We start from the raw sequence: 115,343 nt of genomic DNA on the forward strand, positions 1-115,343 counted from the left end.
TGTCGTCGTGCGGGTGGGGGGAGGCGGGAGCGATGGACTCGATGCTCGCGTCCGTTAGCACCTCCGTCACCCGCGGGTCTGTGGTGTCGCGCCGGGTGGCCGTCGGTTCCGGGCTCCTGGCCGTAGCCTGCGTCCTCGGGCTGATCGAGGCTGCGATGCCGGGCCTGCCGCTCGCTCCATGGTTGAAGCTGGGGCTCGCCAACATCGCCGTGGTGGTGGCGTTGGCGGTGGCCGATGGGGCCACGGCGGCAGTCGTCAGTCTTGGCCGTGTGGTCATCGTCGGTCTTGCCACGGGCACTCTCGGCACGCCTGTCGGATTGATCGCCGCCGCTGGCGCGATCGCATCCCTTGGCGTGATGTGGGCGCTCTCCAGTCGTGGCGATGCATTCTCGCTCGTGGGCTGGTCCGCCGCAGGGTCCGCCGCCCACGTGCTCGCACAGTTGGTCATAGCCGGGCCGCTGGTCGGATCCTGGTCGTTGATGGCGCTTGCGCCGGCATCGGTCCTCATCGCGCTTCCCCTCGGTGCGCTCACGGGCTATCTCGCTCGCACGATCGTCTCCCGCCTCACTGAACGGTGATGTGACGGGGGAGGAGGCGCGGTGGCGCCACGATTGGTGGGTATGGGGCCACAGGCACGTGAACTGGTGCTGTGCGGCCGTCCGGACGCAGTATCCGACGCGGACCTGCTGGCACTGGTCCTCGGGTGCCGTGAGGGGTCGGCCGCGCGGACGCTCCTTGAGCACCACCCGATGCCCGACGGCCTGTGGCGGGCGAGCGCCGAAGACCTGTGCTCCCAGCACGGCATAGGTCCCGCGGCCGCTGCCCGGCTGCTTGGTTCCCTGGAGCTCGGACGTCGGGCATCGCTGCGGAGCCCGCACGTGCGCCCGGTCGTCTCACGGCCGGATGACGTTGTACGGCTGTGTGCGCCGCAGTTTCGCGGATCGGATCGCGAGCACTTCTGGGCGCTCGCGCTCAACACGAAGAACCAGCTGCTGCGCACGATAGAAGTGTCGGTCGGCAGCCTGAACGCGTCGATCGTCCATCCCCGCGAGCTGTTCAAGGAGGCCGTCAAGGTATCGGCCGCGTCGGTGGTGGTGGTCCATAACCACCCGAGCGGTGACCCCACCCCGTCCGGCGCGGACATCCAACTCACGCGTCGGCTGGTGAAGGCGGGGGATGTCCTCGGCATCGAGGTGCTGGATCACGTCGTCATCGGAGACGGGGGCGACCACACGAGCCTACGCGACCTCGGACTCATGTGAGCGGCGCCGTGGCGTGGCCCGATAGCACCGCTCCGGCGGGAGCGCGGGTGCGCGACACCCGCATCTACCTGCGGTGTTATCGAACCGCAACCGCTTGTCGTGATGCCCGCGGGGGATATCTCTGCTACACTCTCTCGGGATATGCGGTTGCGCCGCATATCTAGTCGTGCGCGCACGATGTGAACGCGGCTCCGGGGGTCGCTCCCGCATCCCTCGGCCGCTGTGAGAGGAGCAGCGACTTGTCGCTTCTGGATATGTTCTTCGACTCGTGGGGCGGAGATATGGCGGTCGATCTCGGGACCGCCAACACACTCGTGTCCGTCCGCGGCCGGGGGATCGTCCTCATAGAGCCGTCGGTGGTCGCCGTTGAGCGCGACACCAAACGCGTGCTCGCCGTTGGTGTTGACGCCAAGCGGATGCTTGGCCGTACGCCGGGAAGCATCGTGGCGATCCGGCCCCTCAAGGACGGCGTCATTGCCGACTTCGAGGTCACCGAGGCGATGCTCCGGTACTTCATCAGCAAGACGCGTGTGAAGCGCTTCCCGTGGCAACCCAAGCCGCGCGTCGTCGTGTGCGTCCCATCAGGGGTCACCGAGGTCGAGAAGCGGGCCGTGTTCGAAGCCACGATGACCGCCGGAGCCCGCAGCGCGTACCTGATCGAGGAGCCGATGGCGGCGGCGATCGGCGCCGGTCTCCCGATCCAGGAACCCACGGGGAACATGGTCGTGGATATCGGCGGCGGCACGACGGAGGTGGCGGTCATCTCGCTCGGCGGGATCGTCGTTGCCGAGTCGATCCGCATCGGCGGCGACGAGTTCGACGAGTCGATCATCTCCCACATCAAACGGGAGTACAACGTCCTCATAGGCGAACGCACGGCCGAGGAGATCAAGTTCGAGATCGGATCCGCGTTCCCGCTTACCGAGGAGCTCGACGTAGAGGTGCGGGGCCGGGATCTCACCACCGGGCTGCCGCGCACCTTCCAGGTGTCCTCGGAAGAGGTGCGCACGGCCATCGAGGAGCCCACGCTCGCCATCATCCAGGCGATCAAGTGGACGCTCGAGAAGACGCCGCCGGAGCTCGCCAGCGACATCATGGAGTACGGCATCGTGCTCACCGGTGGCGGCGCACTGCTCAGGTCGCTGGATGAGCGCCTTCGCGCCGAGACCGGCATGCCGGTGCATGTGTCGGAGAATGCGCTCATCAACGTGGTGTTGGGCTCGGCGCAGGCGCTCGAGGAGATCGACGTCCTGAAGAAAGTCCTGACAGTCTCCCACTAGCGGCGGAGGACGCTCATGCGCATCGGGCAGTCCGAGCCGAGACGGCGCAAACCGATACTCCTCATCGTCCTGGTGGCGATCTCACTGGTGATGCTCACGATGTACTTCCGTGAGAGCGACGCCGGTCTGCTCCACACTGCCCGTCGGGTCACGCTCGAGGTCACCTCTCCGATCGCGCGTCTGGGGACGATCATCACCTCGCCGGTGCGCGCGGTGGGCGACTACTTCGAGGACGTCGGCGCATCGCGGGAGCGCGTTCTGGCGCTCGAGCAGCAGAACGAGGAGCTGCGGGCCCGGCTCGCCGAGCTGGAGGAGGCGCGTCAGGAGAACGAACGCCTCCGCGCCCTCGTGGACTTCGCCGAGGAGCGCAAGTTCGCCAAGCTCGGCGCCGAGGTCATCCGCCGTCCGGTGAGCATCTGGGAGGGTGTCATCGTCATCGACCGCGGGTCGGACGATGACGTCGAGCCCGGTATGCCGGTCATCGCCGCGCAGGGGCTCGTTGGCCAGGTGGCCGATGTGTCCTCGAACTCGGCCACGGTACGTCTGATCAGCGACCAGCAGAGCGGTGTGTCCGTGATCGTGCAGTCCACGCGCACACCGGGCGTCGTCCGTGGGTCGCTCGACGGGTCCCTGTCGCTTGACTTCGTGGACCGGGCGTACCTGCCTGTCGAGGGTGACGTGGTGATCACGAGCGGGCTCGGCGGGGTGTACCCCGGCGGCATCGTCGTGGGCGACGTGATCTCGGTCGATGATCGTCACGGAGAGCTGTATCCGCGCATCAACGTGGCCTCTCGCGTGCCGATCGGTTCCATCGAGGAGGTCTTCGTGCTCGTGGGTGCAGTGGTGGAAGCCGATCCGGGGGAGATCGAATGACGCGCTGGTGGACGACCGCGGGTGCGCTTCTCGGCGCACTGGTCTTGCAGGTGATGATCGCACCGCACATCGCCGTGTTCGGCATATCCCCGAACCTGCTGCTCCTCGTGGTGATCACCCTCGCGTTCGTGGAGGGGCCGTCCGAGGGAGCCACGGCGGGTTTCGTTGCGGGCCTGCTGCTCGATCTTCTGTCGACAGGCCCTATCGGCGCATGGGCGCTCGTGATGTCTGTCACCGGTTACCTCAGCGGGTCGCTGAAGGAGAACCTGTTCGCGGAAGGATGGCTCGCCCCGGTGACGGTGGGGATCGTGGCGGCTCTGACGGCCGACCTGGCGTACCTCGTGGTGGTATCCGTGCTCGGCGTGGGGCCCGCGTTCGGGAGCGCGATCGTGCGACTGGTGCTCCCACGCGCGGTGTACAATGCGGTCCTGGTCATGCTCGTGTATCCGTGGTTGGCGCGCTTCTTGCGCACGGACCGTTCGATGAAGTCCTTCCGCCGCCTCGCCTGAGGCGGTCTTCCAACCGGCGTCTCTGGAGTGTCGCGTACCTATGCCTACTGTCCGTGAGGAGCACAGGTCCCGGTTCGGTGTCCTCGGCATCGTCATCATCGTCGTGCTCTCAGCCCTGCTCGTACGCCTCTGGACCATGCAGGTCCTGAACGGCGAGTCTTTCGCGGCGCAGGCCGAGAACAACCGCGTGCGTGAGATCTCGCTCGAGGCCCCCAGGGGGCGGATACTCGACAGGAACGGGGAGCCGCTGGTCACCAACCGCTCCGCGCTCGCGGTGAGCGTGGATCCGTCCCACGACGATGTGCGTGCGCTTCTTGTGCGCACATGGACCGAGGACACCGCCGATGACCCCACGTCCAGCGAGATCACGGAGATGTTCGGTGAGATCGCTGACCTGCTGGGCACGACACCGGCTGAGATCTACACGCAGGTGACCGACGTGCAACAGGAGGCGCTGCGCCCCCGGGTCATCGCGATCGACGCGTCGATGGAGGCGGTGGCGCAGATCCTCGAGCGCCAGACCGACTTCCCGTGGGCGCTTGTGGAAGAGACGGCCGTGCGTGAGTATCCGAATGGCACGCTCGCCGCGCATCTGCTGGGCTACACGGGGGTCATCTCTCAGACCCAGTACGAACAGTCCGACGAATACGCCGGATATGAGCCGGGCGACACTGTGGGAAAGAGCGGCGTGGAGCGGCAGTACGAAGGCGTGCTCCAGGGAGACAAGGGCTGGCGCCGTATCGAGGTGAACGCCTCGGGCAAGTCGCAGGGCGTGGTGAGCGAGCAGGCGCCGCGGCCCGGCAACGACATCAGGCTCACGATCGACGTCGAGGTGCAGCGCGTCGCCGAGGAGCAGTTGGAGCTCGCGCTCGCCGAATCGCACCGGCAGGGCTACACCAGCGCGAAAGCGGCGGCGGCGGTGGTCCTCGACGTGCAGACCGGCGAGGTGCTGGCATCCACCAGCCGGCCGACGTACGATCCGGCGGCGTTCCTCGGCGGGATCAGCACTGCCGAGTGGGAGGCGCTCACCGCCAAGGGGAGCGAGTACCCGCTGAACGACCGAGTGGTGATGGGCGCCTATCCGCCCGCGTCCACCTTCAAGGTGGTCACCGCGATCTCCGGGCTGGAGGCGGGCATCACCTCGGAGAACAGCACCTACAACTGCACCGGCCGCTGGACCGAGATGGGCAAGCAGTGGCCCAAGCGTTGCTGGAAACGGACCGGCCACGGCACGCTGAGTCTGCGGGCCGGCATCAAGCACTCGTGTGACGTCGTCTTCTACGAGATCGGTTACGAGCTGTACAAGCGCGAGCTTGAGGAGCTTCAGGCGACCTCCCGGCTGTTCGGCCTGGGCGAGAAGTCGGGGATAGACCTGCCGGGCGAGGTCTCCGGGCGCGTGCCGGACGCCGCCTGGAAGAAGCGGTACAACGAGAACTACCCCGAATACCAAATGTGGCTTCCCGGCGACACCGTGAACATGTCCATCGGACAGGGCGACATGCTCACCACGCCGCTCCAGATGGCGCTCGTGTACGCGGGCATCGCTAACGATGGCGTGGTCATGAAGCCGCACGTGCTGAAGGACGTTCTCGGTAGCGAGGGCGAGGTCGTAAGAACGATCGCGCCGGAAACGCTGCATGACACCGGCGTCTCCAGCGAGGTGCTCGGGGTCGTCGAGCGCGGCCTCGTGGACGTGACGGAGACAGGCACGGCCAAGGGAGCGTTCGCCGGTTTCGGCCCCACCGTTGCCGGCAAGACCGGCACCGCTGAGGTGAAGGGCAAGGACGACTACGCGTGGTTCTGCGCGTACGCCCCGGCCGAGGAGCCGCGGTATGCGGTGGCGGTGGTCGTGGAGCAGGGAGGTCACGGCGGCTCGGTGGCCGGTCCGGCGGCGCGGAACATCCTCGCGCAGCTGCTCGGCGAGCCGATCGAGACGGTCCGCGCCACGGATGTGTCGAGGTGATGCAGTGAACAAGACGCTCGGACAGCGCATCCTCGACAAGGTGAACGTGCCGCTCGTGCTGTGGGTCCTGGCACTTCTCGTGTACGGCAGCATCGTTGTGGCATCCGCCACGTCGGAGATGGCGGGCGGCGCAGGGCTGTTGCGACGCCACATCCTCGGTGCGGTCGTGGGCCTCGTTCCGCTCGCGCTCGCGTGGGCGTTCGATTACACCCGGCTCCGTGGGTGGCATGGCGTGCTGGTCACCATGGGCGCACTGCTCCTCATAAGCCCCCGCCTTCCGGGCATCGGCTATGAGGCCGGCGGCGCCACGTCGTGGATCCAACTCTTCGGTGTCCGTCTGTTCCAGCCGTCCGAGCCCGCGAAGCTGATCTTCATCGTCGTGGCGGCAGCGGTGATCGCGTCGTTCAAGGGGAGGATCGACTCGCCGCGTGAGGTAGGCGTGGTGGGCGCATACGTCGCGGGCGCCGTGGGACTCATCCTGCTTCAGCCCGACCTGGGTACCGGCCTTGTCTTCGTGGCCATCGCGTTCGTCATGCTCATCGTGGGCGGGATGAAGGGTCGCTACTTTGCGATCGCCGCGGGCCTGCTCGTGGTGGCCACGTTCGTCGTCCTGCAGTTCGGCCTGCTGGCCGACTACCAGGAGGACAGGCTCCTGGTCTTCGTCGATCCCTCGCGTGATCCGGCCGGGGCCGGATACAACCTCGCGCAGTCGAAGATCGCTATCGGCTCGGGAGGGCTGGCGGGCAAGGGTCTCGGCTCCGGCACGCAGTCCAACCTGCACTTCATCCCAGCGCGTCACACAGACTTCATCTTCTCGGTGCTGGGGGAGGAACTGGGCTTCATCGGTGCCGTGACATTGCTCGGTTTGTATCTTGCCCTGCTGCTCACGGCTCTTGCGATCGCCACATCGTCGCGCGATCTGTTCGGCGCCCTCATCGCCGCGGGGGTGCTGGGGATGTGGCTGTTCCAGATTCTGGAGAACGTGGGCATGACGGTGGGTATGATGCCTATTACAGGCATCCCTTTGCCGTTCATGAGTTTCGGGAGCTCGGCGATGGTGACGAATCTCGGCGCTGTCGGGCTGCTGCTCTCGGTATGGTCGCGCCGTTACGGGGCCTGACCGCGAAGAAAGGAGTGCTCGCCATGGGTCTGATCAAGGGCGGGATGGGACTACCGGTGGACGTCCGCGACGTGACCAGGTCGGGTTCGCGCTACACCGAGGAGCGCGAGCTCCCGGTGCGGGTGGCCGTGTACGTGGAAGTGGACGCGCCGGATCCGCTGATCGATGAACTCCGGGAGGCGCTGCGGCCACGGACGGCGCGCGCATCCCTGCAGATCGAAGTTGCCGAGCTCGGACAGACGCCGTCTCTGGCGCCGCTCACCGACGTGGCGATAGCGATCGCCGGTACGGGGAACGTGGGTCTGCAGCAGGCGGTGGCCTCGATCCGGCAGGCGCGCGTACCGCTCGTGGTCACCGGTATCGGCGACGGCGTGCGGAGCCGTGAGCTCGCCGACGCGCTCGGCCAGCCTACCGACGATGTGATCGTCTCGTACGACCCTGTCGAGGTGATCGAGCGTGTGGGGTCGTGGCTGTCGGACACGCTGGGCACCAAACGGCTCGCACTGGCGCACAACTTCGCTTTCATGCGGCGGGCCGTTGCCGAGGACGCCGTCAAGACCACCGCGTGGCAGAACGCGCTGGTGGGGACGGTGACGCCTATCGCCGGGGCGGACATGCCGATCATGACCGCCAATCAGGTGAAGATGCTGCTGCAGATCGCGGCGGCGTACGGCGAGCCGCTCGGCATGGAGCGGGTGAAGGAGCTGCTGGCCGTGGTGGGCGGCGGCTACCTCATGCGTACGATCGCGCGCCAGGCGCTGACCGTCGTGCCGGTCCTTGGGTGGGCGATCAAGGGCGGCGTGGCGTATACCGGTACGCTGGCCATGGGCAAGACCGCCGTGCAGTACTTCGAGGACGGAAGCGACCTCGGGCAGCTCATAGCGCACTACAAGGGAGTGGTGGCGGAGGCGGCGACCAAGGTGCCGAAGCGCCGCAGGACCGCGTCCCTTCCCGTGGAAGAAGTCGGACAGATGGCGTTGCCGGTCGACGAGGGGACAGGTCCGGCCGGTGAATGACGTGTGGGAGCGCGTCGAGCCGCTGCTCCGGCAGGTGGAGCGGCCGGCGCGCTACGTGGACCGTGAGTGGGGCGTGGTCCGGCGGCCTGACGCCGGTTACCACGTGGCGCTCATGTATCCCGACACATACGAGGTGGGGATGGCCAATCAGGCGCTGCAGGTCCTCGCCGCACGGCTGTCCACTCTCGATGATGTCGCGTGCGAGCGGGTGTTCATCCCCTGGGTGGACATGTCGGCCGCCATGCGCGCGCACGAGGTCCCGCTGTTCACTCTGGAATCGTGTACGCCTGTGGCCGAGATGGACATACTCGGCATCACGCTCCCCAACGAACTCACTTACACGAACGTGCTCGAGGCGCTCGATCTCGCGGGGATCCCCCTGCGGGCCCACGATCGCGGTGAGACCCACCCGCTGGTGGTCGGCGGGGGTCCGTGCTCGCACAATCCGGAGCCCATGGCGGCGTTCTTCGACGCGATCCTCGTAGGAGACGGCGAGGAGGCGCTGCTCGAGATCGTCGCGTCGCATCGCGCCTCGATGGCCGCCGGACTGTCGCGGGAGGAATCGGTGCGCGCTCTCGCCGGTATCGACGGCGTGTATGTGCCGTCGCTCTACCTCGTAGGAGACGATGGGGTCGTCCGGCCCGTGGACGACGCGCCTGCCCGGGTCACACGTCGCGTTCTCGCAGACTTGGACACGTACGTGTCACCCACATGTCCGGTGGTCCCCTATGCCGACGTCGTGCACGATCGGGCGACCGTGGAGGTGCTGCGGGGGTGTTCGAGAGGGTGCCGGTTCTGTCAGGCGGGCATGGTGTATCGGCCGGTGCGCGAGAGGCCTGCCGACTCGATCGTGCGTGACGCCATCGCGAGTCTGCGGTGCACAGGTTACGAGGAGCTCTCGCTCACGTCGCTCTCCACGGCCGACCATTCCCAGCTCGAAGAGGTTCTGCGACGGCTCGCGAACAGGCTGGAGGGCACCGGGACGGCGATCTCCGTGCCCTCGTTGCGCCTGGACTCGTTCACCGTCCCCCTGGCGCGTCTGCTGGGTGACGGACGTAAGGCCGGGCTCACATTCGCCCCCGAGGCCGGCTCGCAGAGGCTGCGGGATGCGATCAACAAGAACATCACCGAGGAGGAGATCCTCACCGCCGTGGACCAGGCGTTCACGGCGGGGTGGCGACGGGTGAAGCTGTACTTCATGATCGGGCTTCCCACGGAGACCGACGAGGACGTGACTGCGATCGCCGCGCTCGTGGAGCGCGTGTTCGCCGCGGCGCGGGCAGCGACCCCTCCCGGCGAGCGCGGCGGGTTGCGCGTGGCCGTGTCGGTGTCGACCTTCGTGCCCAAGGCGCACACGCCGTTCCAGTGGGACGGGCAGCTGCCGATCGAGGAGGTCCGGCGCCGCCAGGTGATGCTGCGGCAGGCGATGCCGCGCAAGGGTGTCGAGCTGTCGTTCCACGACGCGGGGTCGTCGCTGCTCGAAGCCGTGCTGGCGAAGGGCGGCCGCGAGGCCGCCGCGGGCGTGGAGGCGGCGTGGCACGCGGGGGCGGTCTTCGACGCGTGGAGCGAGCACTTCTCGCTCGCGCGGTGGACCGAGGCGCTCGCCTCGGCAGGGATCGACGCCGCTGCCTATGCGGCGGAGGCACGGGATCGCCACGGCGCGCTTCCGTGGGACCACATCGACAGCGGTCTCTCACCCGCATTCCTGCGCGCCGAGCGGGAACGCGCCGATCGCGCGGAAACGACCGCCGACTGCACGTTCGGCGACTGCACCGGGTGCGGGGTCTGCCCCGGGCTGGGTGTCGATGTCGTGGTCGCGGGAGGTGAGCGCCGTGGCTGAGGGATTCCGTCTGCGGGTGTGCTTCCGCAAGGCCGGACGCCTGCGCTACCTGTCGCACCTCGAGACCGGACGGGCATGGGAGCGTGCTGCGCGGAGGGCAGGCTTGCCGTATGCTGTGACCCAGGGATACAACCCTCGCATGAAGGTCGCGTTCGGCCCGGCGCTTCCCGTGGGCACGGCCGGTATGCGCGAGTACCTCGACATCACGTTGACGCGTTTCGTCCCGGTGGCGCAGGTGCAGGAGGGGTTGGGGGCGTCGATAGCGGAGGAGCTCGCGCCCGTGGAGTGTGGATACGTCTCGCCGGCTGAGCCCTCGCTCGCGTCGAGACTGACCATAGCCGAGTATGAAGTCGAGTTGGAGAGGGGGGTCCCGCCGCAGGAATTGGAGCGCTCGCTGGACGCGTTGATGAGGACCGGCGGTTTCGAGACCGAGCACAAGGGCAAGCAGAAGTTTTTCGACCTCGCCGTGGCGCTCCCGAAGGAGCCCGAGGTGATGTCGGACGCAGGTCGTGCCGCCGTTCGCATGTGGGTGAGGATGGGTCCACACGGATCCCTCCGGCCCGAGACGTTCATGAGCGCAGCCATCGGCCCCGGCCGGCCGGTCGCGGTGACACGTACGGAGCTGTTCATCGAGGACGAGCAGGGCTGGATCCGCCCACTGTAGCGGGCACGCGACGTGCCTGACATCACACGCGAGATGCTGATCTCGCACGACATGCACGAGACCCGGGTCGCGGTGGTAGAGGACCGGCGCCTCGTGGAGCTCTACATCGAGCGTCCCAAACGGAGCGTGGTGGGCAACGTCTACCTCGGCAAGGTCAGGGACGTCCTTCCCGGCATGCAGGCGGCGTTCGTCGATATCGGCCTGGAGAAGAACGCGTTCCTGTACGTGGACGAGGTGGTCTCCCCCGAAGGGGTCACGGGCGCCCCGCGGCGGGACATACAGCAGCTCCTCAAGCCGGGGCAGCAACTGATGGTGCAGGTGCTCAAGGACCCCATGGGCACCAAAGGCGCCCGGGTGACCACGGAGATCACGCTTCCCGGCCGGTTCCTCGTGCTGATGCCGTTCTCGCCGTTCGTGGGTGTGTCACGCAAGCTGCCCGATGGAGAGCGAGAGCGCCTGGGCGAGATCATCGAGGCTATCGTGCCCGATGGCGTAGGGGTCATCGTGCGCACAGCGGCCACCGGCGCCAGCGAGAAGGACCTGCGGGGCGACATGGAGTTCCTCATGCGGCTGTGGCGGCGGGTCCAGGCGCAGTCGCGCGAAGGCCTCGCCCCGGAGGTCGTCTACACGGAGATCGACCTTGCCTTGCGGCTGGTACGCGACGCCTTCGGCGAGTCGTTCAGGCGTCTCGTGGTGGATGACAAGCGGGTGTACGAGAAGGTCATCTCGTTCCTGCGCAAGTCGGCGCCCAAGCTCGCGAAGCGCGTGCAGATGCATAAGGACAAGCAGTCGCTTTTCCAGTCGTACGACCTGCAGACCGACATGGAATCCGCACTGCTGCGCGACGTTCCGCTTCCCTCGGGCGGGCGGATCACGATCGATATTGCCGAGGCGCTCACGGCGATCGACGTGAACACGGGGAGCTATGTGGGGCGCAAGAACCTTGAGGACACCGTCCTGCGCACGAACCTGGAGGCCGCGACCGAGGTGGTCCGGCAGCTACGGTTGCGTGACATCGGCGGGATCATCGTGATCGACTTCATCGACATGGAGGATCCGCGCAACCGCCAGGAGGTGGTGGCGCGGCTCGCCTCGGCCCTCGAGCGGGATCGCACCAAGACGCGCGTCTCGGATATGTCGCGCCTCGGCCTGGTGGAGATGACGCGCAAGAACGTCACCGACGGCCTCTTCGGCGTCCTCACCGAGCCCTGTCCCACATGCCGGGGGGAGGGAAGGGTGCTCTCGGACACGACCAAGCGGATCATGGTGGAGCGCAGCCTCAGGGAGCTGCTCATGACCGGCCGCTCGTCGGCGTACCTGATCGGCCTCAACCCGCAGACGTACGCGCTCGTCAGCGCTCCGGGCAACAACACGCTCACGCTTCTGCGGTCCGAGACGGGCAAGCAGGTGAGCGTCATCGCCGACCCCGACGTGGGGCCCGTCGAGGTGCGCGTGCTCATCGAGGGCAAGGCGGGGATGCTCGGTACCGACGGGCTCTGACGAAGTGGATGGACACGCCCGGAACCGTTGACGCTCTCGGCCGGACTCTGTTAGCATTGCGCTTCGCGTGTATCCCCTTTCGACTGGAGCGACATCCATGTATGCAGTGGTGAATACCGGCGGTAAGCAGGCCAAGGTCGAGGTCGGCACCATCGTCGCCGTAGAGAAGCTCAACGACGAGGTCGGCGCTACGGTGTCGCTCCCGGTCATGTTCATCGCCGATGGCGATCGGGTGCTGGCCACGCCGGCGGAGATCGCCGGCGCGACGGTGACCGCGGAGGTCCTCGAGCATTTCAAAGGCGAGAAGCAGATCGTCTTCAAGTTCAAGAAGCGCAAGGGCTACAAGCGCAAGACCGGCCACCGTCAGAGCCTGACCGCGGTGCGGATCCTCGACATCACGGCAGGTGACGGTTCGAAGCCTGCGAAGAAGGTCGCGGAGAAGCCCGCCAAGGCGGAGGAGAAGCCGGCGAAGGCCGCGGACGAGAAGCCCGCGAAGAAGGCCGAGAAGGCCCCCGTGGCAGAACCGGCCGCCGCGGCGCCAGCCGCCGAAGAGACGCCTGAGACGTGCGCTGCCCTGAAGGCTGATGGCACCCGGTGCCAGAACAAGCCGAAGGAAGGCTCGAAGTACTGCGGTGTGCATGCGAAGAAGAACGAAGGCTGATAGACTATCCGGGCACTGCCCGACGGATGCGAGGGTGAACTGAGATGGCTCACAAGAAAGGTTTGGGCTCGACCAAGAACGGTCGTGACTCCCGGGCGCAGCGCCTTGGCGTGAAGCGCTTTGCCGGTCAGGTCGTGACCGCCGGGTCGATCCTGGTCCGCCAGCGCGGTACCCGGCTCAAGCCCGGCCAGAACGTCGGCCTCGGTCGCGACGATACGCTTTTCGCCAAGATCGACGGCGTGGTGGACTTCACGCACGGTAAGGACCGCAGGGTCCACGTGCATCCGCTGGAGTCGTAGGCGCCACATCACAGACGGAGTACCCGAAGGCCTCCCGCCTCATGCGGGGGGCTTTTCGCATGAGGCGAGCCGGGAGGCTAGAATACAAGGTCTACCGGGGGTTGGAGCCACCGTGTTCATAGACGAAGTGAAGATCCATGTGAAGGCCGGTGACGGTGGCGCGGGGTGCGCCTCGTTCCGGCGTGAGGCGCATGTGCCAAAGGGAGGTCCCGACGGCGGTGACGGCGGCCACGGCGGTAACGTGGTGCTGGAGGCCGATAACTCGCTCTCGACACTGATCGACTACCACTACAAGCGGCACTTCAAGGCGCAGCGGGGGACGCACGGAAAGGGTTCCCAGCGGGACGGGGCCAACGGCGACGAGCTGGTGTTGCCGGTGCCGCGGGGCACGATCGTGCGCGATGCCGAGACAGGCGAGGTGCTTGGCGACCTCACGCACGACGGACAGCGTCTGGTGGTCGTGCGCGGCGGCGGGGGAGGCCGGGGCAACCGGCATTTCACCACGTCGACCCGTCGTGCGCCGACATTCGCGGAGCTTGGCGAGCCGGGCGAGGAGCGGTGGATCGAGCTCGAGTTGAAGCTGCTGGCTGATGCGGCGCTCGTGGGACTCCCGAGCGTGGGAAAGTCGTCGCTGATAGCGCGGATGAGCGCCGCGCGCCCCAAGATCGCGGACTACCCCTTCACCACGCTCGTCCCCAACCTGGGCGTCGTCTCCAGTGGCGAGCAGTCGTTCGTTGTGGCGGACGTCCCGGGACTCATCGAAGGCGCCAGCGAAGGCGCCGGCCTCGGCCACGCGTTCTTGCGGCATATCGAGCGGACCGCGCTGATCATGCATGTAGTGGATCTCTCAGGAGGCTACGAGGGGCGGGATCCGCTGGAGGATCTTGCGATCATCGACGGTGAGCTTGCGGCGCACGCGGAGGACCTGTCCGGACGTCCGCAGGTGGTGGTGGGCAACAAGATGGATGCCGAGAGGGCCGCCGAGAACTCCGCGCGTGTCTCGGCATGGTGTGAAGAGGCCGGCCGGCCGTACTTCGCAGTCTCGGCGCTCACCGGCGAGGGTATCGGCCCGCTCATACGCGCGGTGGCCGCGATGGTGCACGAGTTGCGCCAGGAGATGCCGAGCGGGGAGCCTGCCTACGAGGCCGAGTACATCCACGTGCCGCGACGGGATCGCGAGATCACGGTGTCACGTGCGATCGACGGTGGATGGGATGTCACGGGCTCGGGTGTTGAGCGCGTCGTGATCATCACCGATATGCAGAACGAGGAAGCCGTTGCGCACCTGCAGCGGCGCCTGGCGAAGATGGGCGTGGAGCAGCGGCTCAGGGAGGCGGGCGCGCGCGATGGCGACACCGTGCACATAGGCCCGGTATCATTCGAGTTCGAGTCGTACGCTGATGACGGGGGCGAGGACGGGCGTGTCTAAGCACACGGTGGTGGTGAAGCTCGGCAGCTCCACGCTGACCGGCTCCGATGGGCGGTTGGATCGCGACTACCTGGGGCGGCTCGCCGCTCAGGTGCGGCGACTGCGCGACAACGGATACCGGGTAGTGGTCGTCACGAGCGGGGCGATCGCCGCCGGGTTCGAGTCGCTGCGGTTCGATGAGCGGCCCACCGACGTGCCCACGCTTCAGGCCACCGCCGCCGTAGGACAGGTTCTCTTGCTCGACGCGTACCGGGAGATCTTCGCCACGCAGGCGCTTACGATCGGCCAGGTGCTGGTGACCCGGCACGATGTGGGACACCGTCAGCAGTACGTGCACGCATGCCAGACGCTGGAGCGCTTGCTCGATCTCGGGGTCGTGCCGGTGGTGAACGAGAACGACACCACAGCGGTGGAGGAGATCCGCTTCGGGGACAACGATTACCTGGCCGCCCTGGTGGGGATGATGGTGCACGCCGACCTGGTGGTGCTGCTCACCGACATCGAGGGTCTGTATTCGGCCGATCCGCGCGTGGACGTCGCGGCGCGACTCGTGGAACGCGTGGAAGAGGTCACCGATGAACACCTCGCGCGTGCCGGCGGTCCCGGCAGCGGCGTTGGGAGCGGCGGCATGGTGACCAAGCTCGAGGCCGCCCGAGCGCTCATGAAGGCGGGGATCCCGATGGTGATCTGCGACGGGCGCCGGGAGGATGTTGTGGCCGATGCGGTCGCCGGCAAGCCGGTGGGGACCCTGTTCGCAGGCGAGAAGGCGGCCGTGAAAGGACGCAAGCTCTGGCTTGCCTATGCGGGGCACCCGCGAGGTTCCGTCACGATTGACGATGGAGCGAAGCGCGCCCTATGCTTGCGGGGTGGAAGCCTGCTCCCGGCCGGTGTCGTCGACGTGACCGGGAGCTTCGTCGTCGGTGATGCCATCTCTGTCACGGATCCGGACGGCCATGACATCGCGCGCGGACTGGCGGGGATGTCCTCAGCGGACCTCAAGCGCGTGCGGGGGCTCAAGACCGCCGAGATCTCGCGCATCCTTCCCAACTGGGACGGTGCGGAGGTCGTCCATCGCGATCACCTGGTGATACTGTAGGCGCGACCGATGTGAAGGAGTCGATGGAGATGTCGGAGGTCCACGACCTGGCCGCACGGGCACGGCAGGCCGCTATCGCGCTGGCGAGCACGTCGACGGATCAGCGGAACCGCGCGCTGCTGGTGATGGCGCACGCGCTGGTGGCCAAGCAGGATGAGATCATCGCCGCCAACGAGGAAGACCTCGCGGCGGCCCGCGCCAAGGGCACCGCACCGGCGCTGCTCGACCGGCTCGAGCTCAACCCGATGCGCATCAAAGCGATCTCCGAGGCGCTGAAGAGCCTGTCGGTGCTTCCGGATCCCATCGGAGAGGTCGTGAGCGGCTCCAAGCTGTACAACGGCATCTCTCTCACGCAGGTGCGCGTGCCTCTCGGCGTAGTGGCGATCATCTACGAGGCCCGTCCCAACGTCACGGCGGATGCGGCCGGACTCTGTGTGAAGACGGGCAACGCGGTCATCCTTCGCGGAGGCAGTCTTGCGGTGAACTCGAATCTCGCGATCACCCGGGTGCTCTCCAACGCCGCGGTGGGCGCGGGGCTTCCCGAGGGCTGTATCCAGTCGGTCGCCTCCACCGATCGCGAGGTGGCCAACGAACTGATGGGTCTTCACGGGATGATCGACGTTCTTATCCCGCGCGGCGGGGCCGGGTTGATCAAGAGCGTGGTCGAGAACGCCAAGGTCCCGGTGATCGAGACCGGCGTGGGCAACTGCCACGTGTACATCCACGAGGCCGCCGACCCGCACATGGCGCAGCGCATCGTCGTCAACGCCAAGTGCCAGCGTCCGGGGGTATGCAATGCGGCCGAGAGCCTGCTCGTGGATGAGGCGGTCTACGAGCGTGTGCTCCCGCCGATCCTGCGTGCGCTTGAAGACGCCGGCGTGACCGTGCATGGTGACGAGAAGACGCGTGCGCTCGGCTCGATCATGCGTATCCAGGCCGCCACGGAGGACGACTGGGCCACCGAGTACCTTGACCTGCGCATCGCGTGCAAGGTGGTGACGGGCCTGAACGAGGCGATCGCCCACATCAACCGGTATGGCACCAAGCACAGCGAGGCGATCGTGACCGAGGACTACACTGCGGCGACGCGGTTCTTGAACGAGGTGGATGCCGCGGCGGTGTACGTGAACGCGTCGACGCGGTTCACCGACGGCGGCGAGTTCGGGCTTGGCGCCGAGATCGGCATCTCGACACAGAAGCTCCACGCGCGCGGCCCGATGGGGCTGGCGGCGCTCACCACCACGAAATACCTGGCGATGGGAAGTGGACAGATACGCGAGTGAGGAAGCGACTCCGCCTTGGCATCATGGGCGGCACGTTCGACCCGATCCACTACGGTCACCTCGTTGCCGCTGAAGAGGCCCTTGTCCAGTTCAATCTGGACAAGGTGCTTTTCATGCCCACGGGTACCCCTGCGCGCAAGACGGACCAGCGCGTGACCCCGGCCGAGCACCGCTACCTGATGACCGTCATCGCCACTGCGAGCAACCCCGACTTCGAAGTGAGCAGGCTGGAGATCGACCGCCCCGGAGTGACGTACACGGTCGACACGATGACCGAGTTGCGTACCCGGTACGGGGACAGCGCCGACCTCTTCTTCATCACCGGTGCGGACGCCGTGCTGGAGATCCTCACCTGGAAGGACTCGGCGCGTCTGGCGGACCTGTGTACGCTCATCGCGGCTACACGTCCCGGCTACGACCTGTCGCCGTTCATGGAGCGGCCGGTGCCGTCGGGTCTGCGGGTTGAGACGATGGAGGTGCCGGCGCTGGCCATATCGTCCACGGACATCCGTGCGAGGATGGCGTCGCGCAGGCCTGTCCGCTATCTCCTCCCGGAGGCTGTGGCGGCGTACGTGAGCAAGAACCGTCTCTACCGGGGGGACGGCTGAGGTGGCGACGTCGTACGAGGCCGCACAGGCCGCCATCATCGAGCGCCTGTCCCCTGAAGCGGCGCGGCACTGCGAGCGTGTGGCGTCGGTCGCCGCCCGCCTGGCGCAGCGCCACGGCCTCGACGCCGAGGAGGCGCGGGTGGCCGGACTCCTGCACGACTGGGACCGGGAGACCCCGGGAGCGGAACTGCTCCGGCGGGCGGAGCGGCTCGGGCTGCCCGTGACGGATACGGACCGCGCGGTCCCGTATCTGTTGCACGGCCCTGTGGCCGCGGCCGAGATCCGCGAGGTGTTCCCGGAGTTGAGCGACACGGCGGTGGAGGCGATCGGAGCGCACACGTTCGGGGCTCCGCACATGGGGGCGCTTGCGATGGTCGTCTACATTGCCGACGTGATCGAACCCGGCCGCACCCATGACGGCGTTGGGCTGCTGCGCGAGCGCGCGGAGAGCGCGGGGCTGGCGGAGGCGTTCGCCGATGCGTATGCGGCCTCGGTCAGGCACATCGTGAAGCGTCGCAAGCCCATCCATCCCACCACGGTGGACGTATGGAACACCTATGTGGCCGGTGACGGCCGATGAGCAGGCGGTCGCGCACCAACAGCGACGCCGTCACGCAACGACCGGCCAACGGGTCGGACTACCCGCGACGCCGCAGCCAGAGCGCGGCGGAGCCGCAACCCCAGGGATGGCGCGCTACCAAGCGGTCGTCGAAGCTCGGACACAAGGTCCGTCGTCAGCAGAAGGCCGAGCGGCTGAAGTCGAGCGTCCGTGACGGCGCACGCGCCACGCGGAACACGGTGATCGCGACCCTGCAGGTGATCGGCATGGCTGTCGGCGGGGTGCTGGCCGTGCTGGTGGTGCTCTTCGTCCTTGCCCTTGGCGTCAACGCCGGTGCGCGCTGGCTCGCCGAGCGCGAGGCCCGTGAGGAGGCCTCGCCCGAGGCGCAGGCAGAGAAGGCCGAGGAGAACCTCGTCGTCATCGGCAAGAACGGTGACGGGAGCGCGGAGTTCCTCGCGGTCCGGCTCGATGAGGAAGGCGAGCAGATCCTCGGCATCGGCATCCCGAGCGGCGCGTTCATGGAGGTGCCCGGTCAGGGTTTCGAGCGGGTCGGCGACAGCCTGTCCGGAGGGCCGGGCGTCTCGCTGGCCGCGATATCCAACTACCTGAGCATCCCGTTCGAGCATTACGTGGTCGTGGATGTTGCGATCTACCAGGACGCGATGACGAACCAGAGCCTTCGCACGGTGATGGAGAACCTCCAGGAGACAGACCTCTCGGAGGAGGATCGGGCGCGGATCGCCGGGTTCATCGAGGGCGTGAAGGGTGAGCGCACGGCTTTGGTGCCCCTGCCGGTGCGGCCGATCGACCTGGGCGGGGAGACGTTCTTCGAGCCACAGCGCGATCAGATCTCGGACCTGCTGCTGCAGTGGTGGGGTGTCCGCCTGGGCGCCGAGGACACCAGCGTACGGGTGATCCTCTATAACGGCTCCGGTACGCCGGGTATCGCGGGCGAGGCCGCTCAGCAGGTGATCGCCGCGGGTCTGCGCGTGGTGGACACCAAGAATGCCGACCGCTTCGACTACGATACGACGCTGATAGTCGTGCAAAGCGGCGAGACCGCGCATGGAGAGCTGGTGCAGGTCGCGCTCGGCGTGGGCGAGATCGTCGAGAAGCGGTCGGAGCAAGAGGTGGCCGACGTGATCGTGATAATCGGCAGGGACTATCAGCCCGCTGCCGCGTCCGAACAGTGAGCCCGGGAAGGAGCGAACCACTGGAACCCCGTGAGATAGCGTTGCTGGCGGCCTCGGCGGCCATGTCCAAGAAGGCGATCGACCCGGTCGTGCTCGACGTGGCCGAGACGCTCGTCATCACGTCGTACTTCGTGATCGCGAGCGGCGGCAGCGACCGACAGGTGGCGGCGATCGCCGACGAGGTGGAGAAGGTCCTGCGAGAGCAGGCCGGCGTGAAGCCGATCGGACGCGAGGGGGAGCGGGAACGGGAATGGGTCCTGCTCGACTTCGCCGACGTGGTCGTACATGTGTTCCAGCCGGAGGAGCGTGAGTTCTACCGGCTCGAGAAGTTGTGGTCCGACGCGCCGCGGCTGGAGCTGCCCGCCGAGGAGGGCCCGCTGGACCCGGTGGACGACAGGTGAGACCCGCGTTCAGGGTGTACGGCATCCAGCTCGCCCTCGTAGGGGTGGCGGCGATCTGGGGCGGCACGTTCGTCATGGTCAAGGACGCCGTGGAACGCTACCCCATGTACGCGTTCCTGGCGCTGCGGTTCGCGATCGCTGTCGTGGCCTTCGCGGTGGTGTTTCCCGCTTCGGTGCGCAGGCTCCGTGCCGGTACGATCGGCGTCGGTCTTCTGGCGGGGCTCCTGCTGACGGCCGGCTACGTCTTCCAGACCTGGGGCCTTCAGGACACCTCGGCGTCGAAAGCGGCGTTCATCACGGGCATGTTCGTGGTGATCACGCCCGCGCTCCAGGCGCTCGTGCTCAGACGGATGCCGCGCACCACCACGATCGTCGGCGTGGCGCTTGCCGTTGGCGGGCTGTGGCTGCTTTCAGGCGGCGGGGGCGGGGAGTGGAACATCGGCGACACACGGGTGCTGTTGTGCGCCTTCGCTTATGCGGCGCACATGATCGTGCTCGGCGGCGTGGGCAGGAAGCACGAGGTGCAGCCGCTCACGCTTGTGCAGCTTGCCACCGTAGGCATCGTGACCGGTGCGATCTCGCTGCTCACCGAGCCGCGTGGCATGCCGGGAGACGGTGGCGTCTGGGCCGCGCTCGTGCTCACCGGTGTGTTCGCCTCGGCGGTGGCCTACGCGATCCAGACGTACGCTCAGCGGTTCTTGTCCCCCGCCAAGACCGCGCTCATCCTCATCATGGAGCCCGCGTTCGGCGGGGTCTTCGGGTGGCTCGCGGGCGAGCGGCTCGGAATAGGCGGCCTGGCCGGCAGCGCGCTCATCCTGGCAGGGATGGTCGTGGCCGAGGTAGTGGGCGCCCGGACCGCCGGTGACGCCGAGGTGGCGCTGGAACCGTCGATCGAGGGTCCGCCGCTGATCGTGGAGGACGACGGCCCCTGAGAATGGGCGGGGGAGCAACGTGCGCGTACCCGTTGACGCGTGATACCAGGGGGGGTATCGTTGGGATACCCCATGAGGTATCGGCACGCGTGGTACCCGTGGGCTGAGAACCACTGATGCCGGCACGGGAAGGACCACGTATGGCTGCGGTAAGCGAACGGGTCGAGAGACAACTCGGGGAGATCTTCGGTGATCGGATGCGTACCGATCGCGTTGAGCGCAAGCTCTACTCCTCGGACATCGGGGCGATGCCCCGGCTGATCAAGCCGCTCGTACCCACCGGGATCGCTGGCGCGATCGTGCGCCCGGTGAGCGAGGACGAGGTCGTGGCGCTCATGCGGGTGGCGCGCGCCGAGCGCGTGCCGGTGGTGCCGCGCGGGATGTCGACATCCGGTTACGGTGGCGTGCTTCCGGTGGAAGGCGCGATCGTGGCGGATATGTCGGCCATGGGCGGTCTTATCTCGGTGGACGCGGAGCGGATGACCGTGCGCGTCTTCGGCGGGACGCTTTGGGAGCCGCTGCAGAAGCAGCTCAACCGCAAGGGGCTCGACCTGCTGCTGTACCCGTCGTCGTTGCCGTCCTCCACGGTGGCCGGCTGGTTCGCCCAGGGCGGCGCCGGATTCGGAAGCTACGAGCACGGCTTCTTCAAGGAGAGCGTTCACTCGGCGCGTGTCGTGCATCTCGACGGCGCCGTGAAGGAGTACACCGGCGAAGAGCTCGAGCAGATCGTCGCCGATGCCGAGGGCATCACCGGCATCATCACCGAGATGGAGATCGGCATCCGCGCCCTCGAGGACGAAGTGCACCGCGTCCTCGCGCTCCCCACGAACGAAGCGCTGCAGAAGGCGCTCTCCGCGATCTCGGCCGAGAAGCTGCCGATCTGGTCGCTCACGTTCCTCAATCCCGAGTCGATCAAGCTCAAGAAGACCCTCCCGCATCGCCATGGTCACCCGTACGAGATGGCGCACGAGCACTATGAGCCCGTGCTGCCCGAGGAGTTCCTCGTGGTGATCGCGTACCCGGCGTCGCGTCACGAGGCGATCGATGCGCCGCTGCGCGCGATCCTCGAGGCCGCAGGCGGTACCGAGCTCGACGCCGAGGCGGCCGAGCACGAATGGGAGCTCCGCTTCGCGCCGATGCGCCTCAAGCGCGTGGGACCGTCGATCGTGCCCACCGAGGTCGTCGTGCCGCTCGACCAGCTCGGCGAGGTGCTCGGCAAGATCGATTCACGCGTGAAGCAGCCGTTCGTGCTGGAGGGCATGCTCGGCAAGGGTGACAAGGTGGTCCTGCTCGGCTTCATCCCGCACGACGAGCGCTCGCTCGCGTTCAACATCGCATTCGCCCTGTCGCTCGTGGTGATCAAGATCGCCAACGAGCACCGCGGCGGCGCGTACTCCACGGGTCTGTACTTCCGGCAGGAGGGTAAGAAGGTCCTCGGCCAGGCCAAGATCGCGGCCCTGGAGGCGTTCAAGCGCGCCAAGGACCCGGGCGACCTGCTCAACCCGAAGAAGGTCCTCGGTACGAGCCTGCTCAACGGCTTCATGAAACTCGCGCTGGCCTTCGAGCCAGTCGTGCGCCCCATCGCCAATCTCGCCACTCCGCCCGACAAGGTCGAGTCGCTCGAGACCAAGAACGGCGTACCCGGCGACGTGGCCTTCTACAGCTACGCGTGCGCCCAGTGCGGCTACTGCGTGCCCACCTGCGAGGAGTACAGCGTGCGCGGCTGGATGAGCCACTCGCCGCGCGGGAAGTACGCATACCTCAAGGAGGTTATCGAGGGCCGGGAGAAGATCGACCAGAAGATGGTGGACACCTTCCTCGTGTGCACCACCTGCGAGGTCTGCAACACCCGCTGCCAGCTGCAGCTGCCGGTGGAGCACTCCTGGATGTCGATGCGCGGCCAGCTCATCCACGAGGAAGGTCGCATGACCTTCCCGCCGTTCGAGATGATGGGCGCGGCGCTGCAGGGGCAGCTCAACATCTGGGCGGGCAAGCGCGAGAAGCGTGCCGACTGGATGCCCGAGCACATCGCCGAGAAGATCGACCCCACATCGGATGTGCTGTACTTCGCGGGCTGCACCGCAAGCTACGTGAACACCGACGTGGCCAAGTCGTCGGTGGAGCTGCTCGACGCCGCGGGCGTGAAGTTCAACTACATGGGTACCGATGAGGCGTGCTGCGGCATCCCGATGAAGGTCTCCGGCAAGTGGGACGTCTTCGAGGAGATCTACGAGCACAACACCGCCGAGGCGCGGAAGCGCGGCGCCAAGACGATCGTGACGTCATGTCCCGCGTGCGGGCTCGTGTGGAAGGAGCTCTACGCCGACATCGCCGCCGAGCGCGGGGAGGCGTACGAGTTCGAGGTGAAGCACTACTCGGAGATGGTGGCCGACGCGATCGCTGAGGGAGCGCTGGAGTTCACGCACGAGGTGGACAAGAAGCTCACGTTCCACGACTCGTGCCACATGGGTCGTGCGCAGGGCAACTACGAGCCGCCGCGCGATATGCTCAAGGCGATCCCGGGCGTGGAGCTCGTCGAGATGGAGCACAACCGGGAAGAGGGTCTGTGCTGCGGCTCGGTGCTCACGCTCATCGGCGAGACGCCGGTGGCCCCCGAACTCGGCAAGATGCGTCTGGACGAGGCGGTCGACGTGCAAGCCGACGCGATGGTGGCGCTCTGCCCGTGCTGCCAGGTGCAGCTGCGCGACTCGGCCGACAAGCGCGACATCCCGATGGAGGTCATCGACCTCGCGCACGTGGCGATGGACGGCCTCGGCATCGCGCATGAGGATCCGAGCCCGTACGCCAAGGAGATGTGGGGCTACTTCGAGAAGTTCATCTGGCTCATGAAGCCCGAGTCGATCACGAGCATCATGGTCGCCATGCTGCCGGACATGATGAAGGCGATGCCGCCCGCGATGCTGCCGATGATGCGCGCGGCGCGTGCGGTGCCGGACGGCCTGGCGATGATGGGCAAGATGATGCCCGCCATGATGCCGAAGATGATGCCGTCGATGATGCCCAAGGTCATGCCGGCGATGCTTGAGGAAGTCTCGCGCCGCGTGGGGCCGCTGCCGGAGGACATGGAAGAGCTCATGCCCGACCTGCTGCCCAAGACGATGGATGCGCTGCTGCCCAACATGCTGCCGCTGATCATGGACGACTTCGTACCCAAGATGCTGTGCTACATCAAGCATGAGTGGGAGCGTGACGTGCCCGCAGGCGAGTCGCCGTGCGCACAGGCGTCACGCGCCACGGTGCAGGAGTCGTAGCGCACACGGCCTGCGAAGATTGACCGGTGCGGCGAGGATGATATACTGTCGCTCGCGCCGGAAGGCGACCCAGATGTGGGGCCATAGCTCAGCTGGGAGAGCGCATGGCTGGCAGCCATGAGGTCAGGGGTTCGATCCCCCTTGGCTCCACCAGATAACTGATACGAAGCCCGTCGGAACCCCGGCGGGCTTCGTTGCGTCATATGGGAATGAACGTCCAGGGAGGTGGTTCAGATGATGCGGTTCATGCGGATCCTGACCGCCGCAGCCGTTGCAGGTGCGCTGCTTTCAGCCGCGGGTTGTTCTGCCGCGGCGGATGTGACGGTCACCGGCGAAGACGACGGCGGAACCGTGACGGTGCGTGATGGTGGCACGTTGACGGTGGAGCTCGACAGCAACCCCACGACCGGCTACACATGGCTCGAGGCGTCGGTCCCGGGAGTGCTGGAGGCGCGAGGAGAGCCCGTGTTCGAGCCGGAGTCGGACGCGCTTGGCGCCCGCGGTGTGCAGACGCTCACCTACGATGTGGTCGGCACGGGTGAGGGTACGCTCGAGCTGGAGTATGCCCGGGCGTTCGAGAGCGTGCAGCCGGAGGACACGTTCTCAGTGACGGTCGTTGTGGAGGAGTGACAGCGCCCTCGGCATGCGCGGGCGGTGGCGTTTCGCTCGGCGGGCACACTCGGCTATCATGCGTGGGTACCCACGCATGGAGGCGAGGACGCTCGTGAGCAACAGACCGTACGATCCGCACGCGATCGAGGAGAAGTGGCAGGCCGCCTGGGATGCCGAGGGGCTCTACTCGGTCACCGAGGACCCGGACAAGCCGAAGAAGTACATCCTCGAGATGTTCCCGTACCCTTCGGGCGACATCCACATGGGGCATGTCCGCAACTACTCCATCGGCGACGTGGTGGCGCGGTACTGGACGATGCGCGGCAGGAACGTGCTGCACCCCATCGGGTGGGATGCGTTCGGCCTGCCGGCCGAGAACGCCGCGATCAAGAGCAGCACGCATCCGGCCGAGTGGACGTACGCCAACATCGACAAGCAGGCGGCGTCGTTCAAGCGGATGGGCTTCAGCTACGACTGGGACCGCACGGTGAAGTCGTGCGACGTGGACTACTACCGCTGGGGCCAGTGGATCTTCCTGAAGTTCTGGGAGCGCGGGCTCGTGGAGCGCAAGAAGTCTCCCGTGAACTGGTGTCCCTCATGCAAGACCGTGCTCGCCAACGAGCAGGTGATCGGCGACGGCGTGTGCTGGCGCTGCAAGAGCGTGGTCGAGAAGCGCGATCTCGAACAGTGGTACTTCAAGATCACCGATTACGCGCAGGAGCTTCTCGACGATCTGGATACGCTCACCGGCTGGCCCGAGCGCGTGAAGACGATGCAGGCCAACTGGATCGGCCGCTCCGAGGGCGCAGAGGTGGAGTTCGAGCTCTGTGACGCCTCTGGTGAGCCGAGTGGCGAGATGATCACCGTCTTCACCACGCGTCCGGACACGCTCTTCGGGTGCACGTTCTTCCTGCTTGCGCCCGAGCACCCGTTGGTAGGCGTGTTGACCGAGGGGACCGAGTACGTCGACGCGGTGCAGGAAGTCGTCCGGGCTACAGCCCGCGAGACGGCAGTGGAGCGCGCAAGCGGCGAGGCGGAGAAGGTCGGCGCGTTCACGGGACGCTACGTCATCAATCCCGTGAACGGCGAGAAGGTGCCCGTATGGGTGAGCAACTACGTGTTGATGGAGTATGGCACCGGCGCCGTGATGGCCGTGCCCTGCGGCGACGAGCGCGACTTCGAGTTCGCGCGAAAGTACGGCCTGCCGATCCCGCCTGTGGTGCTCGCGACCGATGATCCGCTGCTCGATGAGCTCGGCACGGTGGCAGACCGCGTGATGGACGACGTGCCGTGGGACGAAGCGTTCGCCGGGGACGGCGTGATGGTGCAGTCGGGCGCGTTCACCGGCATGGCCGGCGGCAAGGATTCCGAGGGCATGCGTGCCGTGACCGAGTGGCTCGCCTCGGAAGGTAGAGGCCGGTTCTCGGTGAACTTCCGTCTGCGTGACTGGCTCATCAGTCGACAGCGGTACTGGGGGAACCCCATCCCCGCGGTCCACTGCCCTGCGTGCGGTCTCGTGCCGGTGCCCGAGGACCAGTTGCCCGTGGTGCTGCCGATGGACGTGGACATCACCAAAGGCGAGACGCTGGCGGATCACCCCGAGTTCTACGAGACCACCTGTCCCGCGTGCGGTGGCGCCGCCAGGCGTGAGACCGACACGATGGACACGTTCACCTGCTCCAGCTGGTACTACTTCCGCTACAGTGACGCACGGAACGACGAGGCGCTGTTCAGCCGCGAGAACGCCGACTACTGGATGCCGGTGGATCAGTACATCGGCGGCATCGAACACGCGATCCTGCATCTGCTTTACTCGCGATTCTTCACCAAGGTCTTCGCCGACATGGGGCTCACCGCGGCGCGCGAGCCGTTCACCAACCTGCTCACGCAGGGCATGGTGAAGAAGGACGGCGAGACGATGAGCAAGTCCAAAGGCAACGTGGTGGCGCCCGAGGACATGATCGCCCGCTACGGCGCTGACGCGCTGCGCGCATTCATCCTGTTCATGGCGCCGCCCGACAAGGACCTCGACTGGAACCAGGACGGTCTCGAGGGCATGTACCGGTTCCTAAGCCGGCTCTGGCGGTACGTTGACGATGTCGCTGCCGGTGGCGGCAGTGCGGCGGATGCCGCCGATGACGCCGCCAAGGCGTTGCTGCGAGAGCGGCATCGCGTGGCCGGCAAGGTCACCGGTGACATCGAGCGGTTCGGCTTCAATACCGCGCTCTCGGCGATGATGGAGTTGCTGAACGCGGCGACCGACTATCACCGCACGGCGGCAGACGCGGCTCGCGATGCGGCGCTCGAGCGCGAGGTGGCCGAGGTGCTCACGTTGCTGATCGCCCCGTACGCGCCCCACATGGCCGAGGAACTGTGGCGTGAGGTGCTGGGTCACGCGGGCTCGGTGCACCGTGAGGCGTGGGTCACGTTCGACGAGGCGCTCGCTGCCGCCGACGAGGTGGAGATCGTCGTGCAGGTGAACGGCAAGGTGCGTGGCAAGGTCGTCGTGGCCGCGGACGCCGACGAGGCCACGGTGCGGGAGGCCGCTCTCAACGTTCCGCGGGTGGCCGAGCAGATCGAAGGCCTGACCGTGCGCAAGGTCGTGGTCGTTCCCGGCAAGCTCGTGAGCGTGGTCGCCGGTTAGATATGGTTGACCTGACGGTCAGGTGACGTTCAGGCCGTTCGGATAGCATCACAGCATCACCCGGACGCCCCTCAGTCCACTGCGGAAGGGGGGCGTCCGTTGTCGTTCATGGAGTCCGACCGGGTACGGGAGATCCTTGCCCGGGCGGGTCTGGAGCGCCTGCCGCCTCGTGCCGTCGGCGCTGGTGTGGTGGTGCTGGCGCTCATGGCGGCGCTTGCGTTGTGGCGCTTCTGGCCGACAGCCCCTGCGCCGGAGGTGTCCTTCGCGACAGAAGCCGAGGACGTGGCGGAGCCGAGCCTGCCCGGGACGGCTTCGCCGGAGCCCGAGCTCGTGGTGCACGTGACGGGAGCCGTCCTCAGGCCGGGGGTCTACACGATGTCGCCCGGAGACCGGGTGGCGGATGCGGTGGCGGCAGCCGGAGGTGCGCTGGGTTCCGCCGCCTCCGATGCGGTGAACCTCGCGCGCATCATCGCGGACGGCGAACGCATCTACATACCCACCCTCGAGGAGGTCGAGGCCGGGCTCTCCGGGGACGCCGAAGGCGGACCGGAGTGGGGTGCCGGGGCGTCGGCGGGCGCGGTATCGGCGGCCGGTGTGGTCGACATCAACCGCGCGACCGTGGCCGAGCTGGAGACGTTGCCCGGAGTGGGTCCCGCGACCGCGCAGAAGATCGTGGACGATCGTGAGGCCAACGGCCCGTTCGCCGCTCCCGAGGACCTGATGCGCGTGCCGGGCATCGGCGCCAAGAAGCTCGAGGCGATGCGGGACCAGGTGAGCACGGGGTGACGCCGCATGGGGCGCGTCCGTCCGCACGGCCCTCGATCCCTCCGATCGCCTGGTTCGCTACGGCGGTCTGGGTCGGATGCTGCCTGGGCGAGCAGGGTGTCTGGCGGATCCTCTCGGGAGGGTCGTTGGCGAGCATCGCGCTGTGCGCGGCCGCGGCTTGCGCAGCGGGTGGAGTCGCAGCCGTGGTGCGCCCCTCGGTCCGGCAGATCGTCGCGCTCCTGGCCACCGGTCTGTTGGCGGGGTCGATCGTGTCGGGTGCGCAGGGCTATGGATGGCATCGGCAGAGCATGCTCGTGCGTGACTGCGGCGCGCGTGAGTGGGTGGGTCACGTCGAGGCGGATCCCATGCCCGGGGCGTACGGCGCCAGCCTGCGGGTGCGCCTGACCGGCGGACCGCTCGATGGCGCACGCGTGCGCGTGTACTGGCCGCAGGAAGCCGAGGTGCCGGACCTGGGTCGCACCGTGCGCTTCTCGGCAGTGCTCGAGCCGCTGCCGCTGGCCGAGGGGTGGTCACGACGTGTCGCGCGGACCGGGGCCTGCGCCACCGGCAGTGCGTGGCGGGCTGAAGTCGGGGATTGGCGACCGGGCGTGACCGGCCCGCTTTTCGCGTGGCGAGCGCGTGTGCTCGAGGAGATGCACGCGATACCGGGTGTGGGCGGCGACCTGCTCGAAGGGATCGTGTTGGGAGACCGCCGGCGGCTGTACGGGACCGAGGCCGACGAGGAGTTCCGCGTTCTCGGTCTCACGCATCTGGTGGCCGTGTCCGGCTCGCACCTCGCGCTCGCATGCGGGGCGGTAGCGCTCGTCGGTGGTGCGCTGCGCGTCCGTCGCAAGCCGCTCGTGCTGTTGACCGTCGCAGCGGGTGGGGCGTATGCGGCGGTCACCGGGATGGCGTACTCGGCGTTGCGCTCGCTGATGATGCTTGGCGTGGGCGGCATCGCTCAGTTGTCCGGACGTCGCACCGACGGCATGGCGTCGCTTGCTGTGGCGGTGGTGAGCGTCCTGGCGCTGGAGCCGTGGTCGGTCTACGACGTCGGGTTCCAGCTCTCCGTGCTTGCCGTGGGGAGCCTGTTCCTGTTCGGTTCGCTCGCCACGGAGTGGGCCACAGCGGGGACGCCGGCGCCCTTTCGCCCGGTGATGGCCGCACTCGCACTCACGCTGGTGGCGCAGGTGGTGACGGTGCCGGTCATCGCCTCGTGCTTCGGGATGGTCTCGCTGATGGCGCCGATCGCGAATGGCTACGCGGGCCCGCTCATCTCGGTGGCGCTTTGGGCGGGTCTCGCCGCTTCAGTGGCGCTCGAGGCGCTACCCGGACCGGCCATGCTGCTGATGCGGGTCTCCTCGGCGCTGCTGTCGTTCACCGCGTGGATCTCGAGCCACCTTGCCGGTGTGCCGGGCGCGGCCATCGCGCTCGGAGGAGGCCCATTGGTGGTCGCGGGGCCCGTGCTCGGCGCGATGCTGGTGTGGCTGCGGTGGCCGCGCCCGCGGAGCGCGGTCCAGGGGCGTTTGTTCGTCGCGGGTGCGGTCGCGTGTTCGCTTGCTGCGGCCCTTGGCCCGCCGGCGTCGCGGGATATGTCGATCACCGTGCTCGACATCGGACAGGGCGACGCCATCCTCGTACGTGATGGCGGGCGGACCATGCTCGTTGACACCGGCCCTGATGACACCGTGCTCAGGAGCGCGTTGGCGCGCGAAGGCGTGCGTACTGTGGATGTGCTGGTGCTCACGCATGCGCACGACGATCACACCGGAGGGGTCGGCGGCCTGCGTGGCGTGACGGACATCGGCTGGACTGCGGTCCCCGGTATCGTCGCCGAGGGGTTCACCGCGCCGGACAGCGTCGTGTCGCGGGTGGTGGGGCCGGAGACGGTGCGGGGCGTCTCGGCGGGGGATTCGTGGCGGCTCGGCGCAGCCACTGTGGATGTGGTGTGGCCTCCCCGGGAAGCACGGGAGGAGCTCAGCACCAACGACACGAGCGTCGTGCTCCGGGTGCGCCGGGGCGGGTTCGACGCGCTGCTCACAGGCGATGCGGAGCACACCGCGCTGGCCGGTATCGCCGCTGCCGGGGACCTGGGCTGTGTGGAGGTGCTCAAGGTGCCCCACCACGGCAGCGACAACGGGCTCACGCAGGAGGCGCTCGACCTGATTCGTCCGCACGACGCTTTGATCAGCGTGGGAGAGGGCAACGACTTCGGGCACCCATGTGCCTCCGTCATCGAGATGCTCGATGACGCCGGGTGCGTGGTGTGGCGCACGGACCGCCAGGGTGACGTTGTCGTGGAAGTCGGGACGAACGGCTACCGGGTGAGGTCGCAGCGTCGTGGAAGCCGCACCGCCCTTCGTGCGAGAATGGGCATCTCGCGAGGGGAGCATGCCGTACCCGTCGCGTATACGTCGGCACCACACCCGGAGGCGCTCAATGGTCGTGAAGGGTCTCGAGGACCTCAAGCCGGTCTATCTCATATACGGAGAAGAGGACCTGCTGCTCGAGCGCGCCCTCCACCGTCTCCGTGGGCGCATAGCCGAGGTCGCCGACCTCGAGTTCAACTTCGAGGCGTTCCAGGGCGAGAACGCGGATGCGGGTGACGTGGTTGCAGCGGCGAACACGCTGCCCTTCGCATCCGAGCGCCGGCTTGTGGTGGTGCACGGCGTCGACCGGATGAAGGCGGCAGACCAGGCGGTCCTTGCCGGGTATGCTGCAGACCCCTCTCCAACGACGTGCCTTGTGCTCGTGGCGGGGAAGATGCGCAAGGACAGCAAGCTGCTGAAGGCCGTCGCCGCTCAAGGCGGGGCGGCCGAGTACAAGGCGCCCCGACGCAGCGAGTATCCAGCGTGGGTGATAGGGCTGTTCGAGGACAAGGGCCGGCGACTCGACCGCGACGGGGCCGAGGCGTTGGTGCGGTCGGTCGGCCGCGACCTGCGCCGCCTGGAGATCGAGGCGGACAAGATCATCGCCTATGCGGGCGAGCGGTCGGAGATCACGCGCGACGACGTTACGAGCGTGGTGGTGGAGACCGCCCCGGTTTCGATATTCGAGTTCCTTGACGCAGTGGGTGCACGCGAGTGCGGTCCCGCTCTTGACCTGCTGGGCGACCTGCTGGGTAGCGGCGACGACATCATGGGCGTCCACGCTATGACGGTGCGGCATATCCGCACGCTTCTCAGCGTACGGGCCCTGGCCGATCGGAACGCTGACACGCCGACGATACAGCGTGAGGTGGGGATGGCCGAGTGGCAGGTGCAGCGTGCGCTCCGGCAGGCACGTCGCTACGAGCCGGAGGATTTGTCTCGCGCGCTGCGCGCCGCGGCAGAGATGGAAGCCCGGATGAAGTCGGGACGGGGAGAGCCCCGCCTGCTGTTCGAGCGGTGGCTGGTGGATCTGTGTCGCGATGGTGATGGTTAGCGAGCGCTCGGCGCGAAGCCGGGGCGGACATGACGAAGGGCCGGGAATCTCCCGGCCCTTCGTGACACGCGGTGCGGTGAGGCGTCAGGCGTCCATGCCGTTCACCTTGGTCATCACGCCCGACTTGCGGTTGGCCGCCTGGTTGGGGTGGATGACACCCTTGCTTGCGGCCTTGTCGAGCGCGCGGTTGGCGGCGTGAGCCGCCTCGAGGGCCGCGCTCTTGTCGCCGGCGGCCACGGCCGCGTCGACCTTCTTGATCGCGGTCTTCAGCCCCGAACGGACCGCCTTGTTGCGGATGCGCGCCTTCTCGTTGGTGAGGATGCGCTTCTTCTGGCTCTTGATGTTTGCCACGTCGGTTGTTCCTCCAGCCTCATAACGATGGTGCCCGTCGCAGTGGGGTGCGTACGAACCGCGCAAGGATAGCACACGCGCTCGGGCGGTGCTACCGGACAGCCGTCTGGACAACACGGCACGTAGTTTGCATTATCTTCGAGTAAGGTTAACGAATATGAGAGACACTTAGCGTCCGCATGGACGTCGAGGGGGACTCCCGCCAACATGTCACGCCTGCGAGAAGGACGGGTCCTCCCGTTGGCCGTCGTGCTTGTCATGACGATCTTCTGGGCTGCATCGTCTCGCCCTGCGGCGGCCTATCCCGACTGGGATCCCGCGCCCTCTCCACTGGCCGCGGAGGACTGCGACCACTGCCACTCGGCCACGAGCTCGGGCGGTACCGCGGAATGGGACGGCAGTGGACCGCATGGAGGCTACCTCACCAGCACGAACAAGTGTCAGTTGTGTCACGTGGTGCACAAGTCGCCGAGTGATTCGGTGGTGTTGCTGCGTACCACCACGGTGACCGGGATGTGCATCATGTGCCATGACGGCACCGGGAGCTCGATCGGCGTCTACTCTACGATCGAGGCTCATGGGGGCACCGTGGCCGCCGAGCACCGTGTGGAGGTAACCGACATCGTCCCGGGCGGATCGAGCGCCCTGGGCAGCGCGCTTGGGTGCTCCGACTGCCACTCCGTACACGGTTCGAACACGGTCGCTCCTTTCTTGCGGGACAGTGGTCGCGCGTACGCAGCGGATGAGTACGTCATCTCAGACTGCCTGCTTCGCAACGACGTACGTTCCGGGGTGCCGGACTCCGTTCCCGAGTACGGAGCGCTCTGGTGCGCAGCCTGTCACGATGAGCGCCACTCCGGGTCGGGCACGACCGTCAACCATCCTGTGGACGGCGATTCGTCGTGGGGCTACGGGGACGTTCGCTCAACGATCCGTACGGACGACTCCTGGCGCGAGGCGCTCACCGGGGGAGTGGCTACAGGCATGGGTCGCACGAACAGCGGTTACCTGATGGCACCTGTGGAGTCTGCCGGTGACGGGCGGATCGAGGAGGTCGACCGGCGTGATCCCATGTGCCAGCAGTGCCACGAGGACGCCCGAGACGTGGAAACCGTGTTCAGTGCCGATTACACGATGCGGGGGACCGAACCCTGGAACACACCCGTGAACCCGGTCTTCGTCACGTTCCCGCATCAGACGACCAACGACATGCTGTTGGTTGAGCAGTACGACGACCTCTGCACGAACTGCCACCCGGTGACGGGACTGCCTTAGACGACTGAAGGTGTTGGCCGGGCGTGAATGGATGACCGGACCGGAAGACGGTGCTGCGAGACTCGCAAGGGAAGAGATGATGAAGCGTTCAGGCGCTATGCGTATTGCGGTCCGGTCGTTCGTGGCGCTGGCGATCGCGCTGGCGGTGGTCCTGCTTGTGGCGCCGGGCGACAGCACGCCGTCACAGGATGGGCCAGTGAGTGACGATGCGGTCGCTGACGCGCGGATCGGCGGCGGTTCCCTCGACGCGGAGGTGCACTCGCTTCAGGAGTCCCCTATGCCCTCCGATGGCGTGACACGATCCGGCGACGCGATCGCGGTGGAGCCGCCACCCGTCGCAGCGGTGATTCCCGATGTCGATGCAGGGGAGGCCGAGTCCCCGGCGCCCGGCGATCCGGCGGAGGGCTCCGATGATCCGGCCGAGGATCCTGCCGATCCAGCCGACGAGCCCGCTGATCCCGGCGATGATCCCCCCGGTTCCGGTGACGAGCCGGACGATCCTGCTGATACCCCCACTGACCCTGGCGAGGAGCCCGCCGACCCGGGCGCGGACCCCGGCGATGATCCGGACGCACCGGCAGAGCCGCCGTCGACGCCGGCTGCGCCAGGCGTTGTCACCGCCGTAACGTGCGTCTCTGGTGACATGACGGACATCGTGCGGTTCGACCTGCCTGACGATGGTGGTGACGTGAGCGCCATCGTGCTCTCCCGTGCCCTTTCTCCGGAAGGACCGTACGAGGAGGTGCGCTCGGCCGACGGTGGTGTACGGGAGATCCGTCATGCGGTCGAGTCCACGGGCACGGCGTACTACCGCGTCCATGCCGAGGGCCCCGGCGGGCAGGGCGAGAACAGCGCGATCGTGCGTAACGCAGTGGTGGAGGCGACGGCAGAGGTAGGCGTGGACGGGTACACGATCCGGTCCTCCAACGGCGAGATCGTCCTGGCATTCCCCGCAGGCGCGTACGAGGAGACGACGACCGTGAACGTCCGGGAGGTATCCGGGTCCCCGGTCGGCGGTATCCTCGCGTTCGCCGGCATCTACGACATCGAACCGTCCGGCCCGCTTGGGAAGCCTGTGCTCCTGTCGGTGGCGTTCGACCTGGCGGTGACGCATTTCCAGGTCTCTGACGCGTTGCTTCGGGCGGCGGGTCTGTTCACGTTCGATGACGGCGCGTGGGTTTCCGGAGCCGACCACATCATCGCCGAGGGTGGCTACATCACCGGCTCGGTGGATCACTTCTCGGCATGGACTCCCGGCTCCCCGTCGCCTCACGGCACCAACGCCGAGGCCAGCGACTACTGCTCCGGCGTCTGTCACGACCTCAGCACGTATCCCGGTTCGTCTGTCCGGTACGACACCCGGGACCCCCAGGTCTGCTACAACTGTCACGGTAACGCCGATGCCGCCGACCCGCCTCGCAGCGGCGAAGGCGACAACGTGCAGGCGGAGTTCTTCGACGTGGCGGGGCAGAGCGTGCCGGCGATGTCCTCGCGTCACCCGGTGGCCAACGGCGGTTTCTACTGCACGCTGTGCCACGATCCCCACGGCACGTCATCCGATTCCCCCGGGCTGCTCAGGGCGTGGGACCCTGCTACAGGCGGTTACGTGCAAGGCGGCGCCGGAACCGCGCCCGGCAACGCGTACTGCTGGACCTGCCACGGACCGAGCAGCAACCGCCGCGTCAACTACTACGTGAACGGCTACTACAGCAGCACCGGTGGTGACCACAAGACGCTCCTTGAGGGGACGCCTCACGCCTCGCTTTCCACAACGGGCGGCACGATCGCCTGTCTCGCCTGCCACGTCTCGCACGGTTCCGTGTCCAGCTCGCTGGCAAAGGTGGGAGACGTGGCGGGTGCAGCCGCAACGGGCAACGACCAGAGCCTCTGCCTCGCGTGTCACGCAGACGCATCAGGCGGGTATTCGGGTGGCGCGGCGTACGGCATGACCAGACACTCCTCGGTGGCGGTCTCAAGCGTCGCCGCAACGGGATGGCCCACGTCCGACTCGGCGACGGGCTCCTGCCAGAACTGCCACGATCCGCACGGAGGGGCCGGCGGACAGTACCTGAGGGCGTCCGGTGCGGACCTGTGCCACGGCTGTCACGATGTCGCCGGCCTGTCCTACCCGGCCGACTACTCCTATCAGGGTACTGCGGCGTACGGCGCATCGGGTCACGCGGGTCTCACGGGCACGCTCGGGTATCTCGGCTTGAGCACCACCAGCGAGGGTTTCGCGGCATGGCAGTCGAGCGCCATGCCCACACCGTCGGCACCCGGCACACCGATCACCGACGCTGGGGCGATCGATCAGGTTCGCTCGATGGACGGGTCTCGGCTGCGCACGCTGCTGCAGGGGACGACCGGGTCGGACGACTACCAGATGTTCCGCTTCAAGGTGCCCGCGCCGAGCGCCGAGGTGGTGAACGCCACACTGCGCTGGGCCGGCTATGGCGAGGAGACGGCGGGGTATCCCGTCACGCTCTCGGTCTGGTCGGCCACCGCGTTGGCGTGGGAGCAGGCGGCAAGCCAGGTGATGGGCACGCAGCAGCTCGTGACGGTCCCACTTCGGCCCGCCGACCATATGGATGCCGAGGGATACGTGTACTTCCTTGCCGGGGCGCGCCATGTGGTGGACGGCGAACTCATCTCAGGCCCCACGTTCACCAAGGTCAGCGACACGTCCATCAAGGTCGAGTGGACCACAGCCGGTAACACGTCAAGCTGGGTGGACTACGGGACCACCACCGCGTATGGCAGCAGCGCCGGGACCGGGACCCGCACGACATCCCACTCGGTCACGGTGACCGGGCTGACCGCCGGCACCTGGCACTTCCGCGTCCGTTCCACCTCGCCACAAGGCGAGGACTACGTATCCGGGGACTACGCATACGGGTTCCCCATGCCCAAGCTCACGACTCCGTATCCTGCGAGCCACGTATACGATGGGACCACGGTGTCGCGCTCGTTCTACTGGGAAGCGATGAGCGGTGCGGCCGGTCCCTACGAGTACCGGTTCCAGCTGTGGCGCGACGGCTCGCTGTTGATCGACGCGCCGTGGGGCTCTTACACGTCGTACACGTACAGCGACATCCGTGATGTGGCCAGCTACGCCTGGCGTGTCGAGGTGCGGGACGCACAGGGTCTGTCGTACGGATGGTCCGTGTGGCACCGCTTCTACGTGTATGAGGACTCCGGCTCCTGCCCGTTCCTGTTCACCTGGGACGGGGAGCGGTTCGCCTTCGAGGCCGACCTGTTCGGTCCCGGCAAGCTGGCGCTCAAGACCAAGAGCGGCTACATGAAGCCCACCCCTGATGACGTCTACGTCCTCGCGCACGAGCCGCAGCTCGTCGACGGACGCATCGACCTGCGGCTTGTGGAGGAGCGCTTCGAGACCGACTACCTCGACGAGCTCGCCCTCTACGCCATCGACGTGCCGGAAGGCCGCGACGTCTATGCCGAGAAGCGCGAGGCGGGAGGCGCAGCCTTCGGGGGCGTGACAAGCGTGCTGCATACCGTGGCGCGCGAGATGGCGTCCCCGGTCTCGGCGGTCCACACCCAGACGGGTCGTGACGTGCTTGCGCTCGTGGCCGCCGACGACGGCGAGCAGGTCGTCCTCAACGAGGACCGCAACGAGGACTTCACCTACCAGACCATCGAGCTCGACCTGGGAGAGGTGGCGGGCGCCGGGCAGCTCAAGGTCGTGATGGACGCGGTCTCGATGTTCCCGGACACCCCGGCCGGCACCGCGCGTGCCTCGACCTTCGGGCCCCGCACCAGGCTCGAGGTGCAAGACGCCGCCGGCGCGTGGGTGGCGGTGCCGGCCTCCGCAGGCGCGCTTCCCAAGCCGCCGGAGTTCAGCCGCCCCTACGTCTTCGACCTGAGCGACATCTGGGTCTCGGAGAGCAGGAAGGTCCGCTTCACGTTCCTGATGAAGACCTACGTCGACTGGATCGCGATCGACACCACAGAAGACCTGCCGGTCGCGGTGACCGAGGTGCCGCTTGCCTCCGCGGTCCTCACCGAGCGCGGCTACGACCCGAAGTCCTCCGACGGGGAGATCTACGAGTACGTCTACGGTGAGCCGAGCGGGCGCACCGGCTACTTCCCCGGCGCCTATACGAGACTCGGCGAGGTCGCCCCGCTGCTCGCCGCCACAGACGACATGTTCGTCATCTACGGCGGCGGCGACGAGCTGCAGCTGTCCTTCGAGACGCCCGACGCACCCGCAGACGGCACCTCGCGCCGCTACGCCGTCCACACCAACGGCTACTACAAAGACGCCAAGACCGACGTGGACACCACGGTGGAGCCGCTGCCCTTCGCCGCGATGAGCACGTTCCCCTACGGCGCAGACGAGCACTACCCCGACGACCCCGAACATGAGGCCTACCGCGCCGAGTGGAACACGCGCGTGAAGAGCGGGGGAGCCTCTGTGGTCGCGCAGATCGCGGGACCTGCGAGCCTGGTACCCAGGCTGACGGGGGTCCACGGGTGGGTCGGGGCTGCGCTCGCGACCGTGTCGGCCGATGTGGAGCCCGTGGCCGAGATAGCCGGCTCCGCCGATACCGTTGCCGTGGAGGGGTATCCCGTCGACCACCGATCGCTCAACACCGACCTCGTCTCCCTGGATGTGTCGTTCACGGGTGCCGCGGGCGGGGGAGAGTGCGGGGTGTGCCACAACGTCCACGGTGGCTCGGAGAGCGGTATCGCTCTCGATGGTGGTCGCGCCGCGAGCGACGGTCGTACGTGTACCGCCGACGGCACGGGCGGCTGTCACAGCAATGCCGCCAACTCCGCCTCCGGTATCGACATCCACGATCGTTTCACCGCGAACGCTGATCCTCGCGCGCACCATGACGTCTTCGCGTCGGACCAGGTGAAGACGGGCAGCAGGATCGGGTGCGCCGACTGCCACGACCCCCACACCAACAACAGCGAACAGCGCTACTCGGATCCCGACGCGATCTCTCAGCCGGTGAGTTCGGCTCTGGGCTCTCTCATCGGTGAGGATGGCTCGGTGTACATGCTCGTGGGCGCGGCCCATGATGGCGTACCGCCGGTGATCAGCGGCGCGCGGTTGAACGGTGCAGGGGACCAGTATCTCTCGCCGACGATCACGTGGACCACCGACGAGAAGGCCACGTCGTGGGTCGACTGGGGTCTGACGACCGCGTACGAGATGGGCAACGCGAGCGCGGGAAGCCCGTTCGGCAACGACACCCTCGTGACGGCGCACTCCGTGCAGATGACCGGGCTGCAGGATGGTGTCGTGTACCACTATCGCATCAGGACCGCCGACGCACTCGGGAACGTCGCGTACTCGGCCGACATGACCTACGTTCCAGTGGCGCCTCCAGCAGCACCGGTGATGAACGATCTGGTCTCCGTGTCGGGCACCGGCTGGGGTCCGATCACCGCTACTCTGGGGTGTACGCCCACCACATCCAGCGACGGTCACGCAGTCCAGTACCAGTTCAGGGTGGACGGCAGCTCGGTGTACGTGTCGGGATGGCTGGACTCCACGAGCTTCACCACGCCGGCGTGGCTGTACACGGGGACCCACTATGCGCAGGTGCGCGCCCGTGACGCCGTTCATACTGACGCGATCTCCGCATGGTCGGCGGCCGACCACTTCGATGTCCTGTACGCGGACGCCTCCGGCTCCTGCCCGTTCCTGTTCACCTGGGACGGGGAGCGGTTCGCCTTCGAGGCCGACCTGTTCGGTCCCGGCAAGCTGGCGCTCAAGACCAAGAGCGGCTACATGAAGCCCACCCCTGATGACGTCTACGTCCTCGCGCACGAGCCGCAGCTCGTCGACGGACGCATCGACCTGCGGCTTGTGGAGGAGCGCTTCGAGACCGACTACCTCGACGAGCTCGCCCTCTACGCCATCGACGTGCCGGAAGGCCGCGACGTCTATGCCGAGAAGCGCGAGGCGGGAGGCGCAGCCTTCGGGGGCGTGACAAGCGTGCTGCATACCGTGGCGCGCGAGATGGCGTCCCCGGTCTCGGCGGTCCACACCCAGACGGGTCGTGACGTGCTTGCGCTCGTGGCCGCCGACGACGGCGAGCAGGTCGTCCTCAACGAGGACCGCAACGAGGACTTCACCTACCAGACCATCGAGCTCGACCTGGGAGAGGTGGCGGGCGCCGGGCAGCTCAAGGTCGTGATGGACGCGGTCTCGATGTTCCCGGACACCCCGGCCGGCACCGCGCGTGCCTCGACCTTCGGGCCCCGCACCAGGCTCGAGGTGCAAGACGCCGCCGGCGCGTGGGTGGCGGTGCCGGCCTCCGCAGGCGCGCTTCCCAAGCCGCCGGAGTTCAGCCGCCCCTACGTCTTCGACCTGAGCGACATCTGGGTCTCGGAGAGCAGGAAGGTCCGCTTCACGTTCCTGATGAAGACCTACGTCGACTGGATCGCGATCGACACCACAGAAGACCTGCCGGTCGCGGTGACCGAGGTGCCGCTTGCCTCCGCGGTCCTCACCGAGCGCGGCTACGACCCGAAGTCCTCCGACGGGGAGATCTACGAGTACGTCTACGGTGAGCCGAGCGGGCGCACCGGCTACTTCCCCGGCGCCTATACGAGACTCGGCGAGGTCGCCCCGCTGCTCGCCGCCACAGACGACATGTTCGTCATCTACGGCGGCGGCGACGAGCTGCAGCTGTCCTTCGAGACGCCCGACGCACCCGCAGACGGCACCTCGCGCCGCTACGCCGTCCACACCAACGGCTACTACAAAGACGCCAAGACCGACGTGGACACCACGGTGGAGCCGCTGCCCTTCGCCGCGATGAGCACGTTCCCCTACGGCGCAGACGAGCACTACCCCGACGACCCCGAACATGAGGCCTACCGCGCCGAGTGGAACACGCGCGTGAAGAGCGGGATCCAGGGTGGCGACGCTGCGGTTGCGGCGACTGCATCCGCATCTGAAGCGGCGCCCACCGTATGGCGCACGGCGCACGTCGATTCTGCGGCCGCACCGCAGGCGCTCCAGTACTCGGTGGACACCGACGTGATACGGGTGATCGCTTACACCGACGGCGTTCCTGCCGTCCACGCGCCCGCAGCGGGATGGGAGACGTCTTCGCATACTGCGTCAGCGCCAACGCCGGCCTCGCCCGGATCGCCTGTGGATGCCGCGGCGCTCGGCCAGGTCTCGGTGTCGGACGACGCGTACTGGCGTACGGACCTGACGGCGGTCGACGGCGAGTGGAACTGGCAGGTCGTGAGGTTCGATCTGGATGCCGGCGCCGTGTACCAGCTCGATGGCCTCGCGCTCGACTGGGAGGGTCACGGTGAACCGACACCCGGGTACCCGACCGCACTGTATGTCTGGGATCCCGAGAGTGGTGCGTGGGCGGAGCTCTCACGTGCGGACATGCCCGTGGACCGGAGGGTGCAGGTGCAGCGCAGCGCGGTGAGCGATGGGTACTGTCTCGCGTGCCATGATGGAGACGCCCCGGAGGGGGTCGTCATTCCCGGGTCGGTGGGCGATGTGGGCGCAACGTGGGCGACGGACTTCCACGGCGGCCGTGCGGGGAACGGATTCGGAGACGCGGGCCTCAAGTTCCCATACAGCCGTGGGCAGTCGCCACTATCATGCGCGACATGCCACGACACGCACGGGTCGGCCAGTCTCTATCACGTGCCGGAGGTCGTGAACGGGACATCCGTTCCTACGATCACCACGAGCGGGATGGCCCCCCTGTGCAAGGCGTGCCATGAGGGAGCTACGTACGACTGGCACCTCGATACGGCCTGCTGGTGTCACTACGTGCCGCTGTGGGAGCCCGTGTACCACGATGCTGCCTTCGAGTTGCACGACGGGATCGACTGCCTGCAGTGCCATGGGCACGGGAAAGGGTCGACCCATCCGGCGGTGGATTGCGAGGACTGTCATGGCAGCGCGCCACGGGGCGTGCGCGCCTTCTAAGCGGTTCCGGCGCGTGTCGCGCATGGATGGAGGGGACGGGGCGTCGCTCTACCAGCGGCGCTCGCACCCTGTTATCCTTACGCTCCGATGACTGACCCCACCCTCATACGGAACTTCTCCATCATCGCGCACATCGACCATGGCAAATCGACCCTGGCCGACCGCGTGCTTCAGCTCACCCACACGGTGGCCGATCGTGACATGCAGGACCAGCTGCTCGACTCGATGGACATCGAGCGCGAGCGCGGCATCACGATCAAAGCGCAGGCGGTGCGCGTGATGTACGACGCCGACGACGGGCAGACCTACCAACTGAACCTGATCGACACGCCTGGCCATGTCGACTTCACGTACGAGGTGTCGCGCTCGCTCGCTGCGTGCGAGGGCGTGCTGCTCGTGGTGGATGCCGCGCAGGGTGTGGAGGCGCAGACGGTGGCGAACGCGCTCATGGCGATGAACGCCAACCTCGAGATCATCCCGCTCATCAACAAGATCGACCTGCCTGCCGCCGATCCCGAGCGCGTACGGCACGAGATCGAAGAGGGTCTCGCCATACCGGCCGACGAAGCCGTGCTCGCGAGCGGCAAGACCGGCGAGGGCGTGAAAGAGGCGCTGGAGGCTCTGGTGCGGCTGGTGCCGCATCCCGTGGGCGACCCGGAGGCGCCGCTCAAGGCGCTGATCTTCGACTCCTACTTCGACACGTACCGTGGCGTCGTGGCGCTCGTGCGTGTCGTGGACGGCGCCATCCAGACCGGCATGAAGGTCCGGTTGATGGCCACGAGCACCGTGACTGACGTGGAAGAGGTCGGCGTCCGCCGGCCCGCGAACATCCCGGTGGAGACCCTCGGCGTGGGTGAGGTTGGTTACATCATCACCGGCCTCAAGGACCCGTCGCTGGTGAAGGTCGGCGACACGGTGACCCTCGCCAAGCACGGCGCCGAGACGCCGCTACCCGGTTACCGCGACGTGAAGCCCATGGTGTACACGGGGCTCTATCCGATCGATGGCGACCAGTATCCAGACCTGCGTGACGCGCTCGAGCGCCTCACGCTCAACGATCCCGCGCTGGTGTGGGATCCGGAGAGCAGCCACGCGCTCGGCTTCGGTTTCCGCGTGGGCTTCCTCGGCCTGCTTCACATGGAGGTGATCAAGGAGCGGCTCGAGCGTGAGTTCGGCCTCGACCTGCTCGCCACGGCGCCGAGCGTGGAGTACCACGCGTTCCTCATGAACGGGGAGACCCTGGTGGTCCACTCGCCCCAGGACATGCCCGACCCGGGCGCTCTCGAGCGCATCGAGGAGCCGTATCTCAAGGCCACGATCCTGGTCCCGCCGGAGTACGTGGGCGCCGTGATGGAGCTTGCCGATCAACGCCGCGCCTCGTTCAAGGATATGCAGTACCTCTCGGCCACCACGGTGGACCTGCACTACGAGATGCCGCTCTCCGAGTTGATCATGGACTTCTTCGACCAGCTCAAGAGCCGCACGCGCGGATACGCCAGCCTTGACTATGAGTACATCGGCTACCGCGAGAGCCAGCTGGTGAAACTCGACATCCTGCTTGCCGGCAAGCCCGTGGACGCGCTGTCGTTCATCGTGCACAAGGACAAGGCGTACGCGCGCGGACGGGTGCTCACCGAGAAGCTCCGCGAGATCATCCCGCGCCAGATGTTCGAGGTGCCCATCCAGGCCGCCATCGGCTCCAAGGTCATCAGCCGTGAGACGGTACGGGCCAAGCGCAAGGATGTCTTAGCCAAGTGCTATGGTGGCGACATCTCGCGCAAGCGCAAGCTGCTTGAGAAGCAAAAGGAAGGCAAGAAGCGCATGAAGTCGGTGGGTTCGGTGGAGGTCCCGCAAGAGGCCTTCATGGCGATCCTGAAGGTGGACGAGTAACCGGTCGTGGGATCGGCACCCATGACTTGCCGCAATGCGTGACCTGCAATGAAGCAAGGGGGAACATATGGGGGGAACATCCGGCCGTATCGCTATGCCATGGGACGATCCGCGTCCCTCACTACCGAGGCACCTCTACGTCCACGTACCGGTATGCCGGTCCAAGTGCGCGTACTGCGATTTCTACTCCCGCGCCGACCTGGGTACCGGGGACCATCCCCGGCTGGTGCGCCACACGCTGGGACTGCTGCGGGGATGGCTGATACCCGAGGTCCGTCGTGCCCCGCTGCAGACGTTGTACCTGGGCGGCGGTACCCCCACCGTACTGGGCGACGAGCTCGTGACGCTCATCAAAGGCGTGCAGGCGATGGTCCCCTTCACCGATGACATCGAGGTGACTGTGGAGGCCAACCCGGAGTCGTTGACGCCGGAGCTTGCGGAGTCGCTCGCCGACGCTGGCGTCACACGCGTGAGCGTAGGCGTGCAGTCGCTCGACGATGACGCCCTCCGGCGGTTGGACCGCCGGCATGACAGCGCATCCGCCCTGGCTGCGCTCCGCTCGGTCGCCGAGGCCGGCATGCAGCCTTCGGCCGATCTGATGTGCGGCATCCCCGGCGTGAGCGCCGATACATGGGAGCGCTCGCTCGAGGGCGTGGTGGAGGCCGGCGCGGTGCACGTGTCGGTGTATCCGCTCACGGTGGAGCAGGGGACGCCGTTGGCCGCGCGGATCGCCGCCGGTACGGCCGACGCTCCCGATGAGGACGCGGTCGTGGACGGCATGGACGCCGCCGCCCGCTCGCTCGGGACGTTCGGGTTCGAACGGTACGAGGTGGCGAACTACGCGATGCCCGGACACCGGTCGCGGCACAACACCGCCTACTGGACGGGACGCCCGTATATCGGGGTGGGTGGCGGTGCGCACGGGATGCTCGACGTGGCGCATGCGCAGGCGTGCACGCTCGCTCCCGACGATGGCCGTGACGTGGCCCGCGTCCGCTACTCATACGTGAGCGACCCGTTCCCGGGCGACCAGCCCTCGCCGCTCGCATCGCTCGAGTTGCTGACGGTGCTCGACGCCGCCCGCGAGGACGCGATGCTCGGCATGCGGATGACGGATGGTATCGATGAAGGGGTCGCGGAACGCGCCGGGGTGACTGATGTGATGCGGTCGCTTGCCGATGACGGGCTGGTGAGCCACGACGATGGCAGGTGGCGGCCGACCGCGCGTGGCTGGCTTCTCGGCAACGAGGTCTTCGGGCGCATCTGGAACGCCGGGCGCTGATCGGCGATGCAGGGCGCGTGCCCTGCCGGTTTGACCCCCGGAATCACGCGCCCTATCATCGTTTGGCACTCGGGAGGCGTGAGTGCCAGGAGGCCAGATGCTGAACGACCGCCGGCGGAGCGTGCTGTCCGCCCTTGTAGACGAATACGTGGCGAGCGTGCAGCCCGTTGGATCGAAAGTGCTCGTGCAGCGCTACGGGTTGGGCTGCAGCCCGGCCACCGTGCGATCCGAGTTGGCGGCCCTCGAAGAGACGGGGTACGTCTTCCAGCCGCACGTCTCGGCGGGCAGGATCCCCACTGACAGCGGGTACCGGGCGTATGTGGACGATGTAGTCCGGCCGCGGGTGATGGGCCTTCCGGCCCCTGAGGTCGAGCGTATCAGGCGCCACTACGAGACCGTAGAGCGTGAGCTCGGCGAGGTGTTGCACGAGACGTCCACGCTGTTGTCGCGGCTCACGTCGTACGTGGCGGTGGTGGTCGCGCCCACCCTGCGGCGCGCCCGCATCAGGCGCGTGACGCTGGTGCCGCTGTCGCTCCGCAGGGCGCTGGTGGTCGTGGTCACCGACTCGGGTCAGGTGGCCGATCGCGCCATGGAGTTCGAGGCCGATGTCACGCCCGAGGAGCTCAGCGCGGTGGAAGCGTACCTGTCAGGCACGCTCGACGGTGCGGTGGGCGCCGGCGCCGAGTCGGTCCGCGAACGCATCGGGCAGATGTCGGGTCGCGAATCGGCGATCGCGCTTAGGGCGGTCGACGAGGTGCTCGACTGCCTCGCCGAGGCGGATGCCGACCGGGTGCTGACCGGCGGTGTGTCGGCGCTGCTCGCACATCCGGAGTTCAGCGATCCGGCGATGGTGCGGCCGCTGCTGGTGTTGCTGGAGGACGGGCTGTCGATGCTGCAGGTGCTCACCGATGTGATGCGCACGCCCGACGTGGAAGTGCGCATCGGTCACGAGAACCCGTCGGTCGCGCTCGGGCATACGAGCTTCGTGGCCGCCCGCTACGGTGACGATGAGATGGGCGGTGTGGTGGGCGTGATCGGGCCCACGCGTATGGACTACCGGCGCGCGATGTCGGCGGTGAAGACGGTGTCCGACACGCTTTCCGGCGTGCTGGACGCATAAGAGGAGAAGAGAGGCTGCTACGTGGGTTCTGAGGACTACTACACGCTGCTCGGCGTGGACCGGGATGCGAGCGCGGAAGAGATCAAGCGGGCGTTCCGCAAGCGGGCACGTGAGACGCACCCCGATGTGAACGGGGGCGATGGCGCCGAGGAGACGTTCAAGCGCATAAACGAGGCGTACGAGGTGCTGTCCGATCCCGACAAGCGCGCGCGCTACGACCGCTTCGGCACCGCCGATCCGCGGGCCGGCGGCTATGGACAGGACTTCAGCGGGGACTTCTTCGGCATGGACGACCTGTTCAGCGTCTTCTTCGGTGGCGTGCGCGGCGCGGCGAACCGGCCGAACCCCAACGGGCGTGACCTTCGCACCCAGGCGAGCGTCACGTTGGAGGACGCGGGTGCGGGGGTGGAGAAGGACGTGACCGTCACGCGCCTCACCACCTGCGCCACGTGCAGCGGGTCGGGCGCTGCCGAGGGGGGCGAGGTGCGCACCTGCCCCACGTGTCACGGCACCGGTCAGCAGCGCACACAGCGGCGCACGATACTCGGCGTGATGGAGAGCATGTCGCCGTGCGGGACGTGTGGCGCAACGGGGTCTGTGATCGACAAGCCGTGTCCCGCCTGTGGCGGGCAGGGCCGCACCAACGAGACCGAGACGGTGCGGGTGAGCGTGCCGGCAGGCGTGCCCGACGGCTACACGCTGCGCATCCCCGGCAAGGGGGAAGCCGGCGTGCGAGGCGCCCGTGCTGGCGACCTGCTGGTGACGATCAGGGTGCTGCCGCACGAGTTCCTGCACCGCGAGGGCAACGACCTCCACGTGATGGCGGGCGTCAACATCGCGCAGGCGTCGCTCGGAGGGCGCATCGTGGTTCCCGGGCTCGACGGCGACGTGGAGGTGCCGTTCGGCGGCGGCGTGCACACCGGCGACGTGGTACGTGTGAAGGGCAAGGGCATGCCGCGCATGGACGGCGGCCGGGGTGACTTCATGGTGCACCTGGACGTCCTCGCTCCCAAGAAGCTCACTAAACGTCAGCGGGAGTTGCTGGAGGAGCTCGGCGAGAGCATGGGCACCGGCAGCAAGGGCGACGACCGCACGCCGCTCTCCAAGATCCGCGACTGGCTCGGCGCCTGAGCGCCGTGATGTCCCGATGACGCTGCACCGGTTCTTCATCAGCGCTCCCGTGCCTGATGGTGGCGGCGTGGTGCCGCTCTCCGCCGAGGACGTGCACCACCTGAAGGACGTGCTGCGTCTGGGGCAGGGTGACGAGATCATCGTGGTGGCCGCAGGCGAGGCCGTGCGCGTGCGCCTCGCGCACGTGGGCGAGACCGTGGAAGGCGCGCCGGTGGGCGTGGTGCCCGGCGGAGCGTCGTTCGGCGTGACGCTGGTGCAGGGCCTCGCCAAGGGCGAGAAGATGGACGCCGTGGTCCGCCAGGCCACGGAGATCGGCGTCTCACGGATCGTGCCGTTGGCGAGCGAGCGCAGCGTGGTGCGGCTCGACGAACGTCGCGCCGCGGCGCGGCTGGAGCGGTGGCGCAGGATCGCTACCGAGGCGGCGAAGCAGTCGCAGCGCGCAGGGGTGCCGGAGATCGCTCCTGTCAGCAACATCGAAGGACTGCCCGGGGAGCTCGGCGGCGCGCGCATGTTCGTGTGCTGGGAGGATGCCGAAGACGCACCGGGTATCGACGCCGCCATCACAGACGCCGCGCTCGACCCGGCCACCCCGGTAGCGGTGGTGGTGGGCCCCGAGGGCGGCTTCACCGCCGAGGAGGTGCGCGAGATGGTGGGCCGTGGCGCGGTGACCGTGTCGCTCGGCTCCACCGTGTTGCGTACCGAGACCGCAGGCGTGGTGGCCGCTGCTCTCGCGATCCACGCACGCGGCGGTCTGGGTGGGCGCGGTGAGTGAGCGCGATCAGGACGCCGCCCGCACCGTTGCGTTCGTGACGCTGGGCTGCAAGGTCAACCAGGCCGAGTCGGACGCGTTCGCCGCAGCGGTGCCCGTCGGGAGTGTGGCGCGCGATCCCGCCGAGGCCGACGTGATCGTGGTCAACACCTGCACGGTCACGGGGGAGGCCGACCACAAGGCGCGCAAGGCGGTGCGGCATGCACTGAGGCATCCCCGGCGGCCGACGGTGCTCGTCACCGGGTGCCTTGCGGCGCTCGACGCCGCGGGGCTCCAGGCGTTGGGCGACCGCGTGATCGCCGAGCCCGACAAGACTCGCGTGAGCCGGCGTGTTCGGGAGCTCACGGGCGCCGGGCGGGTGGCGACCGACGACGCCTCACCCGTCACGCGAAGGTCCCGGGTGCAGCTGAAGATCCAGGACGGCTGCGACGCCTTCTGCACCTACTGCATCGTGCCGTACGCCCGTGGCGTGCCACGTGCGGTACCGCTCGGCGAGGTCGTGGCGGAGGCCGAGCGGCTCGCCGCGTCGGGTGTGGCCGAGGTGGTGCTGACCGGCATCAACATCGGCCGATATGACGATCGCGGCGCGCGTCTGGCGGACGTGCTCAGGGCTGTTGCGGCCACCGGCATCCCGCGCGTGCGTCTTTCGAGCATCGAGCCGCGCGACGTGGACGAGACGCTCCTCGCCACCGCCGCTGAAACGCCGTCGTTCTGCCGCCATCTGCACATCGCGCTGCAGTCGGGGAGCGACAGCGTGCTGCGCCGCATGGGACGCCCGTATACGTCGGCGGAGTATCTGGGCGTGCTCGACCGCGTACGCGCGGCCCTGCCGGGTGTGGCGATCTCCACCGACGTGATCGCCGGCTTCCCGGGTGAGGACGAGCGCGAGCACGAGGAATCCCTCGCGATGGTGGAGGAAGCGGGGTTCTCACGGTTGCACGTGTTCCGGTACTCGGCGAGGGCGGGAACCCCTGCGGCCGAGATGCCCGGGCAGGTCGCTCCCGTCGAGCGCTCCCGACGGGCGGCGGAACTCCGAGAGGTGGGAGCGCGTCTTATGGGCGAGATGGCGCTCTCCTGGGCAGGCCGCGAGGCGGAGGTGCTCGTGGAGCGCGTGAGGGGCGAGGGCGAAGCGGGACCGCGCGTGGTGGAGGGCACCACCCGTGAGTACCTGCGCGTCTACGCACCGCATCCTGTAGCCTCGGCTGGCGAGCTGGTGACCGTGCGGTTACAGGCGCCGAGCGGGCCTGGCGCGGTGCCCGGCATGATAGAATCGCGCTGGTAACGGCACGTGAGGGCGCGAGAGACCGGAAGGTCTGACGAAGGGGAAGCGCAGGTACCATCAACGTGACCAATCCTACACAGGTGCGCCTGGTCGCTCCGGCAGACCTGAGCATGGTGGAACTGCTCGGCGAAGGCGACCACCTGCTGAAGATCGTGGAAGACCAGTTCGAGTCGGATATCACGGTCCGCGGCAACGAGATAACGATCACGGGGGACGCAACGGAGGCCCAGGCCGTCTCGGCGGTCTTCACCGAGTTGTTCGACCTCATCGCGGCAGGCGAGTCGCTCACGGCCGAGAGCATCGACCGGGCGATCGACATGCTCCGCCGGAGCGAGTGCAGCCCGTCGAGCATCTTCGCCGACGTGATCCTCACGCATCGCGGCAAGACCATCCGGCCCAAGACGGCCGGCCAGAAGCGCTACGTGGACGTCATCCGCGAGAGCACGGTCACCTTCGGGATCGGCCCGGCGGGCACCGGCAAGACATACCTGGCGATGGCGATGGCGGTCGATGCGTTACGCAAGAAGGAGGTCGGCCGCATCATCCTCACGCGTCCGGCGGTCGAGGCGGGCGAGAAGCTCGGCTACCTCCCGGGCACGCTCTACGAGAAGGTGGACCCGTACCTGCGGCCGCTCTACGACGCGCTCTTCGACATGATGGACATCGAGAAGTCCACCGCGCTCACCGAGCGTGGCGTCATCGAGGTGGCGCCGCTCGCGTTCATGCGCGGCCGTACGCTCAACGATTCGTTCGTCATCCTCGACGAAGCGCAGAACACCACGCCGGAGCAGATGAAGATGTTCCTTACCCGGCTCGGTTTCGGGTCGAAGATCGTGGTCACCGGCGATGTGACGCAGACAGACCTGATCGGCGGCCTTTCGGGCCTGCTCCAGGTGCGGAACATCCTCGGCGATGTGAAAGGCGTGGGATTCGTAGAGCTCGAGGCGCGTGACGTGGTGCGGCATCGTCTGGTGCAGCGTATCGTCACGGCGTACCACGACTACGAGGAGTCCCAGTGCCGTCGCGCATCTGATGACGATGCCTAGCGGCCACTTCATCAACCGGCTGCGGCGATTCTGGCCGCGGACCGGGCCGCTCTCCACGAGCGTGGGCAAGCGCGTGGTGCTTGGGATCATCGTGATCATCCTCGCGGGGATCCCGCTCGCGGTGCGTGTAGTCCCGCTCGGCCTTCAAGAGGGCAAGCCCGCTCCTCGCACGTTCCGGGCTCCGCGGTCGGTGCAGTATGTGGACGAGTCGGCCACGCAGGCGCTTCGAGAGGCCGCCGCCGACGCCGTGGGCCCGGTCTACCGCTTCGACCAGGACGCGCAGTCCGAGGCGCGGCGCGGGATCGTCGAGCTGTTCTCGGCGGTGAGCTCGGTGAGGGCGTCGTACAGCGACGACACGACGATGCAGGTGGAGGTGCTCGGGCGCGGATACGCGTCGCAGCTCGACACGGCCACGGTCAAGGCCATCGTGGCGTTGCCCGACGACTCCCTGGAGACCGCGGCGCACAACACCGAGGGCCTCGTGAGCAGCATCCTGTCGGGGCGCATCCAGGAGGGCGACCTCCAGGCCGCGCGCGACCAGCTCGCGCAGAGCGCCGACCTCATACCGTTCACGCTTGCCGAGCGCTACGTGGTCATCTCGGTGGGCAACGAGTTCATACAGCCCACCGTGACCGTGGATGAGGCCGCCACCGAACGGGCGCGCACGGAGGCGATCGAGCGGGTGGCGCCGGTGGTGACGTACGTCCAGGAAGGCGAGAACATCGTCGAGAAGGGCGACGTCGTCACCAGCCGGGACATCGAGCTCGTGCGGACGCTGGGCGGTCTCGAGCAGGGTACCGACGCCGCCTCGGTGATCGCCGGCGTCGTGCTGATGTCGGTCCTGATCGCGTTCTCGGGCTGGTACTGGGCGGCGTTCCACGAGGCGTTGTGGAGCCGCATGCGCGACCTCGTGCTCCTATCCACGCTTCTGCTCGGCATGATGTACGCCACCCGGCTCACGTCGCTGCTGGCGCCGGAGATCTCGCCGTACCTGATGCCGGTGCCGCTGGTGGGCATCCTGGGTACGCTGCTCGTCGGTCCGCGACCCGCCGTTCTCGTCACGCTGATGAGCACCGTTGCGGCGCTCCTGCTTGGTTTCGCCGGTGGGGCGCAGGCCGTTGCCGCGCTCGTGTCCAGCGTGGCCGGCATCGTGCTCACGTCGCGGTTGCGCCGCCGCTCCGACATGTTCACGGTGGGCGCGCTCGTGATGCTGGTGCTCGGCGTGGTCTCGTTCGGCGCGTCGCTCGCATCGGGCAACGAGCTCGCCGACTCGCTGGTCTCCGGCGGTTACGGCGTCATCGGCGGCCTGGTGACCGCGGTCCTGATGGTCGGCTCGCTGCCGTTCTTCGAGTCCATCTTCGGCATCAGCACCGACGTCACGCTGCTCGAGCTCGGCAGTCCCAGCCATCCGCTGCTGCGGCGGTTGATGACCGAGGCGCCGGGCACGTACTCGCACTCGGTCATGACCGCCAACCTGGCCGAGACGGCCGCGGAGGCGATGGGCGCCAATCCGCTGCTCGCTCGAGCGGGAGCGTACTTCCACGACATCGGGAAGGTCCGCCGCCCGGCGTTCTTCGTGGAGAACCAGGCGGGCGGCACGAATCCTCACGACCGCACGTCGCCGTCTCTGTCGGCACGGATCATCACGGCCCATGTGCGTGAGGGCGTGGAGCTGGCCGAGGAGTACAAGCTGCCCCAGGAGGTCGTGGACATCGTTCGCGAGCACCACGGCACCACCGTGGTGTCGTACTTCTACGACAAGGCGAGCAAGAAGGGCGGCCCCGTGGTCGAGGCCGACTACCGGTACGACGGACGCCGGCCCCACACGCCGGAAGCGGCGCTGGTGATGCTGGCCGATTCGGCCGAGGCCGCCGTGCGTACGCTGGAGGACCCCACGCCGGAGCGCATCGAGGAGATGGTCCGCCGGATCGTGCGGAACAAGATCGCCGACCGCCAGCTCGACGAGTCGGCGCTCACGCTCAAGGACATCGAGACCGCGACGATGGTCTACACACGGATGCTCTCAAGCGTCTATCATCCGCGTGTCGAGTATCCCGAGCCAGCCGAGAAGAGGGTGGAAGATGCTGGTCAGCACGGTGAGCCACAGAGAGCCTGAGCCGCTGGACCTTGGCGCGTTCGAGCGGCTCGCCCGGTTCGCGCTCACGATGGAGGGCGTGCCCGAGGGGACCGAGCTCTCGATCGCGCTCGTGGAAGAAGACGAGATGACCCGCCTCAACGTGCAGTATCGCGGGGTCGAGGGTCCCACAGACGTTCTGTCGTTCGGCTGCGACGAACCGTGCCCCACGCCGGGCGACGAGCCGATCACGCTGGGCGACGTGGTGATCGCCCCGGGTGTGGCCGAGCGCCAGGCCGAGAGTCTCGGGCACAGCGTGGAGCACGAGCTCGACGTGCTGCTCGTGCACGGCGTGCTGCATCTGCTCGGCTACGACCACGAGGCGGACGAGGACGCCGCCGTGATGGAGGGGCGCCAGTCGGCGATCCTCGACGCGTATGCCGCAGAGTAGGCGATGATGCGCAGCCGTTCGCTCCTGTGGAGCTTCAACTACGCGATCGAGGGCATCGTGTACGCGCTGCGGACGCAGCGCAACATGCGCATACACGTGGCCGCGGCGCTGCTCGTGCTCGGCGGGTCGCTGTTCTTCAGGATCTCGCGCCTCGAGTTCATCGCGGTGCTGTTCGCCATCGTCTTCGTGTTCGTGGCCGAGCTGGTCAACACCGCCGTGGAGGCGGCCGTGGACGTTGCCACGCAAAGCTTCGACCCGATCGCCAAGGTGGCCAAGGATGTGGCCGCGGGCGCCGTCTTCGTGGCGTCGGTGAACGCAGTGGTGGTGGGGTACGTGGTCTTCTTCGCGCCGATCGGAACGGCCGGCGAGTTCCTCCTTACCCGCGTGCGGCAGACCCCCACGCACGTGACCATCATCGCCCTGCTCCTCACTTCGCTCGGCGTGCTGGTGGGCAAGGCGATCACGCGCAAAGGCACGTACATGCGTGGCGGGTGGCCATCGGGGCACACCGCCACCGCGGCGGCGGCAGCCACGGCTATCGCGTATATCAGCGAGAGCGCCGGGATCGGCGCCCTCGCGGCATTCATCGCGTTCCTCGTGGGGCAGAGCCGCGTTGAGAACGGTGCGCATACCTGGCCGCAGGTGATCGTGGGCGGCGTGCTCGGCTTCCTCATCACCACGGCCGTGTTTCAGGTATCGTGGGTATGAGCCTGAGGAGGTCGGTGATACCCGTATGGTCGGCCCTGTCATTCTCGCGACCGTAGTCGCACTCGCAGCCCTCATCATCGTGTTGGCGGTCCTGTCCGCAGCGGACGCCTCGGTGCGCCTGCTCTCTCGTGCGCGTACCCGGCGCCTGGTGGATGCCGAGGTGCCCGGAGCCGCGGCGCTGGACCATCTGTCGGAGCGCCCGAGCCGCCTGGCGGCCGCGCTCGCGCTATGGCGCGCCCTGGGCTTCGCGCTCGGCACCGGGGCGGTGGCCTACGCGGCGTTCGTGATGCTGGACGACCTCACGCTGCCCGTGACCCTGGCCGTGGCCGCCATCGGCATGGTGACGGTGTTCTCGGTGGGCGAGGCGCTCCCGAGGGCGTTCGCGGTGCAGAGCCCGGAGCGTGTGGGGTTGGCGACGGCGGTCTGGGCGTCGCGCCTCACCGCCGTGTTCGCGCCTGTGGCGCGGGTGTTCGCTGCGGGATGGGTGACCGCCGCTGGTCTCATCGCCGAGGATCCGGTGCGCGACGCGTGGCTCACAGGCGATGAGTACGTGCCGGATGGCACCGACGACGAGGTGGCCGAGCGTGAGGATGCCGAGGAGGCGTTCTTCGAGGCGGTCGTGGACTTCGCGAGCACCATCGTCCGTGAGGTGATGGTGCCGAGAACCGATATGGAGTGCCTGGAAGACACCGCCACCATCGAAGAGGCGATCGCGCTGATCAGGCAGACCGGTCTCTCGCGCGTGCCCGTCTACCACGACACGCTCGACGATATCCTTGGCGTGCTGTACGCCAAGGACCTGCTCGCTTGCACCAACGGCGACACGTGCCCCGACACGATCACCCCGCTTGCGCGTGAGGCGTTCTTCGTGCCGGAGACCAAGCCCGTGGATGAGCTCCTGGTGGAGATGCGCCAACGCAAGACGCACATGGCGCTCGTGGCCGACGAGTACGGCGGCACCGCCGGGCTCGTGACGATCGAGGACCTGCTCGAGGAGATCGTGGGCGAGATCTTCGACGAGTACGATCGCGCCGAGGAGTGGGTCGTGAAGATCGGCGACGGCACCTTGCTGCTGGACGGCCGCGTGTCGGTGAGCGATTTCAACGACCTCATGGGCACCGCGATCGAGATGGAGGCCGACTCCATCGGCGGGCTGTTCGTGGAGACCGCGGGTCACATCCCCGAGGTAGGGGAGTCGATCGAGGTGGAAGGCGTCCGCATGACCGTGCGGGACGTCGAGAACAACCGCGTGCGACGGCTGTTGGTGGAGTCGCGCTCCGAACACGAAGGGGAGGCCGAGGATGCCGAAGCGCATAACCGAGGGTGACCTGGCGTTGCTGGCTTTCGCGCGCGAGGTGCAGGGACGCGCGTACGTGCCGTACTCGAACTTCCGGGTGGGCGCGGCCGTCTATGCCGGCGGCGAGATATTCCAGGGCGTGAACGTGGAGAACGCCGCTTACGGCTCCACGATCTGCGCCGAGCGAGCCGCCGCGATGGCGGCGATCACCGCCGGGTACACCGACATCGAGGCGATCGCCGTGTGCGGCGACTCCGAGTCGCCGTGCGTCCCCTGCGGCGCGTGCCGTCAGTTCCTCGCCGAGTTCGATCCCACCATGCGGGTGATCATGGGCGGCAAGACCGACGCGGTGGACGTGATGCGACTCGACGAGCTGCTGCCGGAGGCGTTCGTGCGCGGCTATCTCGACGAGGACACGGGAGAAGACGAAGAGTGACGGATCCCGGATACGAGCTCGTCCCGAGCGGGTTCGTCGCGCTGGTGGGGCGGCCCAACGCGGGCAAGAGCACGCTCGTCAACGCTCTCGTGGGCACCAAGGTGGCCATCACGTCGGACACTCCGCAGACCACACGCCACCGGCTTCGCGCGGTGATCGACCGCGACGACGCGCAGATCGTGCTGGTGGACACGCCGGGGCTGCACAAGCCGCACGACGCGCTGGGCGAGGAGGTCAACCGGTCGAGCATCCTCGCAGCGGCCGACGTGGACGTGATCGCGCTGTGCATCGACGCAACCGCGCCGGTAGGCTCCGGAGACCGGTGGGTGGCCGAGCGGGTTGCTGGGGGCAAGCGACCGGTGATCCTGGTGCTCACCAAGGCCGACGCCGCGGACGAGGCCGCGATCGAGCGGCAGTCGGAGGCCGCCCGCGCACTCGTGACCCCGGTGGCCGAGGTGGTCCTCTCGGCGAAGACCGGCTTCAATCTCGATGAGTTCCTGGAGGCGGTGGTCCCGTTGCTGCCGCAGGGACCGCGGTTCTTCCCGCGCGACATGACCACCGACCAGCCGCTGGAGGTCATGCTGGCCGAGTCGGTCCGCGAGAAGGTGCTGAGAAAGACCCGCGACGAGGTGCCGCATGCGGTGGGGGTGCTGCTCGACGACCTCGAGTACGACAAGATGCGCGATCTGCATCGCATCTCCGCCACGATCTACGTGGAGCGGGAGTCGCAGAAGGGCATCATCATCGGTAAGGGCGGCGAGATGATCCGCTCGATAGGGACCGAGGCGCGCGGCGACATGGAACGGCTGCTGGGAACGCGCGTGCACCTCGATCTCAGGGTGAAGGTCCGGAAAGACTGGCGCCGGGACGGAGCGCAGATCAAGCGCTTCGGCTACGGAGAGGGGCTGTGACGAGATGGATCGCGCAACGCTGGCGGCGGCGATAGACCAGACGCTCCTCAAGCCCACCGTGGGGTACCAGGGCGGCTCGGCGTGGATCGACGCGTCGGCGGGCGCGGGATTCGCCGCGCTGTGCGTGTCGCCGTTCCTTGTGGCGCTCGCCAGCCAGCGGCTGGCAGGCACCGCAACAGCGGTCTGCTCGGTGGTGGGATTCCCGCTCGGCTACGCCAACACCGAATCCAAGGCCGAGGAGGCCGCGCATCTCGTTGCGCTGGGGTGCGACGAGGTGGACATGGTGCTCAACATCGCCGCGCTGCTCGAAGGCGACGACCGCTTCGTGCGCGATGACATCGCCGCCGTGGTGCGCACTGTGGCGCAGGCGTCGGACGAGGCCATCGTGAAGGTCATCCTGGAGACCGGCTATCTCGAGGCCGAGGCGATCGAGCGCGCGTGCGCGCTCGCTGTGGATGCAGGCGCCCACTTCGTGAAGACCTCCACGGGATTCGGTCCGAGGGGCGCGTCGCTCGACGATGTGCGCATCATGCGCGCCGCCGTGGGGCCCGATGTGGGCGTGAAGGCCGCGGGCGGCATCCGTGACCTCGAGACCGCGCTCGAGATGCTCGAGGCGGGCGCGTCGCGGCTCGGCACGTCCTCAGGACTCGAGATCCTCGACGCGCTCGAGGCGCGCGGCTGAACCGATGGCTTCACGCCGCGTCCGCGCGCTCTCCCTCAAGAAGACCAAGCTCGGCGAGACCGACCTGATCGTCACGTTCCTCGCCGAGGACGGCTGCCAGGTGCGCGCGGTGGCCAAGGGCGCGCGCAAGCCCGGTTCGCGGTTCGGCGGGCGCGTGGAGCCGTTCGTGGTGGTGGACCTCCTCCTGCACGAGGGGCGCACGCTCGATATCGTCACCGACGCCGAGATGGTGGCGTCGCACGCCGGTGTGCGGACCGATTACGACCGCTCCTCGGCCGCTTCGGTGGTGGCAGACTTCCTGGACAAGATCTCGGTGGAGTGCCAGACCGAGGACCGCCTCTTCGGGCTTGCGGTGGCCACCATCGACGCTATCGAGGGCGCGGAACCCGATGCCTTGCTGCCGCTCGTGGTGGCGTTCCTGGTGAAGGGCATCGCGATGCACGGCTACCGTCCGCAGTTCTCGGCGTGCGTGATCTGCGGCGGTGTGGCCGAGGGCGCCGCGGCCTTCTCGCTGGAGAGCGCAGGTCCGGTCTGTCAGCCGTGCCGCGCCCATGCGCCGGACACGGTGCTGGTGTCGGCGGACGCGCAGGCCCTCCTGGCGGGACTGCTGGGTGCGAGGATGGCCGAGGTAGCCGTGCTCGACATCCCGCAGCCCGTGCTGATGGAGGCGTTCGCTCTCGTGCGGCGACTGGTGACGTACCACGTGCCCGCGCGCCTCAAGGCGCTCGACCTGTATGGCGCGTCCCTCGGCGCCGCCCGGTAGGTCGCCGGGCTACGACGACGCATCCGGTTCAGGCGGGGTCGCCGGGCGTGGAGAGGCCCGCCATCTCGAGCAGCAGGCCTTCCCGGATACCGCGCCGGTTCGCGGCGATGGTGCGCGTTCCCAGCAGGTCGAAGAGCTCCATCATCACGAGCGACCCCGCGAGGACGGTCTCGGCGCGGTAGGGCGGTATCCCCGGGATCGAACCCCGCTCCTCGATGGGGAGCGCCGCCACCTCCGCGGCCACAGTCTCGATCTCGCCGAGAGGGACCGTGACGCCATGGACGTCGAGCGGGGAGGCTCCCGTGCGCGCCGCGGCGGCCCCCACGAGGGAGGTGATCGTCCCGCCGCTGCAGACCGCCAGCCGGGCGGGGCGGGGCGACGGCCCGAGCGCGTCCTCCAGCTCCCTCCGAATCGCGCTGCGGGTCTGGGCGATCTCGTGCGATGCGGGGGGATCGGCGAAGGATCCGAACCGCGCGGTGACCGTGACGGCCCCAAGGGGGAGCGAGACGATGGTCTCCGCCGATCCGTCGCTGGCGAGGACGACCTCGAGCGAGCCGCCGCCGATGTCGGCCACGCAGACGCGGCCGGACAGGTCGAAGTTGGCGGCCGCGCTCGCCAGCGCGAGCTCGGCTTCGCGCCGGCCGTCGATCACCTCCACAGCCACCCCTGTCTCGCGTTCGACGCGCTCGATGAACTCCGCGCCGTTGTCGGCCGAACGCACCGCTGCGGTGGCGACGGCGCGCACGGCGGTGGCTCCGTGGGCGGACGCGAGCGCGACCATGTGACCGACGGCGTCGAGCGAGGCGGCGATGCGGTCCTCGGCAAGGCGACCGGTGGCGAGCAATCCTGACGCAAGCCGGGTCCGGATGCGTTCATCGGCTATCACGCGCATGGCGGTGGAGCCTAACACCTCCGCCACGGTCCCACGCACCGCGTTGGAGCCGATGTCGACCACTGCGACGCGTTTCATGCCCCCACCATCCCCCTCGCCTGCAGCCGTATAGGCCGCCAGAGACAGTCTAGCAGCGTGGGATGACACGCCCCGGCGCGCGCCTGGTGTACACTGTCTGCCACGTTCCGGAGCGCCGTTCCGCGGCGCCGACAGACGACGAAGCGGGGAGTGAATGGCACTCGACTTCCAGGAGATGATCCTAGCCCTCCAGCGGTACTGGGCCGAGCAGGGGTGCGTGCTGCTTCAGCCGCACGACATGGAGGTGGGGGCCGGGACGTTCCACCCGGCCACGACGTTGCGCTCGCTCGGACCCGACGCCTGGCGCTGCGGCTACGTGCAGCCGAGCAGGCGTCCCACCGACGGCCGGTACGGCGAGAACCCGAACCGTTTGCAGCACTACTACCAGTACCAGGTGATCCTCAAGCCATCGCCCGACGACGTGCTCGACCTGTATTTCGACTCTTTGCGCGCGATCGGCATCGAGCCGGAGCAGCACGACATGCGTCTTGTGGAGGACGACTGGGAGTCGCCCACCCTCGGCGCGTGGGGCCTTGGCTGGGAAGTGTGGCTCAACGGCATGGAGGTCACGCAGTTCACGTACTTCCAGCAGGTGGGCGGCATCGAGTGCGATCCGGTTCCCGCTGAGATCACCTATGGTGTGGAGCGCCTCGCGATGTACATCCAGGGCGTCGACTCCGTGTACGACCTGGTGTGGGCGCCCGGTTTCACCTACGGCGACGTGTTCCTGCGCAACGAGCGCGAGCAGTCGCGCTACAACTTCGAGCTCGCCGACACCGCCATGCTGCGGGGTCTGTTCGACATGCACGAGGCCGAGAGTGCACGTTTGCTCGCCGCGGGAGCCGTGCTTCCCGCCTACGAGCAGGCGCTCAAGTGCTCGCACTACTTCAACTTGCTCGACGCGCGCGGGGCGATCGCGGTCACCGAGCGCGTGAGCTTCATCGGGCGTATCCGCACGCTCGCCCGAGGCGCCGCCGAGGCGTACGTGGCGTCTCCGGAGGTCGGCCGTCGCGACGTCCCGTACCTCCCGCACGCCGCTTCGCAGGCCGAAGGCGGTGATGCCGAATGAGCCGCACACTGCTCTTCGAGATCGGCGTGGAGGAGGTGCCCTCGGCGCCGCTGTACGACGCGGTCTCGCAACTCAAGGAGCGCGCCGCCAAGGCGCTCGGAGACGCCCGTCTCGGCTATGACACGATCGAAGCGTACGGTTCGCCGAGGCGTCTCGCGCTCGTTGTCACCGGGTTGGCCGGGCGGCAGGACGACCTGTCACTCACGGTGAAGGGTCCCGCCGTCAAGGCGGCGTTCGACGCCGAGGGGAACCCCACGAAGGCCGCGGAGGGCTTCGCGCGCAGCAGGGGCGTTGCCGTTGACGCGCTCGAGCAGGGTGAGATCGACGGCGGGCAGTACGTGTTCGCGCGCGTGGAGGAGCAGGGCCGTGACGCCGCCGAGGTGCTCCCGGGCGTGCTGGAAGCGCTCGCGGGCGACCTCGACTGGGCCAAGTCGATGCGGTGGGGAAGCGGGACGACACGCTTCATCCGCCCCGTACGCTGGCTGGTGGCGTTGCTCGACGACGAGGTGCTGCCGGTACGGTTCGCCGGTCTCGAGGCCGGTCGCACCACCTCCGGTCACCGGTTCCTTTCCGGCCCGATGGAGATCGGGGCGGCTGGCGAGTATCTGGACGCGATGTGCCGGGGTCACGTGCTCGCCGACCCCGCGGAACGCGCCGAGACGGTGCGCAGGCAGATCGACGAGGCCGCCGCGTCGCTCGGCGCCACGGCGGTGGTGCCCGAGAAGACCTTCGCCGAGGTCGTGAACCTCGTGGAGTTCCCCACCGTGGGTATCGGCCGGTTCGACGAGCGGTTCCTCGCCGTTCCCCGCGAGATCGTCGAGGAGGCGATGGAGAGCCACCAGCGGTACTTCCCGGTGGAAGGACCCGACGGCGAGCTGCTCGACCGCTTCATCGTGGTGCACAACGGCGACCCGGCGCGGACCGGCACGATCGTGGCGGGCCACGAGCGCGTGATCAGGGCGCGTCTGGCCGACGCGGCCTTCTTCGTGGACGAGGATCTCGCTCACCCGCTCGAGGAATACGTGCAGCGGCTGGAGACGATCGTCTTCCACGAGAAGCTGGGTTCGCTCGGCGCCAAGGCGGCCCGCGTGGAGGCGCTCACGCGGGCGCTGGCCGAGGCCGTGGACGCACCCGCCGACGAGGCGGCGTATGCGGTGCGCGCGGCGCACCTCGCCAAGGCCGACCTCGTCACCCACGCGGTGGTGGAGTTCACGTCGCTGCAGGGCGTGATGGGCATGCGCTACGCGCTCGCCGCCGGAGAGGCCGAGGGTGTGGCCGAGGCCATCGTGGACCACTACCGTCCCCGGTTCGCCGGCGACGCGCTGCCGCGGTCGCTCGCGGGCATGCTGGTGTCGATCGCCGACAAGCTCGACACGATCGTGGGCATCTTCGCGATCGGCCAGGGTCCCACCGGCTCGGCGGATCCGTACGCGTTGCGCCGCTCGGCCATCGGCGTGCTCACGATGATGGTGGACGGCGGCGTACGCTTCGATCTGGACCGGGGCATCGCGGCCGCGCTCGCGGGCTACGTCGATGTGCTGCCGGACCTCGACCCCAACGAGACCGGGGCGACCGTGAAGTCGTTCTTCGACGGCCGGCTCGCCGTGATGCTCAAGGACCGCGGTTTCGCGTATGACGAGGTGGACGCCGTGATGGCCGTGGCCTCGGCCGATCCGGCCGACACGTTGCGCCGGATCTCGGCCCTGGCCGCGTTCCGCACCACCGAGGCCGGCGCCGACCTGTCGGTCGCGTTCCGGCGCGCCGCGAACCTTGCCGACCCCGCGGCCGGAGACGAACCGGCGCGCGAGCTCATGGGGCCGCAGGAGGACGCGCTCGCCGATGCGCTCGACCTCGCGTATCGCGATGTGGGACGGCTCATGACCGTGGAGCGCGACTACGACGCCGCGCTCGCGGCGCTGGCGGAGCTTCGCGGTCCGGTGGACGACTTCTTCGAGACGGTGCTCGTGATGGACGAGGACGAGCGGCTGCGCACGAACCGGCTCGCGATCCTGAACCGCCTCGGGGGCCTGTTCGCCGACTTCGCCGACTTCGGCAAGCTCACGGGATAGCCGGTGGCGGAGCGCCCGTACACCATCCACGTGGTATCCGACTCGCTCGGCGAGACGGGGGAGACGGTCGCGCTCGCGGCCGTCTCGCAGTTCACGCCCAACGCGTTCCGCATCGAGCGGCTGCCCAAGATCTCCAGCGCCGAGGACCTGCGCCAGATCGTGAAGGAACACTGCGGGCGCGACTGCATCTTCTTCTACACGCTCGTGGACCGGAATCTCCGCGCGGAGATGGAGCGCCTTGTGGCCAACGGCGTGATCGGCGTGGACCTGCTCGGCCCCGCGGTGAAGCTGCTCTCGGAGGTCGTGGGTTCTGCGCCGAGCGGCGAGGTGGGCCGTATCCGCCGCACCGACGAGGGGTACTTCGACCGGATCGAGGCGATGGAGTTCGCGGTCAAGCACGACGACGGACGCAATCCCGAGGAGCTCGCGCAGGCCGACATCGTGATCGTGGGCGTCTCGCGCACCTCCAAGACGCCGATCTCGATGTACCTGGCGTTCAAGGGGTGGCGCGTGGCCAACGTGCCGCTCGCGCCCGGCGTGGATCCGCCGCGGGAGCTGTTCGACCTCGATCCGCGCAAGGTCTTCGGTCTTGTCACGAGCGCGGACACTCTGCTCACGATCCGCCGGGAGCGGATGCGGGAGCTGGGTACGTATGTCCACGGGTACGCGGAACGCGAGGCGGTGGAGGCCGAGCTTGCCGAGGCGCGCAAGCTGATGCGGCGTCTCGGGTGTCTGGTGGTGCACACCGAGAACCGCGCGGTTGAGGAGTCGGCGCAGGAGATCCTGCGGCACGTCGGCGCGGTGATGGAAGTCAAGGACTGAACCGCCCGGCATAGCGTCCGCGCCGGGAGTCGGCCTGACCCGGTTTCCGGGTCCGGGCAGCCATCCTGTACGGTATTATTGTCTGCACGTTCGTCGGGGGATCCAAGGAAAGCGAGGGAGCGAGTTGGCTGACACGAAGCGCATCTACGCATTCGGCGGCGGTCAGACCGAGGGCGGCAAGGACATGAAGTTCGTGCTCGGTGGCAAGGGCGCCAACCTGGCGGAGATGGCCAACATGGGGCTGCCGGTCCCGCCGGGCTTCACGATCACCTGCCAGACGTGCATGGAGTACTACAACGCCGAACCGCCGGCGTTCCCCGAGGGTCTTGCCGAGGAGATCTCCGCCAACGTGGCGGTCCTCGAGGAGAAGATGGGCAAGAAGCTCGGCGACGACAGCGACCCGCTCCTCGTGTCGGTGCGCTCCGGCGCCGCGTTCTCGATGCCCGGCATGATGGACACGGTCCTCAACCTCGGCCTGAACGAGAAGTCGGTGCAGGCGCTCATCGCCAAGAGCGGCAACGAGCGCTTCGCGTGGGACAGCTACCGCCGCTTCATCCAGATGTTCAGCAAGGTGGTGCTCGACGCCGACGGCGACCTTTTTGAGAACGCCATCGTGAAGATGAAGCAGGACCGCGGCGTGGAGAACGACACCGAGCTCACCGCCGACGACATGAAGGAGCTTGTGGCCGACTTCAAGCGCCTCGTGGCCGAGCATGTGCCGGCCGAGGAGTTCCCGCAGCTCGCCGTGGACGGCGCGGTCGTCTTCCCCCAGGACGTCTCGCAGCAGCTGCACCTGGCGATCGAGGCGGTCTTCCGCAGCTGGAACAACCGACGTGCGCGCGACTACCGCCGCATGGAGAAGATCGACGACGACCTCGGCACGGCGGTGAACGTGCAGGCGATGGTCTTCGGCAACATGGGCGAGACCTCCGGCACCGGCGTGGGCTTCACCCGCAACGCCGCGGATGGCACCAGGGAGTACTACGGCGACTTCCTCACCAACGCGCAGGGCGAGGACGTGGTGGCCGGCATCCGCAAGACGCGGCCGATCTCCGAGCTGCCCGACGTGCTTCCCGAGGCCGGCAAAGAGCTCTATCGCGTGTTCGAGGTGCTCGAGCAGGCCTACCGCGACATGTGCGACATCGAGTTCACCATCCAGGAAGGCAAGCTCTGGATGCTGCAGACCCGTATCGGCAAGCGTACCGCCCGCGCGGCGCTCAAGATCGCGGTGGACATGGTGGACGAAGGCCTCATCACGCGCGAAGAGGCCGTGATGCGCATCAACCCCGCGCATCTCGACCAGCTCATGCATCCGCAGTTCGACACCACGGCCACCTACGACGTGCTGGCCAAGGGTCTGAACGCGAGCCCCGGCGCGGCGGTGGGCGAGGTCGTCTTCAGCGCCGATGACGCGGAGGCGGCGGCGGCCGAGGGCCGCAAGGTGATCCTGCTCCGGTGGGAGACCAACCCCGACGACCTGCACGGCATGGTGGCCGCCCAGGGCATCCTCACCAGCCACGGCGGCAAGACGTCGCACGCGGCGGTCATCGCCCGCGGGATGGGCAAGCCGGCGGTCTGTGGCGCCGAGGCGCTCAAGATCGACATGAAGGCCAAGCAGGCCACGGTGAGCGGCAAGGGCGTCGTGCTCAAGGAGGGCGACATCATCTCGATCGACGGCACGAGCGGCATCGTGGTGCTCGGTGAGGTGGCGCTCGTGCAGCCCGACGTCTCGGGCGACATGGACACCATCCTGGCGTGGTCCGACGAGTTCCGCACCACAGGTGTGCGCGCCAACGCCGACACACCTGATGACGCCGCTCTCGGCCGCACATTCGGCGCGGCCGGCATCGGGCTGTGCCGCACCGAGCACATGTTCCTCGGCGAGCGTAAGGACATCATCCAGGACTTCATCCTGGGCGAGTCGGCCGAGGTGCGGCAGCGGGCGCTCGACAAGCTGCTCGAGGTGCAGACCGAGGACTTCCTCGGCATCTTCTCGGCGATGGACGGGCTGCCCGTCACGGTGCGCCTGCTCGACCCGCCGCTCCACGAGTTCCTGGATTCGCCGCGCGACCTCGAGGTGGAGATCGTGCGTGCCGAGTGCGGTGGCGCGTCCGCGGAGCAGCTGGCGCCCAGGCGCAAGCTCCTCGCGCAGATCGACGCCATGTCCGAGGCCAACCCGATGCTCGGGCTGCGCGGGTGCCGGCTGGGCATCACGTATCCCGAGCTCTACGCACTGCAGGTGGAGGCCATCACGCGCGCGGCCTGCGAGCTGAAGAAGCAGGGCAAGGACCCGCGTCCCGAGATCATGGTGCCGCTGGTGAGCGTGAAGGCCGAGCTCGCAACGCTCCGCGAAGAGATCGAGACGGTCATCGTCCGGGTGTCGCAGGAGTGCGAGGTGGACATCATCATCCCGGTGGGGACGATGATCGAGCTGCCGCGCGCCGCGGTGTGCGCCGATGAGATCGCCGAGGTAGCCGACTTCTTCAGCTTCGGCACGAACGACCTCACCCAGACCGCATTCGGCTTCAGCCGTGACGACATCGAAAGCAAGTTCCTGCCCAAGTACCTGGAGCGCAAGGTGCTGCCGCGCAACCCCTTCGAGACGATCGACGACGGCGTGGCCAAGCTCGTGTCGATGGGTTGCGAGCGGGGCCGTTCCACCAATCCCAAGATCAAGCTCGGCGTCTGTGGCGAGCATGGCGGCGACCCCGAGAGCGTGCACACCTTCTACGGCATCGGCCTCGATTACGTGAGCTGCTCGCCGTACCGGGTGCCGCTGGCGCGGCTCGCGGCGGCGCAGGCGGCGCTCGCCGAGACCGCCCAGGGCTCGGACAACCGCTAGGACCTCGCGACGAGGGCGCCGGCCCGCACCGGCGCCCTCTTTCGCACCCGTTGGGGAGGCGATGGTGGACACGCAGGTGATGACGCGAGAGGCGTACGAGGCCGCCGAGGCCGAGCGGCTCTCGCCGCGCGCCGCGCTCTCGTCGGCATCCAGAGGCCGGGAGAGGTCCACCGGGCGCGACCCGTACCGGACCGACTACCAGCGCGACCGCGACCGCATCATCCACTGCAAGGCGTTCCGCCGGCTGTCGCACAAGACGCAGGTGTTCCTCGCGCCCGAGGGCGACCACTACCGCACGCGGCTCACGCACACGCTCGAGGTGTCGCAGATCGCGCGGTCGGTGGCCCGGGCGCTGCGGCTCAACGAGGACCTCACCGAGGCGATCGCCCTCGGCCATGACCTGGGCCACACGCCGTTCGGACACATCGGCGAGTCGGCGCTCAACGACGCGCTGAAGACCGCCAAGCGCAAGTACCCCTCTGCGCCGTATCCGTTCCACCACAACGTGCAGAGCCTGCGGATCGTGGAGTCGCTGGAGTACGAGGGCAAGGGCCTCAACCTCACGTGGGAGGTGCGCGACGGCATCCGCTGTCACACGGGTCGCAAGCGCGCATCCACGCTGGAGGGGCAGGTGGTGGCCATCTGCGACCGCGTGGCGTACGTGAACCACGACATCGACGACGCGATACGCGGCGGCGTGCTCACCGCTGAGGATCTGCCGCGCGGGCCGGTCGACGTGCTCGGCGGCACCATCAACGAGCGCATATCCACGATGGTCACGAGCCTGGTGGAGACCACGGCCGTCTCGGAGACGGTCACGATGGCCGACGACATCTACAAGGCGATGATGGACCTGCGGTCGTTCCTCTTCGACAACGTGTACCTCTCGCCCAACGCGAAGGCCGAGGAGCCCAAGGCCTACAACGTGGTCAAGACGCTCTTCGAGCACTACATGGCCGAGCCGGACGACCTGCCGATCGACGATCGTCCGGAGGATCCGGCCGACCTCGCGCGTGCGGTGACCGACTACGTCTCGGGCATGACCGACCGCTTCGCCATCCGCACGTACGAGAAGCTCATGATCCCCAACCGGTGGCGCGTGTAAGCGGCGTTACCGTCCTGTTGCCGCACCACACTCGTTCGGCTATCATCGCCAGAGCGCCGAGGGGGTCACGAGGGGCTCCCTGGGCTGCTTACGTATTCGCCATGAAGGGAGACGCACGTCCATGGAGCAGTGGATCGCTTGGTTCGCTCCGGTAGCGGCCGTCATCGGTTTCGGGGTGGCGCTCTACCTGGCTAACTGGGTACTCAAACAGGATCCGGGCAACGAGCGGATGCAGGAGATATCGAAGGCCACGCAAGAGGGCGCGCTCGCGTTCCTTGTCCGTGAGTACCGGGTGCTGATCGTCTTCGCGCTCGTGGTTGCGCTGATCATCGTCGTGGTACCGGCGATGCCCTGGCTGACGGCGGTGGCATTCCTTTCTGGCGCGCTGCTCTCCGCAGGCGCGGGCTACTTCGGCATGCACATCGCCACCCGGGCGAACTCACGTACCGCACAGGCCGCAACCGACGGCGTTCACAAGGCGCTCACGGTGGCGTTCCGCTCCGGCCTCACGATGGGCCTGACGGTCGCGTCGTTCGGTCTCGGCGGGCTGAGCCTGTGGATCATCTTCCTCATCATCAACGGCGATAGCCCGCAGCCCGAGGTCGTGAACGGCTTCGCCATGGGCGCCAGCTCCATCGCGCTGTTCGCCCGTGTGGGCGGCGGCATCTACACGAAGGCGGCCGACGTGGGCGCAGACCTCGTCGGCAAGGTCGAGGCGGGCATCCCCGAGGACGACCCGCGCAACCCGGCGGTCATCGCCGACAACGTGGGCGACAACGTGGGCGACGTGGCCGGAATGGGCGCCGACCTCTTCGAGAGCTTCGTGGGCTCCATCCTGGCTCCAGTGGTGCTTGCCGTGTCCCTGTGGGGCATCGCCGGCGCCGGGTTCGATTCGATCGACTTCATGTACGGCGTCACGGCGCCGCTGCTCATCGCAGCCATCGGCATCATCATGTCGATCTTCGGCCTGTTCGCTGTCCGGGCCAAGGAGGGCGGCAACCTCCATGGCGCGCTGAACATGGGCACGTACGTCGCCGCATCTTTGCAGGTCGTGGCGATGGGGCTTCTGTTCTGGCACTGGTCCACCCGCGTGGGCTCCGACCCCGCGCGCCTGTGGTTCTTCGCGGCGGTGCTGGCCGGTCTGATCGCAGGCATCGCGATCGGCAAGATCACCGAGTACTTCTGCTCCGACCACTACAGCCCGGTGAAGAAGATCGCCGAGGCTTCCGAGACCGGTGCGGCCACGAACATCATCGCGGGCCTCGGCACCGGCATGATGTCCACGGCGCTGCCGATCCTCGTGGTGGGCGCTGGCATCATCGTGGCGTTCCTCGCAGGTGATGCGGCCTACGATGGTGGCGGCATCTACGGCATCGGCCTCGCCGCGCTCGGCATGCTCTCGATCACGGCGATCACGGTGGGCGTGGACGCCTACGGTCCTGTGGCCGACAACGCCGGCGGTATCGCCGAGATGGCGCACATGGGCAAGGATATCCGCACGATCACCGACTCGCTCGACAGCGTGGGCAACACCACCGCGGCGATCGCCAAGGGCTTCGCGATCGGCTCGGCGGGTCTCACCGCCCTGGCCCTGTTCGTGGCGTTCCGCACGTCGCTCGTGGCCGGTGGTGTGGCGATCGACATGAGCCTTGAGAACCCGTATGTGATCGTGGGCCTGTTCGTCGGCGGCATGCTGCCGTTCCTGTTCGGCGCGCTCACCATGGGCGCCGTCGGACGCGCGGCGTTCTCGATGATCGGCGAGGTGCGCCGCCAGTTCAAGGAGATCCCCGGCATCATGGAGGGCACCGGCAAGCCCGACTATGCCGCGTGCGTGGACATCTCGACGAAGGCAGCGCTCAAGGAGATGGTCGTACCGGGCGCCATCGCTGTGGCCGCACCGATCGTGGTCGGTGTCATCCGGGTGGACATGCTCGCGGGCCTGCTCGCCGGCGCGCTCGTGACCGGGTTCCTGCTCGCCGTGTTCATGGCCAACGCGGGTGGCGCGTGGGATAACGCCAAGAAGTACATCGAGGGTGGCCAGCACGGTGGCAAGGGCTCCGAGGCTCACAAGGCCGCGGTCGTGGGCGACACCGTGGGCGATCCGTTCAAGGACACCAGCGGTCCGTCCATGAACATCCTCATCAAGCTGATGACCGTCGTATCGCTGGTGTTCGTGCCGCTCTTCATCGCGGTGCACGGCGGCTAGGCGCAAGGAACGCTCAAGTCGTTGCTCCCGGGTGCCGATGACGGTGCCCGGGAGCACGTCGTTACGGCGGCCGCGTATGCGCCGTGATCGAAGGCAATGCGGCATCACCCCGGGCGGGGCGCCCGCTTTCGGGTATCTATCTGTGACCGGACCGCTGGATCGGAGGTGTCATGGGACGTATCGCCGATGAGGATGTCGCGCGCGTCCGTGATGCCACCGACCTCGTGTCACTCGTCTCGGAGACCGTCGTCCTGAAGAAGAAGGGCCGGCTCTTCTGGGGCAACTGCCCCTTCCACGGCGAGAAGACCCCGAGCTTCAAGATCGATCCGTCCACGCAGTTGTGGCACTGCTTCGGGTGCAACCGGGGCGGCGACGCCTTCGGCTACGTGATGGAGGCCGAGCACCTCGAGTTCCCGGATGCCGTACGGCGGCTGGCCGAGCGCGCGCACATCGAGATCGTGGAGACCGGCGGGTCCGGCGTGCCCACGGGGCACAAGGAGCGGCTGATCGCCGCGTGCACCGAGGCCGCCGCGTACTTCCATCGGCAACTCGTGGCGGGCACCGCCTCGGGGGCCGGACAGGCCCGCGACTACCTCGCCCGGCGCGGGTTCGGGTCGGATGTGGCCAAGCGGTGGTCGCTCGGCTACGCGCCGCACGGACGTGACTCCCTGGTGCGTCACATGATCGACGCGGGGTTCACGCGCGACGAGCTCGTGGAAGCCAACCTGGCGCTCGCCGACGGCGCGTCGCTCAAGGACCGGTTCTTCAACCGCATCATGTTCCCCATCAACGACCTCCACGGCCGCACGATCGCGTTCGGCGGGCGGGTGGTGGGGTCGGGGGAGCCCAAGTACCTGAACTCCCAGGAGACGCCGGTGTTCCACAAGTCGGCCAACCTGTACGCGCTCGACCGTTCACGCAACGAGATCGTGTCCTCCGGCACCGCCGTGGTGGTGGAGGGGTACACCGACGTGATCGCGCTCCACGAGGCCGGGATTCGCACGGCCGTGGCCACGCTGGGCACGGCGCTCACCGAGCGCCACGTGAAGCTCCTCGGCAGGTTCGGGACGCGGGTGGTGTACCTGTTCGACGGCGACGAGGCCGGTCAGCGGGCGGCGCTCAGGGCCGCCGAGTTCCTGGATTGGGGCATCACGCCGGAGGCGGGGAGTTCGCGTGTCGACCTGGACGTGGCCATCATCCCTGGCGGCAAGGACCCTGCGGACCTCGTGACCACGGAGGGCGCCGAGGCGATGTCGAAGGTGATCGACGGCGCTCAGCCGCTGCTGCGCTTCACCATCGACAGGCGGCTGGAGGAGCACGATCTGGCGAGCCCCGAGGGGCGCAGCGCGGCGCTCGGGGCCGCAGCGGCCGTGCTGGCGCCGGTTCGCGGGTCGCTGCTCGCCCAGGACTACGTGATGTACATCGCCGGGCGGCTCGGCACCGAGTACGCCACCGTGGAGCGCGCGATACCCGCGAAGCGCCGGCAGCCATCGGCGGAGGCGTCCACACAGGCGGAGGCGGCGGCGCCGGAGCGCCGTCTGAGCGCCGAGGAGAAGACCGAGCGTGAGCTGGTGCGGCTGGCGGCGATCGCCCCGTCGCTCCGTGGCGAGGCACGGCTTTTGCTTGCAGAAGGTGCCGTGGGCGGGGAGAAAGCACGCGCGCTACTCGAGATCGTCACCTCGGCGGATGATGCGGTGGGCGACGATCTTTATACGCGTGTGGCCGAGACCGACCGCGAGGCCGCCGGCGTGCTCGCCGGGTGGTTGGTGGACGCGTCGGAAGACGAACAAGTAGAATACGCGTTTCGGGAAGTGGCCGCCCGCGTCAAGGAGTTCGCGCTCGGGCGTCTAATCTCTAAGAAGAAGGGCGAACTCCAGGCATTGGACCCCGCGGGTGACGCGGAGTCGTACGATCGTTTGTTCGGCGAGATCGCCGAACTGCAGCGCGAGCGGGCCGCGATCCGGGTCCGTCCGCGCGCCGGAACAGAGGTGGAGGCGGAGTAAAGCACGTGACGGCTGCATCCAAGAAGACCGCACAAGAACCCGTACGCGAGCCCGCCGGGGAGGTCGCTCCCGCGCCCGCGGAAGAGAAGCCGGCCGCCAAGAAGGCGCCCGCCAAGAGGGCGTCGGCCGCGCCGGCCAAGAAGGCACCCGCCAAGAAGCCGGCAGCGAAGGCCGAGCCCGCCGAGGAGGCTCCTGCCAAGAAGTCGCCCGCAAAGAAGCCGGCGGCGAAGAAGGCGCCCGCCAAGAAGTCGGCGGCCACGTCGGCCAAGACCGCGCCCGAGCTCGAGCTCTCGGCGGTGAAGACCCTGGCCAAGATGGGCAAGGCCAAGGGCAACCTCACCGACGAGGAGATCCAGGGAGCGCTCTCCGACATCGACCTCTCGGAAGACCAGTTCGAGAACATCTACTCGTTCTTCCAGAAGAGCGGGATCGACATCGCCGAGGAGCACGTGCCCGACGACATCGGCGACGTGCCGGATGATGCCGACGACACCAGCTCCGATGACGACGGTGACGACGAGAACGAGGAGGTGGCCGCAGTCAAGGCTATCGAGAAGCCTGCGCCGAAGGCGGCTGCCAAGCGCAAGCCACGCAAGAAGGCCGACAGCGTTGCGTCCGCGCCGCTCACGAGCGACCCGGTACGCATGTACCTCAAGGAGATCGGGAAGGTGCCGCTGCTCACGGCGCGCCAGGAGGTCGACCTCGCGATGAAGATCGAGGCCGGACTCGAGGCGGTGGCCAAGCTCGAGGAGGCAGCCGAGCAGGGCGTCACGCTGGAGCGGCAGGAGAAGCGTCGTCTCGAGCGCATCGAGCGCATCGGCGTGGAGGCCAAGAAGCAGCTCGTGGAGGCCAACCTGCGGCTCGTGGTGTCGATCGCCAAGCGGTACGTGGGGCGTGGCATGCTGTTCCTGGACCTCATCCAGGAGGGCAACCTCGGCCTGATCCGTGCTGTGGAGAAGTTCGACTACTCCAAGGGGTTCAAGTTCTCCACGTACGCCACGTGGTGGATCCGTCAGGCCATCACCCGCGCGATCGCCGACCAGGCGCGCACGATCCGCATCCCGGTGCACATGGTGGAGACCATCAACAAGCTCATACGCATCCAGCGTCAGCTGCTGCAGGAGCTGGGGCGCGAGCCCACCCCCGAGGAGATCGGGGAGAAGATGGAGATGACCGCCGAGCGCGTGCGCGAGATCCTCAAGATCTCCCAGGAGCCGGTGTCCCTCGAGACGCCGATCGGCGAGGAGGAGGATTCGCAGCTCGGCGACTTCATCGAGGACGGCGAGGCCGTGGTCCCGCCGGACGCCGCGAGCTTCTCGATGCTGCAGGAGCAGTTGGCCAAGGTGCTCGATTCGCTCTCGGAGCGCGAGCGCAAGGTGATCGAACTGCGCTTCGGGCTCGAAGACGGCCACCCGCGCACGCTTGAAGAGGTCGGGCGCGAGTTCGGCGTCACACGCGAGCGCATCCGCCAGATCGAGTCCAAGACGCTCTGCAAGCTGCGGCACCCCTCGCGGAGCGGCCGGCTCAAGGACTACCTCGAGTAGGGGAGCGCAACACATGGAACACCCGAAGAGGTCCGCAGACGCGGGCCTCTTCGTGTTGTGAGGACGCCGGCCTCCGACGTGCAAGCGGACTCGAGGTCGTCACCTTGCAGGGCACGCAAGAAGGCCCCGCATCTGCGGGGCCTTCGTGGTCGCGTTGGCTCCTCGGGTAGGACTCGAACCTACAACCCTCCGGTTAACAGCCGGATGCTCTGCCGATTGAGCTACCGAGGAGTATCGGCGCCTGTGGCGCGATTGCCGATTATAGGGATAGGCGGAAGCGTCCGCAACCTTGAGGCCTCGCTCGCCACGCGGTCACGTTCTTCGTGGAGCACTGCGCCACGCAGATGCGCTCGGCGTGTGCGCGATACTCGGCGCGCGTGCACGATGCTGGTATCATGGGCGCGCTGGTGGCCGATGCGCTCGATGGCCGCCCGGGCCCGTAGCTCAATGGTGGAGCAGGGGACTCATAATCCCTTGGTTGTAGGTTCGAATCCTACCGGGCCCACCATGTCGCATCTCGAGGAGCCCCTGCGCACGCGCGGGCCCTGCGCACGCGCGGGGGCTCCTGCTGTTGGCGTCCCCTCCACCGTCGGTGCCTATCCGCTGTCGCCGCCCCCTCCGCATGAGTCCGCAGGTGTGAGGCCCCCGCCGGGATGTCCCTGCTGGCGATGTCGCACGTTTGCGAACATCCCTGTTCGCAAACGTGCGACATCGCTGATCAGGGACCCGAGGTCAGTGTTCGCAAACGTACGACATCGCGGAGAAGAGGCTCGCCCCCTGGGTTCGCAAACGTGCGCATTCCGGTCATCCGTCACCGCCTCGCGCCCTCTCGCTCCGCTATACTGTGACGCGCGCGTGCGCCGCAGCGGCCGATACGGTCCGCGGCCCGGCGCATGCACGCTGATGCACGCTCACGTTAGGAAACGCGCGGGGTATGGGCAAACGCAGCAGGGCCGAACGGCGACAGCACGTGCGCGACCGGCGCAAGCGCACGTACCTCATCGCCGGGGTCGTCGCGGTATGCGCGGCGGTCCTGGGCGTCGTAGCGCTGCTCGCGTTCGCGGGCGCCGGTGCGTCGAGCGCCGAGGAGCGCTTCGCCGAGGACAACGCCGCCGATGTGGCCGCGTTCGAGGCATTCGCTTCCGCCGAGGCCACCGCCGCCGCAGCCGCAGCCGAGGGTGCGCCCACAACCGCCACCGCCGGCGCCGCGAGCGCCGTTCCTGTTGAGATCCCCACGCTCACCGGCCTGCCCATCGACGAGGCCGCCATCCTGGTGAAGGCCGCCGGCCTCGGCCTCACGCGTGTGGGTACGCCGCCCGGCGAGTCGGCAACCGGCACCGTGCTCGCGCAGCATCCCGAGGCGGGCGTCCGTGTGGATCCCGGCACCGTGGTGGAGCTCGTGTGGGCCGATCCCGATGCCACCGCCGCCAGCGCCGCCCGTCAGGCGGGCGGCCCCGTGGTCTGTCTCGACCCCGGTCACCAGGCCGTCGCCAACAGCGACCCCGAGCCCATCGGCCCGGGCGCGAGCGAGACCAAAGACAAGGTCACCGGTGGCGCCACAGGCGTCCGCACCGGCACGCCCGAGCACGAGATCGTGCTCGCCATCGCGCTCAAGGTGAAGCAGCGCCTCGAAGCCGCGGGCGTGGCCGTGGTGATGACCCGCACCACCGGAAGCGTCGACATCTCGAACGCCGCCCGCGCGCAGCTGGCCAACGAGGCCCGCGCCGATCTCTTCGTACGCCTCCACGCTGACGGCTCCACCAACGCCAGCGTCAACGGCGTCTCCACCCTCTACCCGGCCGGCAACGACTGGGTGGCACCCATCGCCGAGCGAAGCCTCCGGGCCGCCGCGCTCGTGCACCGCGAGACCATTCGCGCCACCAGCGCCAACGACCGCTCCATCATCGGCCGGGCCGATATCGCGGGCTTCAACCACGCCACAGTGCCCTCCGTGCTGGTGGAGACGGGCTTCCTCAGCAACCCCACAGAGGATAGGATGCTGAACGACCCTGCCTACCAAGACACGCTCGCCGACGGCATCGCCCGCGGCGTGCTCATCTACCTGGGGGTGACCGAGTAGTGGCACAGCGCACTTCGGCGTCGGCGCAGCGCGCGCGCGTGATGCGCACGGCCGTGGCAACGGCGGCGGTGATCGCGCTCGGCGCGGCCGCGGCCTGGTACCTGGGCGTGTTCGAGAGCGGCACGGTGGGCGCAGACGACCTTGCCGAGGTTGCGCTCGTGGCCGCTGCCCCCGATGAGAACGGTGACGTGGTCGCGCAGATCGTGGCGCTCGCCGATGTCCGTGAGGGCGCGGTGGAGCCCGTGAGCCCCGCCACCGAGGTGACGCTTCCCGGCACCACGTACGGCACGCTGGCCGACGCGTATCCCTTCGGCGGCGGCGCCGGCGTGGCCGAGGCGCTGGCGCGCATCACGGGCGGTCCCACGCCCGCGTACGTGGCGGTCGACGCCGCGTCGCTCCGCAGCGCGGTGGCCGAGGCGGGCGGCGTGCAGGTCGCGCTCCCGGCCGAGATGGCGGTCTTCGACGGCGAGGACCTCTACACGTTCACGCCCGGCGTCACCACCCTCACGGCCGACGAGCTCGGCGCGGTCTTCAAGGGCGCGCCGTACCTGAGCGCGCCGCAGCGGGCGGAGCTCGACGCCGAGCTCGCGGACATGCTCGCCACGCTGCTTGCCGAGTGGCCGGGCGGGCTGGTGTCGGCATCCGATACGGGCGCGATCGCCACCAACCTGTCGCCCGAGGCTCTCAACGACCTTCACGACGTGCTGCGATAGGGGAGCGGTGCGATCCGGTCCCATTTGCAGGTTGTCAGAAGGTCATACTCATGAAACAATGCGAACCTGCCGATATGTTAGTATCGCTGCATAGTGGGGGCGTGGCGTCTCCCTATGCCTATCACTGAGTAAGGGGCAGTCCGAATGGCAGAGCAGAAGCCAGCCAAAGACGACGTTGCAAAGAGCAAGACTCGCATGATCGGTGCCCTCGTGGCGCTTGTGCTCGTTGCAGCCGCGGCTGGCGCGTTCGCGCTCACGGGCGGCATCGACATGGTGGGGGATCTCATCGCCGGCACGTCGGATACCGAGGAGCCTGCGGAGCAGCCCGCGGAGCAGCCTGCCGAGGAACCCGCGGAAGAGCCTGCCGAGCAGCCCGCCGAGGAGCCCTCGGAGGAGCCCACCGAGACCGCCGGCGAGACTGAGACCGATGGCGACGACGGCGCGGTGCTCCCGTCGAGCAGCGGCGATGCCGCGGCGCCTCCCGCTGCCACAGCGCCCACGCTCGACCAGCAGAACCGCATGTACGCCGAGCAGGTCGCCAGCCAGGAGCAGATCGGCAACCTGGTGGCCGGCAAGATCGCGTCGTTCTCGCTGGGCAGCGTGTCCAAGAGCGGCTCCACCGCCAGCGTCCGCGTGACCGCTGACTACAAGAGCGGCCCCGACGTCTCCGGCACCATGGTGCTCCGCGACTACGGCGGCACGTGGTACTTCTCGTCGATCACGCGCGACGGCGGGAGCGCCGTGACCCCCAGCGTCACCGGCGACAGCGGCGTGCTCTCCGCGATCATGACGGCGCAGCAGAACAACCAGGACATCCCCAAGGCGATCGTCTCCGGCGGCTACACCACCTTGAGCGTCGACGGTGTGTCGGCCGGCTCGGGCACCGCCTCGATCAAGATCTCGCTCTCGGGCGGCACCGCGCCGCGCACGGCGGGCACGATCACCTGCATCAGCAAGGACATCGGCGGCGTGAAGCACTGGTTCATCACGTCGTTCTCACGGAACTGAGGACATCCCTCCACATGAGGGTGCACTGTTTCTCGGCCGCGCATCTCCCCTGAAGGATGCGCGGCCGAGGCCTGTCACGGTAAGATGGAGCACGTTGGCGGCCGAGGCTGAGGGAGCTGCGTGGAAGAGCTTGATCTTCGCGACTATCTGAACGTGATCGTCGCCCGCAAGTGGGTCATCATCCAGGCCGTGGTCGTGGTCACGCTCGTGGCGCTGATCGTGAGCCTGCTCCAGCCCGCCGTCTACGAGGGCGAGGCGAAGGTCCTCATCTCCGAGAAGGGCTCCAGCGCCGACATCTTCGGCAGCCTGGGGCTCGACTTCTCCAGCCAGCCCGAGCGCGGGCTGCAGACGCAGGTGCAGCTGATGCAGGTGCGTCCGCTGCTGGAGAACACCATCCGCGAGCTCGAGCTGGGCGTGTCGCCCGATGCGCTGGGCAAGCGCGTCACGGTCTCGGCGGTGGGGCAGACCAACATCGTCACCATCACCGCGCGCGACGGCGACCCGGAGGTTGCCGCGGCGATCGCCAACACGCTGGCCGACGAGTTCGTGAGCTGGAGCCGCGACTACAAGCGCGAGGCGATCCAGTCGGCCGCCGAAGAGGTGGAGACGCGCCTCGAGGTGGCCAAGGACGAGATCCTGGAGCTGGGTCGCGAGATCCAGGAGCAGGGCAAGAGCGACGACCTCGCAGCCGAGCTCTCCATCGCCACCGGCAACTACACCACGCTCGCCGCCAAGCTCGAGGAGCTCCGCATCAACGCGCAGCTGGAGACCGGCTCCGGGCGCGTGGTGAGCCCGGCCGTGGTGACCACGGAGCCCGTGGAGCCCACACCGGCGCGCAACGGTGCGCTGGGGCTCGTGGTGGGCCTGGTGTTCGGTCTGGGCATGGCGTTCCTCTACGAGTACCTCGACAATACGATCAAGAGCTCCGAGGAGATCGAGAAGCTCACCGGGGTGCCCGTGCTGGGGATGATCCCGGGCGAGAAGTACGAGAAGAACGAGCGCAGGCGCGCGAGCATCCTCACGCATCCCGGCGGCGCCGGGGCCGAGGCGTACCGCGCGCTCCGCAACAACCTCGATTTCATCAACTTCCAGCACGACATCAAGACGCTGCTCGTCACGAGCGCCGCGCCCGCCGAGGGCAAGAGCACGGTTGCCGCGAACCTGGCGGCCGGCCTGGCGCAGGCGGGCAAGCGCGTGGTGCTGATCGCATGCGACTTCCGCAAGCCCACCACGCACCAGTTCTTCGGCGTGCGCAACCAGATCGGGCTCTCCGACGTGCTCACCGGGCAGCGCAGCCTCAAGGCCGCCCTGCAGCGCCCCATCGACGACCTGGACCTCCTGGTGCTCACCAGCGGCAAGATCCCGCCCAACCCGAGCGAACTGCTGGGCTCCGAGAAGATGCGCGACCTGCTGGAGCAGTTCAAGGAGTCTGCCGACTGGGTGATCATCGATACGCCGCCGCTCCTCGCGGTTGCCGACGGCGCCGCCGCGGCGCGTTACGCCGACGGCGTGCTGCTGGTGACCAGGGGCGGCTCATCCACCCGTGAGGCCGTGCGACATGCGGGCGAGATGGTCACGAGCGCCGGCGGACGTACGATCGGCGCTGTGGTGTGGGGCCTCGAGGGGCTCCCCGGCCGCGGCGGCTACGGGTACGGCTACAAGGGCGCCTACGGCGGCTACTACTCCTACGCCGACTACTACAACACCCCCGAGGAGCCCCAGGCGAGCGCGCCTGCGCACCGCTCAACGGGCGGCGCGAGCAGCGTGTACATCCCGCCCAAGAGCCCGGGGCGCAAGATCGCCGAGAGCCTGGGCCGCATCGTGGGCGTGGTGCTCGCCGTGCTTGCGGTGCTCGCCGTGGCGGCGCTGGTGGTGTACTTCCTCGACCAGGCTATGGGGTGGGGAATCGTAGTGGGGTTGCTCGGGTGAGGGTCCTGCCAGGGATGGACCGCTATGCCCGGTAGTCTCACACGCACGACCATCAGCGCAGCCAAGTGGACCTATCTCTCCACCTTCATCACTGCTGGTCTGCAGATCATCGTCACGGCGGTTCTTGCGCGATTGCTGGCCCCTGAGGCGTTCGGCCTCGTCGCCATGGCGACTCTTGTGTTGCGGTTTGGGCAGTACTTCGCGCAGATGGGTGTGGGTCAGGCGATCGTCCAGCGCGCGGAACTTGGTGATGACCACGCGTCAGCGGGATTCTGGTCGTCGGTCATCATCGGTGCGCTCTTCACCACACTCGCATGGGCGCTTGCCCCGCTTGCTTCCCAGGCTTTCGGCAATGCGGAACTGATCCCGGTCCTTCGATGGATGAGTCTTTCATTCCTGATCACGGGAACATCCACCACCTCGTTCGCGTTGCTCAGGCGCGCAATGCGATTCAAGGCGATCGCGGTTGTGGAGGTCTCGGCTTACGTGGCCGGATACGGAGGGGCACTCGTAATGGCAGCCACTGGGGCCGGCGTCTGGGCACTGGTGTTCGCGGGGTTGTGCCAGACAGCCGTAGCGAGTGTGCTCTACAATCTGGTGGCTCGGCCGATCCTGGTTCCAGTGGGCAGATGGCAGCCCTACAGGGAGTTGCTCGGATTTGGCACGACCGTTTCGTTCATATCGTTCCTGGAGTTCGTGAACTCCAATCTCGACACGATGGTTGTTGGTCGCTTCGCAGGCGCAGCGAACCTGGGCTACTACACGCGGGCACTGAGCCTCACTGGGCTCCCGATGCAGTACATGAGTACCAGCCTATCCAAGGTCCTGCTGCCGTCGTTCAGTCGCGCGCAGGATGATTCCGGTCGAGTTGCGAGAGCCTATCTCACGGTGATCACTGTCTTCGCGGGCATCGGCCTACCGGTGGGGCTTGGGATGTCGGGGGCAGCAAGAGAGATCGTGGCCGTGTTGCTGGGTCCGCAGTGGGGGGCTTCGGTGCCCGTCATGCGCGTCGTAGCCATCGCCTCCGTGGCCGCCATGTTGTCGCACTTCGGGGGCATCATGCTTGAAGCCACGGCCCGGCTCAAAGAGAAGCTGACGTTGCGATTGAGCCAGCTGGCCCTCTTTGGCGTTGCGCTACTACTGCTGGGTCGTTTCGGTCTGGTGGGATTCGCCGCAGCCTTCGCGGTTTCGGAGGCAGCCCAGCTCGTTGCCCAGACGGTCGTGATCAGCGGTGCACTGCCGGTGTCCGCGAGATCATTGGTGCGCGCGTATGGGCCCGGGCTCGCCGGGGGAGTGCTTGCCGCTGTGCTGCTATACGGTGAGTCACTTGCCGGGGCCGCGATGAGCTTACCCGCAGGAATCGTGCTCATCATGCAGGTCCTCACGGGCGCGCTTGTGCTGTTCTTCAGTGCGCTCCATGTGGATCACGGGAGATTGTATCTTGAGATCAGAAGCCGGATCTCCGGCGCTCCATGGCTGCGAGTGCGCTCGATCATTACGCGCCTGGACCGTCTCACTGGATGGACTCAGGGTAATGGTGCAGGTCAGTGATGAGAGCATCAGTTATACCGAGCAATCGTCGCCTGGGGCGGCACTGAGAAGCGTGTGGTGTACTTGGGGAGCCGAGTGTTGTGGGCGCCAACAAGGATTTTGGTGTGACTTGGATGCTCAAGGGAGCATGAGTTCGTGTTGTAGGATTTCTTGGGATGGAGTGACTCAGTGAGGGTTCTAGCGTTGTCTAATGAGCGCCGTCCGGGCGCAGATCCAGACATTCCATGGGCTCTTGGTGCGCTGCAAGCACGGGCAGTTGTCTCGGAGTACCACGTCTACTCAACTCCGGTTCGTGTGGCCGAGCTTGGAGCGGAACGAGCTACACATGAGCTTGTGGATGTGATATCCCGCCTCCGTCCCGATGTGGTCGCCTTCTTTCACTCAGGAAGCTGTCTGTTCACAAGTCGCGAAGTGGATCACCTTCGCGAGGCTTGTCCTGATGCACTCTGGATATATCGTGAGGGCGACCCGTTCACCAGGTGGACCGCGCCATATCCGAGACGTGCACTGCCCGTTGCGACCCGCTGTGAAGCCGCCTATATTTTCTCGGGTGGATACCTAGCGCAGACTCTGCGACGGGCCGGCGTACCCTTCGTTACCTATACACCGTCGTGGGTGAACCCCGAACGCTTCCCCTTTGTATGGTCACCGGACGGCCCGCACGTATATGACGTTGTCTTTGTTGGGAACAACACGAAGGCGCATCTTCGGCCCTTCCCAGGAGCACGCGAGCGGGCGAAGCTGGTCAATGCGTTGCAGCGACGGTTCGGGGACACACTCGCAATCTATGGTAAGGGTTGGACTGGGCAGGGAGTCAAAGGGACGTGCTCCCTTGATGAGATTCCGCTGCTGTACAGGCAGTCTCGGGTGGCTGTTGGGATTGACCATTCGGTTGGGCCATATCAGTTCTCAAACAGACTACCGATTGCGCTGTCCTCCGGAATCCCCCTGGCCCACAACTCATTCGAGGGGGCGAGGGAGATCCTTGCTGGTTTGTCTCCGCGACAGTTCTTCACAGACACCCGACAGGCCCTGAGCGTGGTGGAGAGACTTGTTGATGCTCCTTCCTCCGAGCTAGGCACCATTAGTAGTCGACAGCGCAAGCTTGCGGTGCGAGCGTTTGCGTGCGACAAGGTGCTGGGATTCATGCTGGAGACTGCATCAGGCATCCGAGATGGGAATGACCCGGCACTCATGAAGAATCCGTGGCTTGCCGAGCGGGGTTCTCTGGGAATCGGCCCAACCCGATGAGAATCGGCATCGCTGGTCCGATATCGCCCGAGGAGATCGCGAACACGCTTGGTGTCAGTTGCGGCGGACTGCCTAAGGGAATGGGCGGCACCGCTGTAACGTCCCTCGTTGCGGCTCTGGCACGCGCGGGCCATGATGTTGTCGTGTACTCGCTATCCTTCGACGTTGTTGAAGACATCATGCTACAGGTGGGCCCGGTGAGGATGCACTTTGGAGGCTACAGGGCATGGGCCAGAAGCCGTGCGGGTGACTTCTTCAGGTGCGAGCGTGAGGCAATAGCGAGATTCATCCGACGTGATCCGGCGGATGTTGTGAACGCGCATTGGTCCTACGAGTTCGCACTGGGGGCGTTGTCCGAGTGCCCTGGGGCGGTAGTGACAGTCAGGGACTGGTCACCCTTGATTCTCAGGATGCGTCCGAACGTGTACCGGTTCGTGCGGTTGCTCATGGACCGCAGGTGTCTCCGACTTGCCCGTCACGTGAGTTGCGCCTCACCTTACATGCAGGAGCGTCTGGCAGGACATGGGAAAGACGCCTCGTTGACGCCAAACATGGTATCCCCCGCTGCGGCAGTTGGCCCAGTGAGGTCATCCCTTGCTGGCCGGCGCATCATCTGCGTAGCCAACGGGTATGGCGGTAGGAAGAACGTGGCAACGCTGTTGCGGGCGCTAGTCTCATTGCCTGACTGTGAATTGACACTTGTGGGCAATGGCCTAGGCCCAGGTGAGGAGGCGCATCGCGAGGCTGCAGCACTCGGACTGGCGGATCGAGTGCGCTGTCTGGGACAGATGGATCACCGTGCCACTATCGATGCGATGCGTGACGCGGATGTGATGGTGCATCCTGCACTTGAGGAGTCGTTCGGCAACGTGCTGGTTGAGTCGATGGCGCAGGGGATTCCAGTGATTGGTGGCGCCAGCGCTGGCGCTGTTCCATGGGTTCTGGATCACGGGCAGGCAGGCGTGTTGGTGGACGTACGGGATCCGTCCGCGATTAGCACAGCTGTTGTGCGGCTTCTGGATGACCATGATGAGTGGCGGCGGCTTTCGGTTGCTGGGCGCAAGAGAGTTGATGAGTGCTTCTCGGAGTCGGCGGTGGTCGAGAGCTACCTAGCGGTTTACCGGAAGGTGCTGGGCGAGTGAGAGTACTGCATATCCTTGGATCGATCGAGCGATCCGGCGCCGAGACGATGCTGCGTGACGCCATTGAGCGGTTTCGAGTGCTGGGCGTGGAGGTTGAACTGCTCTCAACGGGCAACACACTTGGGCGATTCGCGGATGCTTTCGATTCGCTGGGCGTTCGACTGCATGACATGCCGTTCAGGAAATCACCCGGCTTCTTCTGGCGTCTGCTCCGCCTGATCCGTGCGGGCGACTTCGATGTCGTACACGTACACACTGAACGTGCAGCACTGTGGGTAGAGTTCACCGCTCGCATCGCGGGCGTGAGACGGGTCGTGCGTTCCGTTCACAGCGCCTTCGAGTTCTCGGGCTGGTTGCGGATGCGCAGGAGTCTTGGGCGCTGGGTGGCCAGGAGGATTCTCGGCGTGTGTCACGTCTTCGTGAGCCCCTCCGTGGAAGCCAATGAGGTCAGACGCTTTGGGACGATTGGCGTTCGTGTGCTGAATGCCGTTGACACGAACAGGTTCGTGCCTACCGTGCACGCGGAGACGCGGATTCGCATTCGGGGAGAGTTGGGAATCGGGCCTGAGTCGATTGTGGTTGTGAGCGTGGGCTCATGTACTGACGTGAAGCAGCACGACCATGTGCTGCACGCGGTGAGTCTTCTTCGCGAGAGACTTCCGGGTCTGTGCTACTTGCACGTAGGGGGCGGACCGAACTGCCAGGCCGAGAAGCGTCTTGCGGAGGTTCTCGGCGTGGCTGACCGTTGTCAGTTTCTGGGCGAACGTGACGACGTGGTGCGCATTCTGCAGGCAGCGGATGTCTTCCTCATGACGTCGAGGTATGAGGGGCTCGGCATGGCCGCGATCGAGGCATCGGCATGTGGAATACCGGTCATCGGATACGACGTGCCGGGACTGCGTGACGCAATCATGAGTGGTGTGACCGGAGAACTCGTGGCACCCGAGGTCGGTGCACTGGCGCAGACTATGGAGCGGTTGGCCGCTCATCGAAGTAGGCGGGTGGCTTATGGGCGTGCTGGCCGTGCGATGGTCATGGAGCATTACGATCTCGATCGCTGGGTAACACAGCACGTGGCAGTCTACGACGGTTGTGTTGGCCTATGATTCGCATGGCTCCGATTGGCAGCTCAGAGAAGGGTTCTCGGGTCTCTGATGGGCGCGCCGTAGCGTTACGAACGCTCTGGCCGCTGGCGGCAAGTCTGCTGATCGCCCTCGGGCTGTACAGGTTTGGGCTGGAACTCTTCGTGGCGATCGCAGCGGCTTCAATTGTCTCATGGATTGCATATCGCTTCCGGCGCCTCAGCGTCGTCGTGCTGCTTGTGTCGGTTCTGATTCCATCTCTTGTGCAGATGCTCCACCTTCTGCCCGTGGGGTGGGATGTGGTAGGTGGAGGCGTGCGGCTCTCGGACCTCGTGGTGATTGGTATGTGGGGTGCGACCGCAGCGATACTCATGAACGGTAGAAACGCTTCGAGAGAAGTGCGTCTCCTGATGACGTTCTCCGTGGCTCTGGCGGTTGTGCTGGGGGTAGCCGTGGCGCGCAACTGGGGATCGTACGGCCTGAGTGCTCTCGGTGAGTTCAGGTTCAGGTATCTGATTCTTGGCCTGCCAGTGTACCTTGCCCTTGGGTTCAATCAGTCGATACTCCGCGCTTGGGCTGCAAAGTTGCTTGCCTGGGCTCCAGTCGTAGGTGTCATTCTTGCCCTGCCGCTGGTTGTCGCGGAGAAGGGAGTGGGCTTTGATGAGGCATCCCGCCTGTACCCGTCCTCGATATCCCTAGGGCTCTTGCTGGCTGTTGTCTGGATGGCGTTGCGGGGCATGAAGCAGGATGAGGTGCTGCATGGAGTCGCGTCATATGCGGCGATAGGTCTTGCGGGGTTCATCATACTCAAGGATGCTCACCGATCAGTCTGGCTCGTTGCGGCTGCATGTGTGTTGGTTCTGCTTGTCACTCGCGCGGTCGAGATCAGGCGGCTCTGGCTGTGGGTCATGGGGGTTGTTGTCGTCGGACTGCTCCTCATCATCGGATTCGGTCCGACGGGGGGGATTGTTGCTGACTACGTCGCTACCCGGTCTCGGGCGTTCTTCAATCCCACGGAGGATCCGACGTCGTACTGGAGACTCTCTGTGTGGAGGGCCTACTTGCAGCCGTTTCTGCAGGACCCGTTGTTCGGGCAGGGATTCGGCGGGTACTGGGATGTGTACGTTCCGGAGCTTGGGGCAAGGGTAATCACCTCACCACACAGCGTGTATGTTCAGACCCTCGTCAAGGTGGGACTCGTCGGACTGGCTTCGTTGCTGGCTTGGTTCGGAGTGTGCATTCGGCTGCTGACAAAGGGTGTCGTTCTGAGGGATAGCGGCAACAGACCCCAGTGGGTTCTAGTCGTGATGGGGCTCGTGGCGATCGCGGCAACGCTGGCGTACGGTTCTGTCTATGCGTTGGACTTCTGGCCCCTCGCATGGCTGGGTCTCGGACTTGCGGAGCGGTTGCACGGCAATGCGGTGACCACCAGTGAGTGACTTCGGCGGCCATCCTGCAGTGTGGGTGATAATCCCCGTTCGCAATCGCTGGGACCTGACCAAGACGTGTCTAGGGTCCCTTGTCGGGCAGACGTACTCGGCTTATTCGGTCGTCGTGATCGATGACGGTTCAACCGACGGCACCGCCGAGCATCTCGCTCAGGAGTTCCCAGAGGTGGCCGTGCTGTCAGGAGATGGCGAGCTATGGTGGACGGGGGCGACTGCGCTCGGGGTCGGCTGGGTGCTCGAACAGTGCTCTCAAGACGACTTCGTTCTGACGCTCAACAACGATACGACGGTCGATCCGGACTACATCGAGGTGCTACTAGGCGTTGCTGCGGCACGCCATCGCCGTGCCCTGATCGGCTCGGTGGCGGTGGACAATCGTGATTGCGACACCATCGTGGACGGCGGTCCCCATATCAACTGGGTCACCGCCAAGGGCGGCTCGCACCACTCTGGGGAGTCACTTCAGACTGTGCGTGGTGATGGCATCGCGCATACGGAGCCGGATCTACTACCCGGACGCGGGACGCTCATCCCCGTGCGATGCATTCGGGAGATCGGGAGCTTCGACGCGAAGCGTCTGCCGCACTACGGCGCCGATTACGAGTTCTCCGCGAGGGCCCGACGGGCGGGATATGGCCTTGTGATGTCGTACGAGGCTCCCGTCTACAGCGAGGTCGAGGCGACTGGCGTGACCACGAAGCATGGTCGGCTCTCGTGGCGCGAGTTCGTGAAGATGTTCGCATCGAGGCGTTCGCCCGCATGCCTGCTGTATCGGTGGCGGTTCGCTATCTTGTCGGCACCACGGCACCTGGCGCCCATCTTCCTGGTGATGGACACGGCACGCGTGCTCCTCGGCGGGTTGCGTGACCAGCTCAGACACCAGCGACTGGGCAAGTCTGGTGGTGACTGACGATGAAGGTTGCGATCATCTACAAGTACGTTCCAGAGTATCGCGCTGCATTCTTCAATCTGCTTCGTGAGAGCGCCGCGTCTGCGGGAATCACCGTGGACCTGTTTGCTGGGGAGCCGGAGGCGCGGGATGCGCCTCGAGGCGATGCCGTGGAACTGCCCTGGGCACATCGTGTCAGCAACTGCGAGATTCGACTCGGGTCGGCCGGAGCGCTCTATCAGCCGGTCCTGAGAGCCACTCGGGGGTATGATTTCGTGGTTGTTGAACAGGCGGCACGCCTGCTGTTCAACTATGCGGCGATGGCACTGTCGCGCATGGGTGGCCCTAGGGTCATCGCCTGGGGGCACGGTCGAGATCTCGGAAGTGGTGCACGTGAGGTGACCGAGTGTCTCAAGCGTCACACACTGGACTGGCCGGACTTCTGGTTCGCGTATTCAGAGGGCACCAGGAGGTATCTTGAGGCGGCGGGCGTGCACAGCGGGCGAATCTCGGTCATTCACAATTCAAAGCAGGTCGAATGTGGAGGCTCCGTTGGCGAGAGCGGCGACGCACAGATGGTGTTTGTGGGGAGTCTTGAGTCGCACAAACACCTTCAGTATGTGTTCGATGTAGCTGACTTGGTGAGGAGTCACGTCGTCGATGCACGGATGCTGTTTGTTGGCAGCGGCAGTGAGGCATTACTTGTTGACCGGTTCTGCGCGGCACGCCACTGGGCGACCCACATGCCTGCGACTCATGGTAAGGCATTGGGCGCAATCATGAGATCCTCTGCTGTCATGCTGAACCCTTATGGGGCGGGTCTTACAATCGTTGACGCCATTCAGTGCGGTTTGCCCATGGTCTTGGTTGATGGTGGCGGGCATGGCCCGGAGTACGAATACGTTGTGCCTGGTGTGAACGCGGTCGTCTGCCGATACGGAGTTACGACACATGAGTTCGCGGACGCTGTGACCGAGGTACTGACGAACGATAGTCATCGGGACACGCTGGTCGAAGGCTGCCAAGCGAGTGCGCCATTCTGTTCCCTTGAGCGGATGGTTGACGATTTCATCAGTGGTCTTAGGAGTGCACAGAATGCGTGAGTCTGTCTTCAGGTCCATGCGCCGTCTGGCACGACCGTTCATTCGACTCTGGGCGGTGCGTTCAAACGTGCGTATTGGTCGGCGAGTACACATAGGGCATGGCAGCGTACTGTGGGCACCACACAGTCTTGAAGTGGCTGATGATGTGTACATCGGCAGACGGTGTACGGTGCGCGTTGACGGCGAGATAGGGTGGGCCGTGCTCATCTCGGATGATGTGGCTCTCATCGGACGACGTGACCACGATGTATGGCGTGCTGGCCGCCCCGCTAGGTACGCACCGTGGATCGGTGATGTCGCTAGTGAGACGCACCCAGTTGATTCGGTCATTGTGAGCGAGGATGTATGGATAGGTCATGGTGCGACCGTGCTTGGAGGGGTCTGTATCGGTCGAGGTGCAGTGATTGCGGCTGGCTCGGTGGTCACGCGTGACGTACCCGCGTACTCGGTCTACGCGGGCAATCCAGCGCGGGAGATCGGACGACGGTTTTCCGCCGAGGAGATCGGTGCCCACGAGGCGGCCCTATCCGCGCAGCGCAGGGCTAGGGAGTCGAGCGCTTAATGGCCATCCCCCTGTACGTTTCCGGCACGCAGGTTATGCAGGCAAACCAACAGGTGGTCGTTGAGTTGCTGGAACGTGACGTACGCGATGGGACTGCGTCCGTCTACGTCCTCGTCAACGCACACTCATCCAAGCTCCGCCGGGAGTCTCCCGAGTACGCGAGGCTTCTCGCTGACACCGAACGCTGTGTGAACCTTCCGGACGGCGCCTCGGTGACGTACGCCGCTCGCCTCCTCGGCTATGGTGACATCGGTCGCTGCCCGGGCCCCGACCTCATGGAAGCGGTTTGTGCGAAGGCGGCTGATCAGGGCACCCCGATCTTTCTGCTCGGCGGCGCTGAGGATGTCGCTCCCGCACTCGGGCAGTCTCTGCAATCGCGCCATGACGGTCTCATCGTCGCCGGCACCGCCACACCGCCGTTCGGCGAGTGGTCCCCTGATGAGAGCCGCCGGCTCGTTGATGCCGTCCGCGCGTCGGGTGCCCGCATCCTGTTCATGGGTGTTTCGGCGCCTAAGCAGGAGATCTGGGCGTACGAGCATCTCGATGAGCTCAAGATGCCGATCGTCTGCGTGGGGGCGGCTTTCGACTTTGGCACCGGTAGGAAAGCGCGTGCACCGGAGTGGATGCGCAAGGCGGGTATCGAGTGGGTGCACCGGTTGTTGTCCGAGCCCGGCCGGATGTGGAGGCGCTACCTTGTTGGCAACACGCTCTTCATCTGGGATGTCATCAGATATGGGCGTCGCCCGGCGCCGTTACCTGACAGGCGTACCTGATACCATGGTCGGCATACCGTTGAGGACCGCGAGGAGACCTGAATGAAGCGCGCACTGATAACCGGCATCACTGGTCAGGACGGCTCGTATCTGGCTGAGCTGCTGCTTGAGAAGGGCTACGAGGTCCACGGCATCATTCGTCGGGCATCCACCTTCAATACGGACCGTATCGACCATCTCTACCAGGATCCGCATGAGGAGGGTGTCCGGCTCTTCCTGCACTATGGCGACCTCACGGATGGCACCGGGCTGCGCCGGATCGTGGAGAGCGTCCGTCCGCATGAGGTCTACAACCTGGGCGCGCAATCGCACGTGAAGGTCAGCTTCGATCAGCCGGAGTACACGGCGGACGTGGTGGGCACCGGCACGCTGCGGCTCTTCGACGCGGTGCGCGACTACTGCGATACCACCGGTTGTGCGGTGCGCATCTACCAGGCGGGGTCGTCGGAGATGTTCGGCGCGGCGCCGCCCCCGCAGCGGCTCGACACACCGTTCTACCCGCGCAGTCCCTACGCCGTGGCAAAGGTGGCCGGGTACTGGTACGGGGTGAACTACCGTGAGGCATACGGGATGTTCATCGCCAACGGCATCCTCTTCAACCACGAGTCGGAGCGCAGGGGCGAGACCTTCGTCACCCGCAAGATCACGCGGGCGGTGGGCCGGATCAAGCACGGGCTCCAGGACAAGCTGTTCCTGGGCAACCTCGAGGCCAAGCGCGACTGGGGCTATGCGCCCGATTACGTTGAGGCGATGTGGCTGATGCTCCAGCAGGACGTGCCGGGCGACTACCTCATCGCCACAGGAGAGGCGTACTCGGTGCGGGAGTTCGCCGAAGCGGCCTTCGCAGAGGTGGGGCTCAACTGGCAGGACTACGTGGAGATCGATCCGCGGTACTTCCGGCCAACGGAGGTGGACTACCTGCTTGGTGAGGCCACAGCAACACGCGAGCAGCTCGGTTGGCAGCCAAAGGTCGGGTTCGCAGAGCTGGTGAAACGCATGGTGGCGTACGATCTGGAGCTGGCTGCACAGGAGAAGACGCTGAGCGACGCGGGCCACAAGGTGAACCTTCGGAGCGTGACGCATGGATAAGACGTCCGGGATCTACATTGCCGGCCACCGGGGGCTCGTGGGATCGGCGATCGTGCGGCGGCTCGAGGCTGCCGGGTACACGAACCTCATCACGCGAACGCACTCGGAAGTGGATCTCACGGACCAGGCGGCCGTGGAGGCATTCTTCCAGGCTGAGCGACCGGAGTACGTCTTCCTCGCCGCGGCCAAGGTGGGCGGGATCCTGGCCAACAGCACCTACCCGGCCGACTTCATCCGTGAGAATCTGCAGATCCAGACCAACGTGATCCACTCGGCATACCGCAGTGGCGTCAAGAAGTTGGAGTTCCTCGGCAGCAGCTGCATCTACCCCAAGCTCGCACCGCAGCCCATCAAGGAGGAGTACCTGCTTACCGGGCCGCTTGAGCCCACCAACGAGGCGTATGCGATCGCCAAGATCGCGGGCATCGTGATGACCAACAGTTATCGGCGACAGCACGGCTTCAACGGCATCAGCCTGATGCCCACCAACCTCTACGGGCCTGGTGACAACTACGATCTCCAGAGCTCGCATGTGTTGCCGGCCTTGATCCGCAAGTTCCACGAGGCAAAGGTGCGTGGCGAAGGTGAGGTTGTCGTGTGGGGTACGGGTGCCCCGCTGCGCGAGTTCCTGCACGTGGACGACCTCGCGGATGCAGCCGTCTTCCTCATGGAGAATTACGACGAAGAAGAGATCATCAACGTCGGAGTGGGCGAGGACATCTCGATCGGCGACCTCGCGCGTCTGGTGGCTGAGGTAGTGGGATTCGAGGGGGAGATCGTGTTCGACACGTCGAAGCCCGACGGAACGCCACGCAAACTCCTGGATGTCTCGCGACTGTTCGACATGGGCTGGCGCCCGAAGTTCGACCTGCGGAGCGGTATCGAGGACGCGTACCGATGGTTCGTGGAGAACGTGGGGTGAGCGCAGGGGTGGCGCCTCAGTTCCTGGATCGCACCACGCGGAAGCGCGTGCTGGTGTGGGTGCTGCTCATCGTTGACGCCGTGACGCTGCTCATCGCAACGCTGGGGGCCACGTGGATCCGCTTCTCGACGTTGTATGCGGGCGTGGGCATCGAGAACATCAGCGCCGACGTGTCCTACTGGCAGGTTGCGTTCGTGGTCTGGGCGCTGTGGTTGGGCATGCTGTACCGGGAGGGCCTCTACGACCTGGAGCGGCTCACCTGGGGGGCCGGGGAGTTCTCCCGCGTGCTGCGTGCGCTCGGCATCGGCGTGGTGGGGTTCATCCTGCTCACGTACGTGCTCAAGACTCCAGGTCTGTCGCGTGCCTGGACGCTGCTCGCGTTCGCCATCGCGGTGGTGACCGTGAGCGGAGGACGACTCGCCGTGCGCACATGGCTGCGTCGCCAGCGGCTCGCAGGCCGCATGCATCGCCGTACGCTCGTTGTGGGCGACAACGCTGAAGGCGAGCGCATCGTGCACCGTCTGCTCGACAGTCCCGAGCAGGGGCTTACGCCGGTGGGATGCCTGGCTGCGGCCCGTGCGGACAGTCTTGCGCTCGATTACTGCTCGGAGATCGTCCCCAAGCTTGGGTACGCGCGGGAGATCGCCCGGGTGGTACGGGAACATGAGATCGACACGGTGATCATTGCCGGCTCCGCATTCGAGCACGAGGTGATCTCGCGCATCATCAGCGAGCTCCGCGACATCGACGTTTCAACCCATGTGTCGTCGGGTCTCTTCGAGGTGCTCACCTCGCGTGTGCTCGTGCGCGACATCGCCGGCGTTCCGCTCATGACGGTGGCGCCGGTGTCGTTCTCGGCGGCGAATCTCCGCACCAAGCGCGTGTTCGATCTCACGCTGGCCACCCTCGGCGTGGTCCTCGGCCTGCCTGTGTGGCTGCTGCTGATCGCCGCGATCAAGATCGACTCGCGGGGTCCGGTCTTCTATCGACAGACACGCGTGGGCAAAGACGGCGCGGAGTTCGGCATGTTCAAGTTCCGGTCGATGTACAGAGATGCTGACGAGCGGCTGAAGGAGCTGCGGGCGCAGAACGAGGCCACCGGTCCGCTCTTCAAGATGAAGAACGATCCCAGGGTCACGAAGGTGGGGAAGTGGATGCGGAAGTTCTCGATCGACGAGTTCCCGCAGCTGCTCAACGTGATCCGCGGAGAGATGTCGCTGGTAGGCCCCCGGCCTCCGCTGCCGCACGAGACCGAGCAGTACACAGACCATCACTGGCGCCGCATGGAGGTCCCGCCGGGGATGACGGGGCTGTGGCAGGTCTCCGGCCGCTCGTCGCTCACGTTCGATGAGATGATCCGCCTCGACCTCTACTACATCGAGAACTGGAGCGTGGGCTTCGACCTGTCGCTGCTCATGCGCACGGTCCCGGCAGTGATCTTCGCTCGCGGGGCGTACTGAGGAGGGGCGGCCACCCCTCGACACGTCAGTGCGGTGTGGTACATTCTCTAGAATCCTAGATTACATAGGTAGGCCTGGTTGTCCTGTCGGGAGGGGTGTGTGGCCGTGGGTCGTTCGAAGTCCCGCTGGATCGGCGTAGGGATCGTTGCCGCGCTGGTGGCGGCGATGGTCGTGCCAGGGGCAGCAGGAGCGGCAACTGGCGCGGTGGGGGCGCATCCCGCAACCAGCAAGGTGCTCCGTTCGCTCGCCACCGCGGAGGGTGCGGTCTCCGGCATCAGCATCGCCGAGACGCCCGATGTGGGCGGCACGCCGGCTGAGGCCGATCCGCTGACTCCCGGGGTGATCGCCGGTACGCTCGGCTTCGACTCCGACGCGGTGGACGTGTACGCGGTGGGCCTCACAGCCGGGCAGCTGGTGGGCGTCACTCTGGATGGTTCCGGGCTCGGCTTCAACGCCGACGCGCTCCTGTACGCGCCGGGCACCACCGACATCCTCGCCACTGCTGCGCTGGCCGGTACGATCGGCGACGCGTTCCCCAAGAGCTTCACCTATCGCATCGAGACCACCGGCACCTACTACGTGGCCGCTGTTGCCGCGGCGAACATGGGCGACTACACGCTGTCGCTCGCGGTGGGCGCGTGGAACGCCGACGGGGACAGTGAGATCCCGGGGACGGCGGGCACATCGCCCGAGTCGGATACGCTCGACCGGATAGCGGACCCGGACGACGTCTACAGCATCGCGCTTGCGGAGAACGAGCGACTCACGGCCACGATCACCTCGTGGGACGCCGGCGTGGACCCCGAGCTCTACCTCTTCGGGCCGGAAGCCACGAGCGTTCTGACGGCGCTGCCGCGCGCTGCGAATGTGAGCGGCGATCCGCGCACCCTCACCTTCGACGTTCCGGCTGGCTCCGGCGCTGACGGCACCTACTACCTCGACGTGCGGGCCGCCTCGGGCAGTGGGGCATACGACCTGGAGTGGAGCGTCACCACGATCCCTGCGGGCACGTGGGAGAACGTGGGTGACGCCACGCCGCTGACGATAGACCCCACCAACGTGGTGCTGGATGTGGCCACAGCGGCCAACCGTGTGTTCTCGCTGCCGCTTACGGCTGGCGACCAGCTCGACCTCAGCCTGCTCACCGGCGCCGGTGCGGACTTCGATCTCTACGTCTACGGCCCCGGCGCCACGAACGTCTTCACCGACCAGCCCGTGGCGTTCTCCAACGGCTTCGGCCTTACGGAGTCGCTCGTCTACGACGTCACCACCAGCGGCACCTACTACATCGAGGTGCGCGCGTTCTCCGGCGCGGGCACTGGCATGCTCAGCTGGGAGGTTGGCGACACACCTGTTCTCGACGCCACACAGCGCATCTGGGGACCCAACCGGTACGACACCGCTGTGCGCGTGTCGCGGTCGACCTTCGCGGCCGGCAGCTGCGAGACCGTGGTGCTCGCCACCGGTCAGGCGTTCCCCGACGCGCTCTCCGGCAGCGGCCTTGCGGGCGCGTACGGGTCGCCGCTCCTGCTTACGCCCACCGCGTCGCTGCACGCCGGCACGCTCTCTGAGATCGAGCGGCTAGGCGCGGAGAACGTGGTGATCGTCGGCGGCACCGTTGCGGTGAACGCCGGTGTTGAGACCGCGCTCAAGAGCGAAGGCCTCAGCGTCACCCGCGTGAAGGGCAACGACCGCTACGAGACCGCTGCCGCGGTGGCGCGCGAAGTAGTGCGCCTGAACGGCCCCCACGCCGAGCAGCCGTTCTTCCTGGTGCGCGGCGATGAGTTCGCCGACGCGCTCTCGGCCGCACCCATCGCGTATGCCAACGGCTTCCCGGTGCTCCTCACCGCGGTCGACTCGCTCCCGGCGGCCACCTCGGCCGTGATAGGCCAGGCCGGGCTCGACGAGGCCGTGATCGTGGGCGGCACCGCAGCCGTGTCGTCGCGTGTCGCCTCGGCGGTGGGCGCGCTTCCCGCTGTGCGCACCGTGCACCGTGAGGACGGCCGGAACCGCTACGAGACCGCCGCCGCGCTCGCCGATTACGCGGTGCGCATGTGGTGGGCCGAGAACACGTACGTGGGCGTGGCCACCGGCCTCGACTTCCCGGATGCCCTCGGCGGCGGCGCCGCTGCCGGGGCCAACGGCGGCGTGCTGCTGCTCACCAACCCGGCGGCCCTTTCGGGCGAGACCGGCAACTACCTCAAGGTCTCCAAGGCCGACGTGCTTGCGTCCAAGGTCTACGGCGGCACTGCGGTCGTGAGTGACGCGGTAGTTGGCATGATGGATGCTGCGCTCGAGTAGGATTCTGCTGCTTGGCAGGCAGTCAGGATAGGTAAGGGGGAGACGCCCGTCGCAGATGCGGCGGGCGTCTCCGTGTGCGGGTCGCGGGCCTCCCGGCGCACACCGGAGACCACTTCTCCTGCACGCGAGGCGCCGGACGTGGTAGAAAAGAGCGTCGCGGGCATCCGCAGGTCGCGGGCATCCGCGTACCACACATCCGGCGAAAGGTCGTCCCGGCAATGCGCATCATCGTGATCGTGGGAGCCAGGCCCAACTTCATCAAGGTGGGGCCGCTCATGCCTGCCTTCGCCTCGGCCGGGATCGACGCCCGGCTTGCGCACACCGGCCAGCACTACGACGCCGCGATGTCGGACGTCTTCTTCGACGACCTGGAGATCCCTGAGCCCGCGTGGTTCCTGGGCGTCGGAAGCGGCACGCACGCGGTGCAGACCGGCACCGCGATGATGAAGCTCGAGGAGCTCTTCAGCGCCGAGCGTCCCGACGCTGTGATGGTGGTGGGAGACGTGAACTCCACGCTGGCCGGCGCGCTCGCCGCCGCCAAGCTCGGCATCCCGGTGGTGCACCTGGAAGCCGGCCTCCGGTCGCGCGACATGTCGATGCCCGAGGAGGTCAACCGCCTGGTGACCGACCAGCTCTCCTCGATGCTGCTCACGCCGGTGGCCTCGGCGGGGGAGAACCTCATCGCGGAGGGCGTGGACCCTGCGCGCATCCACTTCGTGGGCAACATCATGGCCGAGAGCGTGCTGCGCAATCTGCCGCGAATCGAAGGTCGCGAGGTGCCTGTGCGTAGCGGGCTGGAGACGGGCGGCTACGTGCTTGCCACGGTGCACCGCCCCGAGAACACCGATCACCCCGAGCGGCTCACCGCGATCGCGTCGGCGCTCTCGTCATCCCCGCTGCCGGTGTTGCTCCCGGCACACCCGCGCACGCGTCCGTTGCTTGCCGAGGCGGGTCTCGACACGAGCGGGTCGGCCGTACGGCTGGTTGACCCGGTGGGCTATCTCGACATGCTCACGCTGCAGCGCGACGCTGCGGCGATCGTCACCGACTCCGGCGGCGTGCAGGAGGAGGCGTGCATGGTGGGCACCCCGTGCGTCACCGTGCGCCGCAACACCGAGCGCGAGATCACCGTGGAGGTGGGCGCGAACCGCCTGGTACCCGCGGATGCGCTGGCGATCAGGGAGGCGCTCGGCAACGCTCTCGTACGCCGCGACGGCTGGGAGCGCCCCGAACGGTGGGACGACGAGGTGGCGTCGCGCGTGGTGAGCGCGCTCGAGAGCGGGGTGCTGCCGCTCTCCGGCTACTAGGGGAGCAACGCGGGCGAGAACCGATACGGGTGTGGAAGCCGGACCACGAAGTGGTGGTTCGGCTTTCGTTTTGAGAATGGTGGACGCCCTGCCGTAGCGTGTTCAAGTGGGTGTTCCGACGGAGCGTGCAGGGCAAAGGGAATTCTATGACGTGAATGACCAAAATATGCTACATTGACAGCATGAGATTCTCAGAACTTGTGGATATCGTTGGCAGCGAGCCGGTGTTCAGCACGGGCCTGTTGTTGGCTGCGGTGGACGATGTACCTGCATTGCAGCGTCAGCTGTCCGGTTGGGTGCGCACCGGTCATCTCGTTCGCGTTCGAAAGGGTCTATATGCACTCGCCCGGCCGCATCGCAAGACCGAGCCGGATCCGTTCGTGGTTTCGAATCGGCTCGTCATGCCCTCGTATGTGAGCCTTGAGTCAGCCCTGCACTTCCACGAGATGATTCCGGACGTAGTGCAGGGGGTCACGGCGGTAACGTCCGGCCGGGTGGCTGAGTACGAGACACCACTCGGCCGGTATATGTTTCACCATGTGTTGAAGGACCGGTTCTGGGGTGCGGAGTTGGTGAGCGTCTCGCACGGTCAGGAGGCGCTCGTGGCATCGCCGGAGAAGGCGCTGATCGACCTGTTGTATCTCACTCCGGGCAGCGATCATCCCGCCTATATCGAGGAACTGCGGCTTCAGAACGGATCGCGGATCGATCGGGACCTGATGGGGGAGATGGTGGCGCGTTTCGGAAGCAGGAAGGTCGAACGTGCCGTGCGGCTGGCTTGTGAGTATCTCGATCGCGAGGCGGATGGCTGGGTGGTCCTGTGAAAGACATCCTTCGTGCTGAATTAGCAGCCGCGCCCGGCATGCCCGGACGACATGTCATGCGCGAGTACTTGCAGGTGCGTCTTCTGGAGGGACTTCAGAGCGTCGGTGTCAGTGCCGATCTCGCGTTCCACGGAGGGACAGCGCTGCGGCTGCTCTACAGAACACCGCGGTTCTCGGAGGACCTGGACTTCGCGGTGCTGCGCGTAGACACGTCCTTCGATCTCGTCTCAGCGCTCACCGGCGTGAAGCATGAGCTCGATCGCGAGGGCTACGACATCTCGATCTCGGTCAAGACGACAACACCAGTGCACAAGGCGATGATCAGGTTCCGTGGTCTACTGCGTGAGATGGATATGTCTCCGCTCGCCGACGAGACGATGCTCATCAAGTTGGAGGTGGACACGAATCCACCCGGGGGTGCTGGCATCACGACGAGTCGCATTCCCAGGAGGTTCGGCCAACCTGTTCGTGTGGCACATCACGATCAGGAAACGCTGTTGGCTGGCAAGCTCTCGGCGGTGTTGACTCGTGGCTGGGTGAAGGGTCGCGATGTGTTCGATCTCGTCTGGTACGCGGGCAATAGGGAGTGGCCCGGGCCGAACCTGGGCTACCTGAACGCTGCGATCACGCAAAGCGGGTGGACGGGACCCTCGGTCACCGGTGAGAACTGGCGCTCGCTCGCATGGGAGCGGCTATCGGCAGATGCTGACTGGGAGACCGTGCGTCGGGATGTCCAGCGTTTCGCACTACAGCCCGGTGTGGTTGAGATGGTGAGCGCGGATTCGGTTCTTGAGGCGCTGGGCGTCTGATGTCGCCCCGCCCCGCCCCACGCCCCCTATGGTGGTGAGGATATTCATCCGCTATTCTATTCGAAACGTTTTGGCAACATGACGCCCGTAAGATGTGAAGGTAGGGCGGATGGCGCGCTTCACACGGCGTGCCGAGGCGACCGGCAAGGCAGACACAATGGAGGGTAGGGTTATGAAACGATTGGCAGCAGTGTTGTCACTCGTGCTGGTGCTCGGCCTGGTACTCCCGGGCTGCGCGGCGGACGAGGGCACAACGGACTCCGGCGATTCCACGTCGGGCGGGGAAGCCACCTCGGGCGACCCCATCATCATCGGTTCGGCCCTGTGCCAGACCGGTATCCAGGCGCCCCTCGATGAGCCGGCGCTCCGCGGCGCTCAGCTCGCGGTGGACGTGCTCAACGAGCAGGGCGGCATCCTTGGCCGGCCGGTCGAGCTCCGCGCCATGGACGGCCAGAGCGACCCGGTGGTCGTAGGCAACGTCGCCAAGCAGCTGATCGCTGAAGGCGCCGTGGCCATCATCGCCCCGAGCGACTTCGACTTCGGCGGCCCGGCCTCCCGTGAGGCCCAGGCCAACGGCATGGTGGGTATCTCGCCGTGCGCCTCGTCGCCGCTCTACAGCTCCACCGCTCTTGGCGACAAGCAGTTCACGATGTCGATGTGGAACACCACCATGGGCGCCGTGATGGCCGAGTACGCGTACAACGAGCTTGGCTACCGCACCGTCTACGTGATCACCGACGACTTCATCGACTACACGAAGAGCCTCTCCGAGTACTTCATCGTGGCGTTCGAGGAGATCGGTGGCGAGGTCTACTTCGAGGACACCTACACGCAGGGCCAGGCCGACGCCTCCGCGCAGGTCGCCCGCATCAAGGACCTCCCCGAGCAGCCCGACTTCGTGTACGTCTCGTCGTACATGCCCGACCTCGCGCTCATCATCCGCACCCTGCGTGAGAGCGGCATCGACGTGCCGGTCGTGGGCGGCGACTCCTACGACGACCCGGCGCTGTTCGAGGCGCTCGGCACCGAGTACGGCTCGGAGATCTACTTCGACACCCACAGCTACATGTCCGAGGAAGGCCACCCCGACTACCCGGCGTTCGAGGCCTCCTACGAGGCGAAGTACGGCGACAAGCCTGACGCCGTGTGGATCCTTCCCGGCTACGACGCCGTGATGGTCCTCGCCGAGGCCATGGAGATCGCCGGCAGCACCGACGGTGCCGAGATGGCCACCGCCATGGAGACCTCCACCTTCGAGCTGCTCACCGGTACGCTCGAGTGGGGCGACGCGTCCACGGGCCACGAGCCCAACAAGGCCGCGGCCGTTGTGGAGCTGAACGAGGGCGTTCCGTCGTTCATCGGCTGGATGACGCCGGAGTTCCTCCCCGCGCCGTAGTGATAACTGGATGACGCATGGGGGAGAGTCCGCACGTTGGGACTCTCCCCCCGTGCGCTTCGCACCTGCACGTGGCACCAGTAAGAGAACCCGGAGAACCGCATGCAATCTAGCGAACCGGGGGCGGGCAGCGTTCTGGAGGTCTCGCACCTCTGCAAATCGTTCGCTGGCCTCAAGGCCCTCGATGATGTGAGTTTCACGGTGAGGACGGGGGAGATCCTCGGCCTCATCGGCCCCAACGGATCTGGCAAGACCACGCTGATCAACGTGGTCACCGGGCTGCTGCCCGCCACCAGCGGCACGGTGGTGATCGACGGCCTGGACATCACCAAGATGAAGGGCCACCGCGTGGCCCGCGCCGGCATCGGCCGCACGTTCCAGACGGTCCGGCTCTTCTCGGAGCTCACCGTGCTGGAGAACGTGGAAGTGGCGGCCGTGAGCATGGGCCAGCCGCGCCGCAAGGCGATCCACGTGGCGCGCGAGCTCCTCGAGCAGCTCGATCTGGTGCGCTTCGGCGAGAGCCTCGCGAGCTCGATCCCCTTCGGCCACCAGCGCAAGCTGGAGATGGCCCGCGCGCTTGCCATGAAACCCAAGTTCGTCTTCCTCGACGAGCCCGCTGCGGGCCTCAACGAGGAGGAGTCCGACGCCTTGCACCACCTCCTCAAGGACCTGCCCGAACGGTTCGGCATCGGCCTGGTGGTGGTGGAGCACGACATGCGGCTGATGATGAACCTCTGTCCGCGGCTGCACGTGCTCAACTACGGCAAGACGATCACCGAGGGAACACCCGCCGAGGTCCGCGCCAACGAGCAGGTCGTGACCGCCTACCTAGGGAGCAGTGCATAGACCATGGCGATGCTCACGGTAGAGAACCTCGAGGCCTCCTACGGCGCGATCCGCGCGCTGCACGGCATCTCGATCAACGTGGCCGAGGGAGAAGCGGTGGCGCTCCTAGGCGTCAATGGTGTGGGTAAGTCCACCACGCTGAAGTCCATCATGGGCGTGCTCCGTCCGGTGAAGGGGACGATCACCTTCAACGGCGAGGAGATCACCAACAAGTCGCCCGAATCGATCGTCCGGCGCGGTATCTCGCTGGTGCCGGAGGGTCGCGACATCTTCGGGGCGCTCACCGTGGAGGAGAACCTCCGCCTCGGCGCCTACGTGGGGTACAAGCGAGACCGGTACCTGGCCGACCTGGACGAGATGTTCGAGCTGTTCCCGATCCTGAAGGAGCGGTTCCACCAGGCTGGCGGACTGCTCTCCGGCGGCGAGCAGCAGATGCTCGCCATCGCGCGGGCGCTCATGGGACACCCCAAGCTCATCATGCTCGACGAGCCCTCACTCGGCCTGTCCCCTGCGCTCACCGACCAGATCTTCGAGCTCATCAACACGCTCAAGGAGCGCGGCTCCACGATCCTGCTCGTCGAGCAGAACGCCGAGCGGGCGCTCGAGATCGTGGACCGGGCGTATCTGCTGGCCAACGGCCTGGTCGAGCACGAGGGCACGGCGGCCGACATCCAGCGTCAGGTGGACGTCGCGGCCGTGTACTTCGGCGGCGGCAGCGACGACTCCGACTCTTGCGAGGTGACACTGTGATCGATCTGGAGTTCCTGATCAGCACGCTGTCACTCGGCAGCCTCTATGCGCTGCTCGCGCTGGGTCTCGTGCTGGTATACGGCATCCTCAAGCTCGTGAACTTCGCCTACGGCGAATACCTGATGGTGGGCGGGTACGCGATCTACCTCTCGGCCACCTATCTCAACGCGCCCTGGTGGCTCACGCTGATCTTCGCCGTGCTCGGCGCGGTCCTGGTGAGCTACCTGACCGAGCTCGTGGCGTTCCGCCCGGTGCGGAGCAAGTCGCCCAACGCGCTCATCATCACGTCGTTCGCGGTGAGCATGTTCCTGCAGAACATCGTGCTCATCCTGATCTCGTCGCGCGCCCGTCCCGTCTCGCTGCCCGCGTTCTTCTCGGCCCGCGTGACGATCCTTGGCGCCACCACCCCGGTGCGCAACCTCGTGATCATCGGTGTCACGGTGGTGCTGCTCACCGCGCTGTCTCTGATCATGAAGAAGACGGTCCTCGGCATGGCGATGCGCGCCGCCGCCGACCAGTTCACCACCACGCGTCTGATGGGCGTTCCCGCCAACGTGGTCATCTCGGCCGCGTTCGTGATGAGCGGTCTGCTGGCCGGTGTGGCGTCCATCTTCTGGGTGAGCCGCTCGGCCTCCGTGGATCCGCTCAGCGGCGCCGCGCCGCTGCTGATCGCGTTCATCGCGGTCGTCATGGGCGGCATGCACAGCACGGTGGGCGCCGTGGTGGGCGGTTACGTGTACGGCCTGATCTTCAACCTGCTGAGCATCACGCTCCCCGCGAGCATGATCAGCTACCGCGACGCGTTCATGTTCGCGCTCGTGGTGTTGTTCCTGCTGTTCAGGCCCGAGGGCATCGTCAAACGCGGCTATACCGAGGAGCGTGTGGGATGAGCGGTATCCAGAACATCACTGCATTCGTGAAGCGTCACTCCACGCTGCCGGTGCTCATGGTGCCCATCATCATCGCGGGCATCCTCATCAGCCTGTTCGGCTCCCGGCTTCTGATCGACGTCTTCACCTTCTTCTGCATCAGCCTGAGCCTCGCGCTCGGCGCGCAGATGATCATCGGCAACGGCGGCGTGCTGGCGTGGACCCACGTGGGATTCGTGGGCATCGGCGCGTATGTGACCGGCATCCTGGTGACCCCGGTCTCCGTGAAGGAGATGGGCGTCCCCAACATGTACCCGTTCCTGGTGGACCTGCAGATGCCGGTGCTGCCGTCGATCGTGGTCGCGGGTCTCGTGGCCGCAGCCATCGCGGCGGTGATCGCGTACCCGCTGATGCGCCTGAACGACTTCGCAAGCGTCATCACGCTCTTCGCCACCCTCGTGGTGATCCACGTGGTCATGACCCAGTGGGACAACGTCACCAACGGCCCGCGCACGTTCTTCGGGCTGCCGCAGTGGACGACCCTCACGATCGCGCTCATCGCGGCGATGCTCGCCATCGCGGTGGCGTACTACTTCCGCGAGTCTGGCCTCGGCCTGAAGCTCAGGGCCACGCGCGACGACCGCCACGCGGCCGCCGCCATCGGCATCAACATGATCAACGTGCGGTACCTCGGCTTCATCCTCTCCGCGCTCGTGGCGGGCGTCTCGGGCGGGCTGTGGGCGCTCTACATCACCTCGTTCTCGCCCAAGGCCTTCTACATGGCCGAGATGTTCATGCTGCTGGCCATGCTCGTGATCGGCGGGGCGGGCAGCGTGTCGGGCGCCACGGCGGGCGCGGTGGTGGTATCGGTGGCGCGCGAGTTGCTGCGCCAGACCGAGTCCACCATCAACAACGCCCATGTGCTGCCATTCGAGGTCTACGGCCTTGCGCAGCTGGTTATGGCGGTGCTGCTGGTGGTAGTGCTTATCTGGCGCCCCAGCGGCGTCATCGGCGGTCAGGAGCTGCGCTGGCCGCTGTTCAAGCGGAAGGACAGGGCGGAGGACGCTGCCGAGCAGAAGCTCGCAGCGTGACGCCCCGGTACTGTTGCTACGGCAAGGAGGTACGACATGTCGTCTGAACTCACCCGTGACACCGCGTTCTTCGGCTTCTCGCCCGAGCTCGGCGCGGCGCTTCGCGCCAAGCAGGGGGAGAAGCTGCACCTCACCACGCACGACTGCTTCAGCGGTCAGCTCAAGACTACGGCTGACACGCTCGACTCGCTCGACTGGTCGATCACCAACCCGGCCACCGGGCCGATCTACATCGAGGACACCAAGCCGGGCGACATCCTGCGCGTCGACCTGCACGAGGTCAAGGCGCACGGCCCGTCGGTGATGGTGGCGGTGCCCGAGACCGGCGCACTCGGTCATCTCATCACCGAGGAGGAGACCGCGATCCTCGAGCACACCGAGGACACGGTGAAGTTCAAGGACAAGGTCGTGGTGAAGCAGAAGCCGATGCTCGGCGTGATCGGTGTCGCCCCCGAGGACGGCACGATCCCCAACTCCACGCCCGGTCCCCACGGCGGCAACATGGACTGCAAGCTCATCACGAGCAACACCCGCCTGTACCTCAAGGTATCCGTTGAGGGCGCGCTCTTCGGCTGCGGCGACATGCACGCCGCCATGGGCGACGGCGAAGTGGTCATCTGCGGCGCGGAGACGCCCGGAGAGGTCACCCTCACCCCGCAGGTGGTGGACATCCCCGACCTGCCCACGCCGTTCATCGAGAACGACGAGCTCGTGGCTGTTGTCGCCTCGGCCGAGTCGACCGACGCCGCCTACAAGATGGCGCTCGACATGATGCACGCGTTCCTCACCAAGGTGGCCGGCATCCCCACCAACGATGCCGCGATGCTGATGAGCCTCGTGGGCGACCTCAAGTTCTGCCAGGTCGTGGACCCGCTGCTCACCGTGCGGTTCGAGTTCCCCAAGAGCGTTCTGGCCGACTACGGGTACACGCTGCCCGAGTAGGACGCATCCCGAAGGCCCCGGTGCCGGCAGCGAGCCGGTAGCCGGGGCCTTCGTGTGCCCGGGGCGGATTCGCCCGTGCACGTTCGCGCGCTGGCGGATTCGCTCACGCCATGCTGTGGGATGTACCTGGTAGTGAGTCTCACTGGTGAAGGTGCCTGTCCGGCAGCGGGCGCACGGGGAGGACCTATGTGCCCAGAGCAGCTCGACGCTGAGGCCGTTCGCGACGATGTCGCCCTTCTCCTCTCGGTGAGCATGGAGCTTGCCGAGTCGCTCGATGTCGACACCGTTCTACAGACCGCCGTGGAGGGCGCTACCCATGTGCTGGGGCTCGGCAGCGGTGCGATATACCTGCTGCGTGACGACGAACTCGTGCTGGGCGCGACCACACCCCCGTTGCCCGCTGACTTCCCCGCGTCGCTCCGACGCGCGGCGCTGGCGGACCACCCCCACGTGCGTCGTTCCGTGGAGTCCCGCACCCCGATCTTCATCTCGAGCGTTGCCGCGGCCGACTTGACGCCAGAGGAGGCGAAGGCCGTTGAGGGCAGGGGGCTCGTCTCGCTGTTGTACGTGCCCGTGGTGGCGCGTGACCGAGCGGAGGGCGTGCTCATCGTCGGCACTACGACGGAGAAGGCGGAGTTCACACAGCGGGAGGTGGATCTGTGCCGAGCGCTGTCGGTGGAGATCGGGTATGCGCTTGCAAACGCACGGCTCTATGAGAGCGTGGAAGCGGCGGCCCGAGATCTGCGCGCGGCATACGATGCCACTCTGGAGGGGTGGTCGCGGGCGCTCGAGATGCGCGACCGGGAGACCGCCGGCCACACGGAGCGGGTCACCGCTCTCGCTGTGGACCTCGGCCGGGCGCTCGGTCTGCCCGAGGATCGGCTCGGCGATGTGAGACGCGGCGCCCTGCTGCACGACATCGGCAAGATGGCCGTGCCCGACTCGATCCTGCGCAAGGGCGACAAGCTCACCGATGCCGAGTGGGAGACCATGCGCAAGCATCCCGAGTACGCGTACCGTCTGTTGTCGAGCATCAACTACCTTGCCCCCGCGCTGGAGATCCCGTACTGCCACCACGAACGATGGGACGGGAGCGGCTACCCCCGTGGGCTGAAGGGCGCCGAGATACCGCTGGCGGCACGCGTATTCGCGGTGATCGACGTCTACGATGCGCTCACCTCCGACCGTCCGTACCGTCATGCGTGGACGCAGGAGGCCGCGCTCGAGCACATCCGCTCACGGGCCGGGATCGACTTCGACCCCGCCGTGGTGGACGCGTTCGTCCAGCGCGTATCCGCCTCCGGGGAAGGCGCGTCACTACCCGCTGCAGACCGGGGCTAGCGCGACCACGCACCCTGCACTACAATGGTCGCCGTCGCTCCAGCGACGTTCGGGCGATTAGCTCAGTGGGAGAGCGCTTCCTTCACACGGAAGAAGTCACAGGTTCAAATCCTGTATCGCCCACCAGTTTCTCCGGAGGCCTCGGCATATACGCCGGGGCCTCTTGTCATATCCAGATGTGCAGACAGGGCGATCCTTGTCAGCCGCGTCCTGTGCCACTCCGCCTCCGCAAAGCTCGGCACTTGTTGTACGGTTTTTGCATCGATATAGTAATCGTATAACGATTGGAGCCGTCCCTATGGAGACAGTAACCATCTCTCCTAAGTACCAGGTGGTCATCCCTAAGTCGGTGCGCAGACAGCTGCGCCTCGTCCCGGGGCAGAAGGTGCAGGTCATCGCATTCGGCGACCGGATCGAGTTCATCCCGTTGAAGCCGGCACGCGAACTTCGCGGCATGCTGCGCGGGCTGGATACCACCTTCGAGCGCGAGCGGGAGGACCGGGCGTGAACGTTGTCGACTCCTCGGCATGGCTCGAGTACTTCGGCGATGGCCCCAACGCCGAGGAGTTCGCGTTGGCGGTCGAGGACACCGAGGATCTTGTCGTGCCAGCACTGACCCTGTTCGAGGTGTTCAAGCGAACCTTCCAGATCGCCGACGAGAGTACGGCGCTCGATGCCGTCGGCGTGATGATGCAAGGCACGGTCGTCGATCTTTCGGCCTCGCTGGCATTGGATGCCGCACGGCTGTCGCTCGAGTCGGGGCTTGCGATGGCGGATGCCATCATCCTTGCCACCGCGCGCTCGCACGAAGCCGTGCTGTGGACACAAGACGCTCACTTCGACGGTGTGGACGGCGTCGAGTTCCGTCCCAAGCGGTAGGGAGTGCCTGCGGCAGGTCTGGTACTCCTTGGCGGCACACACGCCGGCCGTCCGCGAACAACCGGCACCCGTATGGGTACATTCACGGTGTCCTGGTTGTGTCCGCGTACGTGAGGAGGACCCCGATGCGTTCTCGACGGTTCGTTCTGCAGGTCATTGCAGTGGTTCTTGCTCTCGCACTCACGCTACTCGCAACAGCATGCGGTTCGTCGTACGGCGATCCCGAGCCGACGCCCGAGGCCTCATACGTGGGGTCGCTTGCGGGTTAGCCACGCCAGTTGATCTCATGCGGGTACGATACGGCCCCGGCATCGCCGGGGCCGTATCTGTGCGGAGGGTCCGGCGGCTCTACCCGATCGCCCGGTCCCGCGGGATCGAATACAGGTCGTACCACGGTCTGACGCGCTCGAAGACCGCGCTTGCTGCAAGCACATCCATGTCGGCGTAGCGGTTGCCGATGATCTGCAGCCCGACCGGAAGACCGTCAGCATCGAGTCCGGCGGGTACCGTGGCAGCCGGATGTCCCGAGTAGTTGGTGAAGAACGTCATGCAGTACCCGATCAGCCGGTTGACGGGGATCCCGTTGATCGTGTCGGGGCCGAGGGTGTTGCGATCGTCGGCGTTCTTCACCGGCGGGCAGGCCATCGTGGGAGTCACGATGAGGTCGTAGTCGTTGAGCACGCCCTGAAGACCGTTGTACACGGTGGTTCGGGCCGACTGATCTCTGTACACGTCGAGCGGGGTGAGCTTCTGCGCACGCTCGATCCAGTACAGCACCTCATCGGGCATCTGGTCTCTGAGATCGCCGAGATAGTCGAGGCCCTGCTGCTTCAGTCCGTCAAGCAGTCCGACCATGAAGGTGCCGAGGATCTGCGACCACATGTCACCGATGCGTTCGCCTGTTTCCACTTGGTCGAAAGCGAAGCCGGGTGAGACCTGTTCCACCGTGGCTCCTGCCTGCCGGAACGCGTCGAGCGCCTGCTCCACCACAGCGGTCACCTTGGGGTCAACAGGGTAGACGTCGAGGTCGGGACTGTAGGCGATCCGCCAACCTTTCACGGAGCCCTGAAGTGCCGGAGTGAAGTCGACCTTCTCCGGAAGCGAGATCGGGTCGGTAGGATCATATCCGTTGAGGATGTTCAGGCCGATGATCGCATCTTCAACGGTGCGCACCATGGTGCCCTCGGAAGGGAACACGAATCCACACATGAATCCGTTGGGCTGCATCGCAAAGGGGATGCGGCCTGCGGAGGCCTTGTAGCCGAACAGCCCGCACCATGACGAGGGGATGCGGATCGAGCCACCGCCGTCGTTTCCCTGCGCGATGGGGAGCATCCCGTCCGCGACTGCAGCGGCGCTTCCGCCGGATGACCCGCCCGAGTTGCGCGATGGGTCGAAGGGGTTTCCTGTGGGACCGAAGAGAGGGTTGTCGCACGTGCCCCGGTACGCGAGGACCGGGCTGTTCGTCTGCCCGACGATTATCGCACCCGCCTCCTGCATTCGCTCCGCCCACATGCCGTCTTCGGTGGCCTTGAAATCCGCGAACGCCTCCAGGCCCCCGAATGTGAGTCCCGAGCCGGTGCGGCTGCCAACGAAGTCCTTGGTTGCGGTTGGGACGCCGTGCAGCGGACCCACATCGGCGCCCGACATCAGCGTGCGCTCGGCCTCGGCTGCGTCGGCGCGGGCCCGGTCGTAGTCGAACATCACCAGTGCGTTGAGGCTCGGGTTCCTTTGATCGATGCGCTCGATGAACGCGTCCACCACTTCCACTGGTGAGAGTTCGTGCCGTCGGATGCGGCGCGCCAGATCGGCAGCGGTCACATACGCGAGTTCGTCGGATAGCGGCATGGTGCATTCCTCCCTGCGGTCGACGTACAGTGCCGCGTGATGCGGAGCGACCACACGGTGCGAGTGGATTTGCGGGCAGGGTTCCGGGGCGGGACGCCGGCATGCGCGGATACTCTATGGGGTACCCCGAGGGCGGTCGCGGAAACCTGATGACGCCGTAGGCCCCCGTGAGAGGCGGCGCTCGCTCGGTGAGCGGGGCTCATCTCGCGAGCGGGAAGCGGGGACTGCGCGGCGATCGCTTACACCCAGAGGCGCCCCAGGATGTCGTATGCTTCTCGAAGGGAGCACCATGCCTGGGCGGCACGTTCCTTGCAGCGTCGTCAGACACTACCGATCCACGCCCGCTCGGCACAGCGGACGCAAAGACCATGGAGGCACCGATGAGCCGGGTGGCTGCACGACCCCTTGTGCTGGTGCTGTGCGTCGCGCTCGCGTTGGCTCTCTTGCCCGGTCTCGCGGCGGGCGAACCACGTGATCCGGGCGTCGCGCCCGTGGGTGACTCCGCTTCCGGCGGCAGGTACGCCGAGGGCGAGATCATCGTGCAATTCGACTCCGGGATCTCGGTCGCCGCTGCCGAACGGCGCGTGAATGAGCGCCTGGGCGGACGCATACGGGCCTCGTACCCGCGGCTCGGCGGACTCGCCGTTGTAGAGCTCGATCCCGATGTGAGCGTGGAGGCAGCGGTCGAGGCCTACTCGGCCGATCCGGATGTGCTCTACGCACAGCCCAACTACGAGTACCGCCCCGCCGTGATCCCCAACGATGAGTACTTCGCCGTCCAGTGGGGCCTGCACAACACCGGACATTACGGCACCGCCGATGCTGACATCGACGCGCCCGAGGCGTGGGATATCGAGACCGGGTCGGCAAACGTAGTGGTGGCCGTGATCGACACCGGCGTGGACTACACCCACCCCGACCTCGCCGACAACATGTGGGTGAACCCGGGAGAGGTGCCGGGCAACGGCATCGATGACGACCACAACGGCTACATCGACGACGTGCATGGTGCGGATACGTACCGTGGCGACGGCAACCCGATGGACACCCACGGGCACGGCACGCATGTGGCCGGGATCGTGGGGGCGAGCGGCTACAACAGTATCGGCGTCTCGGGAGTGAACTGGGACGTCAGCGTGATGGCGCTTCGCGTGGCCGACGATGCCGGCACCATGTGGGGCTCGACCATCATCGAGGCGATCGACTACGCGCGCGCGCAGGGCGTCAAGGTGATCAACTGCTCGTGGGGCGGTGAGGGCACGGATGCCATGATGTACAACGCGATGGCCAACACGCCCGGGGCCCTCTACGTGTGCGCCGCGGGGAACGACGGCATCGACCTGGACGGCCCGGAAGACTTCTACCCGGCCGGGTGGGACCTTCCCAACATCCTCACCGTGGGTTGGAGCGACCAGTCCGATCAGCCGTCTGCGTTGTCGAATCACGGGGCCACGTCGGTGGACGTGTTCGCTCCCGGACAGACGATCTTGAGCGCCGTGCCGTGGACAGGATCCCCGGACACGAGTTACGCCTACATGAGCGGTACCTCCATGGCGGCGCCGCACGTTGCGGGTATCGCGGCGCTCATGCTCGCGGACGATCCCTCTATGAGCACAACGCTCCTGAAGCGCGCCATCATGGCCTCCGCAGACGAGAAGGCCGCGCTTGAGGGCGACTGCGTCACCGGCGCAAGGGCGAACGCGTACGGGGCGCTCACGTGGGCCAACACCGCCCCCGTTGCCGTGGACGATGCGGCCACCACCACCTGGGGTGACCCGGTCACCTTCAACGTGCTCACCAACGACACCGACGCCGAGGGCGATCCGCTGGTTGCGGTGAAGAAGACGAACCCTCCCTCGGGCACGGTCTCGCTTGCGGCTGACGGGCGCGCGACATACACGCCACCGCCTGCGTTCACGGGCGACACGTCCTTCACGTACACAGCGCACGACGGTCTCGCCGAGTCAGCGCCGGCCACGGTGCGCATCTCGGTCGTGAACACCGCCCCCACTGTTGGCGACCGGAGACTGTACACGCTCGAGGACGAGCCATTGGCGGTCGATGTCGAGCAGTACGCGTCCGACGCACAGGGTGATCCGCTCACGTTCGAAGTCGTGAGCGGCCCTGCTCACGGCAGTGTGGACCTCGATGCATCGGGCAGCGGCGTCTACACGCCGGACGCCGACTGGTCGGGAACCGATTCGTTCACGTACCGGGCGCATGACGGATTGGCATGGTCGGCGGCGGGCGAGATCACGATCGACGTGCTGGCCGTGGGCGACCCGTTGCGCGTTGTGGAAGTCGCGGGCAGCGACCGCATCCGCACCGCCATCGAGGCCGCGCGGCTGGCCTATCCCGACGGTGCGTCCACCGTGATCGTCACCACCGCGTTCAACTGGCCCGACGCACTCGGCGGGGCTGCGCTCGCAGGCACGCTGGATGCGCCGATACTGCTCACCGCGCCGGACGCGCTCTCTTCGGCCGTGGCGAGCGAGGTGCGTGCCCTCGGAGCCACGGAGGCTGTCGTGCTGGGCGGCACGGCCGCCGTGAGCCCTGAGGTGGAGCAGGCCTTGAAGTCGATCCCCGGCTTGACGTCGGTGCGGAGGGTCGCCGGCGCCGACCGCTTCTCCACCGCGCGTGCGGTGGCGTACGAGGTGCGTCGCGACTCCGACGAGTACGACGGCACCGCCTTCGTGGTGACGGGATTCGACTTCCCCGATGCGCTGGGAGCCTCACCGCTGGCGGCTGCACACGAGTGGCCGATCTACCTCGTCAACGCGGCCACCGGGCTCGACGACGCCACCGTGTACGCGATGCGCGCGGCCGGCGTGACCACGGCGATCGTGGTGGGCGGGGAGAGTGCCGTGCCGTCAGCTCTTGAGCGCGACCTGGGCACGAGAGTGGGGTGCGCCACCGTGCGCATCCAGGGAGCCAACCGTTATGAGACCGCGGTTCGCGTGGCGGCGTACGGCGTGAACCAGAGCGGGCTGTCGTGGGACAAGGTGGCGCTTGCCACCGGCGAGGACTTCCCTGACGCCCTCTCCGGTGGCGCGCTGCAAGGGAAGAGCGGCTCGGTGATGGTGCTCACGCCGCGCACCACGCTCAGCGACTCGGTGCGCACGACGTTCACCACCCACTGGACCGAGGTCTTCGAGGTGCGCTACATGGGCGGCACCTCGGCAGTGAGCACGTCGGTGAGGAGCGCCGCCGAGGCTGCACTGAGACCGCTGGAGTAGCGAGGTCCCGGCGGGTACTCGACCGGGATCGTCGGGTCCTGCGCACGATGCGGCTGCCGCCGAGCCTCTTGGTCCGGAGGCCGTCATGTATCGATACCGCCCTGGAGTGCAACTTTCTGGCGATTCAGTGAGCCATGTCACACAGTATCGAGCCTCGATAACCGATTAACGAACAATAAGGATCAGTACCCGATCCGAGAGGCGCCGTGGTGCGGATGTGGTTCGAGATGCCGGAGGTGAGCCTCATGGCGCGATACGAACCTGAGAGTGGCGCAGTGGTACGCGATGCGCTGATGAGATGCCTGGCAACGGAGCATGGTGCCCTGTTCGCCGAGCAGCAGCGCGCGGTGGGGCTGGACGCCAGCGACCAGGCGGTGGCAGGCACCATCGAGGGCATGGTGCGGCTCGCATTCCAGCAGGTAGGCGGCGACTTCGACCACCCCACGATGGCCTCTCTCATACGGGTGACGAACCTTCTCGCGGAGCGCTCGCTGCAGTGGGGAGCCTCAGCGGACACGGTCTTCGCGTGCCACACTGACCTCACGCGCCGTATAGGGATGCTCTCGTAGCGCGTTCCGCACGAACCCCCCTCTGCACGTGTCCTTCGTGTCCGGATGTCGCACGCCGTCATGCCCTGATGCTGGTAGACTGTTCCGCGTGATCCTCACCGTCAACCATGTGACCAAGTCCATCGGAGAACGCGTCCTGTTCGCGGACGCGTTCCTTCGCGTTGGCCCGCGCGACCGCATCGCGCTTGTGGGCCCCAACGGCGCGGGCAAGACCACCCTCCTGGAGATCATCGCGGGCGAGCAGGAGCCCGACGACGGCTCGGTGGTGCGCGCCAAGGACGCCACGGTGGGCTACCTCCGCCAGGAAGCCATCGAGATGCACGGCGCCAGCGTTCTGGAGGAGGTGCTCTCGGCCGCATCGGGCGTGCGCGGCCTGGAGCACCGGATCCGCATGCTGGAGGAGGAGCTCGCCACCGCCTCTGCCGAGGAGACCGATCAGCTCTTGGCCGAGTACGGTCGCCTGCGCGACCGCTTCGAGCACATGGGCGGCTACACCGTGGAGGCCGAGGCACGCGCGGTGCTCACCGGGCTCGGCTTCAAGGAGGCCGACCTTGCCAAGGACGTCTCCGAGCTGTCCGGCGGGTGGCAGATGCGCGTGGCGCTCGCCAAGATCCTGCTCACGGAGCCCGACGTCCTGCTGCTCGACGAGCCCACCAACCATCTGGACCTCGAGAGCGTCACCTGGCTCGAGGGCTTCCTCAAAGGGTACGAGGGTGCGGTGGTGATCGTGAGCCACGACCGCTCCTTCATGGACGGCATCGTCAACCGTGTTGCCGAGATGGAGTTGCGGGCGCTTACGCTGTACCACGGCACCTACAGCGAGTACGAGGAGCAGAAGGCCGCCGGACGCGACCGGCTCGTCTCGGCCAAGAAGCAGCAAGAGCGCTACATCGAGCAGCAGGAGCGGTTCATCGAACGCTTCCGCTACAAGAACACCAAGGCGAAGGCCGTGCAGAGCCGCATAAGGGCGCTCGACAAGGTGGAGCGCATCGAGCTGCCCGAGGAGCGCAAGAAGGTGCGGTTCTCCTTTCCGCAGCCGGAGCGCACTGGCGAGGAGGTCATCAGCCTCGACGGCGTGCGCAAAGCGTACGGCGACAACGTGGTGTACGGCGAGCTGTCGCTGAAGCTGTTCAGGGGTGACAGGGTCGCGCTCGTCGGCCCCAACGGCGCGGGCAAGTCCACGCTGCTGCGCATGCTTGCGGGCGACCTGGAGGCCGACGCCGGCACGCGGAAGCTGGGGCACAAGGTGACCGTGGCCTACTTCGCACAGCATCAGCTGGAGGCGCTCGGCCTGGAGAACACGGTGCTGCACGAGCTGATGCTCGCTGCGCCCGACTGGACGCAGGAGCAGGCGCGGACGCTCCTCGGCACGTTCCTCTTCACCGGGGACGACGTGCTGAAGCTCGTGAAGGTGCTCTCAGGAGGCGAGCGGGCACGTCTGGCGCTTGCCAAGATGCTGGTGCGGCCGGCATCGTTCCTGTGCCTGGATGAGCCCACCAACCATCTCGACATCCAGGGGCGTGACGTCCTTGAGACCGCGCTCAGGCAGTACACCGGCACGATCGCGCTGATCACCCACGACCGGCACCTGATCCGCGCGATCGCCAATCGTGTGGCGGACGTGCGCGACGGGCGGGTAGCCGTGCTCGATGGCGACTACGACTACTACCTCTCCAAACGTGACGCGCTCATCACCGGCGAGGCGCCCGGTCCGGCGGAGCAGGGGAGCGCCACCCGCCAGGGCGCGGCCTCGGGCGGCGCCGCCGGATCACCTAAGTCCAAGGAGGCCAAGCGTGCGGAGGCCGAGGCCCGCAACCGGCTCTACCGGGGCACGAAGGACGCTCGCCGCCGCCTGCAATCGCTCGACCGCGAGCTGGCTACCGCACAGGCGCGCCACGACGAGCTGCTGGGACTCCTGGGCGATACGGAGATCTACGAGGACAAGGAGCGGTTCGACGCCACGCTGGCGGAGTACGCCGCAGTGAAGAAGCGGCTCGCCGAACTGGAGGGCGAGTGGCTCGACGTGTCCGAGCGCCTGGAGCGGCTCGAGTCGGGGGAGGGCAGCGCGACGTAAGTGGCGTATAGAGAAACGTGAAGTTTCCTGATTTCGCGGTTGCGCGAACGAGATCTTGTGGGTATACTCGCTTCAAGAGTTGCTTCGGCAACCCCTTACCCCTGAGCCCTAAGGTGCCGGCCTTGGGGCTCTCCCTTTTCCCGGGGTCGATCGCCGAGCGTGTCCACCGTCACGAGCAGGCCGTTCATCAGTCTCTGGCGTATGCCCTCTCAAGGCGCCGTAAGACTTTGCCGATGAGAGTTACATGATCATCTCAGACGAACAGGTCAGCCGCGTTTGTGAATACCTGCACAGCGGTAGTGCATACTCGGTCACGTCCCACGAGAACTGGACACCCCCAGAGAAGGAATTCGTGGACAGCGTGGTGGCGTCGGTATGCTCCCTGCCGGACGTGCGAGAGGAGCGGGTGGAAGAAGCCCGCCGCCGGATGACCCATGCCATGCCGGACCCCGACGAGGTCGCGTCCAAGCTGATCGGACGCGTGTTGTCCGACTTCGTCCGCTAGCCTCGGAGCCACTGCTTCCGTGAAGCGCGGGCGCCCCGTTGGGGCCCCGCGCTTCTGCTACGATTGTGCAGCCGCATCACGTCCGCCAGCGGCGAAGTCACGCGAGGCCGGAAGGGGTCGCCGTGCCGTACACGAGAGACCGGCTGGGAGAGGTTCTGGTGCGCTCGGGCGCGCTCACGCCCGAGAGCCTGGAGCGCGCACTCGAGATCCAGCTGTCCGAGGGCGGGAAGCTCGGGGAAGTGCTCACCCGGAGCGACATCCTCGATGCCGAGGCGATCGCCAGGGCTTTGGCCGAGCAGAAAGGGCTCGAGTACGTGAGCCTTGCCACCTATCCGGTTGACCGCGACGCGGCGTCGTACCTTTCGGAACGCGTGGCACGACGGATCCAGGCGGTGCCGATCGGGTTCCGCGAGGGCGATGTAGTGCTCGCCATGGCCGATCCCCTCGACATCGAGACGATCGACGACGTGCGGCTACGCACGGGCAGGCAGGTCATCCCCGTCGTCACCACCCCGTCGCAGATCGAGTACGCCATCGACAAGTACGTCACCTCGGCCGACGCGTTCGAGGACCTCACCGACACGATGGCCCAGCAGGAGGAAGAGGACGTCGTGGTGGTGGGCGACGAGGACGTGCCGGTGGTGCGCCTCGTGAACCAGTTGATCCGCGAGGCCGCGCACGACCAGGCGAGCGACATCCACATCGAGCCCGGGCCGCATAATGTGCGTGTCCGGTTCCGCGTCGACGGCGTGCTGCATGAGGTCGTCACCGTGCCTGTCACCGCGCGCGCGGGACTGATCAGCCGTGTGAAGGTCATGGCCGAGATGGACATCGCCGAACGCCGGCGCCCGCAGGACGGTCGTATCGGGCTCGTGGTGGACGGTCGTGTCATCGACATGCGTGTGGCCACACTGCCCACCCCGTTCGGCGAGTCGATCGTGATCCGCCTGCTCAACCACGAGGAGCAGCAGCCCACCGTTGAAGACCTCGGCATGCGCGATGAACACCGCGCACAGCTGGAGCGGTTCCTGTCGCGCCCGTACGGCGAGATCCTGGTCTCCGGCCCCACCGGGTCTGGCAAGTCCACCACGCTCTACGCAAGCCTCATGGCGCTCAACAGCGCCGAGCGCAAGATCATCACCATCGAGGACCCGATCGAGTTCCAGGTCGAAGGTATAACGCAGATGGCGGTGAACACGCACATCGGTCTCACGTTCGCCACGCTGCTCCGCACGGTGCTTCGCTCTGACCCCGACGTTGTGATGGTCGGCGAGATCCGTGACGCGGAGACGGCGCAGATCGCCACGCGCGCCGCCCTCACGGGGCACCTTGTGCTCTCGTCGATCCACACCAACGACGCGCCCTCGGCCCTTACACGGCTCTCCGACATGGAGGTGGCGCCGTTCATCGCTTCGAGCGCGCTCATCGGTGTGGTGGCCCAACGGCTCGTGCGGCGTTTGTGCGACGAGTGCAAGGAGTCCAAGCGCGTGAGCAAGACGCTCCTCGCCGGGTACGGGCTCACGCCGGAGGATGTGACGGCAAAGACCGTCTACACGGCGCACGAGGGCGGATGCGACGCGTGCTTCGGCACCGGCTACCGCGGGCGGACGGGCGTCTTCGAGATCATGGAGATGGATGACGAGCTGGAGCGCCTGTTCCTCGCCCAGGCGCCGTCGGAGGCGATCCGGAGCGCCGCGCTTGCCGCCGGGATGCAGACGTTGCGGCAGGACGCGCTGTTCAAGGTCGGCCAGGGTATCACCTCTCTTGACGAGGTCATGCGGGTCATCATCTGAGCGATCGGAGGCGCAATGGCGACCAACGGCCGCAAGCCGAGGGCGATCGTGCTCGTCCTGGACAGCGTGGGTGCTGGCGAACTCCCTGACGCCGCCGACTATGGCGACGAGGGCTCCAACACGCTCGGCAACACAGCGCGTGCGGTAGGCGGGCTCTCGATGCCGTACCTTGGCGCGATGGGTCTCGGCAACATCACCGCGATCGAGGGCGTGCCCCAACTGGAAACGCCCGTGGCGTCGTGGGGCAAGTGCGCCGAGCGGAGCGCCGGCAAGGACACCACCACGGGTCACTGGGAGATGATGGGGCTCGTGCTCGAGCGCCCGTTCCCCACGTATCCGGAGGGCTTCCCGCGTGAGGTGATCGATGAGTTCTGCCGCCTCACGGGCTACGAGGGAGTGCTCGGCAACACGGTGGCGAGCGGCACCGTGATCATCAACGAACTCGGCGACGAGCACATGGCCACCGGGCTTCCGATCGTGTACACCTCGGCAGATTCGGTCTTCCAGATCGCCGCTCACGAGGAGCGGTTCGGCCTCGACGAGCTGTATCGCGTGAGCGAGGTCGCCCGGGGGATGCTTGTCGGCGAGCACCACGTGGGGCGCGTGATCGCGCGGCCGTTCATCGGCCCGGACGAGACCGGCGCCTACACCCGCACACACCGGCGGCGCGATTACGCCGTGAAGCCCTTCGAGCCCACCGTTCTCGACCTGCTGCAGGACGCGAGCGTGCCGGTCTTCGGCGTGGGCAAGATCGGCGACATCTTCGCCTGGCAGGGGATCACCTCGTCGCCGCACGTCACCGACAACATGGACGGGTTCGACCACCTGCTCGAAGAGGTGCGCCGCCCCGAGCAGGGGTTCGTCTTCTGCAACCTGGTGGACTTCGACATGCTCTGGGGGCACCGCAACGACGCTCGCGCGTACGCCGACGGGCTCGAAGCGGTGGACGCACGGATGCCCGAGCTGCTCGACACCATGGCCGAGGGCGACGTGCTCATCATCACCGCCGATCACGGCTGCGACCCCACCACCGAGTGGTCCACCGATCACTCCCGCGAATACACGCCGCTGATCGCCAAGATCAAGGGCGTGGACGCGGGTGTGGACCTCGGCACGAGGAAGACCTTCGCCGACATCGGCGAGACGGTCCTGCACTTCTACGGGCTGCAGGACCGCTGCGGCCGGGGCACGTCGTTCCTTGAGGAGGTGCGCGGGGCGTGAAGTCGCTCGAGGAGCTCATCGAGGTCAAGCGCGACGGCGGCACGCACACCGCCGACGAGCTGCAGCGGTTGGTGGACGCCTTCGTCTCGGGAGAGATGCCCGACTACCAGATGGCCGCCTGGCTGATGGCTGCATTCATCCGCGGACTCGACAGCGAGGAGACCGCCGCTCTCACCGGGGCTATGGCGCGCTCCGGCAGGATGGTCGACCTCTCGGCGGTGCCCGGCGTCAAGGTGGACAAGCACTCCACGGGCGGCGTGGGCGACACCACAACACTGGTGCTGGCCCCGCTCGTTGCGAGCTGTGGCGTACCGGTGGCCAAGATGAGCGGGCGCGGCCTCGGTTTCACCGGCGGCACGCTCGACAAGCTGGAGTCGATCCCCGGGTTCACCGTGACGCTCGAGCCCGACGACTTCCTCCGCCAGGTGCGCGACGTTGGATGCGCCGTGATCGGCCAGAGCCCCGATGTGGACCCGGCCGACAAGAAGATGTACGC

At 66.9% G+C, this 115,343-nt stretch carries 93 protein-coding genes and 4 tRNA genes (2 of these 97 only partly in view); 93 read left to right on the plus strand and 4 right to left on the minus strand.

The window, feature by feature from the left end; genetic code table 11:
• From MSB02_RS00625 to holA, 29 genes are all read left to right on the plus strand, one after another.
• Nucleotides 1–58: the 3' end of a NusG domain II-containing protein gene (locus MSB02_RS00625; RefSeq protein WP_267193285.1), read on the plus strand. The gene continues 302 nt to the left of window position 1, outside the view; 58 of the gene's 360 nt are visible here — the last part of the coding sequence; its start codon lies beyond the left edge, outside the window; the stop codon is at nucleotides 56–58.
• A complete protein-coding gene (locus tag MSB02_RS00630) occupies nucleotides 33–578 on the plus strand; it encodes a Gx transporter family protein (protein ID WP_267193286.1) in 546 nt (181 codons plus the stop codon). The genes MSB02_RS00625 and MSB02_RS00630 overlap by 26 nt, the downstream gene beginning before the upstream one ends.
• Nucleotides 579–599: 21 nt before the next feature.
• Nucleotides 600–1,262, plus strand: a complete 663-nt coding sequence (gene radC / locus MSB02_RS00635) for a RadC family protein (RefSeq protein ID WP_267193287.1) — start codon at nucleotides 600–602, stop codon at nucleotides 1,260–1,262.
• A gap of 254 nt (nucleotides 1,263–1,516) precedes the next feature.
• On the plus strand, nucleotides 1,517–2,542 hold the full coding sequence (locus MSB02_RS00640) for a rod shape-determining protein (RefSeq protein ID WP_267194092.1): 1,026 nt from the start codon (nucleotides 1,517–1,519) through the stop codon (nucleotides 2,540–2,542).
• A gap of 15 nt (nucleotides 2,543–2,557) precedes the next feature.
• Complete coding sequence (gene mreC, locus MSB02_RS00645; RefSeq protein ID WP_267193288.1) at nucleotides 2,558–3,415, plus strand: rod shape-determining protein MreC; 858 nt, start codon at nucleotides 2,558–2,560, stop codon at nucleotides 3,413–3,415.
• Nucleotides 3,412–3,924 carry a rod shape-determining protein MreD gene (gene mreD, locus MSB02_RS00650; RefSeq protein WP_267193289.1) on the plus strand — a complete coding sequence of 171 codons (513 nt, stop codon included), beginning with the start codon at nucleotides 3,412–3,414 and terminating at the stop codon, nucleotides 3,922–3,924. Before mreC ends, mreD begins: the two co-directional genes overlap by 4 nt.
• A gap of 40 nt (nucleotides 3,925–3,964) precedes the next feature.
• Nucleotides 3,965–5,887: a penicillin-binding protein 2 gene (gene mrdA, locus MSB02_RS00655; protein ID WP_267193290.1), complete on the plus strand. Its 1,923-nt coding sequence runs from the start codon at nucleotides 3,965–3,967 to the stop codon at nucleotides 5,885–5,887.
• 4 nt (nucleotides 5,888–5,891) lie between these two features.
• On the plus strand, nucleotides 5,892–7,007 hold the full coding sequence (rodA, locus tag MSB02_RS00660; RefSeq protein ID WP_267193291.1) for a rod shape-determining protein RodA: 1,116 nt from the start codon (nucleotides 5,892–5,894) through the stop codon (nucleotides 7,005–7,007).
• A gap of 23 nt (nucleotides 7,008–7,030) precedes the next feature.
• Complete coding sequence (locus MSB02_RS00665) at nucleotides 7,031–8,023, plus strand: YcjF family protein (RefSeq protein WP_267193292.1); 993 nt, start codon at nucleotides 7,031–7,033, stop codon at nucleotides 8,021–8,023.
• Entirely contained in the window at nucleotides 8,016–9,863 is a 1,848-nt protein-coding gene (locus tag MSB02_RS00670; RefSeq protein WP_267193293.1) for a TIGR03960 family B12-binding radical SAM protein, read from the plus strand. Before MSB02_RS00665 ends, MSB02_RS00670 begins: the two co-directional genes overlap by 8 nt.
• Nucleotides 9,856–10,527 carry a TIGR03936 family radical SAM-associated protein gene (locus MSB02_RS00675; RefSeq protein ID WP_267193294.1) on the plus strand — a complete coding sequence of 224 codons (672 nt, stop codon included), beginning with the start codon at nucleotides 9,856–9,858 and terminating at the stop codon, nucleotides 10,525–10,527. Before MSB02_RS00670 ends, MSB02_RS00675 begins: the two co-directional genes overlap by 8 nt.
• 12 nt (nucleotides 10,528–10,539) lie before the next feature.
• The gene (locus MSB02_RS00680; RefSeq protein ID WP_267193295.1) at nucleotides 10,540–12,027 is read left to right on the plus strand and encodes an Rne/Rng family ribonuclease; all 1,488 of its coding nucleotides are present in this window, start codon (nucleotides 10,540–10,542) and stop codon (nucleotides 12,025–12,027) included.
• A 97-nt stretch (nucleotides 12,028–12,124) separates the two neighbouring features.
• Nucleotides 12,125–12,688 carry a 50S ribosomal protein L21 gene (gene rplU / locus MSB02_RS00685; protein WP_267193296.1) on the plus strand — a complete coding sequence of 188 codons (564 nt, stop codon included), beginning with the start codon at nucleotides 12,125–12,127 and terminating at the stop codon, nucleotides 12,686–12,688.
• Nucleotides 12,689–12,732: 44 nt separating this feature from the next.
• Nucleotides 12,733–12,987 (plus strand): 50S ribosomal protein L27, encoded by a 255-nt coding sequence (gene rpmA / locus MSB02_RS00690; protein ID WP_267193297.1) that lies wholly within the window; start codon nucleotides 12,733–12,735, stop codon nucleotides 12,985–12,987.
• A 112-nt stretch (nucleotides 12,988–13,099) separates the two neighbouring features.
• Complete coding sequence (obgE, locus tag MSB02_RS00695) at nucleotides 13,100–14,416, plus strand: GTPase ObgE (protein WP_267193298.1); 1,317 nt, start codon at nucleotides 13,100–13,102, stop codon at nucleotides 14,414–14,416.
• Nucleotides 14,409–15,512 carry a glutamate 5-kinase gene (gene proB, locus MSB02_RS00700; RefSeq protein ID WP_267193299.1) on the plus strand — a complete coding sequence of 368 codons (1,104 nt, stop codon included), beginning with the start codon at nucleotides 14,409–14,411 and terminating at the stop codon, nucleotides 15,510–15,512. Before obgE ends, proB begins: the two co-directional genes overlap by 8 nt.
• Nucleotides 15,513–15,541: 29 nt before the next feature.
• Nucleotides 15,542–16,795 carry a glutamate-5-semialdehyde dehydrogenase gene (locus MSB02_RS00705; RefSeq protein ID WP_267193300.1) on the plus strand — a complete coding sequence of 418 codons (1,254 nt, stop codon included), beginning with the start codon at nucleotides 15,542–15,544 and terminating at the stop codon, nucleotides 16,793–16,795.
• Nucleotides 16,759–17,403, plus strand: a complete 645-nt coding sequence (nadD, locus tag MSB02_RS00710) for a nicotinate-nucleotide adenylyltransferase (protein WP_407653143.1) — start codon at nucleotides 16,759–16,761, stop codon at nucleotides 17,401–17,403. Before MSB02_RS00705 ends, nadD begins: the two co-directional genes overlap by 37 nt.
• Before the next feature lies 1 nt (nucleotide 17,404).
• Nucleotides 17,405–17,983, plus strand: coding sequence for a bis(5'-nucleosyl)-tetraphosphatase (symmetrical) YqeK (gene yqeK / locus MSB02_RS00715; protein WP_267193302.1), 579 nt, complete (start codon nucleotides 17,405–17,407; stop codon nucleotides 17,981–17,983).
• Nucleotides 17,980–19,155 carry an LCP family protein gene (locus MSB02_RS00720; protein ID WP_267193303.1) on the plus strand — a complete coding sequence of 392 codons (1,176 nt, stop codon included), beginning with the start codon at nucleotides 17,980–17,982 and terminating at the stop codon, nucleotides 19,153–19,155. Before yqeK ends, MSB02_RS00720 begins: the two co-directional genes overlap by 4 nt.
• A gap of 20 nt (nucleotides 19,156–19,175) precedes the next feature.
• Complete coding sequence (gene rsfS, locus MSB02_RS00725; protein WP_267194093.1) at nucleotides 19,176–19,556, plus strand: ribosome silencing factor; 381 nt, start codon at nucleotides 19,176–19,178, stop codon at nucleotides 19,554–19,556.
• The gene (locus MSB02_RS00730) at nucleotides 19,553–20,488 is read left to right on the plus strand and encodes a DMT family transporter (RefSeq protein ID WP_267193304.1); all 936 of its coding nucleotides are present in this window, start codon (nucleotides 19,553–19,555) and stop codon (nucleotides 20,486–20,488) included. The genes rsfS and MSB02_RS00730 overlap by 4 nt, the downstream gene beginning before the upstream one ends.
• A 140-nt stretch (nucleotides 20,489–20,628) precedes the next feature.
• A complete protein-coding gene (locus MSB02_RS00735) occupies nucleotides 20,629–23,760 on the plus strand; it encodes an FAD-binding and (Fe-S)-binding domain-containing protein (RefSeq protein ID WP_267193305.1) in 3,132 nt (1,043 codons plus the stop codon).
• A gap of 77 nt (nucleotides 23,761–23,837) precedes the next feature.
• A tRNA-Ala gene (locus tag MSB02_RS00740) sits at nucleotides 23,838–23,913 on the plus strand.
• Nucleotides 23,914–23,994: 81 nt separating this feature from the next.
• Nucleotides 23,995–24,390 carry a protease inhibitor I42 family protein gene (locus tag MSB02_RS00745; protein WP_267193306.1) on the plus strand — a complete coding sequence of 132 codons (396 nt, stop codon included), beginning with the start codon at nucleotides 23,995–23,997 and terminating at the stop codon, nucleotides 24,388–24,390.
• Between the two features lie 94 nt (nucleotides 24,391–24,484).
• Nucleotides 24,485–27,016, plus strand: a complete 2,532-nt coding sequence (gene leuS / locus MSB02_RS00750) for a leucine--tRNA ligase (protein ID WP_267193307.1) — start codon at nucleotides 24,485–24,487, stop codon at nucleotides 27,014–27,016.
• A 108-nt stretch (nucleotides 27,017–27,124) separates the two neighbouring features.
• A complete protein-coding gene (locus MSB02_RS00755; protein ID WP_267194094.1) occupies nucleotides 27,125–27,802 on the plus strand; it encodes a helix-hairpin-helix domain-containing protein in 678 nt (225 codons plus the stop codon).
• A gap of 125 nt (nucleotides 27,803–27,927) precedes the next feature.
• Nucleotides 27,928–30,387: a DNA internalization-related competence protein ComEC/Rec2 gene (locus tag MSB02_RS00760; RefSeq protein ID WP_267193308.1), complete on the plus strand. Its 2,460-nt coding sequence runs from the start codon at nucleotides 27,928–27,930 to the stop codon at nucleotides 30,385–30,387.
• Nucleotides 30,284–31,204, plus strand: a complete 921-nt coding sequence (gene holA, locus MSB02_RS00765) for a DNA polymerase III subunit delta (RefSeq protein WP_267194095.1) — start codon at nucleotides 30,284–30,286, stop codon at nucleotides 31,202–31,204. The genes MSB02_RS00760 and holA overlap by 104 nt, the downstream gene beginning before the upstream one ends.
• An 84-nt stretch (nucleotides 31,205–31,288) precedes the next feature.
• On the opposite strand, the gene rpsT is transcribed toward holA, so the two are convergent.
• Nucleotides 31,289–31,555 (minus strand): 30S ribosomal protein S20, encoded by a 267-nt coding sequence (gene rpsT, locus MSB02_RS00770; RefSeq protein WP_267193309.1) that lies wholly within the window; start codon nucleotides 31,553–31,555, stop codon nucleotides 31,289–31,291.
• Between the two features lie 249 nt (nucleotides 31,556–31,804).
• Here rpsT and MSB02_RS00775 point away from each other — a divergent pair, with 249 nt between their 5' ends.
• The 17 genes from MSB02_RS00775 (at nucleotide 31,805) to recO (ending at nucleotide 56,614) form a co-directional block, all read left to right on the plus strand.
• Nucleotides 31,805–32,830, plus strand: a complete 1,026-nt coding sequence (locus MSB02_RS00775) for a cytochrome c3 family protein (RefSeq protein ID WP_323748501.1) — start codon at nucleotides 31,805–31,807, stop codon at nucleotides 32,828–32,830.
• A 97-nt stretch (nucleotides 32,831–32,927) separates the two neighbouring features.
• Nucleotides 32,928–40,772: a cytochrome c3 family protein gene (locus MSB02_RS00780; protein ID WP_267193311.1), complete on the plus strand. Its 7,845-nt coding sequence runs from the start codon at nucleotides 32,928–32,930 to the stop codon at nucleotides 40,770–40,772.
• A gap of 87 nt (nucleotides 40,773–40,859) precedes the next feature.
• Nucleotides 40,860–42,662 (plus strand): translation elongation factor 4, encoded by a 1,803-nt coding sequence (gene lepA, locus MSB02_RS00785; protein ID WP_267193312.1) that lies wholly within the window; start codon nucleotides 40,860–40,862, stop codon nucleotides 42,660–42,662.
• Nucleotides 42,663–42,756: 94 nt separating this feature from the next.
• Entirely contained in the window at nucleotides 42,757–43,944 is a 1,188-nt protein-coding gene (gene hemW, locus MSB02_RS00790) for a radical SAM family heme chaperone HemW (protein ID WP_267194096.1), read from the plus strand.
• 97 nt (nucleotides 43,945–44,041) lie between these two features.
• Nucleotides 44,042–45,064 (plus strand): heat-inducible transcriptional repressor HrcA, encoded by a 1,023-nt coding sequence (hrcA, locus tag MSB02_RS00795; protein ID WP_267193313.1) that lies wholly within the window; start codon nucleotides 44,042–44,044, stop codon nucleotides 45,062–45,064.
• 21 nt (nucleotides 45,065–45,085) lie between these two features.
• Nucleotides 45,086–46,195, plus strand: coding sequence for a J domain-containing protein (locus MSB02_RS00800; RefSeq protein WP_267193314.1), 1,110 nt, complete (start codon nucleotides 45,086–45,088; stop codon nucleotides 46,193–46,195).
• Nucleotides 46,196–46,211: 16 nt separating this feature from the next.
• On the plus strand, nucleotides 46,212–46,967 hold the full coding sequence (locus MSB02_RS00805) for an RsmE family RNA methyltransferase (RefSeq protein WP_267193315.1): 756 nt from the start codon (nucleotides 46,212–46,214) through the stop codon (nucleotides 46,965–46,967).
• Nucleotides 46,960–48,246, plus strand: a complete 1,287-nt coding sequence (locus tag MSB02_RS00810; protein ID WP_267193316.1) for a MiaB/RimO family radical SAM methylthiotransferase — start codon at nucleotides 46,960–46,962, stop codon at nucleotides 48,244–48,246. The genes MSB02_RS00805 and MSB02_RS00810 overlap by 8 nt, the downstream gene beginning before the upstream one ends.
• Before the next feature lie 62 nt (nucleotides 48,247–48,308).
• Nucleotides 48,309–49,292 carry a PhoH family protein gene (locus tag MSB02_RS00815; protein WP_267193317.1) on the plus strand — a complete coding sequence of 328 codons (984 nt, stop codon included), beginning with the start codon at nucleotides 48,309–48,311 and terminating at the stop codon, nucleotides 49,290–49,292.
• On the plus strand, nucleotides 49,279–51,408 hold the full coding sequence (locus MSB02_RS00820; RefSeq protein WP_267193318.1) for an HD family phosphohydrolase: 2,130 nt from the start codon (nucleotides 49,279–49,281) through the stop codon (nucleotides 51,406–51,408). Before MSB02_RS00815 ends, MSB02_RS00820 begins: the two co-directional genes overlap by 14 nt.
• A complete protein-coding gene (gene ybeY, locus MSB02_RS00825; RefSeq protein ID WP_267193319.1) occupies nucleotides 51,374–51,817 on the plus strand; it encodes an rRNA maturation RNase YbeY in 444 nt (147 codons plus the stop codon). Before MSB02_RS00820 ends, ybeY begins: the two co-directional genes overlap by 35 nt.
• A gap of 3 nt (nucleotides 51,818–51,820) precedes the next feature.
• Nucleotides 51,821–52,525: a diacylglycerol kinase gene (locus tag MSB02_RS00830; RefSeq protein WP_267193320.1), complete on the plus strand. Its 705-nt coding sequence runs from the start codon at nucleotides 51,821–51,823 to the stop codon at nucleotides 52,523–52,525.
• A gap of 25 nt (nucleotides 52,526–52,550) precedes the next feature.
• A complete protein-coding gene (locus MSB02_RS00835; RefSeq protein WP_267193321.1) occupies nucleotides 52,551–53,852 on the plus strand; it encodes a hemolysin family protein in 1,302 nt (433 codons plus the stop codon).
• Nucleotides 53,827–54,258: a cytidine deaminase gene (gene cdd / locus MSB02_RS00840; RefSeq protein WP_267193322.1), complete on the plus strand. Its 432-nt coding sequence runs from the start codon at nucleotides 53,827–53,829 to the stop codon at nucleotides 54,256–54,258. Before MSB02_RS00835 ends, cdd begins: the two co-directional genes overlap by 26 nt.
• Entirely contained in the window at nucleotides 54,255–55,169 is a 915-nt protein-coding gene (gene era, locus MSB02_RS00845; RefSeq protein ID WP_267193323.1) for a GTPase Era, read from the plus strand. The genes cdd and era overlap by 4 nt, the downstream gene beginning before the upstream one ends.
• 4 nt (nucleotides 55,170–55,173) lie before the next feature.
• Nucleotides 55,174–55,851 carry a deoxyribose-phosphate aldolase gene (gene deoC, locus MSB02_RS00850; protein WP_267193324.1) on the plus strand — a complete coding sequence of 226 codons (678 nt, stop codon included), beginning with the start codon at nucleotides 55,174–55,176 and terminating at the stop codon, nucleotides 55,849–55,851.
• 4 nt (nucleotides 55,852–55,855) lie between these two features.
• Nucleotides 55,856–56,614, plus strand: coding sequence for a DNA repair protein RecO (gene recO, locus MSB02_RS00855; RefSeq protein ID WP_267193325.1), 759 nt, complete (start codon nucleotides 55,856–55,858; stop codon nucleotides 56,612–56,614).
• Nucleotides 56,615–56,642: 28 nt separating this feature from the next.
• Here recO and MSB02_RS00860 read toward each other — a convergent pair whose 3' ends face one another.
• Nucleotides 56,643–57,584 (minus strand): Ppx/GppA phosphatase family protein, encoded by a 942-nt coding sequence (locus MSB02_RS00860; protein WP_267193326.1) that lies wholly within the window; start codon nucleotides 57,582–57,584, stop codon nucleotides 56,643–56,645.
• A 154-nt stretch (nucleotides 57,585–57,738) separates the two neighbouring features.
• On the opposite strand from MSB02_RS00860, the gene MSB02_RS00865 reads away from it, so the two are divergent.
• From MSB02_RS00865 to MSB02_RS00900, 8 genes are all read left to right on the plus strand, one after another.
• The gene (locus tag MSB02_RS00865) at nucleotides 57,739–58,653 is read left to right on the plus strand and encodes a glycine--tRNA ligase subunit alpha (protein WP_267193327.1); all 915 of its coding nucleotides are present in this window, start codon (nucleotides 57,739–57,741) and stop codon (nucleotides 58,651–58,653) included.
• Nucleotides 58,650–60,722: a glycine--tRNA ligase subunit beta gene (gene glyS / locus MSB02_RS00870; RefSeq protein WP_267193328.1), complete on the plus strand. Its 2,073-nt coding sequence runs from the start codon at nucleotides 58,650–58,652 to the stop codon at nucleotides 60,720–60,722. Before MSB02_RS00865 ends, glyS begins: the two co-directional genes overlap by 4 nt.
• Nucleotides 60,723–60,725: 3 nt before the next feature.
• On the plus strand, nucleotides 60,726–61,544 hold the full coding sequence (locus MSB02_RS00875; protein WP_267193329.1) for a pyruvate, water dikinase regulatory protein: 819 nt from the start codon (nucleotides 60,726–60,728) through the stop codon (nucleotides 61,542–61,544).
• A 124-nt stretch (nucleotides 61,545–61,668) separates the two neighbouring features.
• Nucleotides 61,669–64,386 carry a pyruvate, phosphate dikinase gene (gene ppdK, locus MSB02_RS00880; protein ID WP_267193330.1) on the plus strand — a complete coding sequence of 906 codons (2,718 nt, stop codon included), beginning with the start codon at nucleotides 61,669–61,671 and terminating at the stop codon, nucleotides 64,384–64,386.
• Between the two features lie 76 nt (nucleotides 64,387–64,462).
• Complete coding sequence (locus tag MSB02_RS00885; RefSeq protein WP_407653144.1) at nucleotides 64,463–65,491, plus strand: deoxyguanosinetriphosphate triphosphohydrolase; 1,029 nt, start codon at nucleotides 64,463–64,465, stop codon at nucleotides 65,489–65,491.
• 121 nt (nucleotides 65,492–65,612) lie between these two features.
• Nucleotides 65,613–67,697, plus strand: coding sequence for a sodium-translocating pyrophosphatase (locus MSB02_RS00890; RefSeq protein ID WP_267193332.1), 2,085 nt, complete (start codon nucleotides 65,613–65,615; stop codon nucleotides 67,695–67,697).
• A 170-nt stretch (nucleotides 67,698–67,867) separates the two neighbouring features.
• Complete coding sequence (gene dnaG, locus MSB02_RS00895; RefSeq protein ID WP_267193333.1) at nucleotides 67,868–69,700, plus strand: DNA primase; 1,833 nt, start codon at nucleotides 67,868–67,870, stop codon at nucleotides 69,698–69,700.
• 5 nt (nucleotides 69,701–69,705) lie between these two features.
• Nucleotides 69,706–71,244, plus strand: a complete 1,539-nt coding sequence (locus MSB02_RS00900) for an RNA polymerase sigma factor (RefSeq protein WP_267193334.1) — start codon at nucleotides 69,706–69,708, stop codon at nucleotides 71,242–71,244.
• A gap of 155 nt (nucleotides 71,245–71,399) precedes the next feature.
• On the opposite strand, the gene MSB02_RS00905 is transcribed toward MSB02_RS00900, so the two are convergent.
• Nucleotides 71,400–71,475: transfer RNA gene (locus MSB02_RS00905), tRNA-Asn, on the minus strand.
• 202 nt (nucleotides 71,476–71,677) lie between these two features.
• Here MSB02_RS00905 and MSB02_RS00910 point away from each other — a divergent pair.
• The 32 genes from MSB02_RS00910 (at nucleotide 71,678) to MSB02_RS01065 (ending at nucleotide 103,870) form a co-directional block, all read left to right on the plus strand.
• Nucleotides 71,678–71,752, plus strand: a tRNA-Ile gene (locus MSB02_RS00910).
• A 426-nt stretch (nucleotides 71,753–72,178) separates the two neighbouring features.
• Complete coding sequence (locus MSB02_RS00915) at nucleotides 72,179–73,324, plus strand: N-acetylmuramoyl-L-alanine amidase (RefSeq protein WP_267193335.1); 1,146 nt, start codon at nucleotides 72,179–72,181, stop codon at nucleotides 73,322–73,324.
• The gene (locus MSB02_RS00920; protein ID WP_267193336.1) at nucleotides 73,324–74,037 is read left to right on the plus strand and encodes an LCP family glycopolymer transferase; all 714 of its coding nucleotides are present in this window, start codon (nucleotides 73,324–73,326) and stop codon (nucleotides 74,035–74,037) included. The genes MSB02_RS00915 and MSB02_RS00920 overlap by 1 nt, the downstream gene beginning before the upstream one ends.
• A 144-nt stretch (nucleotides 74,038–74,181) precedes the next feature.
• Nucleotides 74,182–75,045 carry a hypothetical protein gene (locus MSB02_RS00925; RefSeq protein ID WP_267193337.1) on the plus strand — a complete coding sequence of 288 codons (864 nt, stop codon included), beginning with the start codon at nucleotides 74,182–74,184 and terminating at the stop codon, nucleotides 75,043–75,045.
• A 120-nt stretch (nucleotides 75,046–75,165) separates the two neighbouring features.
• Complete coding sequence (locus tag MSB02_RS00930) at nucleotides 75,166–76,974, plus strand: polysaccharide biosynthesis tyrosine autokinase (RefSeq protein ID WP_267193338.1); 1,809 nt, start codon at nucleotides 75,166–75,168, stop codon at nucleotides 76,972–76,974.
• A 24-nt stretch (nucleotides 76,975–76,998) separates the two neighbouring features.
• The gene (locus MSB02_RS00935) at nucleotides 76,999–78,525 is read left to right on the plus strand and encodes a lipopolysaccharide biosynthesis protein (protein WP_267193339.1); all 1,527 of its coding nucleotides are present in this window, start codon (nucleotides 76,999–77,001) and stop codon (nucleotides 78,523–78,525) included.
• A gap of 168 nt (nucleotides 78,526–78,693) precedes the next feature.
• Nucleotides 78,694–79,776 carry a glycosyltransferase family protein gene (locus MSB02_RS00940; protein WP_267193340.1) on the plus strand — a complete coding sequence of 361 codons (1,083 nt, stop codon included), beginning with the start codon at nucleotides 78,694–78,696 and terminating at the stop codon, nucleotides 79,774–79,776.
• Entirely contained in the window at nucleotides 79,773–80,918 is a 1,146-nt protein-coding gene (locus tag MSB02_RS00945; protein WP_267193341.1) for a glycosyltransferase family 4 protein, read from the plus strand. The genes MSB02_RS00940 and MSB02_RS00945 overlap by 4 nt, the downstream gene beginning before the upstream one ends.
• Nucleotides 80,915–82,024, plus strand: coding sequence for a glycosyltransferase (locus MSB02_RS00950; protein WP_267193342.1), 1,110 nt, complete (start codon nucleotides 80,915–80,917; stop codon nucleotides 82,022–82,024). Before MSB02_RS00945 ends, MSB02_RS00950 begins: the two co-directional genes overlap by 4 nt.
• Nucleotides 82,025–82,164: 140 nt before the next feature.
• Complete coding sequence (locus MSB02_RS00955; protein ID WP_267193343.1) at nucleotides 82,165–83,439, plus strand: O-antigen ligase family protein; 1,275 nt, start codon at nucleotides 82,165–82,167, stop codon at nucleotides 83,437–83,439.
• Nucleotides 83,432–84,358, plus strand: a complete 927-nt coding sequence (locus MSB02_RS00960; RefSeq protein WP_267193344.1) for a glycosyltransferase family 2 protein — start codon at nucleotides 83,432–83,434, stop codon at nucleotides 84,356–84,358. Before MSB02_RS00955 ends, MSB02_RS00960 begins: the two co-directional genes overlap by 8 nt.
• Nucleotides 84,359–84,360: 2 nt before the next feature.
• On the plus strand, nucleotides 84,361–85,440 hold the full coding sequence (locus tag MSB02_RS00965) for a glycosyltransferase (protein WP_267193345.1): 1,080 nt from the start codon (nucleotides 84,361–84,363) through the stop codon (nucleotides 85,438–85,440).
• 16 nt (nucleotides 85,441–85,456) lie between these two features.
• Complete coding sequence (locus MSB02_RS10555) at nucleotides 85,457–86,002, plus strand: acyltransferase (RefSeq protein ID WP_267194097.1); 546 nt, start codon at nucleotides 85,457–85,459, stop codon at nucleotides 86,000–86,002.
• Nucleotides 86,002–86,775, plus strand: a complete 774-nt coding sequence (locus MSB02_RS00975; RefSeq protein WP_267193346.1) for a WecB/TagA/CpsF family glycosyltransferase — start codon at nucleotides 86,002–86,004, stop codon at nucleotides 86,773–86,775. The genes MSB02_RS10555 and MSB02_RS00975 overlap by 1 nt, the downstream gene beginning before the upstream one ends.
• A gap of 42 nt (nucleotides 86,776–86,817) precedes the next feature.
• A complete protein-coding gene (gmd, locus tag MSB02_RS00980) occupies nucleotides 86,818–87,864 on the plus strand; it encodes a GDP-mannose 4,6-dehydratase (RefSeq protein WP_267193347.1) in 1,047 nt (348 codons plus the stop codon).
• Nucleotides 87,857–88,786, plus strand: a complete 930-nt coding sequence (fcl, locus tag MSB02_RS00985) for a GDP-L-fucose synthase (protein WP_267193348.1) — start codon at nucleotides 87,857–87,859, stop codon at nucleotides 88,784–88,786. The genes gmd and fcl overlap by 8 nt, the downstream gene beginning before the upstream one ends.
• Nucleotides 88,783–90,246, plus strand: coding sequence for a sugar transferase (locus MSB02_RS00990; RefSeq protein WP_267193349.1), 1,464 nt, complete (start codon nucleotides 88,783–88,785; stop codon nucleotides 90,244–90,246). The genes fcl and MSB02_RS00990 overlap by 4 nt, the downstream gene beginning before the upstream one ends.
• Before the next feature lie 105 nt (nucleotides 90,247–90,351).
• A complete protein-coding gene (locus MSB02_RS00995; protein ID WP_267193350.1) occupies nucleotides 90,352–92,547 on the plus strand; it encodes a cell wall-binding repeat-containing protein in 2,196 nt (731 codons plus the stop codon).
• 218 nt (nucleotides 92,548–92,765) lie between these two features.
• A complete protein-coding gene (wecB, locus tag MSB02_RS01000) occupies nucleotides 92,766–93,854 on the plus strand; it encodes a non-hydrolyzing UDP-N-acetylglucosamine 2-epimerase (protein ID WP_267193351.1) in 1,089 nt (362 codons plus the stop codon).
• A gap of 182 nt (nucleotides 93,855–94,036) precedes the next feature.
• Nucleotides 94,037–94,678, plus strand: coding sequence for a type IV toxin-antitoxin system AbiEi family antitoxin domain-containing protein (locus MSB02_RS01005; RefSeq protein WP_267193352.1), 642 nt, complete (start codon nucleotides 94,037–94,039; stop codon nucleotides 94,676–94,678).
• Between the two features lie 56 nt (nucleotides 94,679–94,734).
• Complete coding sequence (locus MSB02_RS01010) at nucleotides 94,735–95,487, plus strand: nucleotidyl transferase AbiEii/AbiGii toxin family protein (RefSeq protein ID WP_267193353.1); 753 nt, start codon at nucleotides 94,735–94,737, stop codon at nucleotides 95,485–95,487.
• A gap of 172 nt (nucleotides 95,488–95,659) precedes the next feature.
• The gene (locus tag MSB02_RS01015; RefSeq protein WP_267193354.1) at nucleotides 95,660–96,883 is read left to right on the plus strand and encodes an ABC transporter substrate-binding protein; all 1,224 of its coding nucleotides are present in this window, start codon (nucleotides 95,660–95,662) and stop codon (nucleotides 96,881–96,883) included.
• Nucleotides 96,884–96,985: 102 nt separating this feature from the next.
• Nucleotides 96,986–97,729, plus strand: a complete 744-nt coding sequence (locus MSB02_RS01020; RefSeq protein ID WP_267193355.1) for an ABC transporter ATP-binding protein — start codon at nucleotides 96,986–96,988, stop codon at nucleotides 97,727–97,729.
• Nucleotides 97,730–97,732: 3 nt separating this feature from the next.
• The gene (locus tag MSB02_RS01025) at nucleotides 97,733–98,479 is read left to right on the plus strand and encodes an ABC transporter ATP-binding protein (RefSeq protein ID WP_323748476.1); all 747 of its coding nucleotides are present in this window, start codon (nucleotides 97,733–97,735) and stop codon (nucleotides 98,477–98,479) included.
• Nucleotides 98,476–99,369: a branched-chain amino acid ABC transporter permease gene (locus MSB02_RS01030; protein WP_267193356.1), complete on the plus strand. Its 894-nt coding sequence runs from the start codon at nucleotides 98,476–98,478 to the stop codon at nucleotides 99,367–99,369. Before MSB02_RS01025 ends, MSB02_RS01030 begins: the two co-directional genes overlap by 4 nt.
• Nucleotides 99,366–100,439 (plus strand): branched-chain amino acid ABC transporter permease, encoded by a 1,074-nt coding sequence (locus MSB02_RS01035; protein ID WP_267193357.1) that lies wholly within the window; start codon nucleotides 99,366–99,368, stop codon nucleotides 100,437–100,439. Before MSB02_RS01030 ends, MSB02_RS01035 begins: the two co-directional genes overlap by 4 nt.
• A 36-nt stretch (nucleotides 100,440–100,475) precedes the next feature.
• Nucleotides 100,476–101,381, plus strand: coding sequence for an acetamidase/formamidase family protein (locus MSB02_RS01040; protein ID WP_267193358.1), 906 nt, complete (start codon nucleotides 100,476–100,478; stop codon nucleotides 101,379–101,381).
• A 186-nt stretch (nucleotides 101,382–101,567) separates the two neighbouring features.
• Nucleotides 101,568–102,722 (plus strand): HD-GYP domain-containing protein, encoded by a 1,155-nt coding sequence (locus tag MSB02_RS01045; RefSeq protein ID WP_267193359.1) that lies wholly within the window; start codon nucleotides 101,568–101,570, stop codon nucleotides 102,720–102,722.
• Nucleotides 102,723–102,773: 51 nt separating this feature from the next.
• Nucleotides 102,774–102,848: transfer RNA gene (locus MSB02_RS01050), tRNA-Val, on the plus strand.
• 172 nt (nucleotides 102,849–103,020) lie between these two features.
• A complete protein-coding gene (locus MSB02_RS01055; protein ID WP_267193360.1) occupies nucleotides 103,021–103,230 on the plus strand; it encodes an AbrB/MazE/SpoVT family DNA-binding domain-containing protein in 210 nt (69 codons plus the stop codon).
• Nucleotides 103,227–103,601 carry a type II toxin-antitoxin system VapC family toxin gene (locus MSB02_RS01060; protein WP_267193361.1) on the plus strand — a complete coding sequence of 125 codons (375 nt, stop codon included), beginning with the start codon at nucleotides 103,227–103,229 and terminating at the stop codon, nucleotides 103,599–103,601. The genes MSB02_RS01055 and MSB02_RS01060 overlap by 4 nt, the downstream gene beginning before the upstream one ends.
• Nucleotides 103,602–103,726: 125 nt before the next feature.
• Complete coding sequence (locus tag MSB02_RS01065) at nucleotides 103,727–103,870, plus strand: hypothetical protein (protein ID WP_267193362.1); 144 nt, start codon at nucleotides 103,727–103,729, stop codon at nucleotides 103,868–103,870.
• A 79-nt stretch (nucleotides 103,871–103,949) separates the two neighbouring features.
• On the opposite strand, the gene MSB02_RS01070 is transcribed toward MSB02_RS01065, so the two are convergent.
• A complete protein-coding gene (locus MSB02_RS01070; RefSeq protein ID WP_267193363.1) occupies nucleotides 103,950–105,449 on the minus strand; it encodes an amidase in 1,500 nt (499 codons plus the stop codon).
• A 380-nt stretch (nucleotides 105,450–105,829) separates the two neighbouring features.
• On the opposite strand from MSB02_RS01070, the gene MSB02_RS01075 reads away from it, so the two are divergent.
• From MSB02_RS01075 to MSB02_RS01105, 7 genes are all read left to right on the plus strand, one after another.
• Entirely contained in the window at nucleotides 105,830–108,685 is a 2,856-nt protein-coding gene (locus MSB02_RS01075; protein WP_267193364.1) for a S8 family serine peptidase, read from the plus strand.
• A gap of 245 nt (nucleotides 108,686–108,930) precedes the next feature.
• Nucleotides 108,931–109,254 carry a hypothetical protein gene (locus MSB02_RS01080; RefSeq protein WP_267193365.1) on the plus strand — a complete coding sequence of 108 codons (324 nt, stop codon included), beginning with the start codon at nucleotides 108,931–108,933 and terminating at the stop codon, nucleotides 109,252–109,254.
• An 88-nt stretch (nucleotides 109,255–109,342) separates the two neighbouring features.
• On the plus strand, nucleotides 109,343–111,328 hold the full coding sequence (locus tag MSB02_RS01085) for an ABC-F family ATP-binding cassette domain-containing protein (protein WP_267193366.1): 1,986 nt from the start codon (nucleotides 109,343–109,345) through the stop codon (nucleotides 111,326–111,328).
• Nucleotides 111,329–111,680: 352 nt separating this feature from the next.
• Nucleotides 111,681–111,833: a hypothetical protein gene (locus tag MSB02_RS01090; RefSeq protein ID WP_267193367.1), complete on the plus strand. Its 153-nt coding sequence runs from the start codon at nucleotides 111,681–111,683 to the stop codon at nucleotides 111,831–111,833.
• 122 nt (nucleotides 111,834–111,955) lie between these two features.
• The gene (locus tag MSB02_RS01095; protein ID WP_267193368.1) at nucleotides 111,956–113,626 is read left to right on the plus strand and encodes a GspE/PulE family protein; all 1,671 of its coding nucleotides are present in this window, start codon (nucleotides 111,956–111,958) and stop codon (nucleotides 113,624–113,626) included.
• A gap of 15 nt (nucleotides 113,627–113,641) precedes the next feature.
• A complete protein-coding gene (locus MSB02_RS01100) occupies nucleotides 113,642–114,847 on the plus strand; it encodes a phosphopentomutase (protein ID WP_267193369.1) in 1,206 nt (401 codons plus the stop codon).
• Nucleotides 114,844–115,343, plus strand: partial view of a thymidine phosphorylase gene (locus tag MSB02_RS01105; protein WP_267193370.1) — the 5' end (the start) only. It continues 802 nt past the right edge of the window; only the first 500 of its 1,302 coding nucleotides appear in the window; the start codon lies at nucleotides 114,844–114,846; its stop codon lies beyond the right edge, outside the window. Before MSB02_RS01100 ends, MSB02_RS01105 begins: the two co-directional genes overlap by 4 nt.

The sequence above is a fragment of the Anaerosoma tenue genome, assembly GCF_023161965.1.
Taxonomy (GTDB): domain Bacteria; phylum Actinomycetota; class Coriobacteriia; order Anaerosomatales; family Anaerosomataceae; genus Anaerosoma; species Anaerosoma tenue.

What these genes read in the sequence shown, in the direction of transcription:
- mreD (WP_267193289.1), top strand. Translation starts at nt 3,412, where the DNA reads ATGACGCGCTGGTGGACGACCGCGGGTGCGCTTCTCGGCGCACTGGTC.
- MSB02_RS01015 (WP_267193354.1), top strand. Translation starts at nt 95,660, where the DNA reads ATGAAACGATTGGCAGCAGTGTTGTCACTCGTGCTGGTGCTCGGCCTG.
- MSB02_RS01020 (WP_267193355.1), top strand. Translation starts at nt 96,986, where the DNA reads ATGCAATCTAGCGAACCGGGGGCGGGCAGCGTTCTGGAGGTCTCGCAC.
- MSB02_RS00705 (WP_267193300.1), top strand. Translation starts at nt 15,542, where the DNA reads ATGTCGGAGGTCCACGACCTGGCCGCACGGGCACGGCAGGCCGCTATC.
- MSB02_RS00805 (WP_267193315.1), top strand. Translation starts at nt 46,212, where the DNA reads ATGACGCTGCACCGGTTCTTCATCAGCGCTCCCGTGCCTGATGGTGGC.
- MSB02_RS01025 (WP_323748476.1), top strand. Translation starts at nt 97,733, where the DNA reads ATGGCGATGCTCACGGTAGAGAACCTCGAGGCCTCCTACGGCGCGATC.
- mrdA (WP_267193290.1), top strand. Translation starts at nt 3,965, where the DNA reads ATGCCTACTGTCCGTGAGGAGCACAGGTCCCGGTTCGGTGTCCTCGGC.
- MSB02_RS01080 (WP_267193365.1), top strand. Translation starts at nt 108,931, where the DNA reads ATGGCGCGATACGAACCTGAGAGTGGCGCAGTGGTACGCGATGCGCTG.
- dnaG (WP_267193333.1), top strand. Translation starts at nt 67,868, where the DNA reads ATGGGACGTATCGCCGATGAGGATGTCGCGCGCGTCCGTGATGCCACC.
- glyS (WP_267193328.1), top strand. Translation starts at nt 58,650, where the DNA reads ATGAGCCGCACACTGCTCTTCGAGATCGGCGTGGAGGAGGTGCCCTCG.
- MSB02_RS00945 (WP_267193341.1), top strand. Translation starts at nt 79,773, where the DNA reads ATGAGAATCGGCATCGCTGGTCCGATATCGCCCGAGGAGATCGCGAAC.
- MSB02_RS01100 (WP_267193369.1), top strand. Translation starts at nt 113,642, where the DNA reads ATGGCGACCAACGGCCGCAAGCCGAGGGCGATCGTGCTCGTCCTGGAC.
- MSB02_RS00780 (WP_267193311.1), top strand. Translation starts at nt 32,928, where the DNA reads ATGCGTATTGCGGTCCGGTCGTTCGTGGCGCTGGCGATCGCGCTGGCG.
- rplU (WP_267193296.1), top strand. Translation starts at nt 12,125, where the DNA reads ATGTATGCAGTGGTGAATACCGGCGGTAAGCAGGCCAAGGTCGAGGTC.
- MSB02_RS01045 (WP_267193359.1), top strand. Translation starts at nt 101,568, where the DNA reads ATGTGCCCAGAGCAGCTCGACGCTGAGGCCGTTCGCGACGATGTCGCC.
- MSB02_RS10555 (WP_267194097.1), top strand. Translation starts at nt 85,457, where the DNA reads ATGCGCCGTCTGGCACGACCGTTCATTCGACTCTGGGCGGTGCGTTCA.
- MSB02_RS01070 (WP_267193363.1), bottom strand. Translation starts at nt 105,449, where the DNA reads ATGCCGCTATCCGACGAACTCGCGTATGTGACCGCTGCCGATCTGGCG.
- wecB (WP_267193351.1), top strand. Translation starts at nt 92,766, where the DNA reads ATGCGCATCATCGTGATCGTGGGAGCCAGGCCCAACTTCATCAAGGTG.
- MSB02_RS01035 (WP_267193357.1), top strand. Translation starts at nt 99,366, where the DNA reads ATGAGCGGTATCCAGAACATCACTGCATTCGTGAAGCGTCACTCCACG.
- MSB02_RS00835 (WP_267193321.1), top strand. Translation starts at nt 52,551, where the DNA reads ATGGTCGGCCCTGTCATTCTCGCGACCGTAGTCGCACTCGCAGCCCTC.
- MSB02_RS00830 (WP_267193320.1), top strand. Translation starts at nt 51,821, where the DNA reads ATGATGCGCAGCCGTTCGCTCCTGTGGAGCTTCAACTACGCGATCGAG.
- MSB02_RS00965 (WP_267193345.1), top strand. Translation starts at nt 84,361, where the DNA reads ATGAAGGTTGCGATCATCTACAAGTACGTTCCAGAGTATCGCGCTGCA.
- MSB02_RS00640 (WP_267194092.1), top strand. Translation starts at nt 1,517, where the DNA reads ATGTTCTTCGACTCGTGGGGCGGAGATATGGCGGTCGATCTCGGGACC.
- deoC (WP_267193324.1), top strand. Translation starts at nt 55,174, where the DNA reads ATGGATCGCGCAACGCTGGCGGCGGCGATAGACCAGACGCTCCTCAAG.
- MSB02_RS00860 (WP_267193326.1), bottom strand. Translation starts at nt 57,584, where the DNA reads ATGAAACGCGTCGCAGTGGTCGACATCGGCTCCAACGCGGTGCGTGGG.
- MSB02_RS00630 (WP_267193286.1), top strand. Translation starts at nt 33, where the DNA reads ATGGACTCGATGCTCGCGTCCGTTAGCACCTCCGTCACCCGCGGGTCT.
- recO (WP_267193325.1), top strand. Translation starts at nt 55,856, where the DNA reads ATGGCTTCACGCCGCGTCCGCGCGCTCTCCCTCAAGAAGACCAAGCTC.
- hrcA (WP_267193313.1), top strand. Translation starts at nt 44,042, where the DNA reads ATGCTGAACGACCGCCGGCGGAGCGTGCTGTCCGCCCTTGTAGACGAA.
- MSB02_RS00745 (WP_267193306.1), top strand. Translation starts at nt 23,995, where the DNA reads ATGATGCGGTTCATGCGGATCCTGACCGCCGCAGCCGTTGCAGGTGCG.
- rpmA (WP_267193297.1), top strand. Translation starts at nt 12,733, where the DNA reads ATGGCTCACAAGAAAGGTTTGGGCTCGACCAAGAACGGTCGTGACTCC.
- ybeY (WP_267193319.1), top strand. Translation starts at nt 51,374, where the DNA reads ATGCTGGTCAGCACGGTGAGCCACAGAGAGCCTGAGCCGCTGGACCTT.
- MSB02_RS01075 (WP_267193364.1), top strand. Translation starts at nt 105,830, where the DNA reads ATGAGCCGGGTGGCTGCACGACCCCTTGTGCTGGTGCTGTGCGTCGCG.
- MSB02_RS00925 (WP_267193337.1), top strand. Translation starts at nt 74,182, where the DNA reads ATGGCAGAGCAGAAGCCAGCCAAAGACGACGTTGCAAAGAGCAAGACT.
- MSB02_RS01010 (WP_267193353.1), top strand. Translation starts at nt 94,735, where the DNA reads ATGCGCGAGTACTTGCAGGTGCGTCTTCTGGAGGGACTTCAGAGCGTC.
- MSB02_RS00820 (WP_267193318.1), top strand. Translation starts at nt 49,279, where the DNA reads ATGACGATGCCTAGCGGCCACTTCATCAACCGGCTGCGGCGATTCTGG.
- MSB02_RS01005 (WP_267193352.1), top strand. Translation starts at nt 94,037, where the DNA reads ATGAGATTCTCAGAACTTGTGGATATCGTTGGCAGCGAGCCGGTGTTC.
- MSB02_RS00755 (WP_267194094.1), top strand. Translation starts at nt 27,125, where the DNA reads ATGGAGTCCGACCGGGTACGGGAGATCCTTGCCCGGGCGGGTCTGGAG.
- fcl (WP_267193348.1), top strand. Translation starts at nt 87,857, where the DNA reads ATGGATAAGACGTCCGGGATCTACATTGCCGGCCACCGGGGGCTCGTG.
- MSB02_RS00890 (WP_267193332.1), top strand. Translation starts at nt 65,613, where the DNA reads ATGGAGCAGTGGATCGCTTGGTTCGCTCCGGTAGCGGCCGTCATCGGT.
- MSB02_RS01040 (WP_267193358.1), top strand. Translation starts at nt 100,476, where the DNA reads ATGTCGTCTGAACTCACCCGTGACACCGCGTTCTTCGGCTTCTCGCCC.
- MSB02_RS00735 (WP_267193305.1), top strand. Translation starts at nt 20,629, where the DNA reads ATGGCTGCGGTAAGCGAACGGGTCGAGAGACAACTCGGGGAGATCTTC.
- mreC (WP_267193288.1), top strand. Translation starts at nt 2,558, where the DNA reads ATGCGCATCGGGCAGTCCGAGCCGAGACGGCGCAAACCGATACTCCTC.
- lepA (WP_267193312.1), top strand. Translation starts at nt 40,860, where the DNA reads ATGACTGACCCCACCCTCATACGGAACTTCTCCATCATCGCGCACATC.
- cdd (WP_267193322.1), top strand. Translation starts at nt 53,827, where the DNA reads ATGCCGAAGCGCATAACCGAGGGTGACCTGGCGTTGCTGGCTTTCGCG.
- MSB02_RS00865 (WP_267193327.1), top strand. Translation starts at nt 57,739, where the DNA reads ATGGCACTCGACTTCCAGGAGATGATCCTAGCCCTCCAGCGGTACTGG.
- MSB02_RS00935 (WP_267193339.1), top strand. Translation starts at nt 76,999, where the DNA reads ATGCCCGGTAGTCTCACACGCACGACCATCAGCGCAGCCAAGTGGACC.
- MSB02_RS00975 (WP_267193346.1), top strand. Translation starts at nt 86,002, where the DNA reads ATGGCCATCCCCCTGTACGTTTCCGGCACGCAGGTTATGCAGGCAAAC.
- MSB02_RS00915 (WP_267193335.1), top strand. Translation starts at nt 72,179, where the DNA reads ATGGGCAAACGCAGCAGGGCCGAACGGCGACAGCACGTGCGCGACCGG.
- MSB02_RS00720 (WP_267193303.1), top strand. Translation starts at nt 17,980, where the DNA reads ATGAGCAGGCGGTCGCGCACCAACAGCGACGCCGTCACGCAACGACCG.
- hemW (WP_267194096.1), top strand. Translation starts at nt 42,757, where the DNA reads ATGCCATGGGACGATCCGCGTCCCTCACTACCGAGGCACCTCTACGTC.
- MSB02_RS01055 (WP_267193360.1), top strand. Translation starts at nt 103,021, where the DNA reads ATGGAGACAGTAACCATCTCTCCTAAGTACCAGGTGGTCATCCCTAAG.
- gmd (WP_267193347.1), top strand. Translation starts at nt 86,818, where the DNA reads ATGAAGCGCGCACTGATAACCGGCATCACTGGTCAGGACGGCTCGTAT.
- MSB02_RS01065 (WP_267193362.1), top strand. Translation starts at nt 103,727, where the DNA reads ATGCGTTCTCGACGGTTCGTTCTGCAGGTCATTGCAGTGGTTCTTGCT.
- MSB02_RS00665 (WP_267193292.1), top strand. Translation starts at nt 7,031, where the DNA reads ATGGGTCTGATCAAGGGCGGGATGGGACTACCGGTGGACGTCCGCGAC.